The sequence below is a fragment of the Aquibacillus albus genome (genome assembly GCF_016908325.1).
Classification (GTDB): Bacteria; Bacillota; Bacilli; order Bacillales; family Amphibacillaceae; genus Aquibacillus_A; species Aquibacillus_A albus.
Genome location: NZ_JAFBDR010000011.1, coordinates 1 through 115,343, shown reverse-complemented (window position 1 = coordinate 115,343; position 115,343 = coordinate 1). Strand labels below are relative to the sequence as shown.

113 protein-coding genes, 1 pseudogene and 1 other annotated feature (1 of these 115 running past the window's edge) are annotated in these 115,343 nt (G+C 36.5%); of the genes and pseudogenes, 4 read left to right on the top strand and 110 right to left on the bottom strand.

Annotated elements, in window-relative coordinates; all coding sequences use genetic code 11:
• From fliM to smc, 38 genes are all read right to left on the bottom strand, one after another.
• Positions 1 to 313: the start of a flagellar motor switch protein FliM gene (fliM, locus tag JOC48_RS11360; protein ID WP_204499775.1), read on the bottom strand. The gene continues 677 nt to the left of window position 1, outside the view; the window shows 313 of its 990 coding nt (coding positions 1-313); it begins with the start codon at positions 311 to 313; the stop codon falls past the left edge of the window.
• A 29-nt stretch (positions 314 to 342) separates the two neighbouring features.
• Positions 343 to 765, bottom strand: coding sequence for a flagellar basal body-associated protein FliL (fliL, locus tag JOC48_RS11355; RefSeq protein WP_204499773.1), 423 nt, complete (start codon positions 763 to 765; stop codon positions 343 to 345).
• Between the two features lie 158 nt (positions 766 to 923).
• A complete protein-coding gene (flgG, locus tag JOC48_RS11350; RefSeq protein ID WP_204499772.1) occupies positions 924 to 1,829 on the bottom strand; it encodes a flagellar basal body rod protein FlgG in 906 nt (301 codons plus the stop codon).
• Between the two features lie 91 nt (positions 1,830 to 1,920).
• A complete protein-coding gene (locus JOC48_RS11345; RefSeq protein WP_204499770.1) occupies positions 1,921 to 2,292 on the bottom strand; it encodes a TIGR02530 family flagellar biosynthesis protein in 372 nt (123 codons plus the stop codon).
• A gap of 21 nt (positions 2,293 to 2,313) precedes the next feature.
• Positions 2,314 to 2,763 carry a flagellar hook assembly protein FlgD gene (flgD, locus tag JOC48_RS11340; RefSeq protein ID WP_338024285.1) on the bottom strand — a complete coding sequence of 150 codons (450 nt, stop codon included), beginning with the start codon at positions 2,761 to 2,763 and terminating at the stop codon, positions 2,314 to 2,316.
• The gene (locus JOC48_RS11335; protein WP_204499769.1) at positions 2,764 to 4,131 is read right to left on the bottom strand and encodes a flagellar hook-length control protein FliK; all 1,368 of its coding nucleotides are present in this window, start codon (positions 4,129 to 4,131) and stop codon (positions 2,764 to 2,766) included.
• Positions 4,132 to 4,162: 31 nt separating this feature from the next.
• Complete coding sequence (locus tag JOC48_RS11330) at positions 4,163 to 4,738, bottom strand: MotE family protein (RefSeq protein WP_204499767.1); 576 nt, start codon at positions 4,736 to 4,738, stop codon at positions 4,163 to 4,165.
• Positions 4,739 to 4,742: 4 nt separating this feature from the next.
• Positions 4,743 to 5,198 carry a flagellar export protein FliJ gene (gene fliJ / locus JOC48_RS11325; protein ID WP_204499765.1) on the bottom strand — a complete coding sequence of 152 codons (456 nt, stop codon included), beginning with the start codon at positions 5,196 to 5,198 and terminating at the stop codon, positions 4,743 to 4,745.
• Positions 5,198 to 6,514: a flagellar protein export ATPase FliI gene (gene fliI, locus JOC48_RS11320; RefSeq protein ID WP_204499763.1), complete on the bottom strand. Its 1,317-nt coding sequence runs from the start codon at positions 6,512 to 6,514 to the stop codon at positions 5,198 to 5,200. Before fliI ends, fliJ begins: the two co-directional genes overlap by 1 nt.
• Positions 6,492 to 7,280 carry a flagellar assembly protein FliH gene (gene fliH, locus JOC48_RS11315; RefSeq protein WP_204499761.1) on the bottom strand — a complete coding sequence of 263 codons (789 nt, stop codon included), beginning with the start codon at positions 7,278 to 7,280 and terminating at the stop codon, positions 6,492 to 6,494. Before fliH ends, fliI begins: the two co-directional genes overlap by 23 nt.
• On the bottom strand, positions 7,273 to 8,286 hold the full coding sequence (fliG, locus tag JOC48_RS11310) for a flagellar motor switch protein FliG (protein WP_204499759.1): 1,014 nt from the start codon (positions 8,284 to 8,286) through the stop codon (positions 7,273 to 7,275). The genes fliH and fliG overlap by 8 nt, the downstream gene beginning before the upstream one ends.
• A gap of 12 nt (positions 8,287 to 8,298) precedes the next feature.
• On the bottom strand, positions 8,299 to 9,903 hold the full coding sequence (fliF, locus tag JOC48_RS11305; RefSeq protein ID WP_204499757.1) for a flagellar basal-body MS-ring/collar protein FliF: 1,605 nt from the start codon (positions 9,901 to 9,903) through the stop codon (positions 8,299 to 8,301).
• Positions 9,904 to 9,978: 75 nt separating this feature from the next.
• Positions 9,979 to 10,248, bottom strand: coding sequence for a flagellar hook-basal body complex protein FliE (gene fliE, locus JOC48_RS11300; protein ID WP_476693107.1), 270 nt, complete (start codon positions 10,246 to 10,248; stop codon positions 9,979 to 9,981).
• A 63-nt stretch (positions 10,249 to 10,311) separates the two neighbouring features.
• Complete coding sequence (flgC, locus tag JOC48_RS11295; protein ID WP_204499752.1) at positions 10,312 to 10,767, bottom strand: flagellar basal body rod protein FlgC; 456 nt, start codon at positions 10,765 to 10,767, stop codon at positions 10,312 to 10,314.
• A 1-nt stretch (position 10,768) separates the two neighbouring features.
• Complete coding sequence (gene flgB, locus JOC48_RS11290; protein WP_204499750.1) at positions 10,769 to 11,161, bottom strand: flagellar basal body rod protein FlgB; 393 nt, start codon at positions 11,159 to 11,161, stop codon at positions 10,769 to 10,771.
• A 320-nt stretch (positions 11,162 to 11,481) separates the two neighbouring features.
• Positions 11,482 to 12,261 (bottom strand): GTP-sensing pleiotropic transcriptional regulator CodY, encoded by a 780-nt coding sequence (gene codY / locus JOC48_RS11285; protein ID WP_204499748.1) that lies wholly within the window; start codon positions 12,259 to 12,261, stop codon positions 11,482 to 11,484.
• A 28-nt stretch (positions 12,262 to 12,289) separates the two neighbouring features.
• Complete coding sequence (gene hslU, locus JOC48_RS11280) at positions 12,290 to 13,690, bottom strand: HslU--HslV peptidase ATPase subunit (protein WP_204499746.1); 1,401 nt, start codon at positions 13,688 to 13,690, stop codon at positions 12,290 to 12,292.
• Between the two features lie 48 nt (positions 13,691 to 13,738).
• Positions 13,739 to 14,314 carry an ATP-dependent protease subunit HslV gene (hslV, locus tag JOC48_RS11275; protein WP_204499743.1) on the bottom strand — a complete coding sequence of 192 codons (576 nt, stop codon included), beginning with the start codon at positions 14,312 to 14,314 and terminating at the stop codon, positions 13,739 to 13,741.
• Positions 14,304 to 15,221: a tyrosine recombinase XerC gene (gene xerC, locus JOC48_RS11270; RefSeq protein WP_204499741.1), complete on the bottom strand. Its 918-nt coding sequence runs from the start codon at positions 15,219 to 15,221 to the stop codon at positions 14,304 to 14,306. Before xerC ends, hslV begins: the two co-directional genes overlap by 11 nt.
• Before the next feature lie 659 nt (positions 15,222 to 15,880).
• Complete coding sequence (gene topA / locus JOC48_RS11265) at positions 15,881 to 17,959, bottom strand: type I DNA topoisomerase (RefSeq protein WP_204499739.1); 2,079 nt, start codon at positions 17,957 to 17,959, stop codon at positions 15,881 to 15,883.
• 224 nt (positions 17,960 to 18,183) lie between these two features.
• Complete coding sequence (gene dprA, locus JOC48_RS11260) at positions 18,184 to 19,089, bottom strand: DNA-processing protein DprA (protein WP_204499737.1); 906 nt, start codon at positions 19,087 to 19,089, stop codon at positions 18,184 to 18,186.
• A 77-nt stretch (positions 19,090 to 19,166) separates the two neighbouring features.
• On the bottom strand, positions 19,167 to 20,069 hold the full coding sequence (gene sucD / locus JOC48_RS11255) for a succinate--CoA ligase subunit alpha (RefSeq protein WP_204499735.1): 903 nt from the start codon (positions 20,067 to 20,069) through the stop codon (positions 19,167 to 19,169).
• 61 nt (positions 20,070 to 20,130) lie between these two features.
• Positions 20,131 to 21,291: an ADP-forming succinate--CoA ligase subunit beta gene (gene sucC / locus JOC48_RS11250; protein ID WP_204499733.1), complete on the bottom strand. Its 1,161-nt coding sequence runs from the start codon at positions 21,289 to 21,291 to the stop codon at positions 20,131 to 20,133.
• Positions 21,292 to 21,527: 236 nt separating this feature from the next.
• Entirely contained in the window at positions 21,528 to 21,809 is a 282-nt protein-coding gene (locus JOC48_RS11245; RefSeq protein WP_204499731.1) for an EscU/YscU/HrcU family type III secretion system export apparatus switch protein, read from the bottom strand.
• Positions 21,806 to 23,440, bottom strand: a complete 1,635-nt coding sequence (locus JOC48_RS11240) for a hypothetical protein (RefSeq protein ID WP_204499729.1) — start codon at positions 23,438 to 23,440, stop codon at positions 21,806 to 21,808. The genes JOC48_RS11245 and JOC48_RS11240 overlap by 4 nt, the downstream gene beginning before the upstream one ends.
• A 48-nt stretch (positions 23,441 to 23,488) precedes the next feature.
• Positions 23,489 to 24,256, bottom strand: coding sequence for a ribonuclease HII (locus JOC48_RS11235; RefSeq protein ID WP_204499728.1), 768 nt, complete (start codon positions 24,254 to 24,256; stop codon positions 23,489 to 23,491).
• Positions 24,257 to 24,362: 106 nt separating this feature from the next.
• Positions 24,363 to 25,211, bottom strand: coding sequence for a ribosome biogenesis GTPase YlqF (gene ylqF / locus JOC48_RS11230; RefSeq protein WP_204499727.1), 849 nt, complete (start codon positions 25,209 to 25,211; stop codon positions 24,363 to 24,365).
• Between the two features lie 142 nt (positions 25,212 to 25,353).
• A complete protein-coding gene (gene lepB, locus JOC48_RS11225; protein WP_204499726.1) occupies positions 25,354 to 25,911 on the bottom strand; it encodes a signal peptidase I in 558 nt (185 codons plus the stop codon).
• Between the two features lie 164 nt (positions 25,912 to 26,075).
• The gene (rplS, locus tag JOC48_RS11220; protein ID WP_204499820.1) at positions 26,076 to 26,420 is read right to left on the bottom strand and encodes a 50S ribosomal protein L19; all 345 of its coding nucleotides are present in this window, start codon (positions 26,418 to 26,420) and stop codon (positions 26,076 to 26,078) included.
• A 191-nt stretch (positions 26,421 to 26,611) separates the two neighbouring features.
• The gene (gene trmD / locus JOC48_RS11215; RefSeq protein ID WP_204499725.1) at positions 26,612 to 27,340 is read right to left on the bottom strand and encodes a tRNA (guanosine(37)-N1)-methyltransferase TrmD; all 729 of its coding nucleotides are present in this window, start codon (positions 27,338 to 27,340) and stop codon (positions 26,612 to 26,614) included.
• The gene (gene rimM / locus JOC48_RS11210; RefSeq protein WP_204499724.1) at positions 27,340 to 27,846 is read right to left on the bottom strand and encodes a ribosome maturation factor RimM; all 507 of its coding nucleotides are present in this window, start codon (positions 27,844 to 27,846) and stop codon (positions 27,340 to 27,342) included. The genes trmD and rimM overlap by 1 nt, the downstream gene beginning before the upstream one ends.
• A 13-nt stretch (positions 27,847 to 27,859) precedes the next feature.
• Positions 27,860 to 28,246: a YlqD family protein gene (locus JOC48_RS11205; RefSeq protein WP_204499723.1), complete on the bottom strand. Its 387-nt coding sequence runs from the start codon at positions 28,244 to 28,246 to the stop codon at positions 27,860 to 27,862.
• 105 nt (positions 28,247 to 28,351) lie between these two features.
• Positions 28,352 to 28,579, bottom strand: a complete 228-nt coding sequence (locus tag JOC48_RS11200) for a KH domain-containing protein (protein ID WP_204499721.1) — start codon at positions 28,577 to 28,579, stop codon at positions 28,352 to 28,354.
• Positions 28,580 to 28,593: 14 nt separating this feature from the next.
• A complete protein-coding gene (gene rpsP, locus JOC48_RS11195; protein ID WP_204499718.1) occupies positions 28,594 to 28,866 on the bottom strand; it encodes a 30S ribosomal protein S16 in 273 nt (90 codons plus the stop codon).
• Between the two features lie 79 nt (positions 28,867 to 28,945).
• Positions 28,946 to 30,298 (bottom strand): signal recognition particle protein, encoded by a 1,353-nt coding sequence (gene ffh / locus JOC48_RS11190; protein WP_204499716.1) that lies wholly within the window; start codon positions 30,296 to 30,298, stop codon positions 28,946 to 28,948.
• Positions 30,299 to 30,310: 12 nt separating this feature from the next.
• Positions 30,311 to 30,637 (bottom strand): putative DNA-binding protein, encoded by a 327-nt coding sequence (locus tag JOC48_RS11185; protein WP_204499714.1) that lies wholly within the window; start codon positions 30,635 to 30,637, stop codon positions 30,311 to 30,313.
• A 112-nt stretch (positions 30,638 to 30,749) separates the two neighbouring features.
• The gene (gene ftsY, locus JOC48_RS11180) at positions 30,750 to 31,742 is read right to left on the bottom strand and encodes a signal recognition particle-docking protein FtsY (RefSeq protein ID WP_204499712.1); all 993 of its coding nucleotides are present in this window, start codon (positions 31,740 to 31,742) and stop codon (positions 30,750 to 30,752) included.
• Between the two features lie 18 nt (positions 31,743 to 31,760).
• Complete coding sequence (gene smc, locus JOC48_RS11175) at positions 31,761 to 35,327, bottom strand: chromosome segregation protein SMC (protein ID WP_204499710.1); 3,567 nt, start codon at positions 35,325 to 35,327, stop codon at positions 31,761 to 31,763.
• A gap of 269 nt (positions 35,328 to 35,596) precedes the next feature.
• Here smc and JOC48_RS11170 point away from each other — a divergent pair, with 269 nt between their 5' ends.
• Positions 35,597 to 35,818, top strand: coding sequence for a DUF1128 domain-containing protein (locus JOC48_RS11170; RefSeq protein WP_204499707.1), 222 nt, complete (start codon positions 35,597 to 35,599; stop codon positions 35,816 to 35,818).
• Positions 35,819 to 35,910: 92 nt separating this feature from the next.
• Here JOC48_RS11170 and rnc read toward each other — a convergent pair whose 3' ends face one another.
• The 11 genes from rnc to JOC48_RS11115 all read right to left on the bottom strand — a co-directional run bounded on the left by rnc (position 35,911) and on the right by JOC48_RS11115 (position 46,849).
• Complete coding sequence (gene rnc / locus JOC48_RS11165) at positions 35,911 to 36,600, bottom strand: ribonuclease III (protein ID WP_204499705.1); 690 nt, start codon at positions 36,598 to 36,600, stop codon at positions 35,911 to 35,913.
• A 183-nt stretch (positions 36,601 to 36,783) separates the two neighbouring features.
• On the bottom strand, positions 36,784 to 37,017 hold the full coding sequence (locus JOC48_RS11160) for an acyl carrier protein (protein ID WP_204499702.1): 234 nt from the start codon (positions 37,015 to 37,017) through the stop codon (positions 36,784 to 36,786).
• Between the two features lie 195 nt (positions 37,018 to 37,212).
• Positions 37,213 to 37,953, bottom strand: a complete 741-nt coding sequence (gene fabG / locus JOC48_RS11155) for a 3-oxoacyl-[acyl-carrier-protein] reductase (RefSeq protein WP_204499699.1) — start codon at positions 37,951 to 37,953, stop codon at positions 37,213 to 37,215.
• Positions 37,953 to 38,897, bottom strand: coding sequence for an ACP S-malonyltransferase (gene fabD, locus JOC48_RS11150; RefSeq protein WP_204499697.1), 945 nt, complete (start codon positions 38,895 to 38,897; stop codon positions 37,953 to 37,955). The genes fabG and fabD overlap by 1 nt, the downstream gene beginning before the upstream one ends.
• A gap of 1 nt (position 38,898) precedes the next feature.
• Complete coding sequence (gene plsX / locus JOC48_RS11145) at positions 38,899 to 39,903, bottom strand: phosphate acyltransferase PlsX (protein ID WP_204499695.1); 1,005 nt, start codon at positions 39,901 to 39,903, stop codon at positions 38,899 to 38,901.
• Between the two features lie 3 nt (positions 39,904 to 39,906).
• Positions 39,907 to 40,479, bottom strand: coding sequence for a transcription factor FapR (fapR, locus tag JOC48_RS11140; protein WP_204499692.1), 573 nt, complete (start codon positions 40,477 to 40,479; stop codon positions 39,907 to 39,909).
• A gap of 145 nt (positions 40,480 to 40,624) precedes the next feature.
• Positions 40,625 to 42,658: an ATP-dependent DNA helicase RecG gene (gene recG / locus JOC48_RS11135; RefSeq protein ID WP_204499819.1), complete on the bottom strand. Its 2,034-nt coding sequence runs from the start codon at positions 42,656 to 42,658 to the stop codon at positions 40,625 to 40,627.
• A gap of 5 nt (positions 42,659 to 42,663) precedes the next feature.
• Positions 42,664 to 43,548 carry an L-serine ammonia-lyase, iron-sulfur-dependent, subunit alpha gene (sdaAA, locus tag JOC48_RS11130; protein WP_204499818.1) on the bottom strand — a complete coding sequence of 295 codons (885 nt, stop codon included), beginning with the start codon at positions 43,546 to 43,548 and terminating at the stop codon, positions 42,664 to 42,666.
• A gap of 50 nt (positions 43,549 to 43,598) precedes the next feature.
• Positions 43,599 to 44,261, bottom strand: coding sequence for an L-serine ammonia-lyase, iron-sulfur-dependent subunit beta (gene sdaAB, locus JOC48_RS11125; protein ID WP_204499690.1), 663 nt, complete (start codon positions 44,259 to 44,261; stop codon positions 43,599 to 43,601).
• 416 nt (positions 44,262 to 44,677) lie between these two features.
• Positions 44,678 to 46,348 carry a DAK2 domain-containing protein gene (locus JOC48_RS11120; protein ID WP_204499687.1) on the bottom strand — a complete coding sequence of 557 codons (1,671 nt, stop codon included), beginning with the start codon at positions 46,346 to 46,348 and terminating at the stop codon, positions 44,678 to 44,680.
• A gap of 138 nt (positions 46,349 to 46,486) precedes the next feature.
• Entirely contained in the window at positions 46,487 to 46,849 is a 363-nt protein-coding gene (locus tag JOC48_RS11115; protein WP_204499685.1) for an Asp23/Gls24 family envelope stress response protein, read from the bottom strand.
• 324 nt (positions 46,850 to 47,173) lie between these two features.
• On the opposite strand from JOC48_RS11115, the gene rpmB reads away from it, so the two are divergent.
• The gene (rpmB, locus tag JOC48_RS11110) at positions 47,174 to 47,362 is read left to right on the top strand and encodes a 50S ribosomal protein L28 (RefSeq protein WP_204499682.1); all 189 of its coding nucleotides are present in this window, start codon (positions 47,174 to 47,176) and stop codon (positions 47,360 to 47,362) included.
• Positions 47,363 to 47,400: 38 nt separating this feature from the next.
• On the opposite strand, the gene spoVM is transcribed toward rpmB, so the two are convergent.
• The 15 genes and pseudogenes from spoVM to JOC48_RS11035 form a co-directional block, all read right to left on the bottom strand.
• On the bottom strand, positions 47,401 to 47,481 hold the full coding sequence (gene spoVM / locus JOC48_RS11105) for a stage V sporulation protein SpoVM (RefSeq protein ID WP_204499817.1): 81 nt from the start codon (positions 47,479 to 47,481) through the stop codon (positions 47,401 to 47,403).
• Between the two features lie 274 nt (positions 47,482 to 47,755).
• Positions 47,756 to 47,907, bottom strand: a pseudogene (locus tag JOC48_RS11100) (thiamine diphosphokinase); the annotation flags it as partial.
• Between the two features lie 35 nt (positions 47,908 to 47,942).
• Entirely contained in the window at positions 47,943 to 48,590 is a 648-nt protein-coding gene (gene rpe / locus JOC48_RS11095; protein ID WP_204499678.1) for a ribulose-phosphate 3-epimerase, read from the bottom strand.
• Positions 48,591 to 48,592: 2 nt separating this feature from the next.
• Positions 48,593 to 49,474, bottom strand: coding sequence for a ribosome small subunit-dependent GTPase A (rsgA, locus tag JOC48_RS11090; RefSeq protein ID WP_204499675.1), 882 nt, complete (start codon positions 49,472 to 49,474; stop codon positions 48,593 to 48,595).
• 4 nt (positions 49,475 to 49,478) lie between these two features.
• Positions 49,479 to 51,476, bottom strand: a complete 1,998-nt coding sequence (gene pknB / locus JOC48_RS11085; RefSeq protein WP_204499673.1) for a Stk1 family PASTA domain-containing Ser/Thr kinase — start codon at positions 51,474 to 51,476, stop codon at positions 49,479 to 49,481.
• The gene (locus JOC48_RS11080) at positions 51,470 to 52,243 is read right to left on the bottom strand and encodes a Stp1/IreP family PP2C-type Ser/Thr phosphatase (protein WP_204499670.1); all 774 of its coding nucleotides are present in this window, start codon (positions 52,241 to 52,243) and stop codon (positions 51,470 to 51,472) included. The genes pknB and JOC48_RS11080 overlap by 7 nt, the downstream gene beginning before the upstream one ends.
• An 86-nt stretch (positions 52,244 to 52,329) precedes the next feature.
• Entirely contained in the window at positions 52,330 to 53,688 is a 1,359-nt protein-coding gene (rsmB, locus tag JOC48_RS11075; RefSeq protein WP_204499669.1) for a 16S rRNA (cytosine(967)-C(5))-methyltransferase RsmB, read from the bottom strand.
• Between the two features lies 1 nt (position 53,689).
• Positions 53,690 to 54,628: a methionyl-tRNA formyltransferase gene (fmt, locus tag JOC48_RS11070; RefSeq protein WP_204499668.1), complete on the bottom strand. Its 939-nt coding sequence runs from the start codon at positions 54,626 to 54,628 to the stop codon at positions 53,690 to 53,692.
• Positions 54,629 to 54,649: 21 nt separating this feature from the next.
• Positions 54,650 to 57,058 (bottom strand): primosomal protein N', encoded by a 2,409-nt coding sequence (gene priA / locus JOC48_RS11065; protein WP_204499667.1) that lies wholly within the window; start codon positions 57,056 to 57,058, stop codon positions 54,650 to 54,652.
• A complete protein-coding gene (gene coaBC, locus JOC48_RS11060) occupies positions 57,055 to 58,260 on the bottom strand; it encodes a bifunctional phosphopantothenoylcysteine decarboxylase/phosphopantothenate--cysteine ligase CoaBC (RefSeq protein WP_204499666.1) in 1,206 nt (401 codons plus the stop codon). The genes priA and coaBC overlap by 4 nt, the downstream gene beginning before the upstream one ends.
• Before the next feature lie 209 nt (positions 58,261 to 58,469).
• On the bottom strand, positions 58,470 to 58,679 hold the full coding sequence (rpoZ, locus tag JOC48_RS11055; RefSeq protein WP_204499664.1) for a DNA-directed RNA polymerase subunit omega: 210 nt from the start codon (positions 58,677 to 58,679) through the stop codon (positions 58,470 to 58,472).
• The gene (gene gmk / locus JOC48_RS11050; RefSeq protein WP_204499662.1) at positions 58,676 to 59,296 is read right to left on the bottom strand and encodes a guanylate kinase; all 621 of its coding nucleotides are present in this window, start codon (positions 59,294 to 59,296) and stop codon (positions 58,676 to 58,678) included. Before gmk ends, rpoZ begins: the two co-directional genes overlap by 4 nt.
• Positions 59,297 to 59,311: 15 nt before the next feature.
• Positions 59,312 to 59,572: an extracellular matrix/biofilm regulator RemA gene (gene remA, locus JOC48_RS11045; RefSeq protein ID WP_204499659.1), complete on the bottom strand. Its 261-nt coding sequence runs from the start codon at positions 59,570 to 59,572 to the stop codon at positions 59,312 to 59,314.
• A gap of 168 nt (positions 59,573 to 59,740) precedes the next feature.
• Positions 59,741 to 60,622 carry a YicC/YloC family endoribonuclease gene (locus tag JOC48_RS11040; protein WP_204499657.1) on the bottom strand — a complete coding sequence of 294 codons (882 nt, stop codon included), beginning with the start codon at positions 60,620 to 60,622 and terminating at the stop codon, positions 59,741 to 59,743.
• A gap of 916 nt (positions 60,623 to 61,538) precedes the next feature.
• Positions 61,539 to 64,187 (bottom strand): calcium-translocating P-type ATPase, SERCA-type, encoded by a 2,649-nt coding sequence (locus tag JOC48_RS11035; RefSeq protein WP_204499655.1) that lies wholly within the window; start codon positions 64,185 to 64,187, stop codon positions 61,539 to 61,541.
• Between the two features lie 193 nt (positions 64,188 to 64,380).
• On the opposite strand from JOC48_RS11035, the gene JOC48_RS11030 reads away from it, so the two are divergent.
• Positions 64,381 to 66,105 carry an Rqc2 family fibronectin-binding protein gene (locus tag JOC48_RS11030; protein ID WP_204499653.1) on the top strand — a complete coding sequence of 575 codons (1,725 nt, stop codon included), beginning with the start codon at positions 64,381 to 64,383 and terminating at the stop codon, positions 66,103 to 66,105.
• A gap of 173 nt (positions 66,106 to 66,278) precedes the next feature.
• Here the strand turns inward: JOC48_RS11030 and pyrE are convergent, their stop codons facing one another.
• The 46 genes from pyrE to JOC48_RS10800 all read right to left on the bottom strand — a co-directional run bounded on the left by pyrE (position 66,279) and on the right by JOC48_RS10800 (position 113,717).
• Positions 66,279 to 66,905 (bottom strand): orotate phosphoribosyltransferase, encoded by a 627-nt coding sequence (pyrE, locus tag JOC48_RS11025; RefSeq protein WP_204499650.1) that lies wholly within the window; start codon positions 66,903 to 66,905, stop codon positions 66,279 to 66,281.
• Positions 66,889 to 67,602, bottom strand: a complete 714-nt coding sequence (gene pyrF, locus JOC48_RS11020) for an orotidine-5'-phosphate decarboxylase (protein WP_204499648.1) — start codon at positions 67,600 to 67,602, stop codon at positions 66,889 to 66,891. The genes pyrE and pyrF overlap by 17 nt, the downstream gene beginning before the upstream one ends.
• A complete protein-coding gene (locus tag JOC48_RS11015) occupies positions 67,577 to 68,503 on the bottom strand; it encodes a dihydroorotate dehydrogenase (protein ID WP_204499646.1) in 927 nt (308 codons plus the stop codon). The genes pyrF and JOC48_RS11015 overlap by 26 nt, the downstream gene beginning before the upstream one ends.
• Positions 68,503 to 69,270, bottom strand: coding sequence for a dihydroorotate dehydrogenase electron transfer subunit (locus tag JOC48_RS11010; RefSeq protein WP_338024283.1), 768 nt, complete (start codon positions 69,268 to 69,270; stop codon positions 68,503 to 68,505). The genes JOC48_RS11015 and JOC48_RS11010 overlap by 1 nt, the downstream gene beginning before the upstream one ends.
• Positions 69,267 to 72,467, bottom strand: coding sequence for a carbamoyl-phosphate synthase large subunit (carB, locus tag JOC48_RS11005; RefSeq protein ID WP_204499643.1), 3,201 nt, complete (start codon positions 72,465 to 72,467; stop codon positions 69,267 to 69,269). The genes JOC48_RS11010 and carB overlap by 4 nt, the downstream gene beginning before the upstream one ends.
• Positions 72,446 to 73,561 (bottom strand): carbamoyl phosphate synthase small subunit, encoded by a 1,116-nt coding sequence (locus tag JOC48_RS11000; protein WP_204499641.1) that lies wholly within the window; start codon positions 73,559 to 73,561, stop codon positions 72,446 to 72,448. Before JOC48_RS11000 ends, carB begins: the two co-directional genes overlap by 22 nt.
• Complete coding sequence (locus JOC48_RS10995; RefSeq protein ID WP_204499639.1) at positions 73,536 to 74,837, bottom strand: dihydroorotase; 1,302 nt, start codon at positions 74,835 to 74,837, stop codon at positions 73,536 to 73,538. Before JOC48_RS10995 ends, JOC48_RS11000 begins: the two co-directional genes overlap by 26 nt.
• Entirely contained in the window at positions 74,794 to 75,720 is a 927-nt protein-coding gene (locus tag JOC48_RS10990) for an aspartate carbamoyltransferase catalytic subunit (protein WP_204499637.1), read from the bottom strand. The genes JOC48_RS10995 and JOC48_RS10990 overlap by 44 nt, the downstream gene beginning before the upstream one ends.
• 76 nt (positions 75,721 to 75,796) lie before the next feature.
• Complete coding sequence (locus JOC48_RS10985) at positions 75,797 to 77,176, bottom strand: solute carrier family 23 protein (protein WP_204499635.1); 1,380 nt, start codon at positions 77,174 to 77,176, stop codon at positions 75,797 to 75,799.
• Positions 77,177 to 77,331: 155 nt separating this feature from the next.
• On the bottom strand, positions 77,332 to 77,874 hold the full coding sequence (gene pyrR / locus JOC48_RS10980) for a bifunctional pyr operon transcriptional regulator/uracil phosphoribosyltransferase PyrR (protein ID WP_204499633.1): 543 nt from the start codon (positions 77,872 to 77,874) through the stop codon (positions 77,332 to 77,334).
• Between the two features lie 209 nt (positions 77,875 to 78,083).
• Positions 78,084 to 78,995, bottom strand: coding sequence for an RluA family pseudouridine synthase (locus tag JOC48_RS10975; RefSeq protein WP_204499631.1), 912 nt, complete (start codon positions 78,993 to 78,995; stop codon positions 78,084 to 78,086).
• On the bottom strand, positions 78,992 to 79,468 hold the full coding sequence (gene lspA, locus JOC48_RS10970) for a signal peptidase II (RefSeq protein WP_204499629.1): 477 nt from the start codon (positions 79,466 to 79,468) through the stop codon (positions 78,992 to 78,994). The genes JOC48_RS10975 and lspA overlap by 4 nt, the downstream gene beginning before the upstream one ends.
• A gap of 272 nt (positions 79,469 to 79,740) precedes the next feature.
• Positions 79,741 to 82,500: an isoleucine--tRNA ligase gene (gene ileS / locus JOC48_RS10965; RefSeq protein WP_204499627.1), complete on the bottom strand. Its 2,760-nt coding sequence runs from the start codon at positions 82,498 to 82,500 to the stop codon at positions 79,741 to 79,743.
• An 81-nt stretch (positions 82,501 to 82,581) separates the two neighbouring features.
• Positions 82,582 to 82,917 (bottom strand) — a binding site (T-box leader).
• An 80-nt stretch (positions 82,918 to 82,997) separates the two neighbouring features.
• Positions 82,998 to 83,519 carry a DivIVA domain-containing protein gene (locus JOC48_RS10960; RefSeq protein ID WP_204499625.1) on the bottom strand — a complete coding sequence of 174 codons (522 nt, stop codon included), beginning with the start codon at positions 83,517 to 83,519 and terminating at the stop codon, positions 82,998 to 83,000.
• An 80-nt stretch (positions 83,520 to 83,599) separates the two neighbouring features.
• On the bottom strand, positions 83,600 to 84,373 hold the full coding sequence (locus JOC48_RS10955) for a YlmH/Sll1252 family protein (protein WP_204499624.1): 774 nt from the start codon (positions 84,371 to 84,373) through the stop codon (positions 83,600 to 83,602).
• Positions 84,374 to 84,516: 143 nt separating this feature from the next.
• A complete protein-coding gene (locus JOC48_RS10950) occupies positions 84,517 to 84,783 on the bottom strand; it encodes a YggT family protein (RefSeq protein ID WP_204499623.1) in 267 nt (88 codons plus the stop codon).
• A gap of 4 nt (positions 84,784 to 84,787) precedes the next feature.
• A complete protein-coding gene (locus JOC48_RS10945; RefSeq protein ID WP_204499622.1) occupies positions 84,788 to 85,207 on the bottom strand; it encodes a cell division protein SepF in 420 nt (139 codons plus the stop codon).
• A 15-nt stretch (positions 85,208 to 85,222) separates the two neighbouring features.
• A complete protein-coding gene (locus JOC48_RS10940) occupies positions 85,223 to 85,900 on the bottom strand; it encodes a YggS family pyridoxal phosphate-dependent enzyme (protein ID WP_204499621.1) in 678 nt (225 codons plus the stop codon).
• Positions 85,901 to 85,983: 83 nt separating this feature from the next.
• Entirely contained in the window at positions 85,984 to 86,793 is an 810-nt protein-coding gene (gene pgeF, locus JOC48_RS10935) for a peptidoglycan editing factor PgeF (RefSeq protein WP_204499619.1), read from the bottom strand.
• A 65-nt stretch (positions 86,794 to 86,858) separates the two neighbouring features.
• Positions 86,859 to 87,128 (bottom strand): YlmC/YmxH family sporulation protein, encoded by a 270-nt coding sequence (locus JOC48_RS10930; RefSeq protein ID WP_204499616.1) that lies wholly within the window; start codon positions 87,126 to 87,128, stop codon positions 86,859 to 86,861.
• A gap of 219 nt (positions 87,129 to 87,347) precedes the next feature.
• The gene (sigG, locus tag JOC48_RS10925; RefSeq protein ID WP_204499614.1) at positions 87,348 to 88,127 is read right to left on the bottom strand and encodes an RNA polymerase sporulation sigma factor SigG; all 780 of its coding nucleotides are present in this window, start codon (positions 88,125 to 88,127) and stop codon (positions 87,348 to 87,350) included.
• Between the two features lie 123 nt (positions 88,128 to 88,250).
• Positions 88,251 to 88,970 (bottom strand): RNA polymerase sporulation sigma factor SigE, encoded by a 720-nt coding sequence (sigE, locus tag JOC48_RS10920; protein WP_204499611.1) that lies wholly within the window; start codon positions 88,968 to 88,970, stop codon positions 88,251 to 88,253.
• A gap of 107 nt (positions 88,971 to 89,077) precedes the next feature.
• Positions 89,078 to 90,016 (bottom strand): sigma-E processing peptidase SpoIIGA, encoded by a 939-nt coding sequence (gene spoIIGA / locus JOC48_RS10915; RefSeq protein WP_239584315.1) that lies wholly within the window; start codon positions 90,014 to 90,016, stop codon positions 89,078 to 89,080.
• A 271-nt stretch (positions 90,017 to 90,287) separates the two neighbouring features.
• Positions 90,288 to 91,412, bottom strand: a complete 1,125-nt coding sequence (gene ftsZ, locus JOC48_RS10910) for a cell division protein FtsZ (protein WP_204499609.1) — start codon at positions 91,410 to 91,412, stop codon at positions 90,288 to 90,290.
• A gap of 118 nt (positions 91,413 to 91,530) precedes the next feature.
• Positions 91,531 to 92,817: a cell division protein FtsA gene (gene ftsA / locus JOC48_RS10905; protein WP_204499607.1), complete on the bottom strand. Its 1,287-nt coding sequence runs from the start codon at positions 92,815 to 92,817 to the stop codon at positions 91,531 to 91,533.
• Positions 92,818 to 93,011: 194 nt separating this feature from the next.
• Positions 93,012 to 93,380, bottom strand: a complete 369-nt coding sequence (locus tag JOC48_RS10900) for a small basic family protein (RefSeq protein WP_204499604.1) — start codon at positions 93,378 to 93,380, stop codon at positions 93,012 to 93,014.
• The gene (locus JOC48_RS10895) at positions 93,380 to 94,129 is read right to left on the bottom strand and encodes a DUF881 domain-containing protein (RefSeq protein WP_204499602.1); all 750 of its coding nucleotides are present in this window, start codon (positions 94,127 to 94,129) and stop codon (positions 93,380 to 93,382) included. Before JOC48_RS10895 ends, JOC48_RS10900 begins: the two co-directional genes overlap by 1 nt.
• Entirely contained in the window at positions 94,113 to 94,805 is a 693-nt protein-coding gene (locus JOC48_RS10890; protein ID WP_204499600.1) for a DUF881 domain-containing protein, read from the bottom strand. Before JOC48_RS10890 ends, JOC48_RS10895 begins: the two co-directional genes overlap by 17 nt.
• Complete coding sequence (locus JOC48_RS10885; RefSeq protein WP_204499598.1) at positions 94,789 to 95,583, bottom strand: cell division protein FtsQ/DivIB; 795 nt, start codon at positions 95,581 to 95,583, stop codon at positions 94,789 to 94,791. Before JOC48_RS10885 ends, JOC48_RS10890 begins: the two co-directional genes overlap by 17 nt.
• A gap of 145 nt (positions 95,584 to 95,728) precedes the next feature.
• Positions 95,729 to 96,802 carry a stage V sporulation protein E gene (gene spoVE / locus JOC48_RS10880; protein ID WP_239584320.1) on the bottom strand — a complete coding sequence of 358 codons (1,074 nt, stop codon included), beginning with the start codon at positions 96,800 to 96,802 and terminating at the stop codon, positions 95,729 to 95,731.
• A gap of 117 nt (positions 96,803 to 96,919) precedes the next feature.
• Positions 96,920 to 98,269 carry a UDP-N-acetylmuramoyl-L-alanine--D-glutamate ligase gene (gene murD, locus JOC48_RS10875; protein ID WP_204499594.1) on the bottom strand — a complete coding sequence of 450 codons (1,350 nt, stop codon included), beginning with the start codon at positions 98,267 to 98,269 and terminating at the stop codon, positions 96,920 to 96,922.
• Positions 98,266 to 99,252, bottom strand: a complete 987-nt coding sequence (gene mraY / locus JOC48_RS10870) for a phospho-N-acetylmuramoyl-pentapeptide-transferase (protein ID WP_204499592.1) — start codon at positions 99,250 to 99,252, stop codon at positions 98,266 to 98,268. The genes murD and mraY overlap by 4 nt, the downstream gene beginning before the upstream one ends.
• Positions 99,253 to 99,295: 43 nt before the next feature.
• Positions 99,296 to 100,657, bottom strand: coding sequence for a UDP-N-acetylmuramoyl-tripeptide--D-alanyl-D-alanine ligase (locus JOC48_RS10865; RefSeq protein WP_204499590.1), 1,362 nt, complete (start codon positions 100,655 to 100,657; stop codon positions 99,296 to 99,298).
• A gap of 50 nt (positions 100,658 to 100,707) precedes the next feature.
• Positions 100,708 to 102,183, bottom strand: a complete 1,476-nt coding sequence (locus JOC48_RS10860) for a UDP-N-acetylmuramoyl-L-alanyl-D-glutamate--2,6-diaminopimelate ligase (protein WP_204499589.1) — start codon at positions 102,181 to 102,183, stop codon at positions 100,708 to 100,710.
• 110 nt (positions 102,184 to 102,293) lie between these two features.
• Positions 102,294 to 104,234, bottom strand: coding sequence for a stage V sporulation protein D (locus tag JOC48_RS10855; RefSeq protein ID WP_204499588.1), 1,941 nt, complete (start codon positions 104,232 to 104,234; stop codon positions 102,294 to 102,296).
• A 138-nt stretch (positions 104,235 to 104,372) separates the two neighbouring features.
• Positions 104,373 to 106,574: a penicillin-binding protein gene (locus JOC48_RS10850; RefSeq protein ID WP_204499811.1), complete on the bottom strand. Its 2,202-nt coding sequence runs from the start codon at positions 106,572 to 106,574 to the stop codon at positions 104,373 to 104,375.
• 74 nt (positions 106,575 to 106,648) lie between these two features.
• Positions 106,649 to 107,032, bottom strand: coding sequence for a cell division protein FtsL (gene ftsL, locus JOC48_RS10845; protein WP_204499587.1), 384 nt, complete (start codon positions 107,030 to 107,032; stop codon positions 106,649 to 106,651).
• Positions 107,033 to 107,040: 8 nt separating this feature from the next.
• On the bottom strand, positions 107,041 to 108,009 hold the full coding sequence (gene rsmH / locus JOC48_RS10840; RefSeq protein ID WP_204499586.1) for a 16S rRNA (cytosine(1402)-N(4))-methyltransferase RsmH: 969 nt from the start codon (positions 108,007 to 108,009) through the stop codon (positions 107,041 to 107,043).
• A 50-nt stretch (positions 108,010 to 108,059) separates the two neighbouring features.
• Positions 108,060 to 108,491, bottom strand: a complete 432-nt coding sequence (gene mraZ, locus JOC48_RS10835; protein WP_204499585.1) for a division/cell wall cluster transcriptional repressor MraZ — start codon at positions 108,489 to 108,491, stop codon at positions 108,060 to 108,062.
• A gap of 371 nt (positions 108,492 to 108,862) precedes the next feature.
• Complete coding sequence (gene bshC / locus JOC48_RS10830; protein WP_239584314.1) at positions 108,863 to 110,509, bottom strand: bacillithiol biosynthesis cysteine-adding enzyme BshC; 1,647 nt, start codon at positions 110,507 to 110,509, stop codon at positions 108,863 to 108,865.
• A 69-nt stretch (positions 110,510 to 110,578) separates the two neighbouring features.
• Positions 110,579 to 110,962: a DUF3397 domain-containing protein gene (locus JOC48_RS21780; protein ID WP_204499584.1), complete on the bottom strand. Its 384-nt coding sequence runs from the start codon at positions 110,960 to 110,962 to the stop codon at positions 110,579 to 110,581.
• Positions 110,959 to 111,840 (bottom strand): 2-dehydropantoate 2-reductase, encoded by an 882-nt coding sequence (locus JOC48_RS10820; RefSeq protein ID WP_204499582.1) that lies wholly within the window; start codon positions 111,838 to 111,840, stop codon positions 110,959 to 110,961. Before JOC48_RS10820 ends, JOC48_RS21780 begins: the two co-directional genes overlap by 4 nt.
• Positions 111,841 to 111,937: 97 nt before the next feature.
• Positions 111,938 to 112,123, bottom strand: a complete 186-nt coding sequence (locus JOC48_RS10815) for a hypothetical protein (RefSeq protein WP_204499579.1) — start codon at positions 112,121 to 112,123, stop codon at positions 111,938 to 111,940.
• Positions 112,116 to 112,619: an RsfA family transcriptional regulator gene (locus JOC48_RS10810; RefSeq protein ID WP_204499577.1), complete on the bottom strand. Its 504-nt coding sequence runs from the start codon at positions 112,617 to 112,619 to the stop codon at positions 112,116 to 112,118. The genes JOC48_RS10815 and JOC48_RS10810 overlap by 8 nt, the downstream gene beginning before the upstream one ends.
• 256 nt (positions 112,620 to 112,875) lie before the next feature.
• Positions 112,876 to 113,049, bottom strand: coding sequence for a 50S ribosomal protein L32 (gene rpmF, locus JOC48_RS10805; protein WP_204499575.1), 174 nt, complete (start codon positions 113,047 to 113,049; stop codon positions 112,876 to 112,878).
• Positions 113,050 to 113,186: 137 nt separating this feature from the next.
• Positions 113,187 to 113,717, bottom strand: a complete 531-nt coding sequence (locus JOC48_RS10800) for a YceD family protein (protein WP_204499573.1) — start codon at positions 113,715 to 113,717, stop codon at positions 113,187 to 113,189.
• Positions 113,718 to 113,916: 199 nt separating this feature from the next.
• On the opposite strand from JOC48_RS10800, the gene JOC48_RS10795 reads away from it, so the two are divergent.
• The gene (locus JOC48_RS10795) at positions 113,917 to 115,134 is read left to right on the top strand and encodes a nucleotidyltransferase (protein WP_204499572.1); all 1,218 of its coding nucleotides are present in this window, start codon (positions 113,917 to 113,919) and stop codon (positions 115,132 to 115,134) included.
• Positions 115,135 to 115,343: the final 209 nt, after the last annotated feature.

Genomic DNA, 115,343 nt, shown 5'->3' with positions numbered 1-115,343 from the left:
TAAGTATAGTCATCGTAGGAATGGAACGAATAAATTCTTCGTAAGGTATTTGATCAACGGAAGCAACCGAAATATGTACATATGTCCTTAATTGCGCCGAGAAATATGTTGTTAACAACCGTGCAAAATTTTCATGTATCCTAGAAATACTTCTGATTTGATCCTTAGAAAAGCGGAGTGCCCTTTTAAAATCATACACTCGAACTTTTTTATCTTTTTCCTCTTGCTTTAATTGATTTGCATCCATTTCCCCAGAAGAAAGTGCAGAAAGTAGAGCATCTATCTCATTTTGGGAAAGTACTTCTTCAGCCAAAATTAATCACCTCCGCTTTAGGAGTCTTTCTATTGTATAATCTTACTAATGATGTAAACATCTGTAATCGTACCGTCGTTCATTAATTGATTCATGTTTGTTTTTAGTTTCTCTTCTAATCCTGAAAGTCCAACTTTAAAATCTTCTTCATTTAATTGAACAGATTCCTTAATAAACAAATTTTTCAATTGGAATTCTCTCTTTTCCATTTCTTCTTTCGCTTTTTTACTGTCTGTTAAAATTTGAAACTGGATCCTTACGAAGCTCCCGTCCTTTAAATCAGTACTCATCTCGGAAGTTGTAAAAGAGTATTCGACCATTTTGTCCAATGATAACTCTTTGTTTGATTGTTGTTCCCCAGATACGTTAAGGACTACTACTAAAGCAACGACACCTGATATGGTCATTAGTATTAAGGCAGTAAGCATGGTCTTAAACAATTTAGAATTCATGTTCATCACCTATCCCGGCTTGATATCTTGTAATCCGATTAAATGATAGAATTTAGTTACAAGTTTTCTTCCATCTAACTTTGACTTTCTGATAGACTACTTTTTAATCATAATTTGGGCGGGAGCAAGAATTATCTCAAGCCCCCTACCTTCTTATACTATCGTTTGAGATTTACCAGTTCTTGCAGAATCTCATCAGATGTTGTTATAATTCTAGTATTTGCCTGGAAGCCACGTTGTGCTGTAATCATCTCGGTAAATTCCTCCGATAAATCAACATTCGACATTTCTAATGCACCAGATACAATGGATGCAGAGCCCTCCGTTTCTGGAACAACCAGATCATTCATTTCATCGAAATTACCGTCACCATCCGTAAACACTCCAGCATTATTTGTTAATTGATATAAATTAGAACCTGTTTTTTCTAACCCACCTGGATTCGAAAATTTTGCAAGCAGTACTTGCCCAGCATTTTGGACATTTCCACCTTCATCAACGTAAGAAACCAGACCATCTCCTTGAATACTAAAACTTTCCGCATTTTCTGGAATTCGTATCCTTCCTAATACATCCTCGAGGCCTCCAATTTCATTTACATTTGCATTTCCCATTAAATATAAACCATCAGGATTAACAATGTATCCCTCATCATCCAAATAGAAATTACCGGATCGCGAGAAATTTAGAGGGGTTTCTTCTACATCAACACCGTCATCTTCATCGTTATTGTTGAATGATAAATTCTGTCCTAAAACGAACATTCCATCCCCTTCTAAGGCCAAATCCAAAACACGGTTTGTCGTCTGTCTATTCCCTTGTGTATGAATGTCATCAATGGAACCTAGTTGTGAACCTAAACCTACCTGTTGAGGGTTTACACCTCCGCGAGTTTGAGTGGGTCCTTCTGCACCTGATAACGTTTGGCTCATCATATCTTGAAACGTAACACGAGCTTTTTTATAACCGGAAGTATTTACGTTAGCAATATTATTACCGACAACATCTAATTTAGTTTGAAAACCTTTCATTCCTGAAATTCCTGCATACATAGAACGTAGCATGAGGCAACATCCTTTCATTTTTAAGATTCATTTTTTAGAACAGCTACATCAATCGGTCAGTAGCTAGGAAGGCCTCCCCTTAGGGTCCAGCCTATTCATCGATAACAATTGTTCCATTAATATTAGTGAAAATTTTACTCGAAGCTTCTTTTAGATCCATCGCTGTGACGACTACATTATTTTTTGTACTAACTAACAGTGCTGCACTATTCGTTAAAACTAAGGAATCAGTAACTCCTTTTTGTTTTGCTTCTTCTATTTTTTGAGATATTTTTTCCCATTGACTAGCGTCTAGCTGAATATTTCTTTGTGTTAATCGTTCTTTTGCATGTTTACTTAACTGTATTCTTTGAGCATCCTTGAAAACTTCCTGAAAGCTAGTCGTTTGTGTTGTATTGGAATTTGGCTTTTTAATCTTTGGAAGTAATGCCTGCTGGTGCAAATGTTGAATACGGTGATCCATTTTTCCTTCTCCTTTCTTGCTTTATTCCAATACTGGATTACTTACTTTTACTACCTTGTCTACGGAAACCTTTTCTCCATTCTCTAGTTCAAGGATAGCCTCCCCTTCACCCTGACTTACAGCCGTTACAATACTAGTGGTTGTTTTAGTTATTGACCCAGTATCTGAATCGTATTGATGATAAGCAACCTCTTTATCTATAAAGCTGCTATATTGGACAACAGGAGGTATAGATAAATGGCTTGCTAAGCTGTCCATCGACTTTGACATGTTCATCATTTGCTCAAGCGAGGAAAAATTAGTCATTTGAGAAATGAATTCTTTGTCCTCCATCGGATTTAATGGATCTTGATTTTTAAGCTGAGCCATTAGAATTTTCAAGAATTCTTCTTTACCCAGATTTGTGTTGGTAGTTCCTCTTGGCTGGTTGTTCAAATAAAAAGACGAATCTATTTTTGTCACCTTTTTCACCTACACTTCCTCATTCATCAATATGTGATAAAAACTTTCTTCTGACTGGTTCTCTTTTTCCTGTCTTTGTTCTAGTTCTTCATCATTATGATCTGAATTAGATTGGTCGGAACTTTTTTGATGGTCATCTTTCTTTAATTGACTTTCATCTTGTTGAAAAGATGGCAACTCTTGTTTCTCTATCAAAACCTGTTGTGGAGAAAACATATGCCTTAACTGGTTTATATTTGCTTCTAGTAAATCTTTTGTCATATGTGATGAAACAGTCATTTTAACAACCATTTCCCCATTCTCCTGAACCAGCTTAACCATGATATCTCCGAGGTGTTCTGGTTTTAATTTCAACAACAATTGATTAGCTCCGTTTGGGCCATGTAAAAACTTACTGGATTTAATAGCTTGCTGCAACCTCTGTAAAAATTCACTTTCGTCAACTGATTGATTATTCGAAGCAGATCGGTTTAAATGGATAGCCAATTGTTCTACGTTTGATACAGGCATACCCGGGAAATGGTTATCGTTGTTCTTCACAATAGACATGGAAGAAAACTGGTTGTCTGAAGCAGTTTGTCCTCCTGTAGGCGTCCCTTCATTATGCTTGTGAAGTACATCCTTGAGCCACTTTGAAATGTCAGTAGTGGAAACCATAGAACTGGATTGGTATTTTTGTTGGTGAACCATTTGATCTCTCTTTTGATAGGTTTGTACTAATTTTTCCCAAATAGCTAGATCGGACTCACCTTGTTTAGCACTCATACTTGCAATAATTTGTTGACTACTCTGTTTACCTATTTGTTTCTCTAAATCTGTCCACTGTTCCAAAAGCCTTAATAAATTCCTTTGGCTTTTGTGAGAAACCGCAGCATCAAAGGTACCTTGTTGTACAACTTGCTGCAATAGCTCTTGTACTTTACCCCATAAGTTCTTTAGTTGCTTTTCTTGATCTTTTAAAATTACTGCTTGATTTTCTTCATGTATTGGTCCTACAAGTAATGGAACAAGCGAACCTGACATGCTAGAAACTTTCCCATCAAAATGATTGATCGATAATTGTTTCTCTCCATCTATATTTGGAATTTCCTCCCCAAAGGATTCAAGCATCTTGAAAAGGTTTGAACCGGAAAGACTTGTTGCTAGTTCTTCCGGAATACTTTGATGTAATTCTTCCATTTCTTTGATTCCATTTAATTCTATTTCCTCATCGTTCCCAACCAATTGTTCTGGATTCAAACCAGCTAATTGCAGTTTAGCCAAATGTGTAATATTTCCCATCAAATCAGAAAATGATTGATGCTTAAGTTCTTGCTTTGGAGACACTTGGATACTTGCATTCATAGGAATATTTGAAGCGAAACTAATACCGTTCATCCTCTCTCACCTCCTTTCAAGAAATAAATGACTATTTCGTTTGTGCAAGTAATAAGTTCGTCAATTCAGCAGCTACTTGAGGATCCATCTCACCAAGAATGGCACCTCTTTGTTGACTTGGTAGATTTTTCAAAAGAGTAATAGCAAGCTCATCTTCCATATTTTCAAAAATTGGAGCGGAAACTTCAGGGTCTAAATCGATGAAAGACCCAGACACATCAGATAATAATTCTTCATCACTCTGAGCTGTTTCTTTTACTTCAATTAGTTGTTCGTTTAATTTCGTGATTTCTTGGTTTAGTGCTTCAATTGTTTGTTCTTTTTCATAAACCTCTGAAGAAAGCTGCTCATTTTCCCACTGCTTGGCATCTAATTCACCTTGTAGTTGCTCAATTTTCCCTTGTATCAGTTTTTCATCATCTGTTGTAACAGCGGAAGACACAAATGGAATTTGATTTGCTATACTTTTCGTTTTACCAACAACATCAATACCCATTACAGTTAAAATAATCAATGCTATGGTAATTGCAAAAAGAAGAGGAACTACGATAACAATGAACCATTGAAAGAAACCAGCTTTTTTTTCTTCCATATAATTTCTAGCCATACACTCACCTAATTCTACTTTTTAAGAACTGAATCGCCGAAGCTTCATCCATCAAGACGCTTTCCTGATGCATTAACTTTTCTTCTTGTAGTTGTTTTTTTCGCTCAATCAATTTTTCAAATTTCTTCACTTCAACATGTGCATCAGTCAATTTACCTTGCTTTCCTTCCATTTCACTTCTAGCTCTGCTAACTAATTCCTCAAGTTGTCTAATTTGTAATTTAATCTTCTCAATATAGGTAGAGTGACTAGCTAATTGAGTAATTGTACTGCTATTTTTTAAGAAGTTCTGATACTTTTCTTCCATATATTCTTTTTTACTTAAGAGATGATAAAGCTGGGTTGCCTTCGTTTCAAAATTGGTTACAGAATGTTGATAGTCCATTTGTGCTTGGTCCTTATCCCGTTTACGTACAGAAAGAATTTTTTCAAAAGAATGAGTTGTACCTGTTTCAGCCATTAGTCTCCACCTCCATTAACTAGTTGATATAGTTGCTCTAATGCATGTTCCCTAGTTACTTGATCTTCAGTAGTTTGTTTTAAAAAACGAATAACCTTTGGATACATTTGAATAGCTTGATCAACTACTCTATTCGTTCCCCTTTTATATGCCCCTATTTGAATTAATTCATAGTTTTCTTCATAGATTGCTAAAATTTTTCGAACTTCTTGTGCTGCCTTTTGCTCTTTTTCAGTTGTTATATTGGGCATCACCCTGCTAACTGATTTCAATATATTAATAGCTGGGAACTGTCCTTGTTCAGCAAGCTTTCTATCTAATACAAAGTGACCATCTAGGATTCCTCTTGTCGTATCTGCAATTGGCTCATTCATATCATCACCATCAACAAGAACAGTGTAAAACGCCGAAATCGTACCAAATTGACTAGTTCCGGTTCGCTCTAGCAATTTAGGCAAAGTTGCGAAAACAGACGGTGTATAACCTTTGGTAGTAGGTGGTTCACCAGTAGCCAACCCAACCTCTCTTTGAGCCATAGCAACACGAGTAACTGAATCCATCATCAAGTTCACTTGTAAACCTTGATCACGGAAAAATTCACTAATTGCTGTTGCTGTATAAGCTCCTTTTATTCTCATTAAAGCTGGTTGATCTGAAGTAGCGACAACAACAATCGATTTTTTAAGACCTTCAGCTCCCAAATCCCTTTCAACAAATTCCCTTACTTCTCTGCCTCTTTCTCCGATTAATGCAATAACATTTATATCTGCATCACTATTTCTTGCTATCATACCTAGAAGTGTACTTTTCCCGACACCACTACCAGCAAAGATGCCTACACGTTGCCCTCTACCTACTGTTAGCATCGTATCAATGGCACGAACCCCAATCTGTATCGGTTCCTGTATGGTAGGACGATCTAACGGATTAGGAGGTGATTGATCAGTAGGATATGTGAAAAGTCCCTTCGGTAAAGAAGAATGATTGAGAGGATTACCTAATGGATTGATTACCTTTCCGATTAAACCGTATCCAACCTTTATTGTTAAAGGACGATTTGTCGCTTCAACCAAACATCCCGGTCCAATTTCTTTTATTGCTGAATAAGGCATTAACAATACTTTTTCTTGCTGAAAGCCAACAACTTCTGCGACAATTTTTCGTTTTCCTTTCGATGTATGTATGAGGCAAACATCCCCAATACTTGCTTCAGGACCTATTGATTCAATCATTAAACCAATGACACGCGAAACCTTACCAAATCTCTTTAAAGTGTCAAGTTCATCTATTGCATTAAGATATCCTTGAACGTTCACGGTTCTCCCCCTTTGTCAAATCAGACAAGTGGTTACGAATCTCTTGTAATTGGCTGTCGACACCTGCATCAATTTTTCCAAAAGGAGATTCAACAATACAACTCCCTTTATTTAAATTATTGTCAGGATAAATAGAAAGTTTGGCTTTCGAGCTTACAATATTCATGAGTTCATCTTTGTACATAAGCATTACTTCATAATCTTCTATATGTGCAAAAATACTAATCAATGGTTGGTCTTTTACTTCCTCCAATACCGCTTTTACTAACTCAATATAGGAATCATTCACTTCCAATTCATGATTAATAATTTTTGAAGCCATTTTCAATCCAAGCTCTAAAATAACTTCCTCACTATTATCTAAAGTTGATTGGTAATCCTGGTTGGCTATGTCAATTAATCGTCTTGCCTCTCCAATCAATGATTCATACTTTTTTAAAGCCTCATCTTTTCCGTTTTGAAACCCTTCCAGGTATCCTTCTTGTCTCGCAAGATCTCTACTTTCCTCTTTTTCTGTTTCCCATTCTTCTCTTTCCGTTGAAATTTGTTGTTTACACTGATCCATTAACGATTTTGTTTGTTTCTTTGTTGCATCTAATGAAGCTAACGCATCGTTTAGTTTTTGATTAATATCATCCATTTGCATTTGTTTTTTCTCTGACTCTAACTGGTTATTTTCTTCCGATTCGACTTTGATGCCGACTGGTCTGATACTAATTGTTCTACTAGTAACCTCTTTATCACTAGACTTAAAAATACTAGACAATAATATCATCTCCTCCACCTCGGGCAATCACAATCTCTCCAACTTCTTCTAACCTTCGAATGACGGCAACAATCCTGGTTTGAGCTTCTTCCACATCACGCAGCCGAACTGGACCCATAAACTCCATCTCTTCTCTAAACATATCTGCCATTCTAGTCGACATATTACTAAAGACTACTTCTTTCACTTCATCACTGGATACTTTTAACGATAATCGCAAGTCATCATTTTCAACTTCCCTAATTACACGCTGGATAGCTCTATTATCCAATGTAACGATATCTTCAAAAACAAACATTCGTTTCTTTATTTCTTCTGCTAATTCAGGGTCTTGGATCTCCAATGCATCTAGAATAGTACGTTCTGTGCTTCTATCAACACCATTTAGTACCTCTACCACTGCTTGAATACCACCGGTTTGTGTATAATCTTGTGTCACAGTAGTTGATAATTTCTTCTCTAACACTTGTTCCACCTCATAAATAATCTCAGGCGATGTCGAATCCATTACTGCTATTCTTTTTGCTATATCCGCCTGCATTTCTTGAGGGAGCTCCGAAAGAATCTGCCCTGACTGTTCTGGATCTAAATAGGAGAGCACCAAAGCTATTGTTTGCGGGTGCTCATTTTGAATGAAATTTAAAATTTGAGAAGGATCTGCTTTCCTAGCGAAATCAAATGGCTTCACCTGTAAAGAAGAGGTAAGTCTATTAATAATGTTGGATGCTTCCTGTTGTCCTAGAGCCTTTTCAAGAACAGATTTCGCATAATTAATACCTCCTTGTGAGATATAATCTTGCGCAAGAGCAATTTGGTGAAATTGCTCAATGACATCTTCTTTTTGAACAGAATCCACTTTTTTAACGGATGAAATTTCGAGTGTTAATTTCTCAATCTCTTCTTCTGTTAGATGCTTATAAACCTCAGCTGACACATCTGGACCTAAAGAAATTAATAAAATCGCAGCCTTCTGTTTACCTGTTAAAGCTTCTTTTTGTCTTGCCATGAAAGGTTCCCCCTACTCCTCTGCTATCCAACTTCTTAACAGTTTTGCGAAATCCTCTGGTTTATCTTTCGCCATATTTTCCAGTTGTTTCCTTTTCATGATAGACTCTGTCTCTTCTCCTTCGTCGATATTTGGGACAGACTCCATTTGTCTTTCATCCAATGATTCGCCTTCTTCCTCAAATTCTACTTCTGGTTGGCGTCTTTTCCTAAGGGCTAAAATCAGTGCAATAATTGCCAGTAATAGAGCTGCTCCGGCACCATAGACCCAATATGGAATAGCTGGAGCGGCTGTAGTAGGAAAGGTTGGCTTACCATTAAATTCTTGAAATACGATGGACACCTTTTGTTCAGGATTAACTTGTCCATACTCTTTATCTATCGAAGTAGATACAATAGAGTTTAAGATTGATGATATTCCAGCTTCTACTGTTTCCTGCTCTTGCTGGCTTAAGTATTGTACCTCATCACTTTGATTCATGGGTTCCTTCGTATTATCAACAGCAACTTGAATTCCAAGATCACGAATTTTGTATGGACTCTCTACAATCTCTTTCTGAATTCGGTTGTATTCATTGTTGATCGATTCCCTTACCATTTCATAATCGCCATTATTTCCTTCACCATCGGCTGGATAGTTTGGAACATCCCCTTCTCCTGTTCCGGTTTCATTTGTAATTGGCGGATTTCCTGAATACGTTTCTTTTATTGTTTCAATACTTACCGGTAATCCATCTACACCATTTTGGCCAGAAGGTTCTACAATCTGCTCTACTCGGTTTTCTTGTGTGAAATCAATGTCAGCTGTTACAGAAGCAATAACTTTATCTCTACCGACCATTGTTCCAATCATTTGTTGAACACGCCTCTGAATATCTCGTTCTATATCCTTTTTAACCGTTTGTTGATAGGAGTATGTATCGCTACTAGCAAAAGAATTTGAATTATTTAAGTCAAAATACTCAAAGTTTTGATTCATTATGACGATATTATCAGTAGGTAAATTCGGAACTGTTTTAGAAACTAAATGGTATAAAGACGAAATCTTACTTTCTTCAAACTGATACCCTGGTCGTGTTTGAAGAACAATTGACGCTGACGCTTCCTGCTTTTGATCACTTACAAATACTGGATCTTGCGGTTTGTTAATCATTACTTTTGCATCTTCTATTCCATCGATGCTCTTTATAAGATTGCTTATTTCGGTTTGCATGGCATCTAATTGAATCATACTGAATTCATTATCTGTCATTCCCCAGGAAGTATTCGCACTAAAAAAAGAATAGTCAATACTTCCACTATTAGGAATGCCTTGAGCTGCTAAATCAACTAATAGTGTGTCAACTTGATCGTCAGGTACCCTTATCGTTGTGCCAGCATTTGACAACTCATAGCCAACACCTCTTGCATCTAACTCTGCTTTTATTTGACCAACCTCTTGGAGGGAGAGGTTATTATACAACGGGACCATGTTATTTGAGTTACTAAGAATGCTTCCGCCAATGATTAGACAAAAAAATAAAAGAAAGCCACCGATAATCATTCTTTGTTGATTTTTTGATCTTGTTGTCCAGTAGTTTAGTATTTTTTCTTTATAAACATTGAATTTTTGTCTCATCTTTCCCCCCCAATCCAAGCCTTCTTTTTATACCTCGGAAGCTCTTGCCCTAACAGATAGGATGGATTCATTATTTTATACTTGCATTCGCATTATTTCTTTGTACGCATCGGTTACTTTTCTTTGCATTTCTACAGCTGTTTGCAGGGCAACACTTGCTTTTTGTGAAGTAATCATTACATCATGCAAGTTATCAATTTCACCTCTTGCTAACGCTTGTGTTTTCTTATCCGATTCGATTTGAGCATGGTTTAATTGATCAATTGCACTTTTTAAGCTTGAAGCAAAATGCTGTTGAGCTTCACCTGGTGAAGTTTTTAACTGCTGATTCGGTTGCAATGACATAGCAGGTGTCTGTAACAGATTAAGTTTATTAATTTCCATAATCTAGTTCTCCTTCTATTATTGTTACTTTCCAATCTCTAGTGCTTTAAGTAACATATTTTTTGTTGCATTAAAGGAAGTGACATTTGCTTCATAAGACCTTGTTGCACTCATTAAATCAACCATCTCTTTTAATGGATCAACATTTGGTAATTGTACATATCCCTCTTCATTAGCATCCGGATGATTTGGGTTATATACAAGTTGAAAGGGCTCTTCATCTTCGGTAATTTCACGAACCCTAACCCCTTCTCCAGGACTTGATGCTTCTTTTGAAACGCGACTTAGGTAAGATGCAAAACCCTGATCCTTTGACTCAAAGACAACCATTTTTCTTCGATAAGGTTCATATTCACCGTTTTCATTAATCGTTGCTCGAGTTGTGTCAGCATTTGCAATGTTGGAAGAAATAGTATCCATTCGCAATCGCTGTGCAGTTAAAGCACTAGAACTAATATTCATCGATTGAAAAACTCCCATTTTATCTACCTCCCTTTATTACGGTCTGTAAGCTATTAAACTTGCCATTAATCCGGTCGACAAGACTTTGATAATAAATTTGATTTTCAGCAAGCTCTGTCATCTCTTTATCAATGTCAACGTTATTACCGTTATGGTTATATGTAGTATTGTTATCAGAAACAATTTGGAAGGGAACGATACCGTTTTGAAATGGAATGTGTTTCGGATGTGTGCGTTTGGCCTCAAATGTGTTGCCTAATTCATTTGCAAGTACACTTTTAAAAACGACCCGTTTCGCCTTGTAATTAGGAGTATCAGCATTAGCGATATTATTTGAAATGGTTTGGTTTTTCAAAGATGCATAATCAAGAGAATGTTCCAAATTATGAATTGTTTTCCCGAAAAATGACATAATTATTCCTCCGCATCTTTTTTTGACAGTCACAAAAAGTCTATCATTATCGAATATTGTAATTTAAATATAATATTGTGTCTATGACATTTGTACACAATCTGACTTTAGTTGGTATAAACATCCAATATAACCAGGACTTTTGAACTATTAATAAAACATAAAAGTAGAATAACGGAAAAATGTGTCGAAAACGATGAAGAGGTTTAACTTAACGGATTGAACGAGGGATAAATGGGAGCCTTACTTTTCAATAAAAAAGAGGATATCTCAAGCAAAACCATTTTCATTTAGGTGTCCGTGAAATATCCTCTCTATCATTAACTAGATTTTAATTTCTGAAGTTCGAGCAAAAACTTATTGTTCAATACTTTTATATACGTTCCTTTCATACCTAAAGAGCGTGACTCAATGACGCCGGCACTTTCTAGTTTTCTTAAAGCATTCACAATGACAGACCTTGTAATGCCCACTCTATCTGCTATTTTGCTCGCAACGAGTAACCCTTCATTTCCATCTAATTCATCAAATATATGCTCTATTGCTTCCAACTCACTATAGGAGAGAGAGCTAATTGCCATTTGCACAACAGCTTTACTTCTTGCTTCCATTTCAATTTCTTCCGTTTTTTCGTGAAGAATCTCCATTCCAACAACGGTTGCACCGTATTCAGCTAACAATAGGTCATCATTATTGAAGCTCTGAGTTAATCGACTTAATATTAGGGTTCCTAATCGTTCACCACCACCAATAATAGGTACAATCGTTGTTAATCCATTCTTAAATAACTCTTTATTTTCTACTGGAAAAGCAGTATATTCACTATCAATATCAATATTTGCTGTCGTTTCTTGAATATTAAATAAACTGTCCGTATATTCCTTTGGAAACTGCCTTTCCTCAAGCATCGATTTCATTCGTTCATTCTCAATTTGTTGATTGATCGCAAATCCTAGTAATTTTCCTCTACGGCTTACTACAAAAATGTTGGATGATATCGTATCCCTCAAAGTTGCAGCCATTTCATTAAAATTTACTGATTTACTTGTTGCCTTTTGTAGCATTGCATTAATTTTTCTAGCACGGTCTAATAGTTCCATGATGCTCCTCCAATCCTTTGTTTGAATTTTATAAAATGTATTGACTTAAGTCTTTGTTTTTTGCAATCGTACTTAGCTTCTCATCGACATACTGTTTCGTAATCTCTATCGTGTCCATATGAATGTCTGGTGCCTCAAAAGAAAGATCCTCTAGTAGCTTTTCCAAAATTGTATGCAATCTTCTTGCACCAATATTATCTGTCTCCTGATTAACTTCAAAAGCAACTTCCGCTAATCGTGTTACAGCATCAGCAGTAAAAGTTACGTTAATTCCTTCTGTTTTTAGCAATGCTTCATATTGCTTTAATATCGCATTTGAAGGCTCTATCAATATTTTCTTAAAATCATCAACGGATAACTTATCAAACTCCACTCTGATTGGGAACCTACCTTGTAACTCCGGTATTAAATCGGAAGGCTTAGCCATATGAAAAGCCCCGGCCGCAATGAATAGAATATGGTCTGTCTTTACCGGTCCGTGTTTCGTTACAACTGTAGACCCTTCAACTATAGGGAGAATATCCCTTTGAACACCTTCCCTTGAAACGTTAGCAGATTGCTGATCATTTTTTCCAGCTACTTTATCTATTTCATCAATAAATATGATGCCTGATTGTTCAACCTTCTCTATTGCCTGTTGTGTAACTTCATCCATATCGATTAGCTTTTGAGCTTCCTGCTGGGTTAATATTTTCCTTGCTTCCGCAACAGGCAATTTTCTTTTTTTTGTCTTTTTCGGAACCAATTGCCCAAACATATCTTGCATGTTCATACCCATTTGCTCCATTCCGGAGCCTTGGAGCATATCAAACATAGAGGAGGATTGTTCATCAACCTCAATCGTAACTATTTGATCCTCTAACTCACCTAATGCTAATTGATGCTCTATCCTTTTCCTTTTATTTTCAATTTCCTGGGTATCATGCTCTTGATCAGCATCAGCATTCTCACCTGTTTCTTGCGGAGAAAAAAACATTTCCAGCGGATTTTTAAAGTTGTTCTGCTTCTTTTTTGTAGGTACAATTAAACTCACTAACTTCTTATTAGCAAGCTCTTTCGCTTTTTCCATAACACCTTTCATTTTTTCTTCTTTAACCATTCGAACGGCCATCTCAATTAAATCACGAACCATCGATTCTACATCGCGTCCTACGTAACCCACTTCGGTAAACTTTGTGGCCTCAACCTTTACAAATGGCGCTCCTACAAGCTTCGCGAGTCTACGAGCCACCTCTGTTTTCCCAACTCCAGTAGGACCAATCATCAATATATTTTTAGGTACAATTTCATCACGCATTTTCTCATCTAATAACATTCGACGATATCGATTGCGCAAAGCAATTGCCACTGATTTTTTTGCGTTCTTTTGCCCGATTATATATTGATCAAGCTGTTCTACAATTTGCTTTGGGGTTAAATTTATCGTCATTTAACTAAAGCCTCCCTTTACTTTGAATTAAAAAGAGCCAACTCACACCTATTCAATTACTTCCAAGGTAATATAGTCATTTGTATACACGCATATCTCACCAGCAATTTCTAGTGCAGCCTGAGCAATATCTTTTGCAGTTAATTCCTTAGAATGTCGCTTCAACGCCCGGCCTGCACTTAAAGCATAATTACCTCCAGATCCAATTGCAAGTATTCCATCATCAGGCTCAATTACTTCCCCAGTACCCGAAACGAGTAACATTTCATCTTTATTCATCACAATTAGCATTGCTTCTAGCTTTCGAAGGACTTTATCACTTCGCCATTCCTTAGCTAATTCAACTGCTGCTCTTGAAAGGTTCCCATTATATGCTTCTAGTTTCGCCTCAAACTTTTCAAATAACGTAAAAGCATCGGCAACTGAGCCTGCAAATCCAGCCAACACTTTACCTTTAAATAATCGTCGAACTTTTTTAGCTTTATGTTTCATGACCACTGCATTCCCCATTGTAACCTGACCATCACCACTCATTGCACATTGCCCGTTATGCTGTACTGCAAAAATGGTGGTTGCATGAAATTCCTGACTCAATTTCTCCACCTCAACTCTCTTATTTCCCATTTCTAGCTCTGGGATGACTATTCATATATACATTTCGTAAACGATCCTTGGTCACATGAGTGTATACTTGTGTCGATGACAAATGTTCGTGACCTAGTAACTCTTGAACAACTCTTAAATCAGCGCCTTCATTAAGCATGTGTGTAGCAAATGTATGTCTTAATTTATGTGGATGTATATCAATAGTTAAAGCTGCAGCCTTTACTATTTTATCGAGAACTAAACGTACACCTTTTGTTGTTAATTGATTTCCTTTTGCATTTAAAAAAAGTGCTTTTGTGTTATTTGCTTTTGCTTTTTGCAAAAGCTCATTTCGGCCATCATCCACATATAGTTTCAATGCAGTTCGTGCATAACTACCAAAGGGCACATATCTTTCTTTTCTTCCCTTTCCCAACACTAGTAAAGTGTTTAAATCAAAATCAACATCATTTAATGTTAAACCTACACATTCACTTACTCGAATCCCCGTTGCATACAATATTTCTAGAATCGCTTGATTTCGTTGACCTAGTGGATCAGTTAAATCATTTACCGTAAATAATTTGTCTAGCTCTTGTTTATAAAAAAATTCCGGAACAGGTTTATCTATTTTTGGTGTGGAAACATTAATAAAAGGATTTTGCGAAACAATTGATTCCCTTTCCAAAAATTTATATAAGCTTCTTAAACTAGAAATTTTTCTTGCCACACTTCGACGAGAAAGACCTTTTTCATAAAGAAAAGTTAAAAAAACACGCACAAACTGATAATCCACTGATTGAAGGTGTGTTATTCCTTCTCTTTTAAGAAACGTAAAAAAGGATTGAATATCTTCTCGATAATATGTAACTGTATAAGGTGATGCATTTTTTTCTATTTTTAAATATTCCACAAATAAGGATTCTGATTGCAGAAAATGATCCATCGATTCACCTCGCCTAAGGCGTATAAATAGTAACATAGGTTTGCTTGTACTTGCAATAAATTTTACCAAATTGTAACAAAATTCTGAATTGTTTAAAATATATTTCATTTCACTGTCAAGTAAAATTACTTACCGAATGGAAATTATAGACTCCCTATGTATTATTGTCAATATTTTAAACTTGCTCTGCTATTTATAGTGCGCCTTATAGATAATCAGAAATCATGTCTATTAATAAACAGTATTCCATCTCAGAGACAAGGCATACACAAAAATTACTAACTCCGTAATAAAAGATTAAATTTTTAAAAAACTTTTCTTCCCGCGGAAAGCGAAGTGTGTTTCTTATATAAGAGAAAAAAATAAGGCTGTCGAGACTTTCTCGACAGCCTGAGTGCTGACTAAGCACTTTTTCATTTCATGGTATGGAAATTATAAAATGGCTGGCTTGTGGATAAATGGTGTAGGTTAGCGACGTCCAGCTCCAGCGCCCAGCGACTAGTGAGACTTCCCTCACCTCCGTACGATAAGTCAACATCGGTTCACTTTGTTCACCGTGTTTCCTTTATCTCCTGCGGTTCAGTCCAAATGTTTTCGGTGGGACGAGTAACCGCAGTCCCAGTCCATACGTCGCTACCAGGGCGCTTGCGCTTTTGTTCTTAAGTTTGTGGCTCTTCTTTATAGTCACAATTGGTACACTGAATCTGTGTAGCCTTTTTAACCTTTTTTTCAACTAACAAGGAATCACATTTTGGACATGGTCTTGATATTGGTTTATCCCATGAAATGAAATCACATTCAGGATAATTATCACAACCATAAAATGTTCTTCTCTTTTTAGATTTTCTTTCTACTACATTACCATCTTTACACTTCGGACATTTTACTCCAATTTCCTTCAAGATTGGCTTCGTGTTTCTGCACTCCGGAAAATTTGAGCAAGCTAAAAACTTTCCGTATCGTCCCATTTTATAAACCATTTCATGCCCACAATTTTCACAATCAATTCCTGCAGGCTCATCTTTGATTTCTACTTTTTCCATTTCCTTTTCTGCAATCTCTAATCGTTTATCAAATCCACCATAAAATCCATCTATAATTTTTACCCACTCAACTTTTCCTTCTTCTACAGCGTCAAGATCACCTTCCATTTTCACTGTAAAATCAACATCTATAATTTCAGGGAAAAACTCTTTAATTAGATCAATAACAATCTCCCCTAGCTCAGTGGGGACAAAGCGTCGATTATCTAATGTTACATAGCCGCGCCTCTGAATGGTATCTAAAGTTGGTGCATAAGTAGAAGGACGGCCTATCCCCTGTTCCTCCATCGCTCTTACTAGTCGAGCTTCTGTATACCTTGGAGGAGGTTGCGTAAAGTGTTGGTTTGGATTGATATCACTTGCTTTTACAACCATCCCTTCCTCTAATTTAGGAAGTAGCCTATCTTCTTCTTTCTTGTTATCATCATTTCCTTCAATATATACTTTCATAAATCCTTTAAACTTTATTTGTGAACCAGTGGCTCTAAACTCTACTCCTTCATTTAACAAATGAACAGTAACTGTATCCATGACTGCTGGTGCCATTTGGCTAGCTGTAAAGCGATCCCATATCAACTTATAGAGCCTATATTGATCACGAGAAAGAACAGGTTTTAACGATTTAGGATCTCGAAATGCTGAAGTTGGTCGTATCGCCTCATGCGCATCCTGTGCTCCTTCTGATTTTTTATTCGGTTTTTTAACACCTAAATATTCTTTGCCAAAAGTCTCCGTAATATAATTAGTTGCTTCATTTTTTGCTGTATCAGATATACGAGTTGAATCAGTACGCATGTATGTGATTAGACCTGTAATGCCACCCTCTGCTTTACCCAAATCAATTCCTTCATATAATTGCTGTGCAACCATCATCGTTTTTCTCGCACGAAAATTTAATTTCCTAGCTGCTTCTTGCTGTAACGACGAGGTAATAAAAGGTGGTGCTGGATTTCTTCTTCTTTCTCTTTTATTTACTTTATCTACCTTAAAGTTTTTACCATTCAAGCGATCAAGTATTTTATCTACATCATCCTTGTTTTTTAATTCTGTTTTTTTACCTTCAACTCCGTAAAAGGCACCATTAAACTCCTCTTTATCTTTTAAAAAAGCTGCTTCTATTGACCAATACTCTTCAGGTTGAAAGTTGTTAATTTCTCTTTCTCTGTCTATGATCATTTTAACCGCAACTGATTGCACTCTACCTGCACTTAAACCCTTCTTTACTTTTTTCCATAGTAAAGGACTAATATTGTAGCCGACTAAACGGTCAAGTATTCGACGCGCTTGTTGTGCATCTACCAAATCCATGTTAATAGATCGAGGATGTTTAAATGATTCTTTTATTGCGTCCTTGGTTATTTCATTAAATACCACTCTACATTTAGAACCTTCATCAATTTCTAAACTATGAGCCAGGTGCCATGCAATAGCTTCCCCTTCTCTATCGGGGTCGGCAGCAAGAAATACTTTTTTAGCTTTCTTTGCTGCTGACTTAAGCTCTTTTAATACTGGACCTTTGCCTCGAATGGTTATATATTTTGGTTTATACTCACTCTCAACATCGACACCCATTTGACTTTTGGGCAAATCTCTCACATGTCCCATTGATGCTTTTACTTTATACTTTTTACCTAAATATCTTTCAATTGTTTTTGCTTTAGCTGGAGATTCCACAATTACAAGATAATCTGCCATATTTTTTCCTCCCAAGAGGTGATTGTTGATTTCATATAATATTTGTATATTACTATGTACAAATAGTTAAGTTGTTGTCACGTAGTATACTATATATTTGCTAGATATACATTTAGTTATACAATAATCCAAGTTTGATAAATCTTCCCTATTATTAAATATAATATTAGGTTTTGTCAAACGTAACATCCATCATTTGTATCCTTATGTTTCTATTTATCAAATTATTTCGACAAAAACGTACACCATTTTTCCTGTTGTTCGATCCAATCTTCTAAAATGTCATAGGTACTTTGAACTAATTTGGCACCCTCTTGAATCATTTTATGACAACCGCCGGTTTGACTAACAAGTGGTGATCCTGGAACAGCATATACTTCTCTCCCTTGATCTAACGCCTGATCTACCGTTATTAAGGAACCACTTTTTTCCTTTGCCTCAATAACAACAGTCCCAAATCCGAGCCCACTTATAATTCGATTCCTCTCTGGGAAATGATAATGATTAGCTCGTAAATCAGGGGGATACTCCGATATAACTAATTGGTTTTGAGCAAGTTTTTCAAACAATCGTTTATGTTCCCTTGGATATATATGTTCAAATCCGCTTCCTAATACTGCTATTGTTTTTCCGTCATTGTCCAAGGCTAATTGATGGGCCATTCCATCAATCCCCCTTGCCATTCCACTAATAATCACCCAATCTTTTAATATTAAAGGTAAAATAACCTTGTCTAATTTTCGTTTTGCTTCAACTGTTGGATTTCTAGTGCCTACAACACTTAACGATGGCATTTGACATACTAATTGAGGGTTTCCGAGTAAATATAATACAATGGGGGGATCTTTAATTTCCTTTAACAGTGGTGGATAATTAGAATCAAATATTGTCAATACATGGTACTGCTCTATATCCTGCAGCACAATATCCATCATACGACGATTGTGGAGATCTTTAAAGAGTTCAGTTGCTCGGGAGGATGGTAGAGATAAATAATGAATAAAATCCTTAGGACGAAGATCATAGAGGCTTTGAAGTGTGGGATCAATAGTTAGCAGCTTACGAATCAATGGCCTAGTAGCAGCTTTGGACCGGTGTAAATGAACTAAACGCTTTTTTCTATCTTTCAATTGCATCACCCTTTATTCAGTTGTAATTTTTAATATGAAAAGCTGGCCCTAACTGTTTTAGAGCCAGCTCTAATAAATTAGTGTGTTTTACACTTTTCGTAAAGTCCTTTTTCTTTTAATACACCGATCAATGTCTCACCCATAACAGACGGTGTTTCTGCCACTTTAATACCGCAATTATTCATCACTTTAATTTTTTCATCTGCAGTACCTTTACCACCAGAAATAATCGCACCAGCATGTCCCATACGCTTTCCTGGAGGTGCTGTTGCTCCACCAATAAACCCTACTACAGGCTTTGTCATATTAGCTTTCACCCATTCAGCAGCTTCCTCTTCTGCCGTACCGCCTATTTCACCAATCATCATAACAGCTTCTGTGTCAGCATCTTCGTTAAATGCTTTTAATGCATCAATGAAGTCTGTTCCATTAACAGGGTCACCACCGATACCTACTGCTGTCGATTGTCCAAATCCTTCTTCCGATAACTGATGAACAGCTTCATAGGTCAATGTCCCTGAACGAGAAACAACACCAATATGTCCTTTTTTGTGGATATAACCTGGCATAATACCAATTTTACACTCTTCCGGAGTAATAACACCTGGACAGTTTGGTCCTACTAATCTAGTTTTCTTTCCCTCTAAATAACGCTTTACCTTCACCATGTCCATCACTGGAATATGCTCGGTAATACAAATCACTAAGTCCAAACCTGCATCAGCAGCTTCAATAATTGCGTCTGCTGCAAATGGAGCTGGTACGTATATGACAGAAGCATTTGCACCAGTAGCTTTTACAACTTCCTCAACCGTATTAAAAACTGGTACCCCTTCTACCTCTGTACCACCTTTACCAGGTGAAGTACCGCCAACGATATTTGTTCCATATTCTAGCATTTGTTTCGTATGAAAAAGTGCTGTGGCACCAGTGATACCTTGAACCAACACTTTCGTATCTTTATTTACAAATACACTCATTTTCGTCCGTCCTTTCTTTTAATTCCTAGCTACTCATATTTTAAACGTTTTATCACAAACTTTATTTAACTAAGGAAACGATTTTTTCAGCACCGTCTGCCATCGACTCAGCAGCTGTTATATTTAAACCAGACTCAGCTAATATCTTTTTACCTAGCTCAACATTTGTTCCTTCTAAACGTACAACAAGTGGAATTTCTAAACCAACTTGTTTTGTAGCTTCTATAACACCTTCAGCAATGACATCACACTTCATAATTCCACCAAAGATGTTTACTAAAATACCTTTTACATTTGAATCGGACAAAATGATTTTAAAAGCTTCTGTAACTTTTTCAGCAGTAGCACCGCCCCCAACATCAAGGAAGTTAGCCGGTTCACCGCCATAGTGCTTAATAATATCCATTGTCGCCATTGCTAGTCCAGCCCCGTTAACCATACAACCGATATTTCCATCCAAAGCAATATAGCTTAAATCAAATTTACTTGCTTCAATTTCCTTTGCATCTTCTTCATCTAAATCACGGTATTCTTGAATATCCTTTTGACGGAACAAGGCATTATCATCAAAGTTCAACTTTGCATCCAAAGCTAATACATCTCCGTCTCCAGTTGTAACTAATGGATTAATTTCAGCAATGGAGCAATCTTTTTCAACAAACACTTGATAAAGTCCAAGCATAAATTTTACAGCTTTTGAGATATACTCTTTTGGAATATTAATGTTAAAAGCTAATCTTCTAGCTTGGAACGGACTTAGTCCTACAACTGGATCAATAACTTCCTTGAAAATTTTTTCAGGAGTTTCTGCTGCAACCTCTTCAATCTCTGTTCCACCTTCTTCAGACGCCATCATTGTTACTCTAGACGTTGCACGATCTAAAACTAGACCTACATAATATTCTTGTTTGATGTCACAGCCTTCTTCAATAAGCAAACGCTTTACTTCTTTGCCTTCAGGGCCAGTTTGGTGTGTTACCAGTGTTTTTCCAAGAATCTCATTCGCGTATGTACGTACTTCGTCAAGATTTTTAGCAACTTTTACTCCGCCTGCTTTTCCTCTTCCACCAGCATGAATTTGTGCTTTAACTACCGATACACTACTACCTAATTTTTCTGCAGCTTCCACAGCTTCATCTACCGTATATGCGACACGGCCATTAGGAACTGCAACGCCGTATTTACGCAAAATTTCTTTGCCTTGATACTCGTGTATGTTCATGATACATCCTCCCATCAAATATTCACTGCAAATTCATTGTATAAAAAAAAGTCGTAAATTGTCCACAAATTACCTTTAATTAATTTATTTGTAATAAATTACATTTTAGTGCGCATTTATAAAGTTAGTAAATTTAAGCAAGAAAATCAAGGCGTCGAAGCTTCCTCAGAACCGGAAGAACGAGCCAACGAAGAGATACGCCGCTTATCATATGGTAACTTTTTGAACATCCTCTTTTACTTATTTCGCCCTTCGAATTGTTTATCTGTCTGATAAATATAAGCAAATACTTCAGCTACTGCCTGATAGAGCTCTTCTGGAATATTCTCCTTAATATTTAATTGTGATAAAAGCTCAACAAGTGTCGAATCTTCCTGAATTGGAACATTATTCTCAAGGGCTTGATTAATGATATTGTCAGCAACAAATCCCTTTCCATTTGCCATAACCTTTGGTGAAGCATCTTGTTTTTGATCATACTTTAATGCAACTGCCTTTTTCTTAGACTCATGACTCATATTCTATAATCGACTCCTTGATTCTTTGGTTTAAAAGATGACTGAACAGTAGAACTAGCGCCTATTTCGTCATCATCAAATCCACGAAACTGCACAGATGACAATTGATAATTAATATTCTCTAGTGCATGCTTAATCATTGGTTTTAATTTCATTAGAATGGGCGCTACTTCAGAATTCTTATTTCGAATGGTTAGTTTAACAAGTCGCTTTTGTATCTGCATATCTATCATCGTTTCCCCTATGTTTTTTAACTCAAGGTAAAAAACAACCCGGCAAAAATCCGGATTTATTTCACCTGCATTATTTTTTTTACCTTCCATATCCAAATAGATATCACTGTCAACTCCCAATTTCCCACCAGGAATTTGCAAGCTTACTTGAGTAAAATGATCTTCTTCCGAAAATGAAGCTAACTGAATACCATTTATCATCTTAAGTAATGGATTCAATTTTTCTTCCATGCTTCCATCATCATTAACTACTTGAAGAAGTAATGATTTCAGTGATTGTTCAAATGGTTGTCTGCTGATATCAAAATCATTGTTTTTTATATTGTTTTCATCCGTTAAACCTAAGAAATATACTGTGTTTTTAAACTGAATAAAAAAGTCATCTTTAACGTTAGACAAGCTTTCATGCTGTTGCTGCGTCATGTTATTAGCTAACAAATGAATTAAAGTCTTTTCTATATTAGGTGGTAATTGCTTATATAAAAGATTCTTGAAAGCTTCTAGTAAATAATCATTTATGTGTTTGTGTGATGGAGAAGCAGAATCTTTTTCTGTTTGAATCAATGATAATAAAGAACTTATTGCTTCATTCAAACTTGATGTTTGATTGTATTGATCCCGCATCTCCAAAAAAGCTTTCCACTCAGAAAAGTCCATTGATTCTGGTAGAATATTTGCAGACTTTAAAAGCAAGTATATATTCGGATCTTTGTTATAAGCCTCTGAGAATAATATATTCCATAATGACCGTGAATCAGCAGTGTTGTCCACATTTGTAAAGGATAACAACCTTTTTAACAAAGATTCGTGTGAACTATTTTTCTTAGTAAGCACCTTTAATTCAGGTATCAATTGTTTCATTTGTTCACCTAAATCAAAGGTCTCTTTTGAAAACAATGCATCATAAATAGATAATTGCATCGGAAACCCTCGACTGGACATAAAAGCGAACACCTTTGATGAAAGTGGACGATCCAACTCATTTAAAAGATTGGATAGTTGTCTTAAGCTAGATTGTTCAAGCGGAATATTTTCGTCCAATAGCATAGAAACAGCCTGTTGATATTCTTTTGTAGCAGGTAATCCAATACTTTTTAACAAAATATCCATTTGATTTCGTTTAGATACAGGTTTATCAGAAAGTACCTTCAACTGTATAACACTGCTAATAGATTTGATTTGGAACCAATATTCTTCATTTAAAAGAATTGATGTTTGTAGGTTAGCGACAAAAGGTCTACCATTTATTAAAACTTGGGCTTGTTGGTTCGGATAAATATTCGTTACTTTCCCGACCAATAACTGACCCGGGCGAAGGCTTGTATCATTTTTAAAAATACTTGATTGTCCATGTATTTGATGTGGTGCTTTTCCTGAAAAAAAATTCACCCTTGTCACTACCATCCACTCCTAATTAATCAAAAATCAACATCATCACTAACACAGTCATTTCACAAAAGATTGAATTGGTTCGAAAGACTGTCGATGATAAGGACAAATGCCATGACGTTCAACCGCTTCTAAATGCTCTTTTGTTCCGTATCCCACATTAGATGCAAAATTATAATGCGGGTATGTTTGATGCAGTTCTTCCATCATACGATCTCTAGTAACTTTTGCAATGATACTGGCTGCTGCAATCGACACACTTTTTTGATCGCCTTTCGTAATTGACTCACTTGTACAAGGTAAATCGTCAAGTTTCATTGCATCAATTAATACATGATCTGGAATTGGGCTTAGTAATTGAATTGCTTTTTTCATTGCTTTTTTAGTCGCTTCATAAATGTTCATTCGATCGATTTCTTGATTATGTATTACACCGACTCCATAGGTGATAGCCCGTTGTGTTATTTCTTCAAAATAAGCTTCTCTTGTTTGTTTTGATAATTGCTTTGAATCATTCAACCCACCAAGGTAAAAATCCGCAGGTAGAACTACTGCAGCAGCAACAACTGGACCAGCTAGTGGACCTCTTCCAACTTCATCTAATCCTGCAACCATTTGTTTTCCTAAATCATATTGAAAGTTTTCAAAAGTCATCATTTGTTCAAAATGTTGTCGTTGCATTTGTTCTCTTTCAAGCTTGCGTTCATATTTTTTTAACAACCTCTGTATTCCTACTCGTTTATCCTGCTTCAATTGAACAAGTTCTTCTTTAGAAAATTCATCTCGAAATAATCGATCACTAATTGTTGCTATTGTTTGTTTCATCCCAGAAATCCCCCGTTATTTATCCTATCGGTTACTTTACATTTTATCTTAAACTATTTTTATAATCGCGAAAAGAAAAACCGGGCATGCATACCCGGTTTTTCTATTAGTTAGTTATTGTTTCCAAAGTTAATCTCCCTAATCTGCCAGACCGTAAGTCACGTATTATTACTTCGGCAGTTTTTTCCATGTTCACTTTACCACCACTTTCAAGGCATCCTCTTCGTCGTCCAATGGATTCAAATATTTCTATCATATCGTCCATATTAGGAATTATTTCAAAGCGGGATTCTAAAATCGTCGGGTAATTATCTCTTAAATAATCGATGATAAACGCAGCGATATCCTCCAATGGTAACAATTGATCCTTTATCGTCCCGATAGCGGCTAAACGATATCCTACCTGCTGATCTTCAAATTTAGGCCACAATATCCCTGGTGTATCTAGTAGTTCAAAATCCTTCTTTACTTTAATCCATTGCTGATTTGTGGTAACACCTGGTCGATCACCAGTCTTCGCTATTTTTTTATGAGCAAGTCGATTAATTAGTGTCGACTTCCCCACATTAGGTATCCCTAGAATCATTGCACGTGCCGGCCTAGGTCTTATTCCTTTTTTCTTTAATTTTTCTAGCTTTTCTTTACCCATTTCTTTTGCCATGCTAATAACTTGCTGAATATCTTGCTTTTGTTGCACATCCACAGCCAAAGCAGGTATCCCCTTTGTATTAAAATATGTAATCCAATTATTGGTTTGGTTGGGATCAGCTAAATCTTTTTTCATTAAAAGCATAAGCTTGGGTTTTTGATTTAACACTTGATGAAGCATCGGGTTTTGTGAGGATTCTGGTGCTCTTGCATCAACTAACTCGATAACAAAGTCTACTAGCTTTAGCTTTTCTTCGACTTCTCTTTTTGCCTTGGCCATATGTCCTGGAAACCATTGAATAGTCACGAAATCACCTCATTATGTCTTAGAAAAATTAAGCCTACAATCAATTACTCATGAAGAAAACCTTAATTCATCCTATCCGTTTGAGTAAGTACATATAATTATGATAGAAAATAGAAAGTCATCTTTTATTAAAACTTTTCATTTATTTAACAATACCAATACGATCTAGTGGCCAGTATCGTAAATTTGCTTTTCCAACTAACTGACTTATAGGAATTGGACCCAACAAACGACTATCTGTTGAATTTCCTCTGTTATCACCTAAAACAAAAACATGACCTTTAGGCACCTTTTCATACCCTCCTGGCAATTCCTCTAAAGTAAAGTCAAAGGTATAGGATTGATTTTCATTTATCGTTCTTTTTTTGGCCTCTAAAAAAGGCTCGTCCAAAGCCTTGCCATCAATAAATAACTGATCACCTTTCATTTCGACATGTTCACCCGGCAGACCGATGACTCTCTTTATATAATCCCTGTTCGCAGTGGCATGAAAAACAACAATATCAAACCTATTTGGTTCGCTAACCATGTAGCTGAATTTATTTGCAATCATGTAGTCACCATCATTTAATGTTGGTAGCATAGAAGGTCCATCCACCACTATTGGTGCAAAGAAAAACATTCGGACAATAACGGCTAGAAGACCAGCAATTACAAGGGCTTTTATCCAATCAAACCATTCACTTTTTTTTCTGGCCATTTGCTACCCTCCAAGAACTCTATGTACAAACACGTGATTATTGTTTACGGAATTTATTTTATCCATTCACCATCATACACTTGTCAATATCAAAGATAAATGAATGTTTTATTTTAAGCTAGAAAAAAGGAGCTTGACGATGCAAGCTCCTTTTACATTACTAACTAGCGAATTTCTTTAATACGTGCAGCTTTACCACGTAGCTCACGTAGATAGTAAAGTTTTGCACGACGTACTTTACCACGACGGCTTACTTCAATCTTATCAACACGTGGTGAATGTACTGGGAAAGTACGTTCAACTCCTACGCCGTAAGATATCTTACGTACAGTGAATGTTTCACTGATTCCGCCGTTTTGACGCTTGATTACTACGCCTTCAAATACCTGGATACGTTCACGGGTACCTTCGACAACCTTAACGTGAACCTTTACCGTATCACCAGGACGGAAATCAGGATGATCCGTACGAAGTTGCTCTTTTGTCACTTCTTCAATCAAATTAGGCATCCTGTCACACTCCTTCCAAACCAATGCTCTTAACGGAAACCGAAAGCGGAACATCGTTTTTACGACTCAAGTAATCTACTTAAGCACAACAAATAATATATCATATAACAGTAGTTACTTCAACAAAAAATAATCATTCTGTAAAGGTAAATCGATTGATGGTCATTTATCCTTCACATAATAACAAACAGTTACTCATTGAATTCTTTAAACCATTCTAACTCTTGTTCTGTAAACGAATATTTTCCAAGTAAATCTTTGCGACGCTCATGGGTTCGCTTTAACGATTGTTTTTTTCGCCATTCTTCTATTTTGGCGTGATTACCCGAAGTTAATACATCTGGTACCTTCATCCCTCTAAAATCAGCTGGGCGAGTATAGTGTGGATGTTCTAATAACCCATGAGAAAAAGAATCCTCAGGCGCAGACGCCTCGTTTCCTAATACACCAGGAATTAATCGAACGACGCTATCAATTACCACCATTGCACCTAACTCGCCACCAGTTAATACGTAATCTCCTATCGAAATTTCATCAGTTACTAGATGCTCCCTAATACGCTCGTCATAGCCTTCATAATGGCCACAAATGAAAACAAGATGATCTTCTTTCGCTAATTCAACAGCCTTGCCTTGATGATAAGGCTCGCCTTGTGGACACATTAAAACAACTCTTGGCTGCTTGTCTGTTTTTTGCTTAACAGCCTCAACGGCATCAAAAATTGGTTGCGGTGTTAATACCATCCCTGCGCCCCCACCATATGGATAATCATCCACTTTATTATGTTTATTCTCCGTATATTCTCGAAAATTCACATAATTATACTGAAACACATCCATATCCTGAGCTTTTTTTAAAATAGAATGATTAAATACACCTTCAAACATCTCCGGAAACAAAGTTAAAATATCAATACGCATCAATCTAGCAATCCTTCCATTGGATAAATGACCACTTTTTGCTCTTTTGGATTAACATCTTTAACGACGTCAACGATATACGGAACGAGTAAATCCTTTTGTTTATCCCTTTTGACAACCCAGACATCATTAGCACCAGGTGATAATATTTCTTTAATATTTCCTATGAATTCCCCAGAAGTCGTATAAACATCACAACCTATGATTTGGTGATAGTAGTATTCATCCTCTTCTAAGGGACTTAATTGGTCTTCCGTAATCTTTAACATCCCATTTTTGAAGCCTTCAACAGCGTTAATAGAATCATACGATTCAAAATGCAATAAATCAAAATTTTTGTGTTTCCTATGTCCATCAACAACGACGCGAACTGGATCATTACTATCTTTTGTAAATAAAAGTAGCGATTGTCCTATATTAAATCTATCTTCAAAATCAGTAATCCTTATTACTCTTACTTCACCGTTAATACCATGTGTATTAACAATTTTTCCAACATTAAACATTTTCAATCACCTGCTATTCTATTCGAATAACGATATCATCTTTTATAATAATAGCTTTATTCTCCATTAATTCTTGCCAATTTGATCCTTCGCTAACCTCAACAAGAGCCTCAACTTCTCTTTCTATAAGTTCACTACCTATTGGCAAAATTTCCAATTGTTCTAATTGGAATTCAATCCACTTGATTTGTTCTTTGCGTCTCATTATTTCTTGTTGAAACCGTTTATATACTTCTTGTTTAGATATGCCGTTTTTGTTCTGCAATTTTTTCTGTTCAAATAATAATTGTTGACACTCTTGGTCAAGTTGTTGTTTCTTATGACAAAATTTTTGATTCATCTTTTCTTTACTATCATCTGTTAATACTTGTTTAACGGGAATTTTTTGAATGATATTCACTCTTTTCAGCCTCACTTGGAAAAAGATAAAGTTACCCGAATACTCCTCTGCTAAAATTTTATGCTTTCTTAACGTGCAAAAAGGGAAAGGTTTCCCCCTCCCCCATTACATAATATCCAGATAAATACGTTTCTTTGTATCTGATCCAGCTGCATAAACAACAGTTCGAATGGCTTTAGCTATTCTACCATTTTTACCGATTACTTTACCAACATCGTCTGGATTTACAGTTAAGTGATAGACAATCTTATGATCCTCTTCCTTTTCTGTAACAACGATGTCTTCTGGATAATCAACCAATGGTGACACTATTGTTTCAATTAAGGCCTTCATGATATCACACTACTTTACTTTTGATTTTTCATGTCGTGGAATTTCTTCATGATGCCTTCATTAGAAAATAAATTACGTACAGTATCGCTAGGCTTAGCTCCTTTAGCCATCCAGTCAAGTGCTTTCTCTTCATCTAGTTTCACTTCAACCGGGTTAGCAACCGGATTGTATGTGCCAATTTGTTCAATTAAACGTCCATCACGAGGAGAACGTGAATCAGCTACTACTACACGATAAAATGGGTTTCTTTTTGAACCCATACGCTTAAGGCGAATTTTTACTGCCATTTTTATCGCACCTCCAATTATTGTTTATCACAAGTTTAGATTGTATCAGAACTTTAAATGTCTGTAAAGTGTTTTTCCATTACATGAATGGGAAATTTATTCCCTTGCCCTTTTTGCCTTTTTTCCCCTTTTGCATATTCGTCATTTGCTTCATCATTTTTTTCATTTCCTCAAATTGCTTGAGCAATCGATTCACCTCAGATACAGAACGACCTGATCCTTTTGCAATTCTTTTTTTACGACTTGCATTCATCAGACTAGGATCCTGTCGTTCTTGTTTCGTCATCGACTGAATGATCGCTTCTACATGAGAGATTTGTTTTTCATCGATTTGAACATTTTTTAGTCCTTTCATTTTATTCGCACCAGGAAGCATACCGAGTAAATCCTCTAAAGGTCCCATGTTTCGAACTTGACCCATTTGTTCTAAGAAATCATCAAATGTAAAAGAGGCGGAGCGCATTTTCTCTTCCAATTCCTTCGCTTTCTTTTCATCGACATTATCTTGGGCCTTTTCAATAAGAGACAAAACATCTCCCATCCCTAATATCCTAGAAGCCATCCGCTCTGGGTGAAAAGCCTCAAGTTCATCTAGTTTTTCTCCCATACCTGCAAACTTAATAGGCTTCTCTGTCACAGCTTTGATCGATAATGCTGCACCACCTCTTGTATCACCATCCAGCTTCGTTAAAACAACACCAGTAATATCTAACTGTTCATTAAAGCTTTCAGCTACGTTAACAGCATCTTGACCTGTCATCGCATCGACAACTAAGAAAATTTCATTTGGATTTACGTCTGCTTTTATTTGTTGAAGTTCATCCATTAAGTCATTATCAACATGCAATCTACCCGCAGTATCAATAATCACATAATCATGATGTTCTTCCTTGGCTTGTGCCACTGCTTGATTAGCAATATCGACCGGATTTGCCTCCGTACCAAGAGAAAACACTGGCATACTTAATTGTTTGCCAATCGTTTCTAACTGGTTAATGGCAGCAGGGCGATACACGTCAGCTGCAACGAGCATAGGATTCCGGTTATATTTTTTTCGTAGTAGATTAGCTAATTTACCAGTAGTTGTTGTTTTCCCGGCCCCTTGTAAACCGACCATCATAATAACGGTAGGAGGCTTGTCAGCAACTGCAATCTTACTTTGTTCTCCTCCCATTAACGCTTGGAGTTCTTCTTTTACCACTTTAATAACTTGTTGTCCTGGCGTAAGACTTTCCATTACTTCTTGCCCGACAGCACGTTCTTTCACGCGCTTGACAAAATCTTTAACCACTTTAAAGTTAACGTCAGCTTCTAATAAAGCAAGTCGAACCTCACGTGTCATTTCTTTTACATCTTGTTCAGAAACTTTACCTTTGCCCTTAATCTTTTTTATCGTACTTTGCAGGCGGTCGGATAAACCTTCAAATGCCATCGTACTCGCCTCCTAATCTAATTCTTTGAGTACATGTAGTAACTCTAGTATCTCGGTATTTGCTTCATCAAACAAGTATTGTTCCAATTGCTCAACAACTTGCTTTCTCTTCTGAAATTTTTCATATAAATGAAGCTTTTGTTCATATCCTTCAAGCATTGCTTCTGTACGGCGAATGTTATCATATACGGCCTGTCTGGAAACCTGATAGGATTCAGAAATTTCACCTAGAGAATAGTCTTCTAAATAATACATTTGCATATAATTACGCTGCTTTTCAGTTAGCAACTCTTGATAAAAATCTAATAAAAAGTTAATTCGGGTTGTTTTTTCTAACAAAACGAGCACCCCTTGTTAAGTGAAATACCTTTACAATAGTAAATATTATCGGAATTCATGTCATCCTGTCAAGGAAATTACCATTGTCTAACGATCCCATTTCATCCAAGTATTACTCTGCCTCTAGCATGTCTGCAAATAAACCATAGACAAATGCATGTGCATCGAATTGCTGCAAATCTGTTACTTTTTCTCCCAATCCTACAAATTTTACAGGAATATTTAATTCGTTACGAATCGCTAAGACGATTCCACCTTTGGCAGTCCCATCTAATTTCGTTAATACAATTCCTGACACATCGGTTGCTTCTGAGAATGTTTTCGCTTGGCTCATCGCATTTTGTCCAGTTGTAGCATCTAATACAAGTAATACTTCATGTGGAGCCTCAGGAATTTCCCTTTCGATGACACGCTTTACTTTGGACAATTCATTCATTAAGTTAACTTTATTCTGAAGTCTTCCAGCTGTGTCACATAGGAGAACATCTGCCTTTCGAGATTTCGCAGCTTGTACACCATCATAGATGACTGCAGCAGGGTCACTGCCAGCATTATGCTTGATAACTTCTACACCAACACGCTCTCCCCAGACTTCAAGCTGTTCAATTGCTCCCGCCCGGAAAGTATCTCCCGCAGCAAGTATAACCTTTTTCCCCTCTTCCTTAAGCTTATGAGCCATTTTCCCAATGGTTGTTGTCTTACCAACTCCATTGACACCTACAAATAAAATGACTGATAATTGATCTTCCTGCACATTTAGTTCCTCAACTGCTTCGTCATCATCCCCATAATAGATTTCAACTAGTTTTTCAGAAATTACTTCTTTAACTTTCTGAGAATCTTTAATATTTTGGCGTTTCACTTCCATTTTAAGCTCGTCGATTAATTCCATTACGGTTGCTACTCCGACATCTGAAGATATTAATATTTCCTCTAAATCTTCGAAAAAATCCTCATCTACCTTACGATACCGGGCTACAAGATCATTGATTTTACTTGAAAAAGATCCTCTTGTTTTAGCCATACCTTCTTTATATTTTTCTGAAACATCTGTTTCTTGTTCATTCGTAGAAAATTTTTCTTTTAGCTTTTTGAAAAAACTCATCCAATCTTCCTTTCTTACTTATGTCTGAACTAGCTCTGCTGTATCTTCTAGTTTTACGGATACTAAGCGAGAAACTCCAGATTCCTGCATCGTTACACCATACAAGACATCTGCTTCTTCCATGGTACCTTTTCGATGTGTAATAACAATAAATTGCGTGTTTTCACTATAAACCTTTAAATATCTAGCAAAACGATTAACATTAGCTTCATCTAAGGCTGCTTCCACTTCATCTAAAACACAAAACGGAACAGGTCTAATTCTTAATATAGCAAACAATAGTGCAATCGCAGTTAAGGCACGTTCACCACCGGATAATAAACCAAGGTGCTGAAGTTTCTTACCTGGAGGTTGTGCAACAATATCTACACCAGTATTTAAGATATTCGAAGGATCCGTTAATTTTAGTTCAGCTCGGCCTCCACCAAATAACTGTTGAAAAACAAGTGTAAATTCTTCTTTTATTTGGTAGAAAGTTGTTTCGAACCGTCGTTTCATCTCTTCATCCATCTCAGAAATCACACTGTACAATGTATCCTTAGCCTGAATGAGATCGGTCTGTTGTTCTGTTAAAAACTGATATCGCTCCTGAATCCTTTCATATTCATCTATTGCACCGATATTAACAGTGCCTAACTCTTCTATCGAACGTTTTATCAGCTTTACTGCTTGTCTGGTTTTTTCAATATCATTAGCTTTTTCATATTCTTGACTTGCTCTCTCAAAAGTAATCATGTACTCCGTCTGCAAATGATTAAGTCTATTTTCGAGCTCAACATCCAAACGATTGGCTTTTACTTCTTTATCCTGAATTGCTTGCACTGTTGCTTGATGTAAACGATGTTCCTCTTTTAATTCTCTTTCTGTGTCATTCACCAATTGAGTTCGTTTTGCTCTTTCTGCTCGACGTGTCTGAATGCTATGCAATGTTTGATCCTTTTCCTCCTGCTGTTCTGCAAGCTTAGATTCAATATCTTCTTCTGATTGAATATTTTCGTGAAAGGAAAGTATTCCATTCAGTTGATCTTGATTGGCTTGATATGACTGCTGATATTCCTGTAAATTGGCTTCAAGCTGACTTGTCTTTTCTTTTTGATTCTTAAGCTGACTTTCTTGTTCTGCAAACGTTATTTGTAATTGATGGTACGACTCTTCAAGCTCTTTTTGACTTTTTTGAAATGTCGATTGTTGCTCTGATAAATCATCTATTTCCCTTTGAATGGAAGTTAATTGTTGATTCAAGCTTTCTAGTTGCTCACTCAACCCCTTATCCCGTTCCATTAAGCCCGTCAAGTCTTGTTCAAATTGTAGTTTATCCTGATCATACAATTTTAAATTTTCGTTAAGGTGATTGATATTAACTTCTTTTTCCATGACTTTAGAGCGTAAAGATTGCTCTCGTTCATGCTTATCACTGATTTCACTACGATACACTTCTAATCTACTTTCCTTTTGATCCATTGCTTCTTTATGCGCTTTTACTTTTTTCTCAAATTCCTTAGCCTTTTGCTCATAGCTAGATAGCTTTTCCGTAACATCTTTCAAATCTCTTTCTCTTGTAAAAAGTGATTGATTTGTTTTCTTCTGAGCACCACCGGACATTGACCCACCCGGATTTACAACATCTCCTTCCAGCGTGACAACTCGAAACTTTCGCTGCAATTGAACAGCAATTTCATTTGCAGCTCGGAGATCTTTTGCAATCACAATATTCCCTAGCAAATGGTTCATCACATCATGATAAGCACGCTCATATTGAATTAAGTCAGTACCAATACCAACAAAACCCTCATGACGAGTTATCCCAGATAATAAATGCTTGGCAATATATTTTGGCTTCATCGCATTCATCGGTAAGAAAGTAGCTCTGCCTTTATTTGTGCGCTTTAACCAATGAATCACATGACGAGCAACAGTTTCATCCTTAACAACGATGTGCTGTGCTTGTCCGCCAAGCGCAGTTTCTATCGCCGTTATATAAGACGATGGAACATTCAACAGCTCAATAACTGCACCATGAATGCCTTCCAATTCATTCCCATCTCTCGCCTTTAGTACTTCCTTTACTCCTTGAAAGAATCCTTGAAAGTCCTCCTTCATTTCCTCAAGCATTTCTTTTTTTGACTTTAATTTTTCGATATATTGGTACCCTTGGTAGAGCTTTGTTTGTAAATCCTGATACCGTTCCTTATCAGCTTCAATTTCTTGCTTTAGTGTTTGTAATTTATCTTCTGCTTCCACACGAGCTTCATAATCATGCTTCAATTCTTGATTTAGTTGTTGTAACTCATCCTCTAACCTTTCCCGTTCCCCAGTTAATCCTTGAAATTTACTATCTTGGTTTAGCCGCTTTGCTTCAATTTGTGAAAGTTGTTTTTCAATTGTTTGCCTTTCATTTCTCATAGCGGCTTGCTGATTTAAATATTCAATGTATTCGCTTTTCCGTTCCTCAATTTGATCCTGAATATTTTCCTCTGTGGTTGCCATTTTACTTGATAATTCCTCAAGCTTATTCTTCGTTTTATTTCGCATATTCAAATCTTGCTTTAGTTTTTCCTTTTCACTATGAAGATCTTTCTCAACCTTTACGATGCGATCACGTAACACAATACCCTCTTCTTCTAATTTTTGCTTATTTTCTTCAAAATGCTTTAAACGTTCATGAACAAGCTTCTTGTTTCCTTCTAAACTCTCTATCTCTTTCGTAAAAATAAGCAAGGACTCCTGAAGTTCCTCAATTGATTCATCTAATGCCTGAATTTGACTGCGCTCCTGTTCTACATGAGCTTCTTTCTTTTGAATGCCGGTTTTCAATTCAAGCTCATACTGCTTTTCTTCTTCCATTTTTTCTAACAAGGTTTTCCACTGAGAATGAAGCTGTTCAATTTCAGCAATTAATAATGAAATCTCTTGTTCTTTTAGTTGATCCTTTTTTTGCAAGTAATCGGTAGCAACAGCAGCTTGTTCCTTAAGAGGATCTAATTGACTTTCAATTTCATAAATAATATCTTCTACTCGATTGAGGTTTTCTTGTGTTTCAGCAAGTTTATATTCAGCTTTTTCTTTCCTATTTTTATATTTTAAGACACCCGCAGCTTCTTCAAATATTGTTCGACGCTCTTCTGCTTTTGAGCTTAAAATTTCCTCTACTTTTCCTTGACTAATAATCGAGAAGGCTTCTCTACCTAAGCCTGAATCCATGAATAAATCAACAATATCCTTTAAACGACAAGCTTGCTTATTAATTAAAAATTCACTTTCGCCCGAACGATATACTCTTCGTGTTACACTAACCTCGTCATACTCAATTGGTAACGTTTGGTCAGAGTTGTCTAAAGTAAGTGTCACCTCAGCTACATTTAAAGCTTTTCTAGAATCACTTCCTTGGAAAATGATATCTTCCATTTTTGATCCTCGCAGTGACCTAGCAGATTGTTCACCAAGCACCCAGCGAATAGCGTCCGTTATATTACTTTTTCCACTTCCATTTGGACCAACTACTGCTGTTACTCCTGTAACAAAGTCAACAGAAATACGTTCAGCAAATGATTTAAATCCAACTGTATCTAATCGTTTAAGGAACATAATCATTCTCCTATTACCTGACATTTTCTATGTAAAAGAGGTTGTTCACAAGTCACCAAATGACCAACGGCGACTTTTTGAATACGCACTAAAAAATAATAATTTATTATGTATTTTAAAAAAACTTTCAGTTATAGTTTTGCAATTCAACTAATTTATTTTATCATAAAGATAATAGACATAGAAGTATGTGTGCAAAATGCACTAGCAACAAAGCATACTGCAAATAAAATATGAAAAGAAATACTATATTTATAAGGAGTGTTTACATGAGTTTAAATGAACCGACAAAAGAAAACCTAGCATTTATTATTAACGAAATTGCTGATCATTTAAAAGTTGTTAATCGATCAATTATGGATCCGGATGATTATGACTTAGAAAAATATGATGAACTTAAGTCCCTATATGATTTAATTAAACAAAAAGGACAACTTAGTGTTGCGGAAACACAAGCATTTGTTGAAGAGTTAGCTTCTAGCAGAAAGTAAACGCAGTGCTAACTTAAGGCTGATGAACAATAATGATGACAATCTATACAGAAAATATGAAAATAAAAACTGACACCTGCTATTTTAGCGTGTCAGTTTTTATTATTTGTTGCGTCTAATGCTTTTTTAGCTGCGCGTTGTTCCGCCTCTTTTTTAGTTCGTCCGATCCCGGTACCTACTACTTTAGAATTAACCTTCACTTCAGCTACAAATTCGCGGTTATGAGCTGGTCCTCGTTCCTCTACAATTGCATACTCAATGATATTATTTTTGTTTTGTTGTATAACTTCTTGCAATTGACTCTTATAATCCATCGCATGGGAAAAAGCACCTGTATCTATTTTTGGATAAACATATTGCTCTAAAAATGTAATGACGTCACCAAAGCCCTTATCTAAGTATAACGCTCCAATAAACGATTCGAATACATCCGCAAGAAGAGCTGGTCTGTTTCTTCCACCTGTCAATTCCTCACCTTTACCGAGTAAAATGTATTGACCAAAGTCAATATCATTCGCAAAGCTAACTAGTGAAGGTTCACATACAATCGATGCTCGAAGCTTTGTAAGCTCTCCCTCTGCCATTTTTGGATATTCCTTATACAGGTATTGTGAAACACCTAACTCTAAAACCGCGTCACCTAGAAACTCCAGTCTTTCATTATCTTGAGAATATTTTTTACGATGCTCATTCACATAGGATGAATGGGTGAAAGCCTGTTTTAACAAACTTTCATTATTGAATTGAATACCTAGTTTTTGTTGTAATATCGAAAAATCCATGTTTTCACATCCATTCTAGAAAACAGTATGGGGCTATCCCAGAGGATCTGACTTCCTCGTTCTAACTACAACATCCATGAATTTTTTAACCATTAACAGTTGTAATTGAGGAGTCTACTCCTCTTTGGAACAGCCCTTTTCTGTATATAACAATAAAAGCTCTTTTAATTATTTAAAGTAGTGTTACTGATTGCTGTTTATGTAATTTACAGCATCGCCTACCGTTTGAATTTTTTCTGCATCGTCATCAGAAATTTCCATATCAAACTCATCTTCAAGTTCCATTACTAGTTCAACTACATCAAGGGAATCTGCCTCTAAATCGTCTTTAAATGAAGCTTCCATTGTTACTTTTGATTCCTCAACATCTAAGCGATCAACGATTATTTTTTTTATGCGTTCTAAAGTATCTGCCATCGTGACTTCACCCCCTTTCAAAGTTTAAAAAAGCACCCGGACCTGAACAGTCGCCTCCGCTTTATATTAGGCTAGCTGCGGCTCCTAGGTCCTCGGTGATATAAGCAATTCACCTCATGTGTCCTAAAGACCAGGACACTTTACGGTGTCTTGCTTATACACGCGGACCTGAACAGTCGCCTCCGCTTTATATAACTACATTACCATTCCGCCATCAACGTGAATGGTTTGTCCTGTAATATAGTTAGAATCTTCGGATGCTAGAAAACGAACGACACGAGCAACATCTTCAGCCTTTCCTAGCTTAGCCAAAGGAATCATGTCCATTATTCCTGATTGCTGATCTTCAGACAATTTATCTGTCATATCCGTTTCAATGAAACCGGGAGCAATCGCGTTAACTAGTATATTTCTTGAAGCTAATTCCTTTGCTGTTGTTTTTGTTAATCCGATTACACCAGCTTTAGCTGCAACATAATTCGCTTGTCCAGGGTTACCACTAACTCCAACAATAGAAGCAATGTTGATAATTCTACCACTTTTTTGCTTCATCATTTGTCTTGTAACACCTTTGGTACAAAGGAAAACCCCTTTTAAGTTAGTTTGGATGACCTCATCAAATTCTTCTTCTTTCATCCTCATTAACAAATTATCTCTTGTAATACCTGCATTGTTAACGAGAATGTCTAAACTGCCAAATTCATTGACAACCTGTTTAATCATATCTTTTACATCTGTTTCTAATGACACATTAGCTTTAACCTTAATTGCTTCTGAACCTAGCTGTTGTATCTCTTCCACTACGCGCTGCGCTTTATCTTCACTGCCAGCAAAATTAACGGCAACTTTTGCACCTTGTTTTGCTAACTCTAACGCAATCGCTCTACCTATTCCCCTTGATGCCCCAGTAACGAGAGCCACTTTTCCCTGTAACATTAGGATTCCTCCTTATACCATTCAATAAACGTCTGAAGTGAATCAGGATCTTGTATTGTAAAAGTTTTCGTTCTTCGATTAACCTTCTTTACAAGACCAGTTAACACTTTTCCATTACCGATTTCTACAATTGCATCTACATTCTCTTTTAACATATTTTCAATCGTTTCTTCAAATCGAACTGGTGAGTAGAGCTGCTCTACTAATAGTTCAACAATTTTTTCCTTATCGGTTACTGATTGTGCTGTAACATTAGCAAAAACAGGGATGTCAGCATTCGAAATAGTTACATTATGTAATTCACCCGTAAATTGCTCAGCTGCAGGTCTCATTAAGGATGAGTGAAAAGGACCACTTACATTTAAAGGAATTACTTTTTTAGCACCATTATCCTTTAAGTGAGTAGATGCTAGTTCAACTCCTTGTTTAGTTCCAGAAATTACGATTTGACCTGGACAATTCAGATTTGCTATATCTACCACTTCCTCCTTCAAGTCCAATTCACTCAGTACTGCTTCCATTTCATCCTGCTTCATTCCTAATACAGCCGCCATTGCGCCTTTTCCTTTTGGGTATGCTTGTTCCATAAGCTGACCTCTTTTTCTAACCAACGGCAGTGCTTCTTCGATTGATAAAGATCCGGCAGCTACTAATGCACTATACTCACCCAAACTATGCCCTGCAGTCATTACTGGATAAATACCCTGTTTGTTTAGTAAAGCATTTATACTAGCACTTGTTAATAATAAAGCAGGTTGTGCATTCTCTGTATTTGTCAGCTCTTCATTAGGACCGTTAAACATTAAGTCTGTCAAGCTTATACCCAATGTGTCATCTGCCTTATCAAAAGTTTCCTTAACTTCAGGAAAAGTGTCATACATTGCTTGTCCCATACCTACCGCCTGCGAACCTTGTCCCGGAAAGATAAACGCTACCTTCTTCATGCTATTCCTCCTCTTGTGCCAAATCCATTTGATCAACCGTCTCTTGTATCGTTCCAGTTACATTATATTCAACCATATGACAGGCTTGCTTTATTGCATTGTATATTGCTCGGCTGTTAGAAGAACCATGCGCTTTAATAACAGGAGCTGCTAGGCCAAACAAACCGGCTCCGCCATATTCCGAATAGTCTAATTGATTTTTTAAGCCTTTTAAATCTGATTTAATTAATCCTGCAGCTAGCTTTGTTTTAAAAGAAGACATTAATGTTCCTTTAATCATTGAAAATAGATGTAAAGCAGTTCCCTCAATTGTTTTTAATGCAATATTGCCACTGAATCCATCTGTTACGACAACATCTGCGGCTCCATCAAGCAGATCACGAGCTTCCACATTTCCTACAAATTGAATCGGCCCTTCCTTCAACAATTGGTAAGCTTTTTTAGTTAAATCATTCCCCTTGCCTTCTTCCGTACCGACATTTAATAATCCAACCCTTGGGGAAGAAATTCCTCTCACCTTTTGACTATAAACGTTCCCCATGATGGCGTATTGAAGTAAATGCTGAGCTTTAGCATCCACATTCGCCCCAACATCTAGTAATAAAAAACCTTTTCCATCCTTTGTCGGTAATGTCGGACTTAAAGCAGGCCGATCAATTCCTTTTATTCTACCGACAATGAAAAGACCTGCACTCATTAATGCTCCTGTGTTTCCTGCTGAAATACAAGCATCAGCGCGGTTTTCTTTTACTTCATTAGCCATTAATACTAACGAAGCATTCTTTTTTCGACGCACTGCTCGAACAGGCTCATCTTCACTAGATATAACTTCTGTTGTATGTATAATATTTATCCTAGGTGAATCCGATAAAAAAGGGTTAATTTTATCTTTGTTACCAATTAATGTAACTTCAAGATCAGAAATAGATTGAACCGCCTCAACCGCACCTAAAACTATTTCTTTCGGTGCATGATCTCCACCCATGGCATCAACCGCTATTTTCATTGCTTAATCTCCTTTTTGTTCATTTGAACGAAACATTTCAAATAATCCTGAAAATACTTTTTCACTATCTACATAACTTTCTACTTGAACACTCGTCCTATCTTTTCGGTTCGTACTTAAAACCTTTGCTTTTGCAACTACACGTTCTCCTTCACTTACTTGTCTGGTAAACTTTATTTCAGCTCCTGCTGTTAAAGCAAGCTCATCATCTATTACAGCCACTGCAAGAGAATTGGCCTGTGCAAATAAATGATGCCCTCTTGCAATTTTATTTCTGGAAAAAACATGTTCATGCCCGATATCTAAAATGGAGATAGCACGATTATCTAGCTCCAAATCTATAATTTCACCAATAACTTCATCAATAGATAATGCCTTTACTTTCTCATTCCATTGGAACGTAGCAACAGACTTAATTCTTTGCCTTAGTTCTGGAATTCCTAGCTCCATACGATCCAACCTAATCGTTTGAATACTTACCCCAAACCGTTTTGCCAATTCTTCATCTGTAATAAACGGCATATCTTCTATTGTTTGTTGTAATAGATGCTGTCTATCTTTTTTACTTCTTTTCATTGTATACACCGTCCATTTACATCTTAATCAGTTGATTAAAGAATGTTTTGGTCAAAGTAAGACATCACAAATTATTATTACAAGTAATTATGACTAGGTACTAATAGTAATATATAATACGTCATGAAATTATGCAAGTTTCTACTTAATCTAAAGCATCCCCGTTTAACTGTTCATCTTGTTTTAATAATGCGTGTAACTTTTCATATAATTTATCATGTAGTAATTCTGATTGAATAATGGATTGTGCATCCCTTCTCGCTGTCTCTAACGCCCGATAGTCATGTACTACATCTGCAACTTTGAAGTCAGGTAACCCGCTTTGTTTTTTCCCAAAAAAATCACCAGGTCCCCTTAGCTGTAGATCTTGTTCAGATAATTCAAAACCATTCGTTGTTTCAGTCATGATTCGCATTCTTTCTTTTCCAACTTCCCCTTTAGGATCAGCTACTAAAATACAATAACTTTGTGCGTCACCTCTACCAACTCTCCCCCTTAACTGATGCAACTGGGAAAGACCAAACCTTTCTGCATCATAGATAACCATCACGGTTGCATTGGGAATGTTGACACCTACCTCAACGACTGTTGTTGAAACGAGTACCTGAATTTCGTTCATTGAAAATTGATGCATGACTTCTTCCTTTTCGTCTACGTGTAACCTCCCATGCATTAAACCAACCTTTATTTCAGGTTCATAATAGGTTTGTAGTTGATGATATAAATCCACAGCATTTTGGATATCCAGCTTATCTGATTCTTCAATTAAAGGACAAATAACATAAGCCTGATACCCTTGTTGAACTTCCCTTTTTATGAATGTTAAAACTCTATCTAACATGTTATCCTTTACCCAATACGTTTCAACTTCCTTTCTTCCACTAGGCATTTCATCAATTTGTGAAACATCCATATCGCCGAACGTAGTAATTGCAAGTGTCCTTGGTATTGGTGTTGCAGTCATAAATAATACATCTGGATATAGCCCTTTTTCTCTTAATGTTCGACGTTGTCTCACCCCAAATCGGTGTTGTTCATCTACAACTACCATTCCTAAATCAGAAAAAACAACCTCATCCTGGATAAGAGCGTGTGTACCGATCACCAAGTCAACATCGTGAGCATGGATTTTAGACAAAATATCCTTTCTATTTTTTCCTTTAATAGAACCAGTTAATAAAGCAACAGATGCATACCCTTCGAACATCTCTTTTAACGACTGATAATGTTGTTCCGCTAATATTTCTGTTGGCACCATTAAAGCACCTTGTTTTCCACAGGTGATAGACGCATATAAACTAATGGCTGCAACTGCAGTCTTTCCAGAACCTACATCTCCTTGTAAAAGACGGTTCATTCGGTTTGGCGACTTCATATCCACCAATATTTCATCTAATGATCGCTGTTGTGCACCAGTTAATGTAAACGGCAATTTTTTAATAAAAGTACTCAATTTTTGCTCATCATAGTTTTGACTATTACCAATAGTTGCTTCTTTTTTTCGTTTTTTCATCCATTGCATTTTTAACTGAAATAACAAAAATTCCTCGTAAATGAACCTTCGCTTAGCATGCTTCAATATCTGAAAGTTAGTAGGAAAATGCATTTGTCTTAACGCATCTTCTCTATTCGGCAACTTATAATTCATCAAATACGTATCTGGTAATATTTCTTCAACGTAGTTTCCGTACAACTGGATAGCTGTCTTCACTAATTTAACAAATTGTTTATTTGTGACATTTCCTTTTAATGAATAGATAGGTTGAATCGCATCCTGACTTTTAGCACGGCCTTTTTTATAATTACTAACTGTTATTTGAAGACGATGCTGATCCCACTTTCCAGTTAACGTCACAATATCTCCGGGGTGTAACTGTTTTTTGGCAAAAGGTCTGTTAAACATAATCCCCTTTACCACCATGTGTTCTACTTGAAGACTGATGACTAGTCTCGACTTTTTCCTGCCATAAAAAGTTAAGGAAGGATTTCCGATAACCTCTCCTTCAATTGTCACCTTTTCATCATGTACCAATTCATGCAAGGGCTTTATTTGATAATTATCATATCTATTAGGAAAATAAAAAAGTAGGTCTTCTATCGAATGAATATTCATTTCGATCAATGCTTCTTCGAGTTTCTCCCCTACTCCTTTAATGTTAATAACTGATTCATTCAACAATCTTCTCACTCTTTCTCCACATGAATTCCGTATATTTTAGAAGTTAATGCTCGTCCTGTTGGAGTAGCAGCTAATCCGCCCTCTGCTGTTTCTTTTAACGTAGTTGGCATCGTCCGACCAATACGAAACATTGCACCAATAACTTCATCGCACGGAATTCTACTAGTAATACCTGCTAGTGCCATATCAGCAGATACAATAGCATTAGATGCACCTGCAGCATTCCGTTTCACACAGGGGACTTCGACCAGTCCAGCTACTGGATCACAAACAAGCCCCAACATGTTCTTTAATGTGATTGCGAATGCTTCCGCGCTCTGCTGAGGAGTTCCACCAACGATTTCAACAACTGCAGCAGAGGCCATTGCAGCAGCAGACCCTACTTCCGCCTGACAACCACCTGCAGCACCAGAAATGGATGCGTTATTCGCTACCACATAACCAAATGCACCTGCCGTAAATAAGAAACGAACCATTTGTTCTCTAGTAGGATTTATCTTTTCTTTTACAGCAAACAGTGCTCCTGGAACACAACCTGCACTTCCTGCTGTTGGAGTTGCGCAAATCGTTCCCATCGCAGCATTTACTTCGTTTGTAGCTACAGCCTTACTAACTGCATCAAGGAGCAAATGACCAGAAAGAGGATTTTGTTCTTTCATATATTTTTGTAACAATACTGCATCTCCTCCGGTAAGTCCAGATCGTGATTTGACTCCTTTCAGACCATCTTCCACTGCTTTTTCCATAACAGATAAATTATTTTCCATCTGTTCTATGACTTTTTCTCTAGACTTTTCTGAAATATCCATTTCTTGTTGAATCATTACTTCTGAAATCGAGGTATTTCTTTTATCGGTAATATTAATTAGTTCCGCAACATTACGAAAAATTGTTACCACTCCTTATATATTGGCTCACGACTTTTTTTAGCATATATGTATTAATCAACAATTTTAGCTATTTGCAATATATGATCTGCGCGTTCTAATTCCCTAAGAATAGAATCATCAACATTCTGGTCAACCTCCATCACCATCATTGCCTCTTCACCTACATCTTTTCGAGCAACTTCCATTCTACCAATATTAATTTGGTACTTTGCCAAAATATGAGTAACTGATGCAATTGCTCCAAATCGGTCATTGTGTAAAGCCAAAATGGCTGGATGATTCCCTGATAAATGAAGTTCAAAACCATTTAGCTCGGTAATTTCTACTTTACCTCCACCTATAGAAATCCCAACTAACTCTAATTCACTCTTTTCATTTCCAATCTTTATTCTTGCAGTATTTGGATGTTCTGTTGAGGCCTCATCTTCATGAAAACGAATGTTCAAACCATTTTTCTCTGCTATTTCTAATGCGTTAGAAATTCTTTTATCATCAGTGGAATATCCTAGTAAACCTCCTACTATTGCAACATCAGTACCATGTCCTTTATAGGTTTTGGCAAATGAACCGTATAAATATATCTCTGCCCAAGTTGGTTCTTGACCAAAAAGTGTTCGTGCAGCTCTACCGAGTCTAGCTGCACCTGCTGTGTGTGAACTAGACGGTCCTATCATTACTGGACCGATGATATCAAAAACGGATTTATACTTCATCTCTACACCACCAATTATTACATTCTACTAATAGTATAACGTTTGACTATTTAAAAAAGAAAGTAAAGTAATTGGATAGTACTAGATTACTTTACAATAACTCCCATCTTTCACATGGTCTGATAACGCATATAAAAAAATTGCTTATATAAGAGGCGTAGGGCAGTCGACTCCTGCGGGAAAAGCAACAGCTGAAAATCCCGCAGGAAGTGGTTTTCTTCCGAGGAAGTTGAAGCGTTGCCCGCGGAAAGCGACTGCCCATAGCGGAAATCAACATTGCAGTTATGTCGCATTATAGGTCAATTGTGTAGTAAAAAACGAAGTAAGCGTAAAAAACGCTCGGTCAATTGACCGAGCGTTTTTTACGACATATCGTTCCTTTATTGAAAGGTAACTCGAAAAGAAAAAACTGATTCTTACTCAATCGCAAAAATGAACGAATAAATTGGCTGGTTACCCTTGTGGACCTCCATTTCGATTTCATCATAATTTTCTTCAAGATACTTTTCTATCTCTTCTATTTCCTCATCACTGGCATCTTCGCCTTGTAAAATGGTAATGATTTCGTCATCCTCATCAATCATCTCATTTAACAATTGCCTACATACTTGCAATTTATCTTTATCAGTAGCTTTTATATGCCCGTCTGCCAATCCCATGAAGTTACCATTTTCAATCATCATTCCATCAATTTGAGTATCCCGAACTGCATAAGTAACTTGGCCAGTTTTTACTAATTGGCTTGATTCTTCCATACTTTGCTTGTTTTCATCTAGATTCATGTCTGGATGAAATGCTAATAGTGCACTCATGCCTTGAGGAATTGTTTTTGTTGGAACAACGACCACATTCTCTTCTGCAATTTCGGCAGCCTGCTCTGCTGCCATTACAATATTTTTATTATTAGGAAGAAGGATAACATTTTTTGCGTTTGCTTCTTTAATAGCATTTGTAATATCTTGTGTACTTGGATTCATTGTCTGTCCACCTTGGATCACAACCGTAGAACCAAGGCTTTCAAAAAGCTGTTTTACACCTTCTCCCATCGCAACAGAAACAATAGCATATTCTGATTTTTCTTTCGGTTTTACATCCTGTATCTTTTTATCACCACCAACAATGGTGGAATGCTGTTCTCTCATATTTTCCACTTTAATATTGATAAAGCTGCCATAACGTTGCCCTAAATTCAACACTTCTCCAGGTTCCTCTGCATGAACATGGACTTTTACTATTTCATCATCTGAAACAACTAGAAGAGAGTCCCCATATTCACTTAACTCATTGCGAAAAGTCTCTTCATTATATGGTGTATTAGCCAATTTTTCATCCTCAAACTTCACCATAAACTCTGTACAATAACCAAACTCTATGTCATCCGAATGCATAAAGTCTTGAGCTAACTTATGGTGTTCAGCATTAACCATGTCGTTCATATCGACAGAGTTAGCATTTGTTTCTGGTAGTTTTTCTCCCTTTAATGAAGCTAAGAATCCTTCATAAATGGTGACAAGGCCCTGCCCACCACTATCAACGACACCTACTTCTTTTAAGACAGGTAACAATTCAGGAGTTCGCTTTAAAGACTGCTTTGCTGCTTCTAACACTGCATCCATAAACTCTACAAAATCATCGGAATTTTGGGCAGCGCCTTGGGCTTTTTTAGCAGTGTCTTTTGCAACGGTTAATATTGTACCTTCTACTGGCTTCATAACAGCCTTATAAGCAGTTTTAACACCAACATCCAGTCCATCTGCAAAATCTTGTGTTGTTAACGTCTTCTTTCCCTCTACACCTTTGGCAAAGCCACGAAACAACTGAGATAAAATTACACCTGAGTTACCACGTGCACCCATAAGTAATCCTTTCGATAAGGATTGGGCCACATCGGTTGCATCGTCCGAATTGACTTTCCTTACCTCATTAGCACCTGATGTCATCGATAAATTCATATTTGTTCCTGTATCTCCATCTGGAACAGGGAATACGTTTAAAGCATCAATCATCTTGGCATTGTTCATCAAATGTTGTGATCCTAAAAGAACCATTTCTGCAAAAGTAGTTCCATCTAATGTGCGAACCGTCACTGACAACTTCCTCCTTCTTAGAAAAACTAAGGCTTATCGCCAAGCCTTAGTTTTCCTTATACTCTCAACGACTTCCTAATCATTTCTGAAAGTGTAAGGTGAGGACGAGGACAACATACTGAAACTAGTCCAAATGTATTATTCTTGAGCCACTCTTACACCTTGAATATAGATATTAACAGAGCTAATGGACAAACCTAATGTTTTATCTAATGTATATTTTACTTGTGACTGAACATTATTTGCTACCTCAGAAATTTTAGTACCATAACTAACGATAATATACATATCGATGTGGATATTATCTCCGTCTTGACGAACAACCACACCTTTTGAAAAATTTTCTTTACGAAGAATTTCAGCAATCCCATCTCTTAGTTGATTTTTTGAAGCCATTCCAACAATGCCATAACATTCAATTGCCGCTCCTCCTGCAACAGTTGCTATTACTTCATTTGTAATAGTTACATGGCCATCATTTGTATGAAGTTCTATGGACATAATTAATCCTCCTCGACTATCAACCTATATTAAAGCAATTTTACTATATCATCAAAAATTATGAAAGCATTTACATGGGCTGAATTCAAGAACCAAGCTAGTATTTTTATTGTTATAGTATGTAAAAACCCCTCTATACAATGTATGAAAAATTTATTTCTGTCAAGTTCGTTCCTTTTTTGAAAATCTTTTAGGATTTATAAGCACTATTCCCCCAATTTCAAACTACAAAACAATTGGACTACAGGAAATAAGATTGCAATATTATTGTACCTATGATAAATTGTATAAGTATGTGAAGTTATACATGCTAGGAGGGATATTATGGGACGAAAATGTGTTGTAACTGGACGAAAAACCACTTCTGGTAACGCTCGTTCTCACGCGATGAACGCTAATAAACGTAAATGGAAATCTAACGTACAAAAAGTACGTATTATGGTTGATGGAAAACCTAAACGTGTATATGTTTCAGCTCGTGCATTGAAATCTGGTAAAGTTGAACGAGTATAGTGACATACAAAAAAAGCACCCTCAGGGTGCTTTTTTTGTTAATCTTTCTTAAATGTAGCCATAATTACGCGTACAAAACCACCTATGAACCTTGGGAGTTTTATGGTATAGAATTTCATGAGAACCCCTCCTCTTTTCCGAATAGCGATAAAGTGAAGCTACTTTCTGTTGGAAAAATCTATTCGAACCAAAAGAAAGTATGCTGTACCTATAAGGTGTTAGCGTCCACTTTCGCACCAATCCCAGAAAGATTGCCTTTACCCTCCAAGCTTCTGAACCTAAGGTGTGATTCACTGTAAGAGGCATAACACCGTGGTAAAAATCACTTTAGAGTATCATATGATAATAACCCTAAATAAGTACATCTCTACTCTTTATTACTATTAATATGCCTTACTTAAAAGAAAAAGTACCTTTTTCTTTGAGAAGTTTATTAGAAATACAAAGAGTTGAGCCCCACAAAATAGTATCATTAGTAAATTTATAGTAGAAATTACTTAATGTTATACCAATTACTTCTTTTAAAAAGGTAGAAAAGATATATAACGTAACGATAGTCCCCTCAGATACGAAATCCACATTAAGCATTTCGAATTACTTTAATTGCCTTCTCACGATCTTTGTTATTAAAAATTGCACTTCCAGCAACTAAAACATCAACACCCGCTTCTTTACATAATTTAGAGGTATCTTGATTCACTCCACCGTCAACCTCAATTTCAAAATGAAGATTCATTTCCTTTCGCCATTGTACAATTTGCTTCACTTTATTTAAGACTGAAGGGATAAATGATTGTCCTCCAAATCCAGGGTTAACCGTCATGAACAAAACAAGATCAACATCGGGCAGTATCGGCTTGATCATATCAGCAGATGTTGCAGGGTTAATGACTACCCCCGCTTTAACACCTGCTTCTTTTATAGCATGAATCGTTCGATGTAAATGCCGACACGTTTCAACATGAACCGATATAATATTTGCACCAGCACGGATAAACTCTGGTATAAATATATCAGGATTTTCAATCATCAAATGTACATCTAGTGGCAAAGAAGTAACAGGTCGAATCGCGTCAACAACTAGTGGGCCAATTGTAATATTCGGAACAAAATGACCATCCATTATATCAACATGAATATAATCAGCCCCACTTTTTTCAACATCCTCAATTTCACTTTTTAAATTTGCAAAATCAGCTGAAAGAATAGAAGGTGCAATTTTTGTCATAATTAATACCTCGGCTTTCTGTTTTGTATCTCCTCAAAAAATTGTAAATAATGTTCATAACGATAGGAAGGTATTTCATTCACATCCACGGCTGCTTTGACCGCGCACTTAGGCTCTTTATTGTGCATACAGCCTCTAAATTTACAATCTGCCTTTAACTCTCTCATTTCCGGAAAACAGTCAGGTAAATTCTCCAGTTCAAGATCATTAAATTCTAATGAACTAAACCCCGGCGTATCAGCAACCAAACCACCATTCATATCTAATAGTTCAACATGCCTTGTCGTATGCTTTCCTCTCCCCAAGCTCTCTGAGATTTCATTGGTTTCTAAACTCAAAGTGGGGTTGATTGCATTTAACAACGAAGACTTACCAACACCTGATTGACCAGCGATAACAGAAATTTTATCTTTAAAATAAGCTTGTGCTTCTGAAAGTAGTTCTGAGTCTTTCGTTGATAACGACACAACAGGATAGCCAATTTTTTGATAATTTGCTTTGTACGTATTGATTTTTTCCACTTCAGCTTGTTTGACCATGTCCATTTTAGTAATAAAAATAATAGGGTCTATATGCTTCGACTCAATTAGCACGAGGAATCGATCCAGCAATGAAGGACTAAATCCAGGCTGTGTAGCAGAAACCACAATGATTGCCTGATCGATATTGGCAATAGGTGGTCGAATCAATTCATTTTTTCTTGGTTTCACATCAATGATATACCCTTCCCCAATGTTACTCTCTTCAAATTCAACGTAATCTCCGACTAGTGGATTCACTTTATTCTTTCTGAAAACACCTCTGCCTCTACATTGAAACACGCTATCTTCAGTTTGAACATAATAAAAACCACTTAATGCTTTAACAATTTTACCTTCAGGCATTCATTCACTCATCCTCCAAATCTTCGTATCGAACAGTTTTTTGAACTAATACTTGGTCATCTCTTTCTACTTTGTATTCCCCTTTTCCATCTGGTGGAATTAATAAACGAATTTGGAATTCCGTGTCCTCGGTTATCGTTTCTTGTTCGTGCAATTCGGACAAATCATTTTCCAAATCGTCTACATAAATGCGAACTTCCTGCTCTTCTAACTTCGTTTCACCTTCTGGAGTTGTTTCCTGATTACCCGTATAAGGGACCATTACTGTCACCGCATGCGTAATTGGTGGCTTTTCTTCAGGACCGATTGAAATAACGATTTCAATTGTTGATTTTTCCTCTACCTCACTATTAGCTACAGGACTTTGACGAATTACTTTCCCTTCTTCTACTTCATCTGAATTCTCTTCTATTATTTCACCATTCAAATTATTACTTTCAAGGTATTCAAGTGCTTCTTGCTCCGTCATCCCTTTGAGGTTTACTAGTGTTACACTTTCTGGCCCTTCACTCACAACAAAAATAACATTCGTATCCTCAGGTACTACCTCTGTATCTGGTTGAGGCTGTATCTGACTGATAATCTCACCTTCTGGTCGATCGGACGTCTGATAGGAAGATATCACATCTTTATATCCATTTTGCAACAATTGTCTTTCGGTTTGGCTGAAATCTCGTCCTACATAATTAGAAAACGTTACTTTTTCTTTTCCCTTACTTGATATGATAGTAACCTCTGTACCTTCTTTTAACGTCGTGCCGAATGGTGGATTAGTTCTTATCACATAACCTTCAGGAACTTCATCTGAAAACATCGTTTCTCGGTTCACCTGAAAACCTAATGCTGCTAGTTCACTAACAGCTTCTTCATATTCTTCCCCCTCCAGCTCTGGGACAATCACATCATCTGGTTGAAGCCAATTTGGAAGTATAAACAATGCCATAAAACCTGCAGCAAACAATGTTACTAAAATGACAGAAATCCAAATAAATGGCTTCTTCCTATTTTTCTTTCCTACTGACTCCTCACTAGTCATATTGTTTACAGGTGGATTAGAAGAGTGAACAATGGTATCTTGAGTAGATTTGTGTTCCTTAAAAGTTTCATCCGTAATAATCGGGATTGCTTTAGTAGCTTCTTCATTATCGGATGGCGGGGTGAATAATGACTCATTAACTCTATTAGGATCAAGTGCTGTATCTAAATCATCTTCCATATCATAAACAGCGTCATAACGATAAAAAGGATCCTTCGTTGTAGCTTTTAAAACAATATTCTCTACACTTTGAGGTAAATTTGGATTCCACCTCTTAATGGATGGCGTATTACTTTGTAAATGCTTTAGGGCAATAGATACTGCCGATTCACCCGAAAAAGGTAATCTCCCTGTTAATAGCTCAAAAAAGACAATACCTAACGAATAAATATCCGATTTTTTATTGGCCATTCCACCCCTTGCTTGTTCAGGGGATAAATAATGAACGGATCCTAGAACAGAGTTTGTTTGCGTTAGTGAAGTGGCACTTAAAGCTACTGCTATTCCAAAGTCTGTAACCTTCACCCGAGCAAAAGGATCAATCAAAATATTTTGAGGTTTAATGTCTCTATGTACGATATCATTCGCATGGGCATGAGATATTGCAGATGTAACTTGTTTCATTATATCAATTGCTTCTTGAACTTCAACTGGTCCATATAATTGTATGTATTTTTTCAATGTCATTCCATCGACATATTCCATGACCATATAATAAATATTATCTTCTTCTCCAACATCATAGATGTTAACAATGTTCGGGTGTGATAAACTGGTTGCAGAGTGTGCTTCTCGGTGAAATCGAGCGATAAATTCTTCATCATTGGCATACTCTAACCGTAAAACTTTTATTGCAACATCTCTTTCTAGTATGGTGTCTCTAGCTAGGTATACATTCGCCATCCCTCCGCCACCAATGGCTTTCTTAATCTTGTATCTTTCATTTAGTAGTCGACCATCTAGCACGTAGATTCACCTTCCTTTTGTGAATCTTCAATCGTATGATGATAATGAATAAGTGCTAAAGAAATATTATCTTCCCCACCTCGTTCATTAGCCAGTTCAATGAGTTCTCTTGCTGTCTCATCTATCGGTTGTGAACTGTTAATAAACTGTTGTAACTCTTCTTCAGCCAATTTATTCGAGAGACCGTCAGAACATAAAAGCAACTTATCCGTTTTTTCCCATCCAATTGTTTGTACATCAGCGTGAACATCCTTTTCTGTTCCCAATGCCTTTAACAATACATTCTTGCGTGGATGGTATTCTGCATCATCTCTCGATATTTGACCAGCACGAACTAATTCATTTACTAGCGAGTGATCTTCTGTAATCTGGTTAAATCCCTGATTATTAAACAAATAACATCTACTATCTCCGATATGACCAATTGTTATAAAATCTGGCGAACAGATAACAGCTACAATAGTGGTTCCCATTCCAACACAATTTTCATGTGCCTGGGCATATTCATATACATCATTATTAACATGCAAGATAGATTCTGAAAGCCAGCTCTCCGCTTCACCTGGGGAGTCAAAAGTAGTTGTCTGTTTCCACTTTTCACTCAACTCTTGAATAACCATTTTGCTTGCAATATCACCTGCATTATGTCCACCCATCCCATCAGCGATAAGCGCTAACATTTGTTTATCTTGATTAAGAAATACCCCACCATCATCCTCATTATGATCCCTTACTTGACCTTTATCTGTTAAAAAGTAGCCATTCATTGTCTCACCCCGCTCCTCTTATACTCGTAACAAAAGACAAGAGTTTTATTTCTCCTCTACAAATAGACAACGAAAATGATTTATTTTCATTCCGTTTCTATTTGTTTTGTTATTCTTGTAAGAAAAAATCCATCTGTATTAAATTCATGTGGGAAAAGCTGCAAACCCCATTCGGTAACGCCAATAGAATTTCTTAGTGCTTCTGGTAATTCATCAAAAAATCCTTCATCAATCTGATATTCCGGATGATTAGTAAGAAATTGTTGGACGACTTTTTCATTTTCTGCTTTATCAATCGTACATGTACTATAAATGATCTTTCCATCACCTTTTAATAACGGAGAGATTTTTTCCAACAATTCAAGTTGAATAGAAGCTAACTTTTCGATATCCGACTCTGCTTTATTATATTTGATATCAGGCTTCCCACGTAAAACACCTAATCCTGAACAAGGTGCATCTATTAATATGCGATCGAAGGTATCATTTTTATGGTAATGATTTAATTCCCTTGAATCTGCTTGCTTAGCCTCGATTATTGTTAAATCTAACTGCAAGGCTTTTTTGCTCACTAGTTTCGCTTTTTTATCGTGTAAGTCATAGGCATGAATATTGCCTTCGTTTAACATTTTCTCAGCAATATGCGTAGTCTTTCCACCTGGAGCGCTGCAGGCGTCTAAAACAGTCATTCCTTTTTCTACTTCCATCATTTCAGCGACCAACATCGAGCTTTGATCTTGAATGGTCAAGTATCCATTTTTGAACAGAGTGCTATGCAAAATATTTCCTTTATTAACAACAAGACCTTGATCTGAAAAAATAGATTCCTCTATCTCAAACCCTTCATCCTCTAACTGGGTGACTGCGTCGCGTTTATTTATTTTCATTGGTTGGATTCGCACACTGATTGGCTTGTGTGTTAAATTCGTCTCACAAATTGCCTCCGTTATATCCATACCGTACATATTCATCCAACGCTTTGTTAACCAAGTGGGATGACTTGTTTTTATACTTAGCCGCTTTACCGAGTCTTCTATTTTGTCCACATTGGGAACGCCTTTTCGTTGGACATTTCGTAATATTCCGTTCACTAACCCAGATATACCTCGATGCCCTCTTTTTTTTGAGATTTCCACCGATTCATGAATAATTGCATGGTCTGGTACTTTGTCTAGATAGATCATTTGATACAAAGACATGTATAGTAACATATTAACCCAAGGTGCAAGTTTCCTTTTCTTATCTACAAAATGGGAAAGAAAGTATTCTAATGTTAGCTTTCGTTGTAAGGTTCCGTATACAATTTCTGTTAACAATCCTTCATCCCTGCTATTTAAGCCTTTTTTCTTGATGGCTTGATCAATGAGTAAGTGACTAAATCCTCCGCCTTCATCTATTCGGACCAAAATATCTAGAGCTGTATTTCGTAGTAAATATTTTGTCATATTACTCTCCTAACCTTTTTCCTACTTCTAAGTTGCTTCCTGCACCACGCAGAAAATCCTCTGAACTCATTCTTTTTTTACCGGAAGGCTGTAAACTAGTAATCCTAATCCCTCGTTGATCTCCGCAAGCAACAATAAAACCGTTTTCCTCTACCTTTACGATTTCACCTGGGTTAGATGGAAACGTATCTCCTACCTGTTCACCCCACCATACCTTCAATGTTTGTCCATCCAATTTTGTAAAAGCTACTGGCCAAGGGTGTAATCCGCGTATATGATTGTAGACTTGTGCACTCGTTTGTTCCCAATTAATTTCTTCTTGCTCTCGCTTAATATTATAGGCGTAAGTAGCTAATTTATCTTGCTGCTTGATACGTTTAATATTGTTGTCAAAAAGGTCTGGCAAAGTTGTATGTAAAAGCTCTGCTCCAGCTTCAGCAAGCTTATCATGTAATGTACCTACATGATCTTGTTCGTTAATACGAACTTTCTTTTGAGAAATGATATCGCCTGCATCTAACTGTTCTACCATATACATAATAGTTACTCCTGTTTCTTTCTTCCCTTGGAGTATCGCGTAATGGATTGGAGCACCACCACGCAATTCGGGTAGCAAGGAAGCATGTACATTAATGCATCCGAAAGGTGGAGCTTCTAATAGCTCCTTCGGCAAAATTTGGCCAAAAGCTGCTGTTACAATTAAATCTGGTTTATATTCTAAAACAAACGAATATTCGTTTTTAATTTTTTCGGGTTGAAAAACTGGAATCCCATGTTTTTCCGCCTCTTCCTTAACTGGTGGAGGGGTTAAAGTTCGCTTTCTTCCTTTTTGTCGATCTGGCTGCGTAACGACCAATACGACATCAAAATTGTCTTTCATTAGTTGCTGGAGAACAGGAACAGCAAAATCCGGTGTTCCCATAAACACAATTCTTTTCATGAGCAACCCCTTTCTGTTTTTTTACATAAGTTGATATGGTTGTAAGTCAATTTGAATGAATAAATCATTTCTCTGCATTTCATCTTGATAATAGTCTAATATTTTCTTTAGTATTTCCTTTTGTTTTGGCTCATTTTTGTATTTTACCATGCATTGGTAACGATATCTATCCTTGACTCGCGAAAGTGGTGCTGGTGTTGGACCCAATACTCTTGAATGAGAAGATAAATGTTTTTGTAAAAGCTGGGAGATTGTCCTTACTACCTCTTGAACCTTTACTTGATTCGGGTGAGAAACCGTTATTAATGTTAGGTAATAATAAGGTGGATATTGAAATGCTTTTCTAATCTCCATTTCCTTCACAAAAAAATTATTATAATCATGCTTACTAGCTAACTGTATACTATAGTGTTCGGGTGTATAAGATTGGATGATTACTTCACCAGGCAATTTATGCCTACCCGCTCTACCACTAACTTGAGTAATTAACTGAAATGTTTTTTCTGCAGCACGAAAGTCAGGTATATGTAATAAAGAGTCAGCCGCAAGAACTCCGACTAAAGTTACGTTTGCAAAATCAAGCCCTTTCGCTATCATTTGTGTACCTAGTAAAATATCTGCCTCATGTCTTCCATATTGATTAAGCAATTTTTCATGCGAACCTTTTCTTCTTGTCGTATCTATATCCATGCGTATTATTCTTGCTTCCGGTATCAATTGCTGTAAAGCTTCTTCAACTTTTTGTGTACCAGTTCCAAAATATCGAATCATATCACTTTCGCATGATGGACAAAGCTGTGGCATTGCTTCTTCATATGCACAATAATGACACTTTAATCGCTCGTTTTTTCTGTGATAGGTTAAGGCTATATCACAATGAGGGCATTCCATTACGTATCCACAGTCTCGACACATAACAAAAGTTGAATACCCACGACGATTTAAAAATAGAACAATTTGCTCTTTCTTATTCATTCTTTGTTCGATTGCTGCTTTTAATTCTCTTGAAAACATCGTCCGGTTTCCCGCATGTAATTCATCTCTCATATCGACAATTTTAACTGCTGGCATTGACATTTTGTTCATTCGATTAGGCATCGTTAACAGTGTATAAATATTTTTTTTAGCCCTTGCAAAACTTTCCAATGACGGTGTTGCGCTACCTAGTACGACCGGACATGAATGATTTTTCCCTCGATAAATCGCTACATCTCTAGCATGATAACGTGGGTGGTCCTCTTGCTTATAGCTTGTCTCATGTTCTTCATCAATAATAATGATGCCGATATTTTCAAATGGTGCAAAGATTGCTGAACGTGCCCCAACAACAACCTTTACTTCATGACGTTGGATTTTTCTCCATTCATCATATTTTTCACCTGGTGACAACCCACTATGTAAAACTGCAACATCTGAACCAAACCTTCCTTTGAACCGTTCCACCATTTGAGGGGTTAGAGATATTTCAGGAACCAGTACGATTGCCTCCTCGCCTCGGTTTAACACTTCTTGGATCGATTGTAAATAAATTTCTGTTTTTCCACTACCAGTAACACCGTGAAGCAAAAAAACTTCATGATAGGCTTTCTCAATCGCACGTAAAATAGGATGTATGGATTGTTTTTGATCATCTGTTAGCTCTAATGGTAATGTTTTGGGATAATTTTCCTGTTTATAGGGATTTCGATAAACTTCCTGTTTGGATTCTTTTAGTAAGTCTTGGTCTAGCAATGATTTGACCGTTGATCTTGTTGTTTGAAGATCTGAGAGTAACTGCTTCTGACTAACAACTTCTGGATTTTTCAGGAAATACAACAACATCTGCTTTTGTTTTACTGCTTGTTTTGGTAAATTCGCCAAAGCTTCCTCTAAAAAAAATAGCTGTTTATTCGGAGAAATCATTGTTTCTTTTTTTATCGTTTCTTTGGATTTGACTTGGTAATGAATTTCGACTAAACCTTCTTGAATTACTTGTTGTAATATTCGTAAATTGCCGTTTCTTTGCAAAAATTCTTCATAATCCATGCGATCTCTACCTGCAAAGATTTCTTCCAATTTTTCAGGTAATGCTTCCTCTGTTAATCGTTGTAATTCTTTTTTGTATTTTGCCTTAAGCACTTGAGGTAGCATCGCTTGAAAAACCGATATGTAAAAGCTCAGTGTTTTTTCTGATAGCCAATTACCTAATTCGAGTAGTTCATCTGTTAATACAGGAGTAACATCCATTAAATCATGAATCTCTTTCAAATGATGAAAATCTGAATGATTGGTTATTTCTAAAACAAAACCCATTATTTTTCTTGGACCAAAAGGAACAATTACTCGCATCCCAGGTTGAACTGCTCCAAGAAATTTTTCTGAGATTAAATAATCAAAAACACGATTAGTTTGACTAGCTGGAACATCAACTACAACTTTTGCAATATTCACTTCGGTTCATCCTTTAAATCCTCATTAATTAATTCAAATAGCTTTCTAGCTATATTTTTTTTGGAAGCTATTGCTAAATGTTTCTCTATACCACGGCTATTTAAATAGATGACTTGATTTGTATCACTTGCAAAACCAGCGCCTTCAACGGTTACATCATTGATTACAATTGCATCTAAATTTTTTGAAACCAATTTCGTTTTTCCATAATCAATGACATCATTTGTCTCTGCTGCAAAACCTACTAAATATTGTTTGTCCTTCTTGTTACCAAGCTCTTTAAGAATATCGGTAGTTCTTTCCATTTCAACCGCTAATTGATCCTTTTGTTTTTTTAGTTTTTTATCGAAGGTTTGAACAGGGCGATAATCAGCCACTGCAGCTGATTTTATAACTATATCCTTACCTGGATAATGAACAAGCATTTGGTCATACATTTCTGCTGCTGACGTTACATTGACACGATACACCCCTCTAGGTGTTTCTAGCTGAACAGGTCCTGATACTAACGTCACCTCTGCTCCTAATCTAGCAGCTTCCTCAGCTAATGCAAAGCCCATTTTTCCTGTGGAATGATTCGTAAAAAAACGAACCGGGTCAATTTTTTCTCTTGTTGGACCCGCTGAAATCAATACTTTCTTTCCTTTTAATAGATACGAAGACTCCATATCTTTTTCCACAGCTTCAATCATTGTTTCGGGCTCCTCTAATCGACCTTTACCTACCCACCCACAAGCAAGGTAACCTTCACCTGGTTCGATAAAACGATAGCCCCATTCTTCCAGTGTTTGCATATTTCTTTTTACCGCTGGGTGTCCATACATGTTTACATTCATTGCCGGTGCTATATATACAGTAGCCTGAGTTGCTAATAAAGTTGTCGAAAGCATGTCATCTGCAATTCCATTCGAAATTTTCCCGATCATATTTGCAGTTGCAGGTGCAATAATAAATAAATCAGCCCAATCAGCAATATCAATGTGCCCTATTTTTTCGGGATCTTTTTCATCAAATGTATTCGTATAAACAGGATTTCTAGATAATGCTTGAAATGTAAGTGGTGCCACAAACTTCATAGCACTCTCTGTCATAATAACTTTAACTTCTGCCCCCTTTTGAGTTAATTTACTTGTTAGGGCACATGCTTTATATGCTGCTATCCCACCAGTAACCCCTAATACTACCCTCTTGCCTTCAAGCATTGTTATTTCTCCTTTCACTTATCAGCTACAATTTCTATCACTAGAAGAAAACCTCGCCAGCAATTTTGCAAGCGAGGAGTAAGTGAAATACTTTCAATCAGCATAACTTATAAATTCCTAAAGTATAAAAATATCATTGTTGTACCAATAACCCGACATTAAAAGTTAATATTCAGACGCGACTTTTTAATAAGAGTCTATTGAAAAAGTTATTCATCATCATCATCAGAAACATAAGATAACTTATCAGCCTGTATTTCTTCTAAAGCAATACCAACATATTTATGAGACGTTGGACGTTCCAACTGATGTTGTTTTGTTTCTTGTATTTGCCTTGCACGCCTAGCAGACAAAGTTACAAGCGTATATTTTGAATTAATTTTCAGTTGTAATTTGTCAATGGAAGGTTCTAACATCATCCTAAATCAGCCTCCAATATCTTTTTATACTGTTTAGCTACTCTTTCTCGTTTACAATGTTCACTTCTGACAATGGATTGAACTTTATGAACTGCTGAGTCAATTCGATCATTAACAACGACATAATCATAAGCATCCATCATTTCAATTTCTTCCTTAGCTGCAAGTAGCCTATTTCTTACAAGTTCTTCTGTTTCCGTTCCACGGTTAATGATACGATTTTTTAATTCTTCCAGACTTGGAGGGAATAAAAAGATAAACACTCCCTCAGGAAAATTTTCTTTTACCTGTAAGGCTCCTTGGACCTCGATTTCTAAAAAGACATCTTTGCCTGATTGCAACGTTTCTTCTACATAATCGCGTGGTGTACCATAGTAATTCCCGACATATTCGGCATATTCAAGAAGCTTGTTGTTGTTTATCATGTCTTCAAATTCTGATCTGGTCCGATAAAAATAATCAATGCCTTCCTCTTCCCCTTCTCTCATAGGGCGAGTAGTCATCGAAATCGAATATTTCAAATCTGTATCTTTTTCAAAAAGGGCTTTTCTTACAGTTCCTTTACCCACCCCTGATGGTCCTGACAAAACAAATAAAATCCCTTTCTCTTCAATCAACATATTTCCTCCTAGCTATTCATCAGAGATCTCTTCATGACTAATGACACGGTTTCCTACTGTTTCTGGTTGGACAGCAGATAAAACAACATGATCACTATCTGTAATAATTACTGCTCTCGTTCTTCTTCCATATGTAGCATCTACTAATTTATTATTGTCTCTAGCTACTGTAATAATTCGTTTAATTGGTGCAGATTCTGGTGAAACAATAGAAATAACCCGATTAGCTGAGACAACATTTCCGAATCCAATGTTAATAAGTCGTAAACTCAATGGTGTTTCCCCCTTTTTTAAAAAACACTATACCTTTATTTAAAATTATTTATGATATGAAAAATCCACCAGCTGTAGCTTCATTTTCTTATTTTCTTTTTATCCGAATTTTACGAATACCTTTAATCATTATAGTACACTTTTCATTTCTTCGAAAACAAAAAAAGTTTATTCCACGTTTTGAATTTGTTCTTTAACCTTTTCAATTTCACTTTTTATGGTAACGACATACTGGCTAATCAGAACATCATTTGATTTTGAACCAATTGTATTTATTTCTCTAAGCATCTCCTGTAAGATAAAATCCAACTTTCTCCCTATCGCCCCTTGTTGTTTAATTGTATCTAAAAACTGATTGATATGACTGTCTATGCGTGTAACTTCTTCCGTAATATCTCCTTTTTCAACTAATACTGCAACATCTTGATAGATTTTAGACTCATCGCTTCTTAGTTCTTCCTTTAAATATTGCTCCAATCGATTTAAAATTCGCTCCCGATATTCTATTATAACAATATCTCGTCTTTCTCCCAACTTTTTTACTGTAGAATTAATTAACTCTATCCTTGTACGAAGATCTTTTACTAATTCGTTACCTTCTTTTTCTCTCATTTCTAATACTTGTTGTGATGCATTTTCTATAGCAGTTAGTATAGCCTGCTTTAACGAATCAGATTCCTGTTCCGTTTCTTGGATGGTAAAAAGGTCTTCTATCTGTGTTACCGTATCAACTGGAATTTCACCAGCTAGCTGGTATCGTCGTTTTATTTCTCTTAAATGGCTTATGTATTGGTCCATTAAACTCCAATTAATAACTAAATTACGCTCCACAAAACCTTCACCGTCAATCGTTATAAATACATCAAACCTTCCTCGTAAAAAATAATTCTTCATCATTTTCTTCATGTCTTCCTCGATATCAATTAAATAACGAGGAATTTTAGTTGATATGTCTAAAAATCGGTGATTAACACTTCGAATTTCAACTGTAATAGTTGAATTATTAAAAGAAATGACATCACGACCATATCCTGTCATACTCCGTACCATAATTATCACATCCAGTTACAATCTTATCCAAAATTACTCCCTTTTATATTAATCATATCAAAAAATAAAAAATATGCCTATCTACCTTATTATTTCTAAAAGATTGTTGATTTTTTAATAAATCTAATTACAAAACGAAAATGCGTAACATACGATTAATACGCAGTACAGTGAAATTAAAATAGTGCTGGGATATCGCTTCGGCAGAATACTTCGCTTTCCGCGGGCACGGCCTCAGCCAGGGTGCTACTTGAATAAGCTTCTTTGTTCCCTTGCGCCGAGGAAGCAAGCTGCGAAGCGTTACTAGAAGACGCAGGCGCATCCACGGGGTCTTCGGACACGTGCTGTTCCCGCAGGAGTCTACGTATTCTGCCTACGCTAAAAGCGATTCTTCGATTAATCATATGTGTAAGTACTGGAATTCACATTAGTGGATGTCTTCTCCTCAGGCAAGCACCGACACCATTACATCTCACATAAGAAATTGGTTTATCTTTTCGATTACTCTACATGTGCTTCCACCACTTAATCGTGGAAGTTTCATAAAATAACTAATTTTAATTAAAAGAAATGGTATCAAAGCTTCGTTACAGCAATTGGATAGTTCTCACTTATTAAAAAACAAATCCAAGCTGTGGAAAAATGCGAGACTCCTGTGGGAAAAGCAACAGGTGAAGACCCCGCAGGAAGCGGTTTTCTTCCGAGGAGGCTGAGGCGTTGCCCACGGAAAGCGAGTGTTTTTCCACAGCGTCGGTTATGCACTCTTTTTTTCGTTAGATTTATGATAAATCACCTTTTGTTGCGCATTATAGGTCTAATGTGTTGTGAAAAAATAAAGAATACGAAAAATCTTATTATAAAAAAAAGCCCTTCCTCACTACATAATGGGGAAAGGCGTCTTGTTAAATTTTTTCTCTTATTTTTTTGAAAATCCAAAAAAGAATGTCGGTATGCTACTCATTGCTAAGATGAATATCCAGTCCTTGATTGTTAAATCCGTTGTATGGAACACCGGTTGAAGCGGTTCATAATAAATGACGATTAAAACTAACAAGAGAGATGAAAGTACCGCACCAACTAAATATAAATTTTGAAAAGGATTTCTGGCAAAAACAGATTTTTCACTCCGACAATCAAATACATGAATTAATTGTGCCATAACCAATGTTGTAAATGCAATGGTTTGTGCATATATTAGGTGATCTGGATTTCCTTGATATGCAATGATAAATGCAATTAAGGTAACCAATCCAATCATAAAACCACGACTAATTATTTTAAATCCTAACCCACGAGCAAAAATACCCTCTCTTGGATTTCTTGGTCCTCGATTCATTACATCATCTTCTGCTTGATCCATCCCTAAAGCCATTGCTGGTAGTCCATCTGTGACAAGATTCACCCATAAAATTTGTACAGGAACTAATGGCAGCGGTAAGGCTAGTAACATAGCAAAAAACATAACAAGAATCTCACCGACATTGGAAGCTAGTAAATATCGGATGAATTTTCTTATATTTTCATATATATTTCTGCCCTCTTTAATCGCTGACTTTATCGTTGAAAAATTGTCATCGAGAAGGACTAAGGAAGAAGCTTCCTTTGCTACATCTGTTCCAGAATTACCCATGCTAATTCCAATATCACTTGCCTTTATTGCTGGTGCATCATTAACACCATCTCCAGTCATTGCAACGACATGCCCTTTATCCTGTAATGCTTTAATAATTTTCAGTTTATGCTCTGGCGTAACACGAGCAAATACATAGACATCTTCAATGATTTCACTTAATTGATCCTGTGTCATCTTAGAAAGCTCGTGGCCTTGTAAAACTTTCCCATTTTCAGGCATTAATTCTAAATGCTTAGCAATTGCTTGTGCGGTTTTTGCATGATCACCGGTGATCATTACCGTCTTAATCCCTGCAGCATTACACTCGGCTATAGCTGCCTTCACTTCTTTTCTCGGAGGATCTATCATTCCACTAATCCCAACAAAGGTGAGATCTTTTTCAATGATCTGGTCATTGAGTGATCGGTCGGCAGCTATTGGCTTAATACAAATAGCTATCGTTCGTAAGGCGTGATCTGCCATCTGATCAATCGCATGATTAATTTGTTTTTCATCTTTTGTACGAAGCGGTCTTCGACTTACTTCATCTTGAATGTAAGTACAACGTGGCAACAATACCTCTGGAGCACCCTTTGTAATAACAAACCGACTACCATCCATAGCTTCAACGACTACTGACATTCTTTTCCTATCCGAATCAAAAGGAAGTTCATGTATTACTTTGAATTTTTCAGTATCCTCTAGAGAAATGTTAGCTTTTCTTGCTGCAACTAACAATGCACCTTCCGTTGGATCACCATCTATCAACCATTTCCCCTTCTTTTTTTCTAACGCTGCATGATTGCATAAAGCTCCATAAAGCAACAAGCTATCCAAGTGCTTGTTATTAATTTTCTTATTATTTAAATAAAAAGAACCTTTTGGGTTGTAGCCTTCTCCAGAAACATCAATAAACGCATGATTTAAATAGATTCCTTTCACTGTCATCTGATTTTCTGTCATCGTGCCCGTTTTATCAGAGCAAATAACAGAAGCACTTCCTAGTGTCTCTACTGCCGATAACTTCCTAACAATTGCTTTTTTCTTAATCATTCGTTGGACGCCTAGAGACAAAGCAACTGTTACAATCGCCGGGAGACCTTCAGGAATAGCTGCAACAGCAAGGGAAACCCCTGCTAAAAACATTTGGTAAACCTGGTGTCCTTGGATGACTCCTAACACGACAACAAAAGCAGTAAGTAACAAAGCAACAACAATTAAAATTTTACCGAGTTCAGCAAGCTTTCTTTCTAATGGGGTTGCTTTTTGTTGTGTGTGAACAAGTAAATCGGCAATTTGCCCCATTGCCGTTTGCATTCCTGTTCCAACCACAATCCCCTCTGCACTACCTCGAGTGACCATCGTTCCCATAAAAGCCATGTTTGTTTGGTCTGCAGGTTCCAATGCGTCTTCCATGATTGGATTAGAATGTTTAGCAATTGGCAAAGACTCACCTGTCAGAGCAGATTCTTCTATTTCTAAGCTATTACTTTTTGTGATTCGTATATCTGCAGCAATTCGATCGCCACTTGCTACTTTAATCAAATCTCCAACCACTACATCTTTTGAAGGAATTTTTATCCAACTACCATCACGGTAAACGGTTGCCATCGGTGCAGATAATTCTTTTAATTTTGCTAATGACTTTTCCGCTTTTTGCTCTTGAAAAAAGCCAATAATGCCATTAACTAATACAATAATCATAATTGCAATTGCATCAACATACTCCCCAAGTAAACCAGAAACAAGTGTTGCTGCTAAAAGAACTAACACCATAAAATCTTGAAATTGCTTCAAAAAAAGTAGGAGAAGAGATGTTTTATGATCAGCCTCTAATAGATTAGGACCAAACTTTCTTAATCTTGACGACGCTTCCTTTGAGGATAGCCCCTTTTGTTTCGCTACCCCTAGCTTCTTCTCCAATTCCACATCACTTAGTTGGTACCATTTCACATCGCATTCCCCCATATACTAGTTCAGTCACTATAAATGTATTCAGACTTGTCCTAAAAAATGCTATAATAAGTAACTAGGTGAAAAAGAAGTGCGTCTTTGATAGCTAGGTTAATACTGGTTTTACCAGATTGAATGAAAGCTGCAAAATCATTGAAACAACTATTTTTAAATATAAATGAGGTGAATACAAATGGCTTTCGACGGTATCGTCACTCGGGCGATTACTCACGAACTAAATCAAGCATTAGCCTCAGGTAGAATAATGAAAATTTACCAGCCAACAGAAACTGAACTTCTTTTTATCATAAGAAGTTCTGGGAAAAATCACTCATTATTATTATCTTCACATCCAAGCTATGCTCGATTTCATGTAACATCTGAAACATACCAAAATCCTAAAGAACCTCCAATGTTTTGCATGTTGTTACGAAAACATCTTGTTGGTAGTTTTTTGGAAAAAATAGAGCAACACGAAAATGAACGGATTGTTCTCTTTCATTTTAGAGGGAAGAATGAAATTGGAGACGAGACTCGTAAAACCATCATTGTTGAATTAATGGGGAAACACAGTAACATACACTTAATTGACCAAGAGAAAGGGCATATATTAGACAGCATTAAGCATATCCCGCCTTCTCAAAATAGATTTCGTACAATTATGCCTGGACAAGAATATAAATACCCTCCTGATCACGGAAAAATTAACCCATTAACCATTGATGAGGATACGTTTATAAAAAAGCTAGATTTTAATTCCGGAAAGTTAGACAAACAAATCGTGAATCAGTTCATGGGGTTTTCACCATTAATTTCTACAGAGATTATTTATCGATCCGGACTAGGATCCATTGACAACTATAAGCAGGCATTTAAAGATATTCAATCAGCTATTCTGGATCATGCTTATGAACCACAGATTATCCAATCAAAAAAAGAAATCTTTTACGTGGTTTCATTATCCTCGATAGAAGGAAGTAAAATCCGTTTTGACACAACAAGTGAAATGCTTGATAAGTTTTATTCTGGAAAAGCGGAACGAGATCGCGTAAAGCAGCAAGCTGGAGATCTTTTACGTTTTCTTAAAAACGAACGAGATAAAAATGAACGAAAGATTAAAAAGCATGAACAAACCATTGTAAAATCAGAGCGAGCAGCAGAATATCAACGGTATGGTGAATTATTAACAGCAAACATGCACGCATTAAAGTTTGGGGATAAAGAGGCAACTGTGATCGATTACTACGACCCAGAACAGAAAGAAATTACTATTCATTTAAATCCTAATAAAAGTCCAAGTGAAAACGCACAGGCATATTTTAAAACCTATCAAAAATTAAAAAAGTCAAAGCAAATGGTTGAGCAAGAAATAACAAAGGCTAAACAAGAAATTAATTATATGGATGAGTTAATCCAACAAATTGAAGGTGCAAGAGAACAAGATATTAATGAAATTCGTGAAGAGCTGCAAGAAGAAGGCTATTTAAAAGCACGAGCTAACAAAAAGAACAAACGTAATAAACCGACAAAACCTCAACCAGAAACCTTTTATGCCAGTGACGGAACATTATTATTAGTTGGTAAAAATAATAAACAAAATGAGTATCTTACAAACCGACTAGCTGCAAGGGATGATATTTGGCTTCATACGAAAAACATTCCAGGATCACATGTTGTTATTCGCGATTCAAATCCTAGTGAAAAGACATTGATGGAAGGTGCCGAGCTTGCTGCATACTTCAGTAAATCAAAAAATTCATCTTCTGTTCCTGTTGATTATACTTCCATCCGTCATGTTCGAAAACCAAGCGGAGCAAAACCAGGATTTGTAACTTATGAAAATCAAAAAACCATTTTTGTTACACCAAATGAAGAAACAATAAAAGCATTACGTAAGAACAAAAACAAGGAAGAATAATAATATTTTACGATTTTTATTCGTTCCTCTTCATCAAACAAAAAAGGTTACTATAGCTTAGTAAATTTAAAAAGACCAAATCACCATGCGATTTGGTCTTTTTTTCATCATAACTTTAAAGAGCCATGTGTTTTACTTCAAACCAAAAACAGTCAGAATTATTTTAGTAAATGCTAATTACTCAAGACCAAATCATCTCGCCATTCAATCAAGCTCTGTTGATCCTTTTCATCTAGTTTACCTAAGCTTACTAATTCATTTAGTAAAATATCAAAATTTGTAATCGTAGATAATTGGATATCATTTGCCTCGAAATTTTCAGAAGCATGAGCTAGGCCATACGTGAAGATTGCTAATACTCCTAAAATATCTGCTCCTGCTTCCCGTAAAGCTAATGCAGCATTAATCGATGATCCTCCAGTAGAAATTAAATCTTCTATAACGATTACTTTTTGTCCACGTTTAATTTCACCTTCTATTTGGTTGCCCTTTCCATGCCCTTTTGGCTTTGAACGGACATACACCATCGGTAATCCCAATTTTTGTGCAATCCATGCAGCATGTGGAATACCAGCTGTTGCACAACCAGCTATTACATCTGGTCTTTGATCCATATTATTAATAATTTGAATAAATGCATTGGCAATTTTTTCTCTTACAGATGGATAAGATAACGTTAATCGATTATCACAGTAAATAGGTGATTGAATTCCTGATGTCCACGTAAAAGAACGATCCGCCTTAATTTGAATCGCCTCAATGTTGTATAATTCTTTAGCTATTTCATTGCTGAATGACATGGTTCCACTCCTCTATCGCTTTTTGATACGCTTTATAAGGATTTGGTGCTTGTGTAACACTTCTACCGATGACAATTCTATCTGCTCCTTGGTTTCCAGCCAATTGAGGGGTTGCAATTCTTTTTTGATCATTATGAGCAGAGTCACTGAGCCTAATGCCTGGTGTTACCGTCAAAAATTGCTTTCCACATGCCTGCTTAATTTCATTTGCTTCATGTGCCGAACAAACGACACCATCAGCACCATTATTTTTAGCTAACGATGCCAAATGAATAACAGTAGATTCCAAACTGCTCTCCACTTTCAGTTCATCCCTTATTACTGTTTCATCCATTGAAGTAAGAAGGGTAACAGCTAATAATTTGGGCTCTATACTACCCGCTGCCCCTTTAATAAGTCCTTCTTTTGCCGCCTGAATCATGTCACTGCCGCCAAATGCATGTACATTAACCATCTCTACTCCGAGACTTGCAACGTTACGCATTGCCTTTTTAACAGTAGTAGGAATATCATGCAGCTTTAAATCTAAAAAAATAGGGTGTTCATCCTTCTTTAATGCTTCAATAACCGTAGGACCTTCTTTATAGAAGAGCTCCATCCCTACTTTAACTGGAACACCTTTTAACTGATTTGTTTCTAGAAATGATTGTGCTTCCTTCCAATTCGGGAAATCAAGTGCGAGATAAATCATGGTCATGCCCCTTTCCGATTGCATCTTCAACAGAAGTGAATCCGTATTTTTGTAATACGTCTGGAAGTGCATCAATAATTTCTGGGCAAACAAAGGGATGGTGGAAATTAGCTGTTCCCACTGCAACTGCACTAGCACCAGCAAGCAAAAATTCTAATACATCCTCTGCCGTCATAATTCCACCCATTCCGATAATTGGAATCGAAACTTGTTGCTTCACTTCATAGATCATTCGAATCGCAATCGGCTTGATAGCAGGACCAGACAATCCTCCTGTTTGATTGGCAAGTAACGGCCGCTTGGAAGGCAAATGGATTTGCATACCAGTCAATGTGTTAATCATTGATAACCCATCGGCACCGGCATCCTCTACCGCCCTAGCCATTGCACCAATATTTGATACATTAGGTGATAACTTTACATAAACTGGTACATGACTTACTTCTTTCACTTTGTACGTGACTTCTTTTGCCAACTCAGGATCCGTTCCGAATTGGACGCCACCCTCCTTCACATTAGGACAAGAAATATTGAGCTCTAATGCATGTACAGCGTTAGTTCGAGTAAAAGCCTTTGTTACATCGATATATTCTTCTACCGTACTTCCTGCAATATTTGCAATGACAGGGAGATCATAATTCATTAAATACGGCAGCTCCTGATCGATGATTGCATCCACACCCGGATTTTGCAATCCTATCGCATTCAACATTCCAGCTGGCGTTTCTGCAACTCTTGGCGTTTGATTTCCATATCTTGCTTCACGCGTTGCTGCTTTGATTATAATCGCTCCAAGTTGATTTAAATCATATAGGTCACCATATTCCCGTCCAAATCCAAAACAACCAGAAGCAGGCATAATTGGATTCTTTAACGATAAACCAGGAAGATTAACTTGTAGTGACATTAAATAACCACCTCATTTGCGCGAAATACAGGACCATCTTTACAAATTTTCTTAAACCCATTTTTCTCATCATCATTTGTTGGAACAACACAAGCGTAACAGGCACCAATTCCACATCCCATTCTTTGCTCAATGGAGATGAAGCCTTTATGGTTTTCTAATTTATTGGATACTGCACGGAGCATCCCAGTAGGACCACATGAGAAGTAATAATCAAAATCTAATTGATCGATGACATCTGTCACGTATCCTTTCCAACCATAACTACCATCGTCTGTAACAACATGGCATGCACCCAATTCTGCAAACTGTTGTTCATAAAAAACACTGGATTTTGTTTGAAAACCAATGACAGACTCTACCTCTACCCCATTTTCTTTCAATTTTTTCCCAAGGTAATATAATGGTGGTACACCTATTCCACCACCAACTAACAATGCTTTCTTAACATTGATCTCTTTAATTGGATAGCCACTTCCACATGGAAGTAAAACATCTAACTCTTGACCAATTTGATAGGATTGAAGGTCTTCCGTACCTGAGCCAATCACTTTAAAGATAATCGTAATTGACTCGTCGGATTCATTAATATCTGCAATAGAGATAGGTCTTCTTAGCATGTGGGAGCCTTGATTCCCAACGTTTATATGAACGAATTGACCGGGCTCTATCGTACGTACGATAGCTCCGCCCGCCAACCGCATTTCTATCGTGTCTTTGGCAATGGTCTTTTTGTCTATAATTGTCATCATTAATTGATTAATCACAATACAACAGCCTTTCTTTCAACAACCGGTCTAGCTGTAAAGGTTGTTGAATCAATGACATTTAAAATAGCTTCAGCTGTATCTAAACTTGTTAAGCAAGCAATTCCATGTTCAACTGCTTCCCTACGAATCCGAAATCCATCTGAACGTGGCTGTAACCCTGAAGTGATTGTATTTACGACAAATTGAACTTCACCATCTTCAATAATGGATAGCACAGTTGTACCTTCTGATCCAATTTTTCCAACTTGTGTTACAGGTAATCCTAAATCACACAAGTATGCTGCTGTTCCTTCTGTGGCATATAATTGAAATCCTAACTGATGGAATCTTCTTCCAATTTCTGCTGTTTCCTCTTTGTCTTTATCAGCTACTGTTAATAGTACCGAGCCTTCCATTGGAATTGATAATCCGGAAGCAATTAAGCCTTTGTATAATGCTTTTTCTAATGTTTTGTCCCTACCAATCGCTTCACCAGTTGACTTCATTTCAGGTCCTAACAGGGTATCAACACTTCTCAGTTTCTCGAAGGAAAAAACAGGTACTTTTACAGAAACGTGATCTGGTTCTGGTAAAACACCGGGCTGATAGCCTAGTTCCTTTAAGGTTTGCCCTAAGATACATCTTGTTGCTAGATTTGCCATCGTCACACCAGTAATTTTACTTAAAAATGGTATCGTTCTACTTGCACGAGGGTTTACCTCCAACACATACACTTCATTTTGATGGACAACAAATTGAATATTAATTAGCCCTTTTACTTGTAAACGAGCAGCGATTTTCATTGTAATCTCTTCACATTTTTGCTTCACTTCTTGGCTAATTCTTTGAGTTGGATAGACAGCAATGGAATCACCAGAGTGAACCCCAGCACGTTCAATGTGTTCCATAATTCCAGGAATGATTGTCGTTTCTCCGTCACTAATTGCATCTACTTCCATTTCAATTCCTGTTAAATATTTATCAATCAAAACAGGATGCTTGTGTTTAATATGATTGGTTTTGTTTAAATAGCTATATAGCTCATCGTCGTTATAAACGATTTCCATCTGACTTCCGCCGATCACGTAAGATGGACGAACCAATACAGGGTATCCAATTTCGTTTGCTGTATCGATTGCTTGGTCCAGCTGACGTACACTTTTACCTTTTGGTTGTGGTATTTCCAGCTCACCAAGTAATTGTTCAAATTTATCTCGATCTTCAGCTGTATCAATAGCTTCTAAACAAGTACCTAAAATGTTAACCCCTCTACGCTCTAATCCGTCTGCTAAATTGATTGCTGTTTGGCCACCAAATTGTACAATCACTCCAATTGGCTGTTCTAACTCAATCACATGCATAACATCTTCTAATGTTAACGGCTCAAAATATAATTTGTCGGACACACTAAAATCAGTAGAAACGGTCTCTGGATTATTGTTCATAATAATCGCTTCATATCCAGCCTCTTTCAAGGCAAGCACCGAATGAACGGTAGCATAATCAAACTCAATACCTTGACCAATTCGAATCGGTCCTGATCCAAGTACAAGCACCTTTTTACGATTAGTAACAACCGATTCGTTTTCTTCCTCATACGTGCTATAAAAATACGGTGTTTCTGACTCAAATTCAGCTGCACACGTATCAACCATTTTATAAACGGGGTGCATTCCTAATTCCATGCGTAGTTGATAAATATCATCAACTTCCATATTCCAAAGTCTAGCAACCTGAGCATCAGAAAAACCAGATTGTTTAGCCTCAAGAAGAAGAGAGTGTGAACCCTGTTCGCTAATTAGACTTTGCTCAAGATTGATAACCTTCTGCATTTTTGTTAAGAAGTAACGATCGATTTTAGTAAGTTCAAATAGTTCGTCAACCGTAAATCCACGTCGAATAGCTTCGGCTAGAATATAAATTCGTTCATCATCAGGCTTTATTAATCTTGTCTTTAATTCTTCTTCGGTCAAATCTGTTAGACTTTCTATCCATAAGTCCTCTCCACTTATATCTACTGACCGTACTCCTTTTAGCAATGACTCTTCAAATGTTCTTCCGATAGCCATCACTTCACCAGTTGCTTTCATTTGTGTCCCAAGTGTACGATTTCCGGACGCAAACTTATCAAACGGGAACCTAGGTAACTTTGTTACGACGTAGTCAAGTGCTGGTTCATAACAAGCATACGTAGTTCCAGTAATCGGATTAATTATTTCATCTAACGTTAGTCCAACAGCAATTTTAGCGGCAATTTTTGCAATTGGATAACCCGTCGCTTTGGAAGCTAGAGCGGATGAACGACTTACCCTCGGATTAACTTCAATGATGTAATATTGGAAGCTATCGGGATCCAATGCAAGTTGCACGTTACAGCCACCTTCTATTTTTAAGGCGCGGATAATTTTTAACGAGGCATTTCTGAGCATTTGATATTCACGATCGCTCAATGTTTGAGACGGTGCCGTAACAATCGAATCACCAGTATGAATCCCAACCGGATCAATATTTTCCATGTTACACACAACGATAGCTTGGTCATTATTATCACGCATTACCTCATATTCAACCTCTTTAAATCCAGCAATATTCCTTTCGATTAAGCATTGATTTACAGGTGATAATGCTAAGCCGTTTCTAGTAATTTCTTTTAATTCCTGTTCGCTGTAACACATGCCCCCACCAGTTCCACCAAGCGTATAGGCTGGGCGAACAATGACAGGAAACCCTATTTCATTTGCAAAATCTAGCGCTTGATCAACAGTATTGACAATCATACTTTCAGGAACTGGTTCGTTTAACTCGTTCATTAGTGTACGGAATTTCTCTCTATCCTCTGCTTGTTGGATGGCATCTAAAGATGTTCCTAATAATTCCGTGTTACATTCCTCTAAAATTCCACTTTCTTCTAAGGCTACAGCTAAATTTAATCCAGTTTGACCGCCAAGTGTCGGTAACACTGCATCCGGTCTTTCCTTACGAATGATTTTCATTAAAAACTCTACCGTTAAGGGCTCCATATAGACAGTATCAGCAATCGTATGATCAGTCATAATAGTAGCTGGGTTAGAATTTGCCAATACAACTGTATAACCTTCTTCTTTTAAAGATTGGCACGCTTGTGTTCCTGAATAATCGAACTCTGCTGCTTGACCAATGACAATCGGACCTGATCCAATGACTAGAATTTTATTTATATCTGTACGCTTAGGCATGAAGTTTCCTCCTTGATGGTAGAATGATGGAATTTAATCTTTGCTAAAAACTCATCAAATAAATGATTCGTATCATCTGGTCCTGGTGAGCTTTCTGGATGATATTGTACCGAAAACACAGGGTATTTTTCATGTTGAATTCCCTCAACAGTTTGGTCGTTTAATGCAATTTGTGTTAATTTTAATGCTGTTTCTTTTAACGACTCTAATTTAACGGTATATCCGTGATTCTGTGAAGTAATATACGTTTTATTTACAACCAAATCTTTAACCGGATGGTTCGAACCGCGATGACCAAACTTCAATTTTTCTGTGTCTGCTCCACAGGCAAGTGCAAGTAACTGGTGACCTAAACATATTCCGAAGATAGGTACTTTACCTACCAGACTCTTAATCATATCAATTGCTTCAGGAACATCCTTGGGATCCCCTGGTCCATTCGTAAGCATGACGCCATCAGGTTTTAATCGTAGAATACTTTCAGCGGTATAGTTATAAGGAACAACTGTCACATGGCAATTTCTTTTCGTTAATTCTCGCAAAATACCGTGTTTCATTCCAAAATCCACTAAGACAATTCGGTAACCACGTCCCGGAACAACATATGGCTTTACCGTTGACACCTGTTTTACTTGATCATGCATGGCAGGTGTTTGTGCCATATAGGAAGTTGCTTCTTCCTTTGATTGGTTAACAGAGGTGATAATGCCTTTCATCGTCCCGTATTGACGGATAATTTTCGTTAGTTTCCTAGTATCAATTCCAGCGATGCCAGGAATATGATTAGCCTTCAAATAACTGTCCAAGCTTTCATCATTACGGAAGTTAGAAGGAAAGTCACATGCTTCCTTCACTATTAATCCGTGGATAGATGGTGTAATTGTTTCAAAGTCATCTCGATTGATTCCATAGTTACCAATTAGCGGATACGTCATCGTAACCATTTGACCACAATAAGATGGGTCAGAGAGTATCTCTTGATATCCTGTCATACCCGTATTAAATACTACTTCACCAACCTTTGCTTCTGTACTACCAAATGCAGTTCCAATAAACGTGGTGCCATCCTCAAGCACGAGTTGTCGTTTTTCCATAAGAAGCCTCCTCAAAGACGATTTTTCCAGAAACCATGGTTAGAACTGGTGCACCAGTGACCTCCCAATCATGGAACGGAGTGTTTTTCCCTTTTGAATAAAAATTATTTTTATTAATCGTTGTTTGTCTCTCTAAATCAATAACGGTTAAATCTGCAGCAGAACCAACTGTTAATTCACCATAGGGTAGATGAAATACATTCGCAGGTTTTACTGTCATCCAGTCAATAAGCTGTTTTAAGGTAATTTTTCCTGTTTCAACAAGATGCGTGTGCAGTAAACCAAAGGCTGTTTCGAGTCCTACAATTCCAAATGGAGCGAGCATTAATCCTTGCTCTTTTTCTTCTTCTGTATGTGGAGCATGGTCTGTCGCGATGAAATCAATCGTTCCATCTAGTAATCCCTCCATTAATGCTTGTTGATCTTCTTTCGAGCGTAGCGGGGGATTCATTTTGAAATTCGCATCATTGGAATCAAAATCTTCTTCATTTAATAATAAATGATGTGGTGTAACCTCTGCTGTTACGTGAATCCCAGCCTTTTTTGCATCGCGAATCACTCGTACAGATTCCTTTGTACTTACATGACATACATGGTAATGACATCCTGTAGCCTCTGCCAACAATACATCTCTTGCTATTTGAACAGATTCACAGATAGATGGAATACCTGGAATATCAAGTTTTTTACTTGTTTCACCTTCATGAATGACTCCTTTATGAATTAAGGAATTATCTTCACAATGTGCTACGATTGGTATGTTTAACTTTGCAGCCTGACTCATTGCTTGTAACATCATATCTGCCGTTTGAATTCCTACTCCATCGTCAGTGAAAGCAAATGCACCAGCATCTTTAAGGCCTTCCATATCTGTTAATGTTTCTCCTAATAATCTTTCTGTTATTGATGCATATGGTAGCACACGAACATGTCCAGTCTTTTCCATTCTATCTACAATTTGCCGAAGCGTTTTAGGATGATCCGGCACGGGTCTTGTATTCGGCATCGCGCAAAGCGTTGTGTAACCACCTCTTGCAGCAGCTTTCGTACCCGTCTCAATCGTTTCCTTCGCCTCACCACCAGGTTCTCTTAAATGGACATGAACATCTACAAAACCCGGTGTTACTAGCTGACCTTTACAATCAATGAGCGCTGCATCGTCTTTCGGTAAATCCTGACCGATTTCTTCAATCACGCCATTGTTTATTAGAATTTCACAAGATTCCATTTGATTATTTGCTGATAATTGCTTTGCGTTGATTAATAGGCTTTTCATGTGTAATTCCTCCCCCTTCAAGTAAGCGGTAGATAACTGCCATACGCGCAGAAACACCGTTTGTCATTTGTTTAAAAATTCTTGAACGATTACATTCGACCAATTCGTCAGCAATTTCAACACCTCTATTAACTGGAGCCGGGTGTAAAATAATTGCATGTGGCTTCATTCTTTTCTCACGTTCGGCTGTTAATCCATATTTTTCTAAATAATGATCATTAGACGCTTGGTTTTCGTGACGCTCATGCTGTATTCTTAGAAACATAACGACATCACAATGTTCCACTGCATCATCAATATCGATATATTGATAAGGAAGACTATGATCTTGCCACTCTGTTTTAGAGGATAAATAAACCTTTGCTCCTAGTGTTGATAATGCATAAGCATTGGAACGTGCTACACGACTATGCTTAATGTCACCAATGATTCCTACTTTCAATCCAGAAAATTTTTCGAACTCTTGGTAAATAGTTAATAAATCCAGTAAGCATTGGGTTGGATGTTCTCCTTTTCCATCTCCAGCATTAATAATCGGGACGGTAATCTGATTGGCTAACTGATGAACAACATTATCCTGAGGATGTCGTACGACTAATAGTGATGCTCCTATTGATTCAAACGTTTTTGCAGTATCATAAACACTTTCTCCTTTTTTGACACTTGAAACATCACTCATAAAGTCTAAGACCTCTAAACCCAACTTTCTTTGTGCAACAACAAAACTCATTTTTGTTCTCGTACTAGGTTCGAAAAAAAGATTGGCAGCAAATAATTGCTGATTAAATGGTTGGATTCCATGCTGTTCAATGTCATTGGCAAGCTTAATTAGTTGTAATAGCTCATGCTTTGAATAATGTTTCATGGATACAAAATTTTTCATACTGCTCCTCCTTTGATTAAAGGACTGTCCGGACTCACTCTATTGATGGAGTATGGTTAGAACAGTCTCACCTTTTTTATTGAGAATCACTATTTATTTGTACCGATTCGTCGGCTTGAAACATATTTCCATTCCCATAACCAGACTCTTTACCTGGCAATACTAGGTTTAAAATGACTCCAATAATAGCGGATAATGCCATACCAGCAACTTGGACATCGACACCTGCAACGTCAACCTGTACAACAACTCCTCCAATACCAATTACTAGAATGACGGAAGAAACAATTAAATTTCGTTTGTTACCTAAATCTACTTGATTATCTATTAGCATTCTTAAACCATTGGATGCTATAATCCCGAACAATAGGATAGAAACGCCTCCCATTACTGCAGCTGGAATAGAAGCGATCGTAGCTGTAATTGGACCGATAAATCCAAAACAAATAGCCAGTACAGCCGCTCCTCCAATAACGAACACACTAAACACTCTTGTTATTGCTAATACACCAATGTTTTCGCCATAGGTAGTGTTTGGTGGTCCACCCAGACAAGAAGCAATAACTGTTGCTACTCCATCTCCAAGAATCGAACGATGTAATCCTGGTTTTTTAATAAAATTACGTCCTACAACTTTAGAAAGTACCATCTGATCACCAATGTGTTCAGCTATTGTAACAATCGCAACAGGCACCATAATTAATGCAATTTCCCAACTAATCACTTCTGCTGGTGAATAATGAACAAATGGAACAATGAATTCCGGCGCTTGGAAAAATGCTACGATAGCTCCTCCAATCGAGCCTGCAGTAACAATCCCATTCCAGGAGGATTGAATTCCAGAAGTGTCAACAACACCTAGGAACAGCGCAAATACATAACCAAAAACGATACCAATTAAGACAGGAATTAAACCAAAAAACCCTTTAAAGAAAATCGAAGCTAGTATTGTAATTGCCAGTGTGAATAATGCTACTGTTAAATGAGTACCACTATATTCGCCATCTACATTCATCGCCATGTCGACAGCAACCGGTGCAAGACCCAAACCGATAACGATAATAACCGGGCCTACAACAATTGGAGGTAAAATTCTCATTAACCAACTAAGACCAAAAACCGAAATTAATAATGCTAATAAACCATAAACTAAACCTGCTAAAAAACTACCCATCATCGCACCTGCAGCACCACTAGCAGCTGTTGCAGCAGTGACAGGGGCAATAAACGCAAAACTCGAACCTAAATATGCTGGAACATTTCCTTTTGTAATCATTAAATAGGCGAGCGTACCAAGACCACTGGATACCAGTGCAACCGCAGGAGAAAGATCTGTTAAAAAAGGAACTAAAATCGTTGCTCCAAACATTGCGAATAGATGCTGAATACTTAATATAAACCACCGTGGAACCTTAGGTACCTCATTTACGTCCATTACCATATCTTTATCTGCCATTCGTATTTCCTCCTCTATCTATATCTGTTCCATTGTCTGTTTTTGTTGAATAAAAAAACCTCCTTGCAAGGCTGCAAAGAGGTAGTCGTGTAGTTGACACACGAATCCTAAAGCAACCTTGTAAGCCTCACGGGACTTATTTAAAGGTTTTGTATTTATTTTTCATATATACTTACTTGATCGTTACTATCCGTTTCCCCTAGTTCAACAACGATCACTTCGTCTTGTGAAGTAGGAATGTTTTTACCAATGTAATCCGCACGAATTGGTAACTCACGGTGACCACGATCTACTAAAACGGCTAGTTGAATCTGAGATGGTCTACCTTGATCAATCAATGCGTCCATGGCAGCCCTAACTGTTCTTCCTGTAAATAAAACGTCATCTACTAGAATAATATTTTTTCCTGAAATTTGCTCGTTAAGTTTCGCTTCTTGAAGCGTTGGTTCGGTATTAGTGTTAGCATGCTTTAAATCATCCCGATAAAGTGTGATATCTAATTCCCCAATTGGGATCTCTACACCTTCTATATGTGCTATTTTATCTCTTAAACGATTAGCCAAAGGTAGCCCTCTTGTTTTTATACCAACAAGCATTAGACCTTCCACACCTTTATTTTTTTCTAATATTTCATGGGCAATTCTAGTCAATGCTCGATTTATAGCAGAGGTATCTAATACAGTTGCTTTTTTCTTCATTATTTTGCTCCTCTCTGTGAAAGGTAGAGTCTTGTTGAACACATTATCGTTAATCCAATAAAAAAGAACCCTTTTCTCGCAAGGAAAAAAGGGTTCTTTAGATACACGTATCCTAATGTATTCTATCCGACTCCTTTTCAGCCTCACGGGACTGTTTTAAAGGTTCTATTAAATTCTATCTTAAATTATTACAAACAATTGACGAATTGTCAACTCATCTTCTCCAAATCTTTTAATAAAGTTTGAAAATCTTTAGGTGCTTCCACTTGAAATTCGAGCCATTCTTTTGACTTAGGGTGTTCAAATCCAAGAACTGCTGCATGCAATGCTTGGCCATTTATATCCATTGTTTTTCTTGGCCCATATTTAGGATCACCGACTAATGGATAACCGATATATTGCATATGTACACGAATTTGGTGAGTTCGTCCCGTTTCTAATACACATTTGACATATGTATAGTTTCCAAAGCGTTGTAAAACTTCAAAATGGGTAACAGCATCCCTTCCACCATCGACAACTGCCATTTTTTGTCTATCTTTTGGGTCTCTTCCAAGTGGAGCATCTATTGTACCATATTCATGAGCAATATCACCATGTACAATCGCTTCATAAGACCGCATTACGGTTTTATCTTTTAATTGATTCACAAGAGACTCGTGAGCAACATCATTTTTTGCAACCATTAATAAGCCACTTGTATCCATATCAATTCGATGAACAATTCCAGGTCGAATAACTCCATTAATACCTGACAGATCATTACAATGATACAGTAACGCATTAACAAGGGTTCCATTATAATGTCCGGGTGATGGATGAACAACCATTCCCTTTGGCTTATTAACGACTAACACATCTTCATCCTCATAAATGATATCAATAGGAATATTTTCTGGAACAACATCCAATTCTTCCGCTTCTGGTATATCCCAACTAATGTCATCATCTATTTGGCACTTGTAGTTACTTTTTATGGCCTCTCCATTTACTCTAACAAAATTATCTTTTATCCAAGATTGAACTTGAGATCTTGAAGCCTCTGTATTTAATGTGGTTAATAATTTATCGATTCGTAAACCTTTTTCTTCTGGTTGAACCTTATGGTTAAAGGATGTCATGCAGGCATACTTCCTTTCTTATTCTTCTCATCGACAAAGGTTGCTATTAACATTAAGATAACACCAACAACGAGAGCAGAGTCAGCGATATTAAAAATAGGGTAATCATATGTTCCAATATAAACATTAAAAAAGTCGACTACTTCTTTACGAAAAATACGGTCAATAAAATTACCAATTGCACCACCGAGAATAAATGCTAATGACCAACCCATTAATTTATTATCTTTCGCAAACTTATGGATATAGTATATGACAACAATAATGACAACCGTTGTCACTATGTAGAAAAAAAACATTTGACCCGCTAAAATCCCCCATGCTGCACCGGTGTTCCGATGTGACGTTAGGTAAAATACGTTTTCTATAACCGTAATGCTTTCACCTAACTCCATATTTGCTACTACCCACCACTTTGAAAGTTGATCTATTAAAATGATGACAATTGCAATGAAATAATATAAACCAATCATTCATTGTTCCCCCGTTCCATAGTCTTTCTACATTCTATAGCATTTTATCATAAAAACAATTGAAAAAGAAAATCCTTCCATAAGAAGTTCTAAATAAGAGTTGAAAACCGTCGAAACAAAGAAACAACCCTCCCCATCACAAGACTGTATGACTGTATCATACGATTACCTATCATATATACCCCTTAAAGGATATTATATCCCCATATTTAAATCCATGTAAAAACGCTAGGAATTGTTTTGAAAAACAACGTCCTAGCGTTTACTAATTATTAAGCTAATTCTGAATAGTGCTCTTTCACAATGTCAGCACAGCGAGAGCATAACTCTGGATATTCATTATCTGTACCAACAGTGTCAGAAGCTACCCAACAACGTTCACATCTATCACCCGTATGTTTTTCAACATGGACTTTTACATGATCATATTCCTTAGCTTCTGAATGGTTATCTTCTACGTTAGCTTCTGAAACAATAAACAATTGATGTAACTGTTCAATATTCTCAAGTAATACTTTCGTTTCATTATTGTTTGGAACGATAGAAATCCTTGCCTCTAAAGACTTCCCGATTACTTTTTCAGCACGCGCTTCTTCTAACGCCTTTAAGACATCATCTCTAATCTCCATAAAATTATCCCATTTTGCTTTTAACTGCTCTTTGTCCTTTACATCCTTTGGATCAGGTAAATCTGTTAGCTGAACACTAGATTCCTCAACACCAGGAATGTAACTCCAAATCTCCTCCGTTGTATGGACTAAAATTGGAGCCAATAACTTAACTAAAGACGTAACAATTTCATGATAAACCGTTTGAATGCTTCTACGTCTATTTTTATCCGCCGCTTCAATATATAAAATATCTTTTGCAAAATCTAAATAGAAAGCACTTAAATCAATCGAACAGAAATTATGCACGTTATGATAAATCGTGGAAAACTCATAGTTATCATAAGCATCTCGAACCTTTTTGGTAAGCTCTTGTAGACGAAGTAGCATATATCGGTCAACTTCATGTAGGTTCTGTTCTTGCACAGCATGCTTGTTAGGATCAAAATCATGTAGATTTCCTAGCATGAATCGGAACGTATTTCTGATTTTACGATAGCCTTCAGAAACTTGTTTAATAATATCATCAGAGATTCTAACATCTGCTTGATAGTCCACAGAGGCTACCCATAAGCGTAAAATATCAGCACCATATTGTTTCATAATTTTTGCAGGGACAACAACATTACCAACTGATTTACTCATTTTACGACCTTGCCCATCTAACGCAAATCCATGACTAATGATTGCTTCATATGGAGCCTTTCCAGTTACAGCAACAGAAGTAGAAAGTGATGAATTAAACCATCCGCGGTATTGATCTGATCCTTCTAAATAAACATCCGCTGGTCGTTTCAATTCAGGACGTTCTTCTAAGACTCCCTCGTGAGAAGAGCCGGAATCGAACCATACATCCATAATGTCTGTTTCTTTTGTAAATGTACCATTCGGGCTATGCTCGGATGTAAAGCCTTCTGGAAGTAAATCCTTGGCATCCCACTCAAACCAAATATTTGAACCGTGCTCACGGAATAAGTTAGATACATGTGTAATTGTTTCGTCAGTAATAATCGGAGTTCTATCCTCACCGTAAAATACCGGAATCGGAACCCCCCAAGTACGCTGTCGAGAAATACACCAATCCTCACGATCTCGGACCATATTATACAGTCTTGTTTCTCCCCAATTTGGGAACCACTTAATCCGCTTAATTTCTTTTAAGATATCTTCTCTAAAATCTTTTATGGAAGCAAACCATTGATTTGTTGCTCGAAAAATAGTTGGCTTTTTTGTTCTCCAGTCGTGTGGATACGAATGGGTAATAAAGTTTAGCTTTAATAATGCTCCTACCTCTTCCAGCTTTTGTGTGATTTCCTTATTAGCAGCATCGTAAAACAACCCTTCAAACCCAGGTGCTTCATCCGTAAAATAACCCTTTTCATCTACTGGACAAAGTACGTCTAGCCCATATTCTTTACCAACAAAAAAGTCATCTTCCCCATGACCCGGTGCTGTATGAACTAAACCAGTACCACTTTCCGTTGTGACATGTTCACCAAGAATTACTAATGAATCTCGATCATAGAAAGGGTGCGTGGCAACGATGTGCTCAGCTTCTTTCCCTTTAAACGATTGAACAGTCTCTGGATTTTCCCATTCTAATGCGTCACTAACAGTATTCAACATTTCATGGGCAATAATAAATTTGTCATCTCCAACCTTAACTACTGCATATTCTAAATCAGGATGTAAAGCAATAGCCAGGTTGGCAGGAATAGTCCATGGAGTCGTTGTCCAAATGATAAATTTCTCATCACCATTAAGAAGACCTTTGCCATCTTTCACATCAAAACCTACATAAATCGACGGCGATCGTTTATCTTGATATTCGATTTCTGCTTCCGCTAAAGCAGATTCGGACGATGGAGACCAGTAAACTGGTTTAAGCCCTTTATAAATGTATCCCTTTTTAGCCATCTCCCCAAACACTTTGATTTGAGCAGCTTCATAGTCTTTCGTTAACGTAATATATGGATTGTCCCAATCTCCACGAACCCCTAATTGCTTGAATTGTGTTCGTTGATTATCTACCTGTTGAAGGGCATAGTCGGCACACTTTTGTCTGAATTCTGCTACAGACATTTTTTTACGATTTACTTTTTTCTTTGCCAAAGCTTGCTCAATTGGCAGTCCATGAGTGTCCCATCCTGGAACATAAGGAGCATTATAGCCTGCCATTGATTTATAGCGTACAATAAAATCCTTTAAGATTTTGTTTAATGCATGACCCATATGCAAATCTCCATTAGCATATGGAGGTCCATCATGTAATACGAACAACGGTCTACCTTCTGTTCTTTTTTGAACTTGACCGTAAATGTCTACATCATCCCAATTTTCTTGAATTTTTGGCTCTTTGTTTGGTAAATTCCCACGCATTGGAAATTCTGTTTTTGGCATTAACAATGTTTGTTTAAAATCCATTTCCATTTTCCTCCTTACGTTTCTTTTATAGCAATGAAAGTTAAGAAATGTTGCGAGCAAACAAAAAAGCCCTTATCATCCCAAAGGGACGAGAAGGACTCGCGGTACCACCCTTAATAGATAAATGATGAAGCATAATTACCATCATTTTATCCACTCGAAATTCGTAACGTGAATAAACCGTCCATCTCTACTCAGATAACTGTAATCTCCTCATCGTACCGATTAGCAAGATACCGAAGTACCCCCACATTTCCCGGGCACAATCCAGTCACTTGACAGGTACTATTCGTTACACTATCTTTTCGAATGGATACTTAAGGGTGATTTTCTAAAAGTACACTGGTTAGGCTTTCACCACCCCTAACTCGCTTCACAGTGGGCTTACTTTTATACTTTCCCTCGCATTGTATTTTGAAAATCATTCCATTGTGTCATCACATAATCATAGACTTATGTTAATGAATTATATGTAATAATTGTTTAAACGTCAAGGTCTAATAATTATTCTCAAAAGTCTTCTTCTCTATACCTTCATCTTGTCTATCGTCTACTTCCGTTTCAAATAAGCCATCCCAGTCATCATTTTCGATTAAATCAAGCTGTGCTTCAACAAGCATTTTCAAGCGGGTTCGAAACACTTTAGCCTGTTTCTTTAGTTCCTCTACCTCAATAGAAATACGTCTTGACTTTTGTAATGCTTCATTGATAATGCGATCTGCATTTTTCTCTGCTTCTTTTATAATTAGTTTTGATTCTTTCGTAGCATTACCTTTAACCTCTTCTGCTGTTTCTTGAGCAATCAAAATAGACTTATTCAATGTTTCTTCGATATTTGAAAAGTGACCGAGCTTTTCACTTAACTGTTCCACTTTTTCTTTTAGTTCTTTTTTTTCTCTAATAACTAATTCATAATCTTTTATTACTTGGTCCAAAAATTCATTAACCTCATCTTCATCATAACCACGAAAACCTCTTGTAAACTCTTTGTTATGAATATCTAGCGGTGTTAATGGCACAATGGCCACCTCCTTACATAATTCTTTCCCAGTATTCAAAATTTCGACATTTTTAAGGGATTTCCTGCAAATTATTTTATTTATTTTAATTTTTCAATCGTTATTTTCCACTTTTCCTTTTTAGATAGGCCGTGAATATCCGTAATTTTACTTCTGCCTTTTCCACGGAGTGATAACAGGTCATCCTGCTCCAAAACAAAAGATGGGTTTTGGATCGTTTCAAAATTTACTTTTACCCAGCCTTTTTCTATATATGCTGAAGCATTTTGCCTTGATATATGGTAAATTTCTTTTAACACTGCATCTAAACGGAGCGATGATACAGTAACAAGATGTGCGTCCCATTCTTCATTCTTCTCTACAATATTAGTAATCGGTCTTTCTTCAAAAGTTACAGATGCTCGTTTTATTTCCGTTAAATTAACTTTAATATACATATCGATATCTGAGGCGACCACAATTTGAATGAACCCATCTCGAACGATAAGCTCACCAAGCTTCTTTCTTTTTATCCCCAATGATAAAAACGCCCCTAACACATCTCGATGCTCTAATGTGATAAATTTCGATGGATACTTCGCTTCTAATAAAGTAATTTCATAATCTTCATCTGAAATCTCCTCATAATAGGGTGCAAGAATAGCCCTTTTTCTTTCAGCATTTTTTGCACCACCGAAAAATCCTAATTGATAATCCGTACTTTTGCCGATAATTGTTGAAAAAATTTTTTGTTCACGAGGGTTTAAAAAATCACTTAATTTAGACTGAAAACTTCGTTCAACCTGCTCCCTCCATGAAAGGACTTGATCAATAAAGGGATGTTCTTCTTTTCGGAAATGCTGGTATAAGTCCACGACAATCACCTATGAATATAAAATTTTAACACAAAAGTTCTCTCTAACCTATTTCTTACACTTGAAACTGTCCACTTGAAACTTTGACAGCAGATTCAAATAAAACTTGGCTTAAGCCAAGTTTTACCTACATCATCATTAAATTAGAAAAAAAGGTACCCCTGTAAAATACGCAACCCACTTGTAGCAAACTGTAAAACTAAAATTGCTACGATTGGAGAAATGTCAATCATTCCTAATGGTGGAATGATTTTGCGAAATGGTTCTAAATAAGGCTCGCATATCCTACCCAAGAAACTCCCAATCGAAGACTCTCTTGCACCAGGAAACCAAGATAGTAAAATATAAATAATCAAGGCAAAACTATAAATTTCGATTGCAGTGTAAAGCAAATTAAATAACTGTGACATCAATCTACCATCCTCTTTCTATTTCTTCTTCCTCTAGCATTTCTGTTATCGTACCTGAAACATCAACGTTTTCAGGCGTACAAAGAAACGTTTGTGGTCCTAGCTTCTGAATTCCGCCCGAAACTGCATAAACAGTCCCACTTAAAAAATCTATGATGCGTTTTGCTTGAATATGTTCGACTCGCTGTAAATTAACTACAACAGATCGCCGATTAACAAGGTGATCAGCGATATCTTGTGCTTCATTGTAAGAACGTGGTTCACATAAAACAACTTTAGCGCTGTTTGTTACAGATTTCAGGCTAACCACATTCTCACTTCTACTACTTCTCGATAATGGTTGAGGCTCGTCCACATTCTCTTCCACATAATCATAATCATCATCAACAGTAAAGAACGTTTTTATTTTACTTTTAATACTCATTGTATTCACCTCATTTTAGTTAGAACTACCAACAAGCTTTGACCCGATCCGAATATGTGTAGCACCTTCTTCAATCGCAATCGAATAGTCATTGCTCATTCCCATTGATAGATAAGGACAAGGTGCATGTGCAAACTGTTTATCTCTTATTTCGTCTCGTAATAATCTTAAATCTTTAAATGTTGAGCGGATGACTGCTTCATCGTTAATAAATGGCGCCATTGTCATTAATCCAACAACTTTTATATTCTCATATTTACTTAATTCTTCAATAAATGTATGTACTTTATCTGGGTGAATTCCATGCTTAGATTCTTCTCCACTAACATTAATCTGAACAAAACAAGAAACTGGTTCATCAGCACGTTTATTTATTTCCTTTGCAAGAGACAAGCGGTCTAATGAATGGATAAAATCTACTTCAGATATCAGTTCCTTCACTTTTCTAGACTGTAAGGATCCAATAAAATGCCATGTAGCTAAGGAGTCTAATGCATGGTATTTTTCTTTAAAACCTTCCAATCTGTTTTCCCCAAGATTAGTAACACCAGCTTCAATTGCCTCTTTTGCTCGTTCAATTGTAACATATTTCGTAACCGCAATGACGGTTATTTCATCTGGGTTTCGGCCAGCTCTTTTACAGGCTTGATTAATATTAGCACGTATCCCTTCGAAATTGGCTTGTACATTCATGAGTTTGTCTCCTTTCTCTAGAAGATGTTAAAAATCATTCATGGAAGCAAGAAGCTTTCAATTTGTATCACCTGTAAAATTATTTAGTTAGTTGTTTGAAAACCAATAAATCCTAACATTCGACCAGTCATGCCATTATCGCGTCGATGTGAAAAAAACTTATCATCCTGGAATGTGCAAAAATTGGTGACCTTAATATTTTCACCCAACACCCCTGAATCTAAAAGTATCTCCTGATTTAGTTTTCGTAAATCAAGCAAAAACCGACCCGTTTTCGTTCGTTTTACTACTTTTTCTTTCCAATTATTTGGGATGTGGTCTACAACCTTATCGTCAACCTCATAATTAAATTGACTAATACAAGGTCCAATTGTAACACGTAATGACTGTACATCTACCCCTTGGTTAACAAGAGAATCGACCATTTCTTTTGCCATTTTGTTGACTGTGCCTCTCCATCCTGCGTGAGCAATTCCAATCCACCCTGTAATTGGATCGAAAAAATATAATGGAACACAGTCAGCAAACATAGCTGTACATAATAAACCACGCTCACTCGTGATTATTCCATCTACACCATTCAAGGTGCTCCGATGTTCAAAAGCACCCTTACCTGCATCTGCATGACTAACCACAACAACTTTTGTTTGGTGAGTTTGTTCCCCCATTACCCAGTTTCTCAAAGGAATTTTCAAGAATTCAGCTAAAGACTCTCTATTTTCCAAAACATGCTCAGGGGTGTCAGGAACGTGAAAGCCTAAGTTTAAGGAAGCAAATGAACCCTTACTAACACCTCCGTCACGTGTTGTAATCCCAGCTACTAATGTAGGTGCATCTTTTTTCCAATCTTCTATCAATAATGTCGAATGATTGTTAAGTAGAAAGGGTTCCATTGTTTTCCTCCTCATTTTCCACCATTTTACCACAATTCTCTAGGGTTTTCCTGTTAAAACCTGAATCAATTGTCAATTTGTTCAGTAAATAATCTTGGATGCCCCTGTTTCTTTACCAAAATGACGTCTGAACCAATTGTAACAATATTCTCCCACGGAATTATCATCTCATCTTGCTTTCCGAACATCCCCATTACTTTTCCTTTTGTCCCGATTATCAAATAGAGTATTTTACCTTTATCCACATCAATTTCTAAGTCAGTAATGTTCCCTAACTTTTTCCCATCGTCCACCATGATAATATCCTTGATTTGTAAGTCTGTTAATGTAATCATCGAAACACCTGCCTTTTTACTACTATATGCAAGGAGCCTATTATTTTTCTTTTAATTTCTAAAAATTAACCGATTCACTAATCTTCAAGCATGGAATTATACTTATCATGAAAGCATAAAAAATGTCCTATCGATTTAGCAATTTCTTGTCCAATACCATCTTTTGTGGCAAGGACAGAAACTGTAATCGATAGGACATATTAAAATATATTATGTTTATTATTCAAACATTTCTTTATTCATTTCACGAATAGCTGCTTTTTCTAATCGAGACACCTGTGCTTGGGAAATCCCGATTTCTTCTGCAACTTCCATTTGTGTCTTTCCTTGAAAAAAGCGTTTATTTAAAATCATTGTCTCTCGATCATTTAATCGGTGCATTCCTTCTTTTAATGATAATTTATCAAGCCAATTTGACTCTTTGTCTTTGTCATCACTCAGTTGATCCATAACGAAGATTGGATCACCACCATCGTTATAAATGGGTTCAAATAACGATACAGGATCTTGTATAGCATCCATGGCAAAAACAATTTCTGAGTGTGGAACACCCATTTCTTCAGCAATCTCCATTGGTGTTGGATCTTTCGATGTTTTACTAATAAGCTTTTCTCTAACTTGTAAAGCCTTGTATGCCGTATCCCGTAATGATCTTGAGACTCGAATCGGATTATTATCTCTTAAGTATCTTCTAATTTCACCAATAATCATAGGGACTGCATAGGTCGAAAATTTTACATTTTGACTTAAATCAAAATTGTCAATTGACTTCATTAAACCAATACAGCCGACTTGAAATAAGTCGTCACCATATTCACCACGATTGTTAAACCTTTGAATCACACTTAACACTAGTCGTAAGTTTCCATTCACTAATTGTTCCCTTGCTGATAAGTCACCATCTTGCATTTGCTTAAACAATTTCCGCATTTCATCATTTTTTAGTACTGGTAATTTTGATGTATCTACTCCACAAATTTCTACCTTATGTCTTGTCATGATCTACCCTCCCGTTTGGAGATGCTGTTCATTGAACAGTATCACCTGTCAGGAGAATTTTTATGCAAGGTGTTTTAACTTGTAATAAGCTTCATTTTGGTAGAACCTTGGTCGTGTATAGACTTAAACCATTTTATTAAATTCTTTTTTCAATCGTCTAATGATCTTTTTTTCCAATCGTGATATGTAAGATTGTGAAATCCCTAACATATCAGCAACATCTTTTTGTGTTTTCTCTTCTTCTCCAATCAAACCAAAACGAAGTTCCATAATCTGTTTTTCTCTATCATTTAAATTAGACAACGCTTTTTTTAGTAAACTTTTGTCTACACTTGCTTCTAAATCTTTAATTGTAACATCATCATCTGTACCTAATACATCAGATAATAATAATTCATTACCATCCCAGTCAATATTTAATGGTTCATCAAAAGAAATTTCCGATTTGATTTTATTATTTTTTCTTAAATACATGAGGATTTCATTTTCAATACACCGCGAGGCATACGTCGCTAATTTAATTTTCTTCTCCGGATTAAACGTATTAATTGCTTTAATTAATCCAATTGTACCAATACTTATTAAATCCTCAATATTAATACCTGTATTTTCAAATTTTCTAGCAATGTAAACAACTAATCGAAGGTTTCGCTCGATTAACATTGCTCTAGCTGCTTCATCTCCAACTGGAAGCCTTTTTAATAACTCTGCCTCTTCCTCTTTAGAAAGCGGAGGTGGTAGTGCCTCACTGCCACCAATATAATAGATCTTATTTGGTTTTAATCCTAATTTTACTCTAAGTTTGTACCACCACAATTGAAGTTTAAACGTCCATCTTTTCATCTGATATTCTCTCCTTTTTTTCTCTATTTACGATGAATATGTGATCGTACCGCTTTTTGCGGAAAGGGCACTGACTTCCATAAATCATTTATTTTTTCATCCAAGACTTATGCAGACGTAGCAACGGTGTGCTTAAATAGTTGCGGATGTAATAAGCAATGATAACTTCCGTCTGATGTTAGTTCTGCAAATTGCAAGCCAATTAAAAGTTTGTTCGTTGAAATTTGTTTATCTTCATAGCTTAAATGAAGCTTTTCTGGTTTCAGTACAATCATGAATGTTGGCTTACCATCAACAGCTTGATACGGAACAATATGAATCATGTGCTCCCAATTTTCAGGTACATTATCAAAGTTTAAATTCACCTGTGCACTTTCAAGTTGAGCGAGCTCCTCCTTACTAAGCCAGTTAGACATAAACGTTTGATCACAGATAATAACGGGTTTCTGAGTAAAGGGATCAACTAATTGATTACCACTGTCAACATAGGCAGTGGTCGTATAACTTTTGCCTTTCAACTGAATAGTTACATAAAACAACTGATCCTGTTTAAATGACTCCAAAGCATGCTTGTCCATCCTCGACTTAGTAAACAACCAAATAATTGGAAAACCAACTCCTACAAACAACCAACTAATTTGATCCCCATAGCCAGTTTGGAATGTGAGCATGCTACTATTTGACACCATTACTTGTTGTCCCATTAAAAAGTGTAAAGCAATGAGTCCACCTCCAAGAGAAAAGGATACAAAGTAAAATGACAAAAGCCTTTTAAAATACTGGTGGATATTTCTGTAACCAAATGCACACAAAATGATAAATAGTGAATATATCACTTTTCCAAATGGAGTAGTAAGAAGTGAGTCAGGAAGGAATAAGGTGATTGGAACGATAATGGATGCAACAAATGCGCCAATTACTATACGAAATCGTCTCGTATTATCTCTCGTAATCATTTGTGTCAATAAAAGAATCATCCAATCTAATAAAAAATTTAATAGCCATACAGCATCTAAATAGATAGTCACCTTTTTCTTCCTTTCCATACTCCTAAAATGGATTTGTTGCTAGTATACTCAAATTAATTTTAGAAGTCTGTCACATTTTGTGACTTAGCAACAACTAATTTTTAGAGGTTATTAGTTAATTTGTCACATTATTTTTTTCTCGGTTTTCGTTTAACTTAGTTTTCTATGGAGAAATAGCTGGTATCTTACATAAATCGGAATCGACAATTATTGAATTGGCTTGAAAATCATAGACCATAAAAAGCCGAATGGAACAATAATCCATTCGGCTTTTTTAATTAAAATTACATTATCTTCTTCGGTTTCTGTTACGTAAAAATGTTGGAATATCTAGGGTATCTTCTTCTTGTTTTCCTCTACTCGTGCCTGGACTTTCACGTAAAACTTCATCACGTCTTCTTTCACCAGCTGGTTGATTTACACTTGTCACAGGTCGTTGTTTAGGTTGTGAGCTTAATTGCGACTCATCGAATCCAGTTGCAATAACTGTGACAACAATCTCATCCTTTAAATCTTCGTTTATAACAGAACCAAAGATAACATTAACTTCTTGGTCTGCAGCAGAAGTGACTATATCAGCTGCTTCTTGCACCTCATAAAGACTTAAATTTGCGCCACCAGTAATATTCATCAAGACCCCGTGTGCACCATCAATAGAAGTTTCTAATAGAGGAGAAGAAATGGCTTTTTTAGCTGCTTCTGTTGCTCTATTTTCTCCTGTAGCAATGCCTATACCCATTAGTGCAGAACCTTTATCTGACATAATCGTTTTAACATCGGCAAAGTCCACGTTAATTAATCCTGGAACTGCAATCAAATCGGATATCCCTTGAACACCTTGACGTAAAACATTGTCAGCTTCACGGAAGGCTTCCAGCATAGGTGTATTTTTATCTACGATTTCTAGTAGACGATCATTCGGAATGACAATTAACGTATCAACACTGCCCTTTAAACCATCAATCCCACTAACTGCTTGTGTCGAACGCTTCCTACCTTCAAACGTAAATGGACGCGTAACAACGCCTACTGTTAGCGCTCCTAGCTCTTTTGCTACTTGGGCAATAACTGGAGCAGCACCCGTCCCAGTACCGCCTCCCATACCAGCTGTTACGAACACCATGTCTGCACCCTTTAATACTTCTTCTAACTGTTCTTTACTCTCTTCTGCTGCTTTACGACCTACTTCAGGGTTTGCTCCTGCACCTAGACCACGTGTCAATTTTGTTCCAATTTGCATTTTCACTTCAGCTTTGGAGAGGTTTAAAGCTTGTGCGTCCGTGTTCACAGCAATAAATTCCACACCTTGAACACCATGCTCAATCATGCGATTTACAGCGTTACTACCGCCACCACCAACTCCGATTACTTTAATCGTAGCAAGTTGATCCATATTTGTATCAAACTCTAACATTATTTCGTTCCTCCTATTTTGCAAGATTACAAGATTCATTGAAGTCGTATTCTATATCTGTTAGAGGAAGTTCAAAAAGCGATTCGCTTTTTGAACCCACACTACAAGGAACGCTTGTTTAATCAAAAAAGTACTTAAACAAACTAGCGATTCCCGATTCCTTCTTTTTACTTGGAGTTGTTTCTTTTTGTTTCATAGTATTACGTTTTGTTTTCTTTTGTTTTGGCTGTTCATGTTCCATTATCGTTACTGCATCAGAAATTTCTTTTCCTTGAATTTTTGCATTTCGATAAGCAAACTTCAATATCCCGACACCAGAAGTAAATTGTGGCTCTCTAACTCCTATGTAATCTGGTATTGCGATCCGCACATTAGAACGGAACAAATCTTGAGCTAACTCTAGTGTTCCAGGCATATTTGCACACCCACCAGTTAATACATACCCACCTGGAAGTTCATTGTATCCCATTTTTCTGATTTCTCTATCAGCAAAGGCAAAAATTTCTTCTAATCTTGCTTCAATCATATCAGAAATTTGCAATTGATTAAACGTTTGCTTTTTATTACTGCCTATAATTGCTACATCAAAAGTTTCTTCTTCACGTGCATCATCAAAGAAAGCATGTCCATGATTCAATTTAATATCTTCAGCTTCTTCAGAAGAAGTACGAAGACCAATAGACAAGTCTTTTGTAATGTTGTCGCCTCCTAAAGCAACGACACTAGTGGATACTAAGTGATCATTTTCAAAAATAGAGACAGTAGTACTACCTCCACCAAGATCAATGAGAGCTACCCCTAGGTTTTTTTCGTCCTTTGATAAAGCTATATCCCCTGTTGCTAATGGTTGTAAGCAAATATCTAACACTTCTAAATTAGCTCTTTCTACACATTTTAAAATGTTATGTAACATTGTTTTTGAGCAGGTAATAATTGTACCTTCCATTTCTAATCGTACACCAATCATACCTCTCGGGTCAGTAATTTCGTCTAAGCCATCTACAATAAATTGTTTTGGAATGACATCAACAATTTCACGTTCTGGAGGGACCGATATAACTTGAGCTGCATCAATAACTCTACGAATATCCTCATTGCCTATTTCACGGTTCTCACTCGAAACAGCAACAACCCCATGGCATGGCTGCAATTGTATATGATTACCATTAATCCCAACAAGGACCCTGTCTATTTTAATGTCGACCATTCGTTCAGCCTGTTCAACCGCAGTTTTAATAGATTGAACAGTCTGGTCTATATCAACGATGGCACCTTTTTTCATTCCATTAGACTTTGCTGTCCCAACTCCAATAATATTTAAGGAATCATTTAAAACTTCACCAATAATCACTTTTATTTTTGATGTACCTATGTCAAGGCTGACTAAAATTTCATTGTTGTTCAAAGAAAGGCACCTCCTAATCTTAAGGCATCTGAATAGTACAAATATTAACGAAAATTTGATAGAATTACAATCTATTTTGCACAATATCTAGCAGATTGTAAAATTTACTATTTTTCAGGCTACCAACGGAATTTAAATTTATTATAACCCAAAACACTAACTAACAATATTCAACACAAAACGACGATTTTCCTTTATTTTCTTTTGTTTTTTTCAATTTTCAACAAAGAATTATTTTTTTCTAACATTTTCCTTCTAATGATTGCAATGTTCTGGAATAATCTTACACCAAATGCAAATACTGCTGCAAGATAAAGGTCAATTCCTAATTGGACTCCTATAAATGCTAATAAAGCTGCTAAACTAATATTAAAGAAGAAACCAGAAATAAATACTTTCTCTTCAAAGTTTCCTTCCAAATGAGCTCTTATTCCTCCGAACAAGGTATCAAAAGCCGCTAACAAGGCAATTGACAAATAGTCAGAGTACTGATCAGGAATGGTAATATCAGTTAATAACCCTAACGTCAACCCAACGATTAAAAATAATGCTGGCAGCCACATTATTCATCACCTGTTTCTACTGCTTCATTGACATTTAGCATATCTAGCCTTACTAAACCGTTATATTCGGGTAATGTAATCTCCTCTTGTAGTTCAGCTATGAGATTTAGCTTTTCAATAGAAAAATAATCCTTTGACTGGCTTACTTGAATATAATTCAACAGTCGTTTCGGGTTTGGGGACAATACATATATATCAAGCGGAACTGGAGGAAGTGCATGATTATTCACATATGTTTCCCCATTCACATAACGAATCGGAGTTGTGTTAATCACACGTTCATTTTCGATTGCAATATCAGTTGCACCAAAACTATTTAGCTCATTGATCAAGCGATGAAGTAGTTCTGGAGTAATTGCTGGATATTGCTGTCTTATTTCGGTTCCCTCAAAAATAGGTTGAACAGTTATTTTCACACCACTTCCTGTTACCTCTGTTAAACCAGCCTTTTTTTCAAGCTCCTCAATGGATTCTTTTAGTGTTATCAATTGTTGCTGTTCTGATTTTTGTTGGTATTGACTGATTATTTGTTCCGCATCAGCAATTTGTTCATATAACTGTTGCTGTTTTTTCTGCTCTACCTGTAACTGTGACCGAATTTCCCATAAGTCTCTTGTATCGCGTTTTGTTGGTTCACGCATCGACTGAAACTGAACGGCGGCCATAAAACCTACACACGTACATACCAATGAAATGATTATTTTATCTTGTGTTTTCACTTTCATCACCTTTCTAGCTAATCCTTGCATTCATTTCAATGGTATCTTTATTCTCTACTTCTACTTCTATGTTATCACCGACCAAAAGGTCTATCACGCCATTTGTTAAATGTAAACTAATATCTAAAACTTCAGTATCTCCAATCGCTGATATGGTGAAAGGAGCTGGATATGGATTACCATCAACAGAAATGACAGGCCCTACACAAGAAATAAAACTATCTTTATAAATTCTTTGACCATTAATGGCTATAGCTTGAGCACCAGCACTATACAGTTCGTTTATTACTAACTGGACATGTCTGTCGTGAACAATATATTGGTTTACGTTCTCTTCTGAAGGAATATAATCAGCATCACTCAAGGTTACCTCTATTCCTTCACCTTTAACCGGTAACTCACCTGTTACCATTTGCAAATCTTTTTTTATTTGCACATACTCTCCTATTACAGATTGTTGATTACCTAACATATTCTCTATCGTTTGTATTTCTTGTCGTTTATTGTCTAATTCAGAGCGTAATTGTTTGTTTTTTTCCTCTAAACTAATCAATTGTTCTCGATAAAAATAATCTCTCTCCCATTCTTGATTCGACAGCTGAATGACACGAGAATTGGTTTTGGCTTGTTGGTAACTAAAGGTTACTAAAAAGCCAAACACCAGCAAAACTAAGGATAATATAACATGTTTACCCTTCAACTTCATCTTGATTCTCCTCATCTACCGGTGGTTCACTTTCATATGGATCAAAAACTGCCCCACCAACCCCCATATGAATAATCCCTTCACTTCCAGGTTCTAATTGTGCAGTAATAGAAGGGTAGGATTGCATGGATTTTGAAAAATTACGAATAGAACCTTCCACTTCAAACCCATCATTCATATACAACCATATTCTATACGGATTTCCTTCCGTTGGCTGCCAATAAATTTCAGATATTAAGTCAACAATATTGGCAGGCAGCATCTGTAGCTCCTTGGTCATTTCTTCTAAGTAAGTAGATTCAGTAAAATTAACTAAGAGAGGGGCATCACCCTCAATATTTTTTATTGGAAAAGAATCTAGACGCTCTCCATTTTCTAAAAGCAAATAATATTTATCTCCTTGTTTGACATAACCAACTCGCTCAAACTCTTCCACTAAGATTGTAACCGTAGAAGGAAATGTTTTAGTTATTTCGACTGATTTGATCTCGGAATGTTTCCGGATATTATTCTTCAGCCTTTCCTTATCAACACTCCAATAGCTTTGATCTTCTGGTATATTTCCTAGAGCTATAATCTCATCTTCACTTACATATTGGTTCCCCTCAACTTCTATGATACGAACGTGACTAAGGGAAGACTGTAAGTAAACGACTAAAGAAATTAGCAAAAAGAAAATTGACAAATAAAAGATTAAACGTCTGTTTGCTTTTTTCTTTCTTTCTTGTTTGAGTTTAGGAATTCTATCTTCTATGGAAACAACTTTTTTTTCAGACATCCCTGCTTTTCTTCCCTTTTCTAATTTAGGTAAAATTATATCATATTTAACCCTTATCTGTACTTCAATTCGATATAACAATTATAGGGTTTTCTAAAAAAACAGCGCAATCAACTCAGTTCAGTTGATTGCGCTGTTTTTTCTTTTATAATCTAGCATATTTACTTATATTTAAAACAATACCTATCGAGCATAAGATTAAGGTTAGAGACGACCCTCCATAGCTTAAAAATGGTAGTGTTATTCCTGTAACAGGTATCAACCCAATAACAACACTTATATTGATCATTACTTGTAGTGAAATCATTCCGATGATACCCAAACCGAGCAAGCTACCATATGTATCAGGTGCTGCTAACGAAATACGTATTCCTCTCCAAAGCAACAAAAGAAACAATAACAAAACAAACGTACCACCTATAAATCCTAATTCTTCGGCTAAAATAGCAAAAATAAAATCATTATGAGGCTCAGGTAGGTAATAGAACTTTTGGAGACTTTGTCCTAACCCCATCCCCATTAATCCACCAGGACCAATAGCATAAAGAGATTGGATAATTTGAAAACCATCTCCTAATGGATCTTCCCATGGATTTAAAAACGCAGTAATCCGATCTATTCGATATGGGGCTGAAATGATCAATCCTAGAAAACCAATCATACCTAAAATACCCAGTCCGATAAAGTGTGAAATCCTTGCACCTGCAATAAATATCATAACCATACAGGTTAATACTAGTACAGCGCCAGTCCCTAAATCCGGCTGAAGCATGATTAATCCAAATGCAACGAAGATTAACAATAAGGCTGGTAAAAAACCTTTTTTAAAAGACGTAATATACTTTTGATTTGCTGACAAATATGCTGAAAGGAAAATAATTAAACCTAGTTTCATAAATTCTGCCGGTTGAATGCTAAAAGCCCCGACACCTATCCAACTTCTTGCTCCTCCTCTTACCATGCCAACACCAGGGATAAGAACAGCTATTAATAGAATAAAGCAAACAATTAAAATTGGTTTGGCATATTTGCGCCAAGTTAGGTAAGGTATATTCATAATAAAGAACATGGCTATAATACCGACTCCAGCAAATAACAACTGTCTCTTTGCGAAATAGAACGAATCACCGAATTTGTAGTTTGCCCAAATCGCAGAGGCACTATAAACCATCACAATACCAACAATTAGTAACGCAAAAATAGTTAAGGTTAGTAGCATATCTGGTGCATGCTTCGAATTTTGCTTTGATCTGAACAAAAAAACACCCCATTTCCCAATACATTGGAACGCGGGGCTCTTTTTAGTCATATTCTTTATCAATAATAAAACAAGCCCCTACTTTAATGTATGCACCGTTTCAATAAACATGTCTCCTCTTTCTTCAAACGTACGATATTGATCCCAGCTCGCACACGCAGGTGAAAGTAAGATGACATCTTGTTGATTGGAAAGGAGATATGCTTTATTGACTGCTTGTTTTACATTATCGACGAATTCAATTGTCTCTATTCCTGCTTTACGTCCTGCATTTTCTAACTTAGTCGCTGTTTCACCAAATACAACCATTGCTTTTACATGATCAAGGTATGGTATTAAAGCATCAAAAGAATTTCCTCTATCAAGTCCTCCTGCCAGTAGAATAATTGGTTGCTGAAAGGCGGAAAGTGCTTTAGAGGTTGCGAGAATATTTGTCGCCTTTGAATCATTATAAAACATACGTTGTTTTACATTTTTTACAAATTGTAGACGATGCTTGACACCAGTAAAAGTTTTAAGCACTTCCGATATTCCCTTATTTGTAGCACCATGTAGCTTAGCAACACTAACTGCAGCAAGAATATTTTCAAGATTATGCTTACCGACTAATACAATGTCACTCAATGCTACTACTTTCTCTTGCTTAAAATATAGATATTCTTTATCACACCATGCACCATTTATGTTCTGCGCAGTCGAACTAAAAGGGATTTTGATAGATTTTGCACGTTTGGTCAATTCTATAACGGAATCATCATCCGCATTATATACGAGAAAATCACTAGCATCTTGATTAGAGAAAACATTAGCTTTCGCATGACCATAATTTTCCAATGTCTTATGATAATCAAGATGAGCTTCAAAAAGGTTTAGAAAAACAGCAATTTTAGGTTTAAAAGTCTGTACTCCCACTAGTTGGAATGATGATAATTCAATGACCATTGTCTCATCTTCTTCCAAGGTTAAGGCGACATCTGTAGCTACATTCCCGATATTACCTGCAATCTTTACCTTTTGATTACTATTAGCCAGCATTTCATAAATTAACGTAGTAGTTGTAGTTTTTCCATTTGATCCAGTGATTCCAATGAGTGGACCATCAGCAAGCCTACCTGCTAGCTCAATTTCAGTAATGATTGGAACTTGTCTTTTTTCTGCCTCTCTTACAATCACATTATCATAAGGAATTCCTGGATTTTTTACTACAATATCGATATCATCTAATACTTCAAGTGGGTGCGACCCTACAATAACTTCTATCCCAAACGCTTCAAGCTCTTGAACAGTTGCATCATCAGGTTCTGCATTTAAATCATTGACACGAACCACTTTACCATTCTGTTTAAGAAATTTGGCTGCTGCAGTTCCACTTTTAGCCAACCCTAACACTAATACATGTTGATACGGAAAATAAAATTGTTTATTCAAAACACCCACACCTCAATATATACACCTAATACTGCAAACACGAGTCCAACTAACCAAAATGTCGTTACAACTCTCCATTCCGACCAACCCATCAATTCATAATGATGGTGTAACGGACTCATTTTAAAGACACGCTTTCCTGTTGTTTTAAAGGATATTACTTGGATAATAACAGACAATGTCTCAATTACAAAAACGCCACCAATGATGATTAATAATACTTCAAGCTTCGTTAAAATAGCAACAGCGGCAATGCTAGCTCCCAATGCCAGAGAGCCAGTATCTCCCATAAACACCTTTGCCGGATGGGCGTTAAACACTAAAAACCCTAATAAAGCACCAACAACGGCAAGTGAAAAAATAGTGATTTCAAATTGAGGATATCCGTACCAAGCAAGGATACCAAAAGCACCAAACGCAATCGCAGCTGTACCTGCTAACAATCCGTCAAGTCCATCTGTCAAATTAACAGCGTTTGAGGCCCCAACTAGCATAACAACGATTAAAAGTGCATATCCCCACCCAAGTTCCCACTGAATAGTTGTTCCAGGGAGCTTGATATAAGTAGGAAAATCGTTTTGACGTAATATAATATAAAAGATAATAGCAATCAGTAACTGACCCAGCATCTTCTGTTTAGAAGTTAGCCCTAAGTTTCTCTTTAAAACAACTTTTATAAAGTCATCTAAAAATCCGATCAAGCCATAACCTAACAATACGAAAAGTAATATCAATACTTCAAAGCTAATTGGATTAGGATTGAACTTACTAGTCATAATCAATGTTGTTACCAATACGCTAAATAGAATCATGACACCACCCATTGTTGGTGTCCCCATTTTTTTTATATGTGACTTTGGTCCCTCTTCCCGAATACTTTGACCAAATTTAAGTCTTCTTAATAATGGGATAATAATAGGAGAAATAAGGACGGTTATTAAAAATGCGATTGCCATCGTTACGATTAAGATAAATACACTCATGATTATTTTCCTCCTTTACAGTGATAACCCGCCCAAATCAATCTTAGTTACTTGTTAAATCCTCTATTACCGTTTCTAATTTCATACCACGAGAGGCTTTAAATAGTATGATTGTTTGTTCATTTAATACATGCTTCAATTCCTCTACAAGTGCTTCCTTTGATTTAAAGTGCTTAGCAACAATCGATGTGTTCTGCGCACATAATTCATCCGCAATCTCCTTTGTATCTTCCCCTATCGTATAAACACGATCAATTTCATTTGTAATTACACCGGAAACAGAACGGTGTAAATCTTTTGACGAACTCCCCAATTCATACATATCGCCAAGAACTAACACCTTATTCTGATATCCTGTCATCTGTTTAACAACATCAATTGATGCTTTCATCGAAGTAGGTGAGGCATTATAGGCATCGTTTATAAGTGTAACTCCATTTTTGCCTTTTGTCCTTTCAAACCGCATTCCCGTTAACTCTAGGTTAATGAATGCATCTTTTATTTTCTTGATAGGAACCTGTAATTTATCCGCTATTTCGATGGCAAAGGCTGCATTTTTAACATTATGCTTTCCTAACAAATGGAGTGTATATTCGATATTTTTTAATCGGAAGAGGGTAGATGTTGTAGACATTTTCACATCTGATATCACAACATCATTTTCTTCTTCAAATCCAATAGCTCGTACATTCTCTTTACCACGTATCTCCCGTAGTAATGGTTCATCTCCATCAATCAACAATAATCCATTTTGTTTTAGGCCGGCTACTATTTCCAATTTTGCCTGTGCAATTCCTTCTCTTGAACCTAGATACTCTATATGTGATTCCCCAATATTAGTAATAACTGCAAAATCAGGATTTGCGATCTTAGAAAGTAATTCAATTTCTCCAAAGTGATTCATGCCCATCTCCAAAACTAAAACATCGGTATCTTTTTCCATGGATAAAATAGTAAGTGGTAAACCGATGTGATTGTTAAAATTACCTTTTGTTCGGTGTGTTTTATATGGAGACTGTAAAACGGTCCCAATAAGATCTTTTGTTGTTGTTTTCCCATTAGAACCTGTTACACCTATAACAATTGGATTAACTTTATTTCTATATGCATGAGCCAATTGCTGTAGAGCTACTAATGTATCTTCAACATAAAAAACTGGAAAATCTGTAGGCAAGAAATTAGGTATTGCCTTATCTTTTTGCCACAATGTAGCCACAGCTCCATTATTAAAAGCATCTTTCAGAAAATCATGCCCATCAAAAGATTCTCCGATTAAAGGAATAAAAAGTGATTTTTTTGACAATTTTCTACTATCAGAGGTAACCTCATTTATAGGTATATTGTCCTCCACAACACCTTGATTCTCTGGAAATAATTCCCCTAAAAAACTGGTCGTAAATAACATAAACCTTCTCCTTAACGTCGTTCTATTTCTTCACAGTAACTCAATGTAATTTAACCCTTGCCGATTTTCTGTATGATAGCATCCTCAGCCACCTTTTTATCATTAAAATCATGAACTTCATTTCCAATAATTTGATATGTTTCATGTCCTTTTCCTGCGATTAAAACAATATCATTTTCCTTTGCTAAACGGATGCTACGATTAATAGCTTCTTTTCTATCTACAATTACTTCATAGTTAGTTTTGTCCATCCCATTAATCATGTCATTGATAATTTGATCAGGGTCCTCAGACCTCGGATTATCAGAAGTAAACAGGGCTAAATCAGCATAATTCACAGCCACCTGAGCCATCAATGGACGTTTGGAACGGTCTCTATCTCCACCACATCCTACAACAACATACACATTTCCATTTGAAAAAGATCGAATCGTTGTTAGTACATTTTCTAAAGAATCAGGTGTATGTGCATAATCCACTATCACTCCATACGGTTGACCAGTGGCTACAGGTTCAAACCTTCCTTTCACCCCTGTTGTTAATTCCAAGGCTGATTTAATATCTCTCAGAGATACACCGGAACAGATTGCAGCAGCTGTTGCTGCAAGCATGTTATAAACACTAAATTTGCCCATTAGTCGACTCGTAATATCCATATTACCATCACTCGTACAAATGGTAAAAGAAGACCCATTTGCATTTAATTCTATGTTAGTTGCCGTTATATCTGCCTCTGAATCAATTCCATACGTAATAACATGCTGAGCCGTACTTTTTATAATAAATTCAGCATTTGAATCATCCTTGTTTACGATTGCAAACTTAGGAGATGTGAGATCATAACGATTACCAAGCTGAGAGAACAATAAACTTTTTGCATGTAAATAATCGCCCATGTTCTCATGATAATCAAGGTGATCTTGGGATAGATTCGTAAAAATTGCTATGTCGAAATCACATCCATAAACCCTACCTAAGTCTAGGGCATGCGAGGAAACCTCCATCATAACTGTTTCAACATTTTCTTCAACCATTTGGCGAAAACTTTTTTGTAAATAAAGAGCTTCAGGAGTTGTATTCTTTACATTGTAACTTGTATCACCAATTTTCATTTGTATCGTTCCAATTAAGCCAGTTTTTTTCTTGCTTTGTTGAAAAATCTCTTCTAACAAATAGGTTACAGAGGTTTTTCCGTTCGTACCAGTAACACCGATTAGCTGCAATTTATTCGTAGGATTGTGAAAAAATGTATTTGCTGCAATAGATAGTGCCCTAGAAGAATTATTTACAATGATAACAGGAATAGTTACGTCGACAGGTTTCTCCGCAACAATGGCACACGCACCATTTGCCTCAGCCTGTTTTGCAAAGTCATGACCATCAACTGTAAAGCCTGTTATACAGAAAAAAAGATCTCCATTTCCTACTTTTCTTGAATCAATAGCTATTCCTTTAATAAAAATGGAGTCTATATTTTTAGTAGTTTGATATAAAAAGAATCTCTCAACTAATTCACGTAGTTTCATTTATCTCATCCTAACTATAAGCCTTTACTTAACAATTTTTGGAAAGATATTTATACGAATTCAATTCGCTTTTAATTATAACAGAACATATAAAAGAGGACATATAGTAGTTAATTTTCATCTGAATTTTTTTCGCCAAAATAAAGTCTTATCTTATCTCCTTGATCAACTTTAACACCTGGTTCTGGTGCTTGATCAACAATATAATCTCCATCTCCACTCGCTTCGATTGACAAATTCACTAAGTACTGCTGTAGTTCATTCCTGGTCAATCCTCTTAAATCCGGAACTTCTACTAAAGGTTGATCTGGCCATTGATAGTCCTTTTCCAACCCGTCCTCTCGCTTTTCAACACCAAGCGCTCTTAAACTATCGCCAATAATTGAACCAACAATTGGTGCAGCAACAATGCCTCCAAACTGGAGCGTATCCTTTGGATTATCAATTGCTACGTAGACAACAATTTCAGGGTCATCTGCTGGTGCAAAACCAATAAAGGAAACAATATGATTATTACTCATATATTTTCCATCAGCACCAACTTTTTGTGCAGTACCTGTCTTTCCCCCTACACGGTACCCATCTACATAAGCACCTCTACCTGTACCTAAAGCTACAACACTCTCAAGAGCTTCTCTAATTTCTGAAGAGGTGCTTTCAGAAATCACTCGGTCTTTTAAATTGGGTTGCTTTTTTTCAATAACTTCCCCAGTAACCGAGTCAATCCATTCGTCAGCAATGTACGGCTCATATAAATACCCACCATTAACGGCAGCAGACACCGCCATTACTTGTTGTATTGGTGTAACAGACACCCCTTGACCAAAGGCAGTTGTTGCTAATTCAACTGGTCCAACCTGGTCTAATTTAAATAAAATACCATTCTCTTCACCTTGTAAATCAATACCAGTTTTTTCTCCAAATCCAAATTCATCAATGTAGGAAAATAATCTTTCTTTCCCTAATTTTTCACCTAACGTTACAAATCCTGGGTTACATGAATTTTGAACAACTTCCAAATAAGTTTGATGGCCATGTCCTCCACTTTTCCAACAACGTAAACGGGCCCCCCCAACTTCAATAGAACCTTTATCTGTGAATTCATCCTCATGTAAGTCAACAATATTTTCTTCCAAAGCCGCTGCTAGTGTTATAATTTTAAAGGTAGACCCTGGCTCATACGTACTCCATATTGGTAAATTTCTGTTATAAACATCGGATTTCACTTCTTGATAATTTTCCGGATTAAAATTTGGCCTTGAGGACATCGCTAATACTCCACCAGTATCAGGGTCTACAGCAATTGCTAAAGCACCATCCGGATTATACTTAGACTCAGCAATATCTAATTCCCTTTCAATAATTGTTTGAATTCTAGAATCTACTGTTAGTTTTAGGTGATTACCATCTTTTGGTGGATCATATACATCAGCAATATCTGGCATTCTTTGTCCTTTAGCATCCGAAAAGTAAGACAAACTACCTCGCTCACCTCTTAATTTCTCATCATAATAGAGTTCTAAGCCCATCAATCCTTGATTATCAATACCACTAAAACCTAATACATGAGATAAATAATCTTCGTTCGGATAATGACGTTTTGAATCCTCAGCTATATAAACCCCATCCATACCTAAAGTACGAATCGCATCTGCTTTCTCTTCTGAAATTTTCCTACCTTCCGGATGAATTCGCACAATATTTTCCTGTTTGGTTACTTCCTCATATGCGCTTTCTACTGTCATATCTAATATACTGGCTAATGCTTCCGCCACTTTTTGAGGTTCTTTTATTTGACGTGGAACTACCATTACAGTTGGGGCTGATACATTTTCAGCGAGGATTTCTCCATTTTTATCCAAAATTTTACCCCGCTCAGGCTCAAAAATAATATCACGACTCCATGATTCTTTTGCTTTATCCATTAGAACATCACCAATTACAAACTGGACGTAGCCTAGGCGTACATCAATAATTGCAAATATAATAATCGCAAACAAAAAAACAGTGACTAATCGCTTTCGCATTGTTACATTGGATACACGTTTCATTAGGACATCTCCTTATTACAGGTATGCTTGTATCCACTATATGTACAAGTAAAGACGATTAGAACACTGCTATGAATCCCTACTCACTTCATAGTAAACCCCTAAGCGGTGTTACAGAATATTATAACTACATTACAACTATTCTAGCGAATCTGATGGTTCATCCCCTTCAGATGGTGGATCTAATTCATTAGATTCGTCTTCTTGTGTACTCTCCGATTCTTGATTTGGCTTAGCAAATTCGACAACTAAATAATCCCCTTCATTTATATAAGTACCTGGTTCTACATGTTGTTTTACAACGTAACCATTGCCAATCACTTCTATATCCAAGTCTAATAAACTACTGAACTTCATCACATCACGTAACGACCAGCCAATAATATCTGGCATGGCAGGTTTATCTGTTATTAGAAGTATGCGCTCATTAGATAATACTCGTTCGCCTACATTTGGATGAATGTTAGTTACTTTAGTACCATCACCGATAGTTGTTACGTTTAAACCATAATCTTCTAACCGTTTTTGAGCCTGTTTTGTTTCCTGTCCAACCATATTTGGAATTACTATCGTTTCAACTTTGCTGTTTTCTTGTTTATCTGGACGAATATTCAAGTAGTGTAGGCTATTTTCCATTACATTTTTAAAAATAAAAGAAACTGGTTCTGAACCTAATTCATTTTCTGATAGTTTCGGTTGTTTAACGGAAACATACATTAATAATTCAGGATTATTCTTTGGAGCCATCCCTAAAAAAGAGAAAATATAATTGTCATCACCTGTTAAATATCCACCACTTTCCGGATCCGGAATTTGAGCCGTACCTGTTTTCCCTGCTAGTGTATAATCATTTAATTTATACACCTTTCCAGTCCCGTTCTCGGAAGTTACAACTGTTTCCAGTACATTTCGTACCTGATTAGCAGTTGATGGTGAAATTGGGTTACCAACAACTTCCGGCTCCGTTTCAGTCATGTTCTTTCCGGATTCTTGATTATAAACCTTCGAAATAACATAAGGTCTAACCATCTTTCCATCATTAGCAATGGCAGTAGCAGCCATCATTTGTTGAATGGGTGTTAATGTTGTACCTTGACCAAATGAAGTGGTTATTTTTTCAATAGGCCAATTATAAAGGATGGTTCCAGCTTGTTCACCAGGCAAATCAATTCCAGTAGGTTGATTAAAATGAAAGTCATTTAAATAATTACGAAAAGTGTCTGGGCCCATCTTTTCCCAAACTAATTTTGCCGCTGCAACATTCGAAGACCGTTGAATACCTTCCTCATAAGTAATTGTCCCCCAACCACCACGTCTGTGATCACGTATCGGTCGATTTCTATCATCAATTCTGTAACTCCCCGATGCATATGTATCATTCGGTTGATAAACACCCTCTTCAATAGCTGCTGCTAAAGTAAAAATTTTCATGGTCGATCCTGGCTCAAACGGTGTTGATATGGCATCATTATACCAATTCTCTACCTCTCCTAGCTGATTTGGGTTATAACTCGGACGATTACTCATAGCGAGGACTTCTCCAGTTTTGGGATTCATTACAACAGCTGTCATTCGTTCCGGTTCGTATTGTTCAGCCACTTGAGACATAGAATCCTCAAGTAATGTTTGAATTTTTTGGTCAATCGTTAAATAAACATCCTCACCATCATCCGCTTCTGTAACGACTTCTTCGGGATTTAACAATTTAACATTATATTTGTCACGTTTGTAGGATATCACCCCGTTCTCCCCAGTCAAGTAATCATTTAATTGTTGTTCAATTCCTGTCACTCCTTTGATGACCCCTTCTTTCTTTTGTGCTAATCCAATTACCTGTGATGCAAAGACACCATTTGGATAAAACCGTTTTTTATCTTCCATAAATTCAATTCCTGGTAAGTCCAATGCATCAATTTCATCCTTCTTTTCTTGACTAAGGTTTTTACCATTTGTCCCAAACTCAACCTGGAATAAATCATTTGCCTTTGCAGTCTCTATTTTGCTAACAATTTCTGTTACATCCATATTTAATAAAGGAGCCAGCATTTCCGCAGTTCTATGCGGATTTTCGACATGCCTTGGCTCCTCTGGATTCGTTGTATAATCTTCTCTAACAATAGCGTAAACTCGATATACTGTTCTATCTTGTGCAAGCGCCATACCATTTCGGTCATAAATCGTTCCTCTTTTTGCCTGGAGTTCATACGTATTCGTTCTTCTTTTATCTGCCAATTCCTTCAGAGATACTCCAGAAACTTCTCCTGTCCCTTGTATGTATAAAAAACGACCTGACAGGGTTAAAAACATTGCTACAAATAGGAGCATCAGCACTGCTGACATTACATGAGTAGTCGTGCTCTTTTTCAACTTATATCCCCGTCCTTTAAAACAGTTCAAATAGTATTCTCTTCCCCTTAATTAGCGAGCTGACTCGCTTGTTTTACTTTTGTGTTCTGAATCTTTAAACCATTTTTCTTTGCTATTTGTATAATTCTATCTGGATTACTATATTCCTTAACCTTATATTGTAAATTTTGGTTTTCTGTTTGTTGCTTTTGAACATTTTGTTCCAATTGTTGAACTTCGCGATTTAATGAATCGGTTGATGAGCTAAATGAAACCGTAAAAACTAACGCAAAAATTGTAACAATACTAAATAGTGAATAGATAAACTTTTCCCCAGGTGTGATCCAATACCTTTTAACGTTTACTTGAGGCTGATGTTCGGTTTGCCTAGTAGGAATGCCTTGTGTGTCTTGCCATGTTTGTTGCCAACTTTTCGCTTCACTTGCAGCCATTATCGATTTCATCCTTCCTGATATTCAAATTTATCATTCCATGGACTTATTTTTTCAACAATACGGAGCTTAGCTGATCTTGATCTTCGATTCAATTCAAGCTCTTGCTCGCCAGGTAAAATCGGCTTCCGATTAATTTGTTTAAACGGTGCTTTGTTTTCTTCTGGTATAATCGGAATGTTTTTTGGAACAGGTAGAGTGGTGCTCCACTTCTTAAAGGCTTGTTTACACATTCTATCCTCTAACGAGTGAAATGTAATTACAGAAATCCTTCCACCAACTTGCACTACTTTGGCTGCTTGGTGCAATACATCAAAAAAAGAGTTTAACTCGTCATTTACTGCTATCCGAATAGCTTGAAAGATTCGTTTTGCAGGATGACCACCTTTTCTTCGTGCAGGGGCTGGTATTGCTTCCTTAATAATTTCAACAAGCTCCTGGGTTGTACGAATTTCCCTTTTATTTCTTACATCTTCAATTTTACGAGCAATTTGCTTTGAAAATTTCTCTTCTCCATACCGATAGAAGATTCGAACCAACTGTTCATAAGACCATTGATTGACTACTTCATATGCTGTAAATTCTTGAGATTGATCCATTCGCATGTCAAGAGGAGCATCATTATGATAACTAAAGCCTCTTTCAATTTGATCTAATTGTGGGGAAGATACACCTAAATCAAGAAGAATACCATCTACATTGTTTATATTCTGTTGATCCAGCTGTTCTTCCAAATAACGGAAATTTGAGTGGATATAAATGATTCGGTCATTAAAGGCTTCTAGTCTCGCTTTTGCAGCCTCAATTGCATTGGTATCCTGGTCAAAAGCGATTAATTGACCTTCATGATTTAATTGCTGAGCAATCATTTCTGAATGGCCTCCACCCCCCAATGTACAGTCAACATATGTACCACCAGGTCTAATGTTTAAGCCATTCACTGCTTCTTTCTTTAGAACGCTAAAGTGTTCAAACAATTTCACTCACCTACTTTGTACTTAATCTAAGCTGCTTAACAGGGAAACGTTTAAATATCAAAATCCATCATGTTTTCAGCAATTTCAGCAAACGATTCCTCGGAATCCTCGAAATAATCCTCCCATTCATCGTTAGCCCAGAATTCAATCCGATTTGAAACTCCAATAACTACACATTCTTTTTCAAGTTGAGCGTATTTTCTAAGTGGTGCAGGAATATTTATTCTACCCTGTTTATCAACTTCGCATTCGACAGCTCCTGAAAAGAAAAAGCGGGTAAATGCACGGGCGTCTTTTTTAGTAAGTGGGAGTTTTTTCAATTTTTCTTCAAGTATTCGCCATTCATTCATGGGATACGCAAACAAACATTGATCTAAACCTCTGGTTAAAACAAAGATGTCGCCTAGACCCTCTCTGAATTTCGCAGGGACAATAATGCGACCTTTAGTATCAATATTATGTTGAAATTCCCCCATAAACATATGGTCCGCCCCACTTTCTGTCTCTATAGTACCACAATCCCCCACCTTTCACCACTCATTTTTTCTAATTTTTAAATATTCACACAAATCAGTTACGACCAAGATAAATCCCTAACAATTCTTCGGATACTAAAGCTCACTTTTCACCCAAAAAATGTATCTTTTTTTGCTAATCATTGGACATTTAACCCTCTATTACTGAAAAATTAGACGCATGTTTTTAATCCTCATAACAGAACAATTGTCCCCTTTATGTATTTTCTTAATTGTGAAAAAAAGAAAAAATCGCTTTGTAGCGATTGCTACAAAGCGATTTTAAAATCATCCATACTTAATTGTGGTGGAAAGTGGGGGATCTTTTTATCCAATTACTAAAAATAAATAATATAGTGCGATTGCTCGAAATCATACGTGTGCTCTACCATTTGATTTATAAAATCTGTACCGAAACTATTTATAAAAGGAATAACATTCCATGAACGTTCCTGTAATCCACCTTCTGGCCGAAGCATAGTTTGCATATGGTTAAAGCTTTCTATTGCATGTTTATTCTTGTTCTCTAAGGACTTCTTCATTTTATCCTGTAAAAAATGAAGGTCTTCAAAAATGTAAATTAAATTCTTCTCTGCTAATCCACCTAAATCGGGACCCAATGAGTTAGCTAAATTGCGCAGGGGCTTATGAGCACGATCAAAAGAATCCTTCACTTGTTCTGTCAGCAATTCTATTGGAGGACTTGTTTGAGAAGCAAGCCAATTTCCTTTATCTTGATCTAATCCACGATTTATAACTTGGATTGGATCTAACCCAAAGTGTTGAAGTTTTTTTTCAATCTTCCGATCCATTAGCGTAAATGACAACCTAGGTAAAACTGGCGGCATCTTGATTTCGATTGCTTCAAAGGCTGGTTTTAATACTGACCAATAGGCAACTTCACCTAATCCTCCCAAAAATGCGAGACTTGGAAACAGTAATTCCTGCATTAATGGTCGAGTAACCACATTATTACTCAATAACTCCGGTTTATGCTTAGCAATATGTAATAATTCATCTGTTGTTAACCTACATTCATTTTGCTTGCCAACCCAATTACCTTCTTCATCTCTAATAAGTAATATTCTTTCACCATCTTTATGATAAAACACATGTGCATCATTTTCCTCGGCATCAATCGATACAGAATAACCATTACTTTTCATTTTTTGTGTTTGTTGATAGACACCTTTACTAATCCAAGGTTGTTTATCAATTAATTCACAAAAATGATTCCGTTCTAATTCTCGAACTAAAGGACTACCCGAATCGACTAATACCAGCCCTTCCTTTTCGAATAGGTTTAAAATAATTCTAGCAAAGAAATCTACATAAGAACTAGACTTATCCAGTTCCTTATTAATTAAACCATACAAATCCTTCGTGTATTCCGTTTCGGGAATGTCCATAAATATTTGCTTGATCCAATGACTAGCAGCATCTTTATCTAATTCAAGGGATGACATTGCTTGCTTGTTAGTTACTTGTTGTTTAATTTTATACTTCTGCATTCTATCTTTCTTTGCTAATAAAATATGATTTATTTCTTCAAAATCATGGTCTTCTCCTGCAATCCAAAATACAGGTATTACGGGTACTTGTAGGTTTTCTTCCTGTTTCTTAGCTAAATGTATAATAGAAACAATTTTATGAATAGTAAACAAAGGCCCGGTTAAAAGGCCCGCTTGTTGCCCACCAATCACAACAACACTGTTATCGTCCTTTAGTCGTTCAATATTTTCCAGGGTTGAATCCGGCGCATCCCAATCAGTGTTTAACTGTTTCAACACTTCAGATAAACTAAAACGGTTAAATTGTCTTTCTTTTAAATCAGCAAGACGTTGTTGAAAAGTTGCTGATTCAAAGGGAAGATAATCAAAATATTTCATAATTGCCTTATCACTTTGATAATAATCAATTGCTAAACGATTGTTCGTAGAAAGTTTCACTGCGTCGATCCGCATGGATACCTGCTCCTTCTTCATAATTTCGTTACTATTCGTATTTTACATAAAAGCACTTACAAATTCACACATTATGTTTGAGAGAAACTTTTATATACGTGCAATTGTCATTCCTAACCCTAATAAAATAAGGCTAATATGCAAAAAGAAAAATAGTAAAAAAGTTAACCTCCAAAATATTTTCCACGCATAAATAAAAATAATTTCTTCTTTTGTTTTCCATTGGATTAAAATTATGGTACTTAATAAAACTAGTAAAAAAATAAAGATATACCCTATAAAATTTCGTTCAAATAGTACGTAAAGTAAAATACCTACTGAAAAAATATACAAAATAGTAGTGTAATTCACCGTAATATACACTGATTTCCATTTATTACGAAACGCTTTTAAAACTCCAATATACAACAAAATAGTAAAAAGAATAGGAAAAGTTATCAAACATGCAGTTACATTCGAAAAAACAGTTATCACTTACCTACCACTCCTTTACTATGTTCTAAAGCTCTTATGGCTTCATACATGAACTGTAAATTTGGAGTGTCAACTTTTGTATGGGTAAGTAAATACCCACAAATTCCCTCTATTTCTGATTTTCTATTGTTCATAATATCTAGCTTCATAGAAGATTCATTTTCTTTTGTTATACGGATAACACGAACTACATTGTCCCATTGATCCTTGTCTACAAGACCTAGTACATCACAAGTCTCCTTACAAAGCGCCTTGGCTAATGTTGTTAAATAAGGATTCTTTAAAATTTCACCATTTTTAACTTGAAAAAGTGCGGTTAAAGGATTAACCACAGCATTAATTATTAATTTCTCTCCAAGCATCTTGTACCAATCTTCTTTGATTACAATTGGAAACGACTGACGATGGAAAGAATCAATTACCTTTGTTAATGACAATTTGTCACCAGTTACTGATGCAATATTGATTTTTCCTTCTCCGGTTTGCTTTACACAACGATCATTTACTTTTATCGCTCCATGTTCACATGTACCTACCAAAATCGTTTGCTTATTTTGGTATCTTAGAATGTAACCTACATGTCCCATCCCATTTTGCAAAAAAATAATCGGACATCTGATTTCCTGTAAATATGGATAAAGGTGTCTAAGATGATATTGTTTTACGCAAACAAACATCATTTCTTCTTGCTTTATTTCGCTTACAAGAAGTGCCGATACATTAGATCGAGTATGAGCAGGCAAAAAAAATAATCCCTCTCGATTTATTTCTTCTTTTTGTTCTTGTCTTCTTACATAGACGGTGACTTTATGATCAATTCCAATTTGTGCTGCCACTAATAATCCAATTGACCCTCCTCCAATAACTCCAACATGCATCGTACCACTCCAGTTTCCAAGTTATTTTGACATAAGATGACATAAATATGATAATACCAAATTCACTACATATCAACTAGTTAATTATCGTGTGAGTTCAAGAAGTCGCTAAATTAGAAGTAAGCAGATCGAGGCGGGTGAGGATTCTTAGGTCCGGAAGAACGAGCCAACGAAGAGGTATGTCGCTTATCACTTGATGACCTTGTGAAACATCTTCTTTAAGCACAAATAGAAAGCCCTTGTTGATTAAGTCAACAAGGGGTTTTGTTAATGCATCATTCATTTACGTTTAAAGACTTCTTTTCCGTGTTTTTATTTTCGACCCAGCGCCAAACTTTTCCGATTTCTTGCCAGGCTTGTTCGTATCGCTTTAGTTGTTGCTTTAATTCATTGTTTTCCTCTGTAAGCATTTGAAGCTCATCATTTGCAACTTCACTAATCTCACCATTTGTATGAAAGTTCGTTTTCATTTTCTCTAAAAGTGAAATAGCAGCCTCTAATGTTCCTTCTTCATTATATTCATCTATAGCAAGAAAATGATTAAACGAGTCCGCTTGTTTTTTTCTATCTTTCTTTGCGAGTTGAACCGCTTGCTGATATTGTTTCCTAATAGAAGCATTCCATCGAAAGCCACAGGCAGCTGGTGTTCTTGATAATCGTTTACCTACTTCCTTAAAAGCCTCAAGCTGTGTCTTTCCTTCACGAATATAACGCAAAACCGTTTCTGCAAGCAATATGTCCTCATCTTGGCTCCAAGCGTCCTGTCTAGTATTCGTCATTCCATCCCTCCTCTACACATCGTTTGCTATCAATGTATGCAAAAAATAGGAGTGATAGAATAATTTCTTTTCTACTTTTTCTTATTTTCAGAAAAAGGTGAGAGAAGTTTGACTACAGCTTTAGCGCTGGAGACTGGACGTCACTAGCCTACACCATTTATCCACAAGCCCGCCATTTTATAGCATAAAAAAGATGACCTTTTTATTTAGGCCATCTTTCATATACATATTGGTTGAATGATAACTTCATCATTAATTATTGCTCAACCACTTTTTTTCCATCATAGTGTCCACACGCTTTGCAAACATGGTGTGGCTTTGTGTATTCACCACAATTTGAACATTCAATCATACCAGGTACGTGTAACTTTTTATGTGTACGTCGTTGATTTTTCACTTTTTTAGAAGTTCTTCTTTTTGGTACTGCCATGTCTTACACCTCCTTCAATTACGAAACGAAAATCTTCCCTTTAAAGGATGTTCGAAAAAAACCAACTTGTATATGTCTGCTGGCTATCTCAAACAACCACTTTAACTAGGAAAAGACAGTGCTTATACTACTTTTCCTTAACGATTTTCTTCTTCATCGTTATCTTTTAATAATGATTGCAACTTTTGTAGGCGTGGGTCAATTTTGTCAACCTTACTATCTTCCGATTGAACCTCCCAGCCATCACCCTCTGTCAATGCATTTTCCTGAACTTCTTTATCTTCGGAAAACACTCGAAAAGGAACTTCCAATAAAACATTTTCCTTTATATAAGGGGTTAAGTCAAGCATTTCTCCATTAACAGGATGAATTTCTGAACCATCCTCCTCATTATAATAAGGAGATGCAGAAAATACTTCCAAAGCATCTATGTTAAATGGATACTTAACATCAACTAGAGTTCTTGCACAAGGTAAAATCATAGTTCCTTCTATCGAGAAATGAAAGGTAATTTCGTTTCCTTGTGTTGTAGCAAAACCCTTTACAAGCACAGGATCAATATGACGAATATCATTATTCATTTCTTCTACTTCAGAAATATCTACATAATCCTCAAATCGAAGAGGTTCGGAACCAGTTGACTTTAACTTCTGAATGGAAAATTTCATTCGTACCACCTCAATGCACAAAGGTTATTTTAAAAGGAATTTCAGTTTTTGTCAATATTTTTCCTTTACAGTGAACAATTATCCACAATTAAATAAATTTCTTAGATTTAATGAATTCCATACTAACATAGGAATGTTACTCAAACAACCTGGCTAAATATGTTAAAATAACCATACATAAATTGATCGGAGTGTTTGTATGAGAGCTTGTGGTTTAATCGTTGAGTATAATCCGTTTCACAACGGCCACAAATACCATTTAGAAGAATCAAAACAAATTTCATCAGCTGACTGTATGGTCGCTGTAATGAGCGGGAATTTTTTACAGCGTGGAGAACCAGCCCTTCTGGACAAATTTCATCGTGCCAAAGTGGCGATAAAAGAAGGTGTAGATATAGTTTTAGAACTACCATTTGCCTATGCTGTGCAAAATAGTGATCTATTTGCTAGGGGCGCTATTTTAACCTTAGATGCCGTTGGTGTTTCCTCTCTTTGTTTTGGTAGTGAACACGGGGAAATAAAGGGGTTTCTAAATGCTTACCATAGTTACATAGATAGACAAGAAGACTACAAGAGAGTTTTAAAAGCAGGGCTAGAAACTGGATTATCATTTCCTGAAGCGAGTAAACATGCCTATCATCATATTGGTCTTACAGAAGGAGAAGTGGATTTATCCAAGCCAAATAATATACTAGGCTTTAGTTATATAAAAGGAATCTACGAGACAAATCCAACACTAAAAGCCCTAACCATACAAAGAATAAAAAACGATTATCATGACCAAAACATTACACATGAAATCGCAAGCGCTACTAGTATACGGAAAGAATTACTAGAGAAGGGGTACCTGTCTGATAAAGCCAAAAACGCTTTACCTCCTTCCACTCAATTAGAGTTGGAGTATTATTATCAAAAGGCTAGCTTATGGCATTACTGGGAACATTACTTTCCTCTTTTGCAATACCGAGTACAGACAATGTCAGAGGATGAGCTTCGTGCCATTCAAGGAGTAGAAGAAGGTCTTGAAAATAGAATAAAGGCAACTGCAAATAAAGCCACCAGTTTTGATGAATGGATGACTAGGTTGAAAACGAAAAGGTATACATGGACAAGACTCCAACGAACATTCGTTCATATTTTAACAAATACAAAAAAAGCAACGATGGAAACGTTACTAGCCAAAAATGCTGTTCCTTATGTTCGATTACTGGGAATGTCTAAAAAGGGTCAATCTTATTTAAACCAACAAAAAAAGCACTTGGATAAACCGATCATTACAAGCTTGAAAAAAACAAACGATTCGTTGTTACTGCTCGATGAACGGGCAACTGATGCTTATTACTGCATTATCCCTCCTCATAAAAGAAATAAGCTTAGACAACAAGAAATAAAACCACCATTTATGTTACATTCTTAAACATTAGCTCTTATCGAAACCTTTTTTGTTTATTACTACACAGTTGACACAAAATGCGACATAACCTTTGCATGGAATTGCTTTAATACACTTTTTTGAATCGGGTGCAATAACCGCTTCGGCAGAATACTTCGCTTTCCGCGGGCACGGCCTCAGCCTCCTCAGAAGCAAAGAACGCTTCTTGCGGGGTCTTCGGACACGTGCTGTTC

What these genes read in the sequence shown, in the direction of transcription:
- sdaAB (WP_204499690.1), bottom strand. Translation starts at nt 44,261, where the DNA reads ATGAAGTATAAATCCGTTTTTGATATCATCGGTCCAGTAATGATAGGA.
- ffh (WP_204499716.1), bottom strand. Translation starts at nt 30,298, where the DNA reads ATGGCATTTGAAGGTTTATCCGACCGCCTGCAAAGTACGATAAAAAAG.
- pyrE (WP_204499650.1), bottom strand. Translation starts at nt 66,905, where the DNA reads ATGTCATTCAGCAATGAAATAGCTAAAGAATTATACAACATTGAGGCG.
- hslU (WP_204499746.1), bottom strand. Translation starts at nt 13,690, where the DNA reads ATGACGATAAATTTAACCCCAAAGCAAATTGTAGAACAGCTTGATCAA.
- JOC48_RS11335 (WP_204499769.1), bottom strand. Translation starts at nt 4,131, where the DNA reads ATGAACGGTATTAGTTTCGCTTCAAATATTCCTATGAATGCAAGTATC.
- JOC48_RS11245 (WP_204499731.1), bottom strand. Translation starts at nt 21,809, where the DNA reads ATGAGTCATGAGTCTAAGAAAAAGGCAGTTGCATTAAAGTATGATCAA.
- mraZ (WP_204499585.1), bottom strand. Translation starts at nt 108,491, where the DNA reads ATGTTTATGGGGGAATTTCAACATAATATTGATACTAAAGGTCGCATT.
- spoIIGA (WP_239584315.1), bottom strand. Translation starts at nt 90,016, where the DNA reads ATGGAAAGGAAGAAAAAGGTGACTATCTATTTAGATGCTGTATGGCTA.
- fapR (WP_204499692.1), bottom strand. Translation starts at nt 40,479, where the DNA reads ATGAAAAGAAGTAAAAAAGATAGACAGCATCTATTACAACAAACAATA.
- flgC (WP_204499752.1), bottom strand. Translation starts at nt 10,767, where the DNA reads ATGGGAGTTTTTCAATCGATGAATATTAGTTCTAGTGCTTTAACTGCA.
- sucC (WP_204499733.1), bottom strand. Translation starts at nt 21,291, where the DNA reads ATGAACATACACGAGTATCAAGGCAAAGAAATTTTGCGTAAATACGGC.
- fliL (WP_204499773.1), bottom strand. Translation starts at nt 765, where the DNA reads ATGAATTCTAAATTGTTTAAGACCATGCTTACTGCCTTAATACTAATG.
- JOC48_RS10950 (WP_204499623.1), bottom strand. Translation starts at nt 84,783, where the DNA reads ATGTCACAGTTATTTAATTTGCTTTACACTGCAATCGAAATTTATAGT.
- JOC48_RS10890 (WP_204499600.1), bottom strand. Translation starts at nt 94,805, where the DNA reads ATGAAGTTGAAGGGTAAACATGTTATATTATCCTTAGTTTTGCTGGTG.
- fliF (WP_204499757.1), bottom strand. Translation starts at nt 9,903, where the DNA reads ATGAGACAAAAATTCAATGTTTATAAAGAAAAAATACTAAACTACTGG.
- lspA (WP_204499629.1), bottom strand. Translation starts at nt 79,468, where the DNA reads ATGATTGGTTTATATTATTTCATTGCAATTGTCATCATTTTAATAGAT.
- JOC48_RS10855 (WP_204499588.1), bottom strand. Translation starts at nt 104,234, where the DNA reads ATGAAACGTGTATCCAATGTAACAATGCGAAAGCGATTAGTCACTGTT.
- rpsP (WP_204499718.1), bottom strand. Translation starts at nt 28,866, where the DNA reads ATGGCAGTAAAAATTCGCCTTAAGCGTATGGGTTCAAAAAGAAACCCA.
- JOC48_RS10860 (WP_204499589.1), bottom strand. Translation starts at nt 102,183, where the DNA reads ATGAAACTACGTGAATTAGTTGAGAGATTCTTTTTATATCAAACTACT.
- JOC48_RS11235 (WP_204499728.1), bottom strand. Translation starts at nt 24,256, where the DNA reads ATGAAACAAACAATAGCAACAATTAGTGATCGATTATTTCGAGATGAA.
- topA (WP_204499739.1), bottom strand. Translation starts at nt 17,959, where the DNA reads ATGGCAGATTATCTTGTAATTGTGGAATCTCCAGCTAAAGCAAAAACA.
- JOC48_RS11345 (WP_204499770.1), bottom strand. Translation starts at nt 2,292, where the DNA reads ATGGATCACCGTATTCAACATTTGCACCAGCAGGCATTACTTCCAAAG.
- bshC (WP_239584314.1), bottom strand. Translation starts at nt 110,509, where the DNA reads ATGAAGAAGGAGCAGGTATCCATGCGGATCGACGCAGTGAAACTTTCT.
- fliE (WP_476693107.1), bottom strand. Translation starts at nt 10,248, where the DNA reads ATGTCATTGCAACCGAATCAGCAGTTAAAAACTTCACCAGGTGAAGCT.
- JOC48_RS10865 (WP_204499590.1), bottom strand. Translation starts at nt 100,657, where the DNA reads ATGTTATTTACGACCAGTTTTTTAGGGGAATTATTTCCAGAGAATCAA.
- JOC48_RS11115 (WP_204499685.1), bottom strand. Translation starts at nt 46,849, where the DNA reads ATGTCCATAGAACTTCATACAAATGATGGCCATGTAACTATTACAAAT.
- JOC48_RS11200 (WP_204499721.1), bottom strand. Translation starts at nt 28,579, where the DNA reads ATGAAGGCCTTAATTGAAACAATAGTGTCACCATTGGTTGATTATCCA.
- trmD (WP_204499725.1), bottom strand. Translation starts at nt 27,340, where the DNA reads ATGCGTATTGATATTTTAACTTTGTTTCCGGAGATGTTTGAAGGTGTA.
- JOC48_RS10940 (WP_204499621.1), bottom strand. Translation starts at nt 85,900, where the DNA reads ATGAATGTACAAGCCAATTTCGAAGGGATACGTGCTAATATTAATCAA.
- JOC48_RS10945 (WP_204499622.1), bottom strand. Translation starts at nt 85,207, where the DNA reads ATGAGTATTAAAAGTAAAATAAAAACGTTCTTTACTGTTGATGATGAT.
- JOC48_RS10995 (WP_204499639.1), bottom strand. Translation starts at nt 74,837, where the DNA reads ATGAAAAGCCTATTAATCAACGCAAAGCAATTATCAGCAAATAATCAA.
- fabG (WP_204499699.1), bottom strand. Translation starts at nt 37,953, where the DNA reads ATGTTACAGGGAAAAGTGGCTCTCGTTACTGGGGCATCAAGGGGAATA.
- rpoZ (WP_204499664.1), bottom strand. Translation starts at nt 58,679, where the DNA reads ATGATGTTAGAACCTTCCATTGACAAATTACAACTGAAAATTAATTCA.
- spoVE (WP_239584320.1), bottom strand. Translation starts at nt 96,802, where the DNA reads ATGCTACTAACCTTAACTATTTTTGCGTTACTAATTGTTGGTATTGTG.
- JOC48_RS11330 (WP_204499767.1), bottom strand. Translation starts at nt 4,738, where the DNA reads ATGGCTAGAAATTATATGGAAGAAAAAAAAGCTGGTTTCTTTCAATGG.
- JOC48_RS10820 (WP_204499582.1), bottom strand. Translation starts at nt 111,840, where the DNA reads ATGCATGTTGGAGTTATTGGAGGAGGGTCAATTGGATTATTAGTGGCA.
- ftsZ (WP_204499609.1), bottom strand. Translation starts at nt 91,412, where the DNA reads ATGTTAGAGTTTGATACAAATATGGATCAACTTGCTACGATTAAAGTA.
- pyrF (WP_204499648.1), bottom strand. Translation starts at nt 67,602, where the DNA reads ATGACCATGATTTATCTCGCACTTGATTTCCCGAATTGGAAGGAAGCA.
- JOC48_RS11080 (WP_204499670.1), bottom strand. Translation starts at nt 52,243, where the DNA reads ATGAATGGCTACTTTTTAACAGATAAAGGTCAAGTAAGGGATCATAAT.
- ftsL (WP_204499587.1), bottom strand. Translation starts at nt 107,032, where the DNA reads ATGGCTGCAAGTGAAGCGAAAAGTTGGCAACAAACATGGCAAGACACA.
- xerC (WP_204499741.1), bottom strand. Translation starts at nt 15,221, where the DNA reads ATGGATCATTTTCTGCAATCAGAATCCTTATTTGTGGAATATTTAAAA.
- JOC48_RS10885 (WP_204499598.1), bottom strand. Translation starts at nt 95,583, where the DNA reads ATGTCTGAAAAAAAAGTTGTTTCCATAGAAGATAGAATTCCTAAACTC.
- JOC48_RS10975 (WP_204499631.1), bottom strand. Translation starts at nt 78,995, where the DNA reads ATGACATCCTTTAACCATAAGGTTCAACCAGAAGAAAAAGGTTTACGA.
- JOC48_RS10930 (WP_204499616.1), bottom strand. Translation starts at nt 87,128, where the DNA reads ATGATTACATTAACAGACTTACAAATCAAGGATATTATCATGGTGGAC.
- fliG (WP_204499759.1), bottom strand. Translation starts at nt 8,286, where the DNA reads ATGGCAAGACAAAAAGAAGCTTTAACAGGTAAACAGAAGGCTGCGATT.
- hslV (WP_204499743.1), bottom strand. Translation starts at nt 14,314, where the DNA reads ATGGGAAATAAGAGAGTTGAGGTGGAGAAATTGAGTCAGGAATTTCAT.
- JOC48_RS11015 (WP_204499646.1), bottom strand. Translation starts at nt 68,503, where the DNA reads ATGTCACTACAAGTTAATCTTCCTGGTTTATCGTTAAAGAATCCAATT.
- rpmF (WP_204499575.1), bottom strand. Translation starts at nt 113,049, where the DNA reads ATGGCAGTACCAAAAAGAAGAACTTCTAAAAAAGTGAAAAATCAACGA.
- mraY (WP_204499592.1), bottom strand. Translation starts at nt 99,252, where the DNA reads ATGAGTGTATTTATCTTAATCGTAACGATGGCAATCGCATTTTTAATA.
- rpmB (WP_204499682.1), top strand. Translation starts at nt 47,174, where the DNA reads ATGGGACGAAAATGTGTTGTAACTGGACGAAAAACCACTTCTGGTAAC.
- rplS (WP_204499820.1), bottom strand. Translation starts at nt 26,420, where the DNA reads ATGCCTAATTTGATTGAAGAAGTGACAAAAGAGCAACTTCGTACGGAT.
- rimM (WP_204499724.1), bottom strand. Translation starts at nt 27,846, where the DNA reads ATGTTTAATGTTGGAAAAATTGTTAATACACATGGTATTAACGGTGAA.
- JOC48_RS11160 (WP_204499702.1), bottom strand. Translation starts at nt 37,017, where the DNA reads ATGGCAGATACTTTAGAACGCATAAAAAAAATAATCGTTGATCGCTTA.
- JOC48_RS10815 (WP_204499579.1), bottom strand. Translation starts at nt 112,123, where the DNA reads ATGAATGATGCATTAACAAAACCCCTTGTTGACTTAATCAACAAGGGC.
- ileS (WP_204499627.1), bottom strand. Translation starts at nt 82,500, where the DNA reads ATGGATTTTAAACAAACATTGTTAATGCCAAAAACAGAATTTCCAATG.
- pyrR (WP_204499633.1), bottom strand. Translation starts at nt 77,874, where the DNA reads ATGAAGAAAAAAGCAACTGTATTAGATACCTCTGCTATAAATCGAGCA.
- flgG (WP_204499772.1), bottom strand. Translation starts at nt 1,829, where the DNA reads ATGCTACGTTCTATGTATGCAGGAATTTCAGGAATGAAAGGTTTTCAA.
- coaBC (WP_204499666.1), bottom strand. Translation starts at nt 58,260, where the DNA reads ATGCTTGAAGGCAAGAGGGTAGTATTAGGGGTTACTGGTGGGATAGCA.
- codY (WP_204499748.1), bottom strand. Translation starts at nt 12,261, where the DNA reads ATGGAACTATTAGACCGTGCTAGAAAAATTAATGCAATGCTACAAAAG.
- JOC48_RS10985 (WP_204499635.1), bottom strand. Translation starts at nt 77,176, where the DNA reads ATGGCAGATAAAGATATGGTAATGGACGTAAATGAGGTACCTAAGGTT.
- carB (WP_204499643.1), bottom strand. Translation starts at nt 72,467, where the DNA reads ATGCCTAAGCGTACAGATATAAATAAAATTCTAGTCATTGGATCAGGT.
- pgeF (WP_204499619.1), bottom strand. Translation starts at nt 86,793, where the DNA reads ATGGAACCCTTTCTACTTAACAATCATTCGACATTATTGATAGAAGAT.
- ftsY (WP_204499712.1), bottom strand. Translation starts at nt 31,742, where the DNA reads ATGAGTTTTTTCAAAAAGCTAAAAGAAAAATTTTCTACGAATGAACAA.
- plsX (WP_204499695.1), bottom strand. Translation starts at nt 39,903, where the DNA reads ATGAAAATAGCGGTTGATGCCATGGGTGGAGATCATGCACCGAAAGAA.
- rsmB (WP_204499669.1), bottom strand. Translation starts at nt 53,688, where the DNA reads ATGACAAAATATTTACTACGAAATACAGCTCTAGATATTTTGGTCCGA.
- JOC48_RS11040 (WP_204499657.1), bottom strand. Translation starts at nt 60,622, where the DNA reads ATGGTACGGAGTATGACAGGATATGGTCGTGATGTCATTTCTTTTAAT.
- rnc (WP_204499705.1), bottom strand. Translation starts at nt 36,600, where the DNA reads ATGGATTTTTCGATATTACAACAAAAACTAGGTATTCAATTCAATAAT.
- JOC48_RS10990 (WP_204499637.1), bottom strand. Translation starts at nt 75,720, where the DNA reads ATGAAAAATTTTGTATCCATGAAACATTATTCAAAGCATGAGCTATTA.
- flgB (WP_204499750.1), bottom strand. Translation starts at nt 11,161, where the DNA reads ATGTCATTTTTCGGGAAAACAATTCATAATTTGGAACATTCTCTTGAT.
- sigE (WP_204499611.1), bottom strand. Translation starts at nt 88,970, where the DNA reads ATGAAAAGATGGACGTTTAAACTTCAATTGTGGTGGTACAAACTTAGA.
- fmt (WP_204499668.1), bottom strand. Translation starts at nt 54,628, where the DNA reads ATGAAAAGAATTGTGTTTATGGGAACACCGGATTTTGCTGTTCCTGTT.
- JOC48_RS10895 (WP_204499602.1), bottom strand. Translation starts at nt 94,129, where the DNA reads ATGCAAGGATTAGCTAGAAAGGTGATGAAAGTGAAAACACAAGATAAA.
- JOC48_RS10810 (WP_204499577.1), bottom strand. Translation starts at nt 112,619, where the DNA reads ATGACGAATACTAGACAGGACGCTTGGAGCCAAGATGAGGACATATTG.
- sucD (WP_204499735.1), bottom strand. Translation starts at nt 20,069, where the DNA reads ATGAGTGTATTTGTAAATAAAGATACGAAAGTGTTGGTTCAAGGTATC.
- JOC48_RS10800 (WP_204499573.1), bottom strand. Translation starts at nt 113,717, where the DNA reads ATGAAATTTTCCATTCAGAAGTTAAAGTCAACTGGTTCCGAACCTCTT.
- JOC48_RS11000 (WP_204499641.1), bottom strand. Translation starts at nt 73,561, where the DNA reads ATGGAAAAACGACAACTCGTGCTTGAGGATGGCACCACGTTTATTGGA.
- JOC48_RS10795 (WP_204499572.1), top strand. Translation starts at nt 113,917, where the DNA reads ATGAGAGCTTGTGGTTTAATCGTTGAGTATAATCCGTTTCACAACGGC.
- JOC48_RS11170 (WP_204499707.1), top strand. Translation starts at nt 35,597, where the DNA reads ATGAGTTTAAATGAACCGACAAAAGAAAACCTAGCATTTATTATTAAC.
- fliJ (WP_204499765.1), bottom strand. Translation starts at nt 5,198, where the DNA reads ATGGCTGAAACAGGTACAACTCATTCTTTTGAAAAAATTCTTTCTGTA.
- JOC48_RS11030 (WP_204499653.1), top strand. Translation starts at nt 64,381, where the DNA reads ATGGCTTTCGACGGTATCGTCACTCGGGCGATTACTCACGAACTAAAT.
- fabD (WP_204499697.1), bottom strand. Translation starts at nt 38,897, where the DNA reads ATGAAGAAGGTAGCGTTTATCTTTCCGGGACAAGGTTCGCAGGCGGTA.
- lepB (WP_204499726.1), bottom strand. Translation starts at nt 25,911, where the DNA reads ATGGCCAGAAAAAAAAGTGAATGGTTTGATTGGATAAAAGCCCTTGTA.
- JOC48_RS10900 (WP_204499604.1), bottom strand. Translation starts at nt 93,380, where the DNA reads ATGTGGCTGCCAGCATTATTTTTAATCGTTGGGTTGACGTTAGGGTTA.
- smc (WP_204499710.1), bottom strand. Translation starts at nt 35,327, where the DNA reads ATGTTCCTTAAACGATTAGATACAGTTGGATTTAAATCATTTGCTGAA.
- JOC48_RS10850 (WP_204499811.1), bottom strand. Translation starts at nt 106,574, where the DNA reads ATGTCAGCAGTGCTGATGCTCCTATTTGTAGCAATGTTTTTAACCCTG.
- sigG (WP_204499614.1), bottom strand. Translation starts at nt 88,127, where the DNA reads ATGACAAGACATAAGGTAGAAATTTGTGGAGTAGATACATCAAAATTA.
- rpe (WP_204499678.1), bottom strand. Translation starts at nt 48,590, where the DNA reads ATGACAAAAATTGCACCTTCTATTCTTTCAGCTGATTTTGCAAATTTA.
- spoVM (WP_204499817.1), bottom strand. Translation starts at nt 47,481, where the DNA reads ATGAAATTCTATACCATAAAACTCCCAAGGTTCATAGGTGGTTTTGTA.
- rsgA (WP_204499675.1), bottom strand. Translation starts at nt 49,474, where the DNA reads ATGCCTGAAGGTAAAATTGTTAAAGCATTAAGTGGTTTTTATTATGTT.